Origin of the sequence: Streptomyces sp. NBC_00289 (assembly GCF_041435115.1) — a bacterium.
Lineage (GTDB): Bacteria > Actinomycetota > Actinomycetes > Streptomycetales > Streptomycetaceae > Streptomyces.
This window is the reverse complement of the sequence record NZ_CP108046.1, coordinates 921,282-1,034,290: the sequence shown is the minus strand read 5'-3', so window position 1 is coordinate 1,034,290 and position 113,009 is coordinate 921,282. Positions and strand designations below refer to the sequence as shown.

Genomic DNA, 113,009 nt, shown 5'->3' with positions numbered 1-113,009 from the left:
CGCGGCGACGGTGTCGGTGAAGACGCCGTTCTCGCGGATCGAGTCGGCCTCCTCCAGCAGGTTCTCGAAGAAGGACGGGTTGGCCAGGGCGCGGTAGGCGACGCCGGAGTCGGCGATCAGGTCGTCCATGGCCAGACAGGCGGTGACCAGTCCGGCCCGGGCGGCCTGCGGGGTGCCGCGGCCGAGCGCCGAGACGCCGACGACATGGCCGACGCCGTGGTCGGCGAACGCCCGCGCGGCCGGGCGGGTGAAGCCGCTGTACGCCTCGTCGGGCGTGGCCGACGCGTCCGGCGGCACCAGCCAGAAAACGGCGTCGGCCCCGGTGAAGGCGCGCTCGACGGTCGCGGCGTCGCCGTGAGAGCCGGTGACCACCTCGACCCGTCCGCGCACGGCCTCGGGGAGCCGGGCAGGGTCGCGGACCACGACGCGCAACTCGTCTCCGCGTGCGGGCGCGGCCTCGACCAGCAGTGATAGGAGCCGCCGGCCGATGTTCCCGGTGGGGGCGGTAATGACGATCATGAAAACCTCGCGGTGTTTGTCGGATCGATACGGCCCCTCCATCGTGAAGACGCCAACCGCGTTGCCACAATGGGAACTTCAGCATCCAATCATTGCCCGGAACGGAATAATGCCGGTGAGCAGCCCAGCCCCGAACCTCGACGCCAACCTCGCCGTCGCCCTCGACGCCCTGCTGAGCGAGCAGAGCGTCACCCGTGCCGCCGCGCGGCTGCACACGTCCCCCGCGGCGATGAGCCGCACCCTGTCCCGACTGCGCCGGGTGCTCCAGGATCCGCTGCTGGTGCGGGCAGGACAGGCGATGGTGCCCACGCCCCGCGCCGAGGCGCTACGGGAGGAGGCCGCCTCGGTGGTGCGCCGGCTGGAGGCGTTGCTCACCCCGAGCGGAGGGATCGACCCCGCCGCACTGCGGCGCACCTTCGCCGTCCAGGCCTCGGACCTGGTCGGCGCGGCACTGGCGCCGGGACTGCTCGGGCTGGCCCGGCGTCGGGCGCCGGGCGTCTCACTGCGGGTGCTGGCCGAGGAGTGGGAGGCGGGCCCCGCACTGCGCGAAGGCCGGATCGATCTGGAGATCGGGGCGATCGACCACGTCGACCCGGAGACCCGGGTCGAAGAGCTGGTCACGCTGCGGATGGCGGCCGGCGTCAGGGCCGGGCACCCGCTCGCCGAAGGCACCCTGACGCCCGCCAGGCTGGCCGCGGCCGAGCACGTGGCGGTCAGCCGCCGGGGACGCTTCACCGGCCCGCTGGACGCGGCCTTGGCCGAGCAAGGGCTCAGCCGGCAGGTCAGCGCCGTCCTGCCGGGACATCTGGCAGCGATGGCGCTGGCTGCAGTCGGCGACGTGGTGTGCCTGGTGCCGACCGCGCTGCCGGGCGAGCCCCCTTCACCACTCAGCGACGCGGCGCACACGCTGGGACTGCGCCTGCTGGACATCCCGCTGCCGCTCCCACCACTGACGATCGGCATGGCCTGGCACCCGCGCCACACCGCCGACGGGGCCCACCAATGGCTGCGTGACGCGGTACACCGGGTACTCCGCCCGGCCCGTGTCGGCGTACTCTCGCTTCGGGCCGGGCCGGTACGTTTGAACGTCCCCAGGTGTTAGGCCACTTCGTTCTCCCGCTCGATGGCCTGGAGGCGGTTCTTGAGCCGGTAGCTCGGGCCGTTGATCGCGATCACTTCGCAGTGGTGGAGGAGCCGGTCGAGGATCGCGGTGGCGAGGACCTCGTCGCCGAACACCTGTCCCCATTCGCTGAAGGTCTTGTTGGAGGTCAGGATGATGGAGCCCTTCTCGTAACGCTTGGAGATGACCTGAAAGACCAGGTTCGCCTCGGCCCGTTCGAGGGGCTGGTAGCCCACCTCATCGATCACAAGGACGCTCGGCCGCAGGTAGGTGCCGAGTTTGTTGACCAGCCGTCCGGCCGACTCGGCAGCCTTCAGATTGCGGACCATGTCGTCGAGACTGGTGAAGTAGATCGAGTAGCCGGCCCGGCAGGCCGCGACAGCGAGAGCGACAGCGATATGCGTCTTGCCCACTCCCGGTGGCCCCAGCAGCGCGGCGTTCGCCTTGCCGTCGACGAAGGAGAGGCTGGCGAGGTCTTTGACCTTGCGCGGGTCGAGCTCGGGCTGGAACGAGAAGTCGTATTCGTCCAGCGTCTTGTGGTGTGGCAGCTTGGACAGTCGCAGGCCCTGGCGGAAGCGGCGGTCGTCGCGGACGGCGAGCTCTTCGGAAAGGACCAGGTCGAGGAAGTCGAGGTAGCCCATCTTCGCCTCGTCGGCTCGGCGGGTGTACTCGTTGATGGTCTCCGCCAGGTGGGGCAGGCCGAGCTTGCCGGCCGTGGTGCGGATGCGGTTGCCGGTCAGCTCGCTCAAGACGACTCCTTCGTCGGGGAGTTGGTGGTGAAGGGCCGGGTGCCGGTCAGTTCGTCATAGACCGACAGCGGCCGCCGCCCGACCTCGATCTGGGTTGCAGCGGCCCGGTTCAACAGGGCCTGCAAGGGCCCGATGCGACCCGCCGCGGGGAACTCGCTCTGCGGTGGTGGCGGCTCGTCGCCCGTCGTAGTGCGGCGGTTCTTGCCGGTTGGCAGGCCGTCCCAGTGCTCATCCTGCTTGACAACCACGCCGCGGCCGACCGCCCGCGGATGGCTGGACAGCAACGTCTCGCCGCTGGCATCGGGGACGGTCGTGTGCAGCATGACCTGGGATTTCGTCGCTCTGATCTCCACCAGCTGACGCGGGCGGACCTTGCGGGCGGGCACCGAGTAGAGGTTCCCGCCGAACGCGACCAGACAGTCCTTGCCCACCGGCCGCAGATGCCGCTCGGCCACCAGATAGGGCGAGGACGGCAACGGCTTCAGGGCGGCGTGATCCCGGGCGGCCCGGTGTCCGATGACCTCGTGGTGGGTGGCGTGGGTGCGGGCGCGTCGCTGCGGCACCCACGCCAAGAACGCGGCATCCAACTCCTCGAGCGAGGAGAACGCCCGCCCGGCCAGCACGTGATCACGCACGATCAACACCTGGCGTTCGACCCGACCCTTCCCGGTGGGCCGGTAGGCGGCCAGCACGTCGATGTCGAAGTCGTAGTGGCCGGCGAAGCCGACCGCTTCCGGATGCAGCGGAACCGCCTCACCGGGAGCGACGTGCCGGCGCACGACGGTCTTGGTCCGGTCGTAGACGATCGACATCGGCACCCCGCCGAAGTGCGCAAATGCCCGCCGGTGGCAGTCGAAGAAGGTCTGCAGGTCCTGGCTCGTGGTGAAGCAGCAGAACGGATCGCGCGAGTACGACAGCACCATATGGAACGAGTAGACCTTCGGGATTCCCAGGTGGGCGAGGATCTTGCCTTCATCGCCCCAGTCGACCTGAGCCTGGGCCCCGGGAACCACCTCGAAGCGGCGGTGCATACCCGCCAACTCCCGCGGCTCGATCCCCAGTTCACCCGCGATCCGCGGCCGGGCCTCCTGCAGATAGAGCTTGACCCGCTGGTAGTTGATCGTCGAGCCGTACTCCTTCACCAGGCGTTCGTGCACCACAGCACCCTTGATGAGGATCTCTGCCCGCAGCATCGCGTCGATCAACGGGGCGACCTCGTCGACCGCCTTCTTCCGGGGCCGGCCGTTCGACGTCCGCCTCGGCGGCACCGACGCCGCCGTGCTCGACAGATACTTGCGGACCGTCTTGCGGTCCAGCCCAGTCTCCTTGGCCACCTCGGTCAGACTGACCGCCCCTGACTCGACCAGAGCACGGAACCGCCGCAGTTCCAGCCAGCGCTGCGGGTCCAAAACCACCGCGTCACCACCCTCCGCCACCCTTCACCGGACGAGCAGAAGAGTGCCGGGCACCACGATTCACCGCACCATCAAGCGTCCCTTTTCACTCGTACGCGACCGGGGACGATCGTGTGTACGCCGACAGCCCGCCAGGAATAGCCCACGGTGCAGCTCCGCGCATACACGGGGGCCCGGACACAGGCGACTCCGTCCGTCCGTTTCACCGAGAGAGGGCGCAGGACACGTCCCCGCCAGACGAAGCGTGCGAAACGAACAGGTGCCCGTAGACCCCAGGCGGCTCTGATCCGGGAGCGTTCCAGAAACCCGCTGCGTTCCGCGGACATGATGGCGATCGCCAGCGCCGCCGGGCCGCACGCGGCGAACCGGCCACCGTCACGGTCGGGGATGTGACCAGGGTGGCGTGCGAGCCCTACGGGCACCTCTTCGTGGAGCGCGAAGAAACAGCTGCGGCCCTGCGCCAGCGCTATGAGGCCGCCGACTGCCGGGTGCGCCTCAAGCGGCGACGTGGTCGGTCAGCCAGCCGAGCAGTGGTCTGAGTTCCTCGTGCGTGGCCAGCACGCGGTCGACGACCTCCGGCGTCTGCAACCATTCGTCACAGCCGAGGTATCGCACGGCGAGCAGCGATCGGTGGCGCAAGAGCGCTGCTCGAGGATGGTCGGCGGGATACTCCCGGGGCGCGCGCTTCAGAAGGTCTCCGGTGATCTCGAACCCCTTGCCACGCAGTTCCGCCACCACATCGCCCAATACGCAACCACTTGTCTCGGCGGCGGCCGCCGCCCTGAACCTGCTGATCTGAGCGGAGTCGGCGTACCACCACGCACCCTGCACGTGCAGGCCGTCCAGATTGAAGCGCAGCCCGATCTCGACGTTCCGGGCGATGCGTGCCACGGCGGACTGGTTCTGCCACCACCACGGTGTCTTCCCGTACCGCCACACCGAATGGTCCTCGAACGCGGGATCCGCCCATGCCAAGTCATGGAGCAACGAGACCATCGGTTGCCGCACGAGGCGTTCGCGATCCTTGCGGATCTCGCGCATCACTTCTGGTGACGGCTCACCTTCCAGACGCAACAGCACGTCGAACGCCGACTCGTCCCAACCGGCGAACTGCCTGGGCATATCCGTCAACTCCAGCCCTCTGATCTTTCCATGCCGCCAAGGCTCCACAGGGCGGCCACCAGGACTCGCGGTGCACGCAGGACGCGATGCTACGCAACCGGAACGACATGCCTGGTTCGAGTCGACGCACGAAAGGCTCCTGTCGCCCCACAGCGGGGTCTTGGTCATCGCCTCCACGCCCGGTTGAGCGTTCAGTGGATGAGCGGCCGCAGGTGCCGCACCGATCGCTCCCCGTCAGCCGACGGGACCGGCCGCTGCGAGGTCGAACGCGCCTGCGTCAGGCAGCCCAGCGCACCGCCGCACGTCTCGTCTTCAAACTCCTCCTACCCGGCACCGACTGGGACGGGTTACTCACGTCCACCACGCCCCACCAGAAGCCGAGGGCGGGCGGAAGGCCGTCGCGACCGGCCGCGCCGGCCAACCACGGCCTCGGGCCGGATCGCGGCGAGGCAACAGCGATGGTGGCCGCCGACGGTCTTTTATGGCTACGATGTATCCGTAAGGTGGTCGTCGGCCCACTCCGCAGCCGATTACCGGTCTTCGGCGTCCGGATCACGAGCCGGAGCGATGCGAGACCGCGGTGTGTTTCCCCAGTCAAGGAGAGCAGTGATGAAGGCAGCAGTGGTGACGACGGCAGGCGCGGCCCCCGAGTACCTCGACTTTCCCGATCCCCAGGCCGACCAGGGCCTGCAGATCGTCGACCTGGTCGCCACCGCGATCCACCCCATCGTGCGCGCCAAGGCCTCCGGCGAGCACTACAGCAGCACCGGGCAGTACCCGCTCGTACCGGGCGTGGACGCGGTGGCCCGCACCGCCGACGGCACACTGGTGTACACGGGTGAGATCGAGGCGCCCTGGGGCACGTACGCCGAGCGGATGGCGGTCGCCATGACCCTCCCGCTTCCGGACGGCGCCGACCCCGTCGCCGTGGCGGCGGGCGTCAACCCGGGCATGTCGTCCTGGATGCCGCTGACCGCCCATGCGGACGAGCACGGCGCCCCGGACACCGTGATGATCCTCGGGGTGACCGGAGCGGCCGGCGGCCTCGCCGTCCAGAACGCCCGAGCACTCGGCGTGCGGCGCGTGATCGGCGTGGGCCGCGGCGTCGACGACCTCAAGCGCGTCGCCGGACTCGGTGCCGAGACCGTCGAGATCATCGGCGACAAGGGCGTGGACGCGGCAGCCATCGGTGCGGCCCTCGACGGCAAGGCGCCCGACCTTGTTCTGGACTTCCTGTGGGGCGGCGCGGCCGAGTCCGCGTTCAAGGCACTGGCGAACGTGCCCGGCACCGGCGCCACCAGTTACGTGGAGATCGGAGGTGCGGCCGGCGAACAGGCCGCCGTTCCCGCCTCGCTGCTGCGCAGCCGCCCCTTCCGCCTCAGCGGCAGCGGCATAGGCTCCTTCGACATGCGCCGATACTTCACCCAGGTCGCCGCCTACGTACAGCTCATCACCGACGGCAAGGTGGAGGTGAATGCCCAGGCCTACCCGCTCTCCCGGATCAGCGAGGCGTGGACGGCCCCAGCGGGACCCCGGCCGGTCCTGATCGCCGACTGACGCGGATCGACCACGGCATCCCGCGGGGTCCGCAAACCCGTCCCGTACCGTGGATCTCACCACCGCAGGGCGGCCGGCCACCCAAGCACGGCAAGGAGTTCCGATTCGCCAAGCCCGATGCCTGGGGAGAAACCGAACGCCGCGACGATGCAGGTCACAGAGCGGTACGGCACCGCCCACGCCATGGCCTGGGACCGCATCCACCCCGGCACGCCACGCGCTCGGTGTGGATCAGCCACGAGGGCGAACTTCCGATCCTCGAAGGCACGCTGATCCGCCTCCTGGTGGACCACCTGCCGAGAGCGTCACCGAACGTGATCAACTCACCGCTCGCAAACGGTAAGGATCAACCTCAGGGACGCAAACGCGAGAGTCCGTCCGCGCGGCGGTGGTCCTTGGGGCGACCGAGGGAGCGCCGCATGTGGATCAGGTCTTCCAAGGCGGTGGAGCAGCAGTCTCATTCACTCAGCTCATTCAACAGCAACCGCAGCAGCCTCACTCGCTACGTCCCTGGCCCTACCGCTGCATGACGGACCTTCACCGGTCGCCGACAGCCGGCAGCGGACGCCGGGCCACCTCGCGGGCCTCGTCCGACGGCACGCCCAGCATGCGCAGGGTCATCTCGGCCATGTTCGAAGCGGCCTCTTCGCCGTCGAGGTAGGGGTGGGCGAACCTCAGCTCCACCAGGGACATCAGAACTCCTCCCGTGGCGGACAGCGCGCTGAGGGGTTCGGCGTCGGCGAAGCGGCCGGTGGCCATGCCGTGTTCCAGATCGCGCAGGGCGCGCTGAGCGACGCCGAGCTCGGAGTGAATGTGGCGCAGGCCGCGGTGACGGAGGATCCGCATCAGCTCCGGGTGTGAGTCGGCCATGCGGGTCGTGAGGCGGAAACCTGCCGCGACGAGCTCCGCCGGGTCGTCGACAACCCCCTGTAGGCGCTCGTCGATGGCTTGGCCGAACTCGTCCAACGCGTCCGCCACCGCCGCGTCGAACAGCTCCGTCTTGGACTCGAAGTGGTTGTAGAAGGACCCGAAGCCGACGTCGGCCCGTTCGGCGATGGACTGGATGCTCGCGCTGGTGTCCCCGCTCTCGGCGAGGAGCTCTCGGGCTGCGCGGATCAGAGCCTTACGGGTCTCGGCCCGGCGTCGTTCGAAGCGGTTGAGGGGCGGCGCGGGTGTCGGCATGCCAGTCATTGTAGCGACGGTCCGATCACATCCACACATCTGATGAGTCCATCAGTTTTCTTGGCTGGAACTATTGACGACCTCTTCAGCAGAGTTGATGATTCCCTCATTGCAGCAGTGTTGCTTGGAGGACACCATGGCCGTAACCCGGGCCGACGAGGTCGACCGCGCGGACCTCACGACGCCCCATCAAGATCTCCACAGCGAGGAGGGCGCCCTGCGCGGCGAGCACCCCGGTCGCTCCCGGAACCCAGTGATCAAGGTGGCGGACCTGGCGTGGCTGGAGTTCGAGAAGTCGGACCTGGACCGGGCGGAGGTGTTCGCGCGGGACTTCGGCTTCGCGATCGCCGCCCGCACCGAAGGGGCGCTGTGGCTGCGAGGCACGTTCGCGGGATCGCCGTGCATGGTGATCCGCAAGGGGCGTACGTCCCGGTTCATCGGCCCGGCGTACAGGGCCGGTGAACGGGCCGACCTGGACCGGCTGGCCCGTGTCACCGGCAGCTCGGTGCGGGAAGCCGACGCCCCGGGCGGCGGCCAGGCGGTCGACCTGCTCGACCCGTCCGGTCTCCCGGTACGGGTCGTGCACTGCGGCGAGGAACTGCCCGCCCTGCCCGAACAGCAGCCGCAGCTCCTCAACTTCGGCACCGAACACCGCCGCGTCAACGAGACGCAGCGCCCGCCACGCGAACCGTCCCGCATCCAGCGGCTTGGACACCTGGTGCTGGAGACCCGCGTCTTCCGCAAAGCTCTGGACTGGTACCTGGACACACTCGGCATGATCGTCAGCGACTTCAATTTCCTGGACGGTCAGCGCGACCGGGGTCCGGCGATGGCGTTCATCCGCTGCGACCGGGGAAGCGAGCCGGCCGATCACCACACACTGGCCATACATCTCGGCCCGGCCAACGGCTACGTCCACTCCGCCTACCAGGTCACCGACCTGGACGCGATCGCCGCCGGCGGGGAGTACCTCGCCGAGCGCGGCTACCGGCGCAGCTGGGGGATCGGCCGGCACATCCTCGGCAGCCAGTTGTTCGACTACTGGCGTGACCCCGACCGCTTCATGCTGGAGCACTTCGCCGACGGCGACCTGTTCTCCTGCGACGTCGCACCCGGCTGGTCGCCCATGTCGGCCAGCGGTCTCGCCCAGTGGGGGCCGCCCGTCACCCGCGACTTCCTCGGTACGAATCCGTCCCCCGCCAAGCTCCGAGAGGTCATGCGGGCCCTGCGCGGCGACAACGAACTCGACCCGGCGCGGCTGCTGGGCCTGATGAAAGCGATCAACTCATGAGCACCAACGTCCTGCGCACTGCCGAAGGCTGGTGGGTGGTGAGCGCCGAACACGCCGTCCGCATCGACACCGGAGCGGCCACCACGGCCGAGCTGCTCATCGATCGCGATGCGGTCCGCGAGGCCGCCACTTCCGGGGAGACGGGCACGCCGGTCGCCGACCTGGCGGCGCTGGCCCCGGTCACCACCCCCTGCCGGGTGGTCGCCCAGATGGTCAACTACCGAAGCCACGCCCGCGATTCGGGCTTCACCGGCGAGATCCCGCCCACGTTCTTCCGTAAGGCGTCAACTTCGGTGGGCGGTCCGCAGGACACCGTCGTGCGGCCCTCACACGTGGAGTTCCTGGACTACGAGATCGAGCTCGGCCTGGTCATGGGCGCACCGCTGCCACTGGACACCGTCGTCACGGAGAACGACCTGCCCGAGTACGTCGCCGGGCTCGTCATCACCAACGACGTCAGCGCCCGCGACGTGCAGCTGACCAAGACGCAGTTCTACGAGAGCAAGTCGTACCGGACCTTCACCCCCACCGGGCCCTACCTCGCGTTGCTGGAGCCGGAGGACTTCACGCACCTTCTCAACCTGCGGCTGAAGCTGTCGGTCAACGGCGACCTGCGCCAGGACCGCACCCTCGCCGACATGATCGTCCGCCCCGCAGAGGCGCTGACCCTGCTGGCCCGGTTCCAGACCCTGGAACCGGGTGACCTGCTCCTGACCGGCACCCCGGGCGGTACGGCCCTGAAGGCCCCGCCCAAGCCGGTGGAGAAGATCGCCGCGCTGCTGCCGCCCGCCGTGAAGTGGAAGGTGTTCTTCAACGGCCAGCGCAAGAACCCGCGCTACCTCCACGAGGGCGACCTGATCACCGCCACCATCGCCACCCCGGACGGGCGGATCGATCTCGGGGAGCAGCGCACCCCGGTCAGCCACGCGCGATAGGGACCTGAGGTGAGCCGCACCATGAGACCCGACCAGGCCGCACCACCGGGCACCGCGCCCCGGCCGGCCCCCCACGTACCCGTCGTGATCATCGGAGCCGGGCCGGTGGGCGTGACTGCCGCCCTGCTGCTCGCCCGGCGCGGTGTGCGCAGCATCGTCCTTGAGCGCCACCAGGACGTCTACCCGCTGCCACGTGCCGTGGCCACCGACGACGAGGTGCGCAGGATCCTCCAAGCCGTAGGCATCGACGAGGAGTTCGACGCCATCGCCCGTCCGGCGAGAGGGCTTCGGCTGCTGGACGCCCGGCACCGGACGATCGCCGAGTTTCCGCGCTCCCCGCAGGGACACCACGGCTTCCCGCAGACGAGCATGTACGACCAGCCCGAGCTGGAGCGGTTGCTGCGCGGTGCCCTGGCCCGCCGGCCCGAATCCGAGCTTCGGGGCGGGCTGGAGGTCGTCGGTGTGACGCGGGAGGGTGACGGCCCCGTCCGGGTGACCTACCGCGGCGACCACGGTGAGGAAGAACTGTGGGCCGACGCCGTGCTCGGCTGTGACGGCGCCAACGGCATCACCCGCGACGCCATCGGCGCCGTATGGGAAGACCTGCACTTCGAAGAGCGCTGGACCGTCATCGACGTCCGCACCCGCGCCCGCGTGCGCTCCTGGGAGGGAGTCGACCAGGTCTGCGATCCCGCCCGGCCCGCGACGTTCATGCGTATCGGGGAGGACCGCTACCGTTGGGAGTTCCGACTGCCGGACGGGGAGGAACCGAACCCCGGACGGCTGCGCGAACTCATGGCCCCCTGGACCGATGCCGCGGACGGCGACTTCGAGGTCGTCCGGCAGGCTCAGTACACCTTCCGGGCCCGTATCGCCGACCGCTGGCGACAGGGCCGTGTGTTCCTGCTGGGAGACGCCGCCCACCTCACCCCGCCCTTCATCGGGCAGGGCCTGTGCACGGGAATGCGTGACGCCCGCAACCTCACCTGGAAACTCGCCCACGTCCTGCAACACGGCGCGGACGAGCGCTTGTTGGACACCTACGAGAGTGAACGCAAACCCCACGCCCGGCACGTCATCCGGCTCGCGGTGGCGATGGGCTGGGCCATGACCGGTGGGCAGGACGGCGCTGCCGCGATGCGCCGCGGCCTCGTGGCCGCGGCCTGCCGTATCCCCGGGCTGGTGTCGCTGGCCGGCCGTGACCTCAGTCCCGCCCTGATGCGAGGACCCCTGGTACGACGCCGAAAGCGCATGGGCGGCCGCGACCTGGCGGGCACGTTCTGCCCGCAGCCATGGGTGACCGTGGACGACCGGCGAGCCCGCTCGGACGACGTGCTCGGCGACTCCTTCGCCATCGTGACGGCCGTACCGCCCACGCCCTCGCTGCGCGCCGTCGCCGCGGGCATCGGCGCGCCGATCGTCGTCACCGACACCCTCGGTGACGACGGCACCCTCGCCGCCTGGCTGCGCGCCGGCCGGGCGGACGCCGTCCTGCTGCGCCCCGACCGGGTCGTCCTGGACGTCGTCCCCGCCGGGGCGGACGACTTCACCGACTCCGCCGCCTGGGCGCCCATGCTGTGCACCACCCGCCGCACCGACGGCATCGAACTGAACCAACCGCCCGGAACACACCCCCTTTTGAGGAGCCTCACGTCATGACCAGGCAGCGTCCGTTCTGGCTCCCCGACCCGGAGGCCACCACGACCAGCCGCATCGCGGAATTCGGGCGCTGGGTGGCTGACAACAAGGGCGTTGCGGTCGCCCACGACCACACCGACTACGGCGCCCTGCACCGCTGGTCCGTCACGGACCTCGAAGGGTTCTGGAGTGCGGTGTGGGAGTTCTTCGACATCGAGGCGGATGCCCCCTACGAACGGGTCCTGAGCGACGAGATCATGCCCGGCGCCCGCTGGTTCGAGGGCGCCACCCTCAACTACGCCCACCACGCCCTGCGCAACCTGCGTGAGGACGCGCCCGCGATCGTCGCACTGGACGAGACCGGCTCCGGCTACGAAGTGACGGGCGGCCGAATGCGCGCCCAGGTCGCCTCGGTCGCCGCCACCCTGCGCGACCTGGGCGTCGGCCGCGGGGACCGGGTCGTCGGCTATCTGCCCAACACCCCGCACGCGATCGTCGCCTTTCTCGCCGCGGCCAGCCTGGGGGCCGTCTGGTCGGTGTGCGGCCAGGACTACGCTCCGCAGGCCGCAGCCGACCGTTTCGGCCAGCTTGACCCGACCGTACTCATCACGACCGACGGCTACCTCTTCAACGGCACCACCCACGACCGCCGCGACGCCGTCCTCGAACTGGCCGGCGCCCTGCCCGGCCTGAAGGCGATGCTGCTGGTCGACCACGTGGGCCTGCCCTGGCCGTCCGGGAGTTACCCGGCGCTGACCGTCCCCTGGGAGGACGCAGCCACCCGCACCGAGGAACTCGCCTGTACGGCAGTGCCGTTCGACCACCCGCTGTGGGTCGTCTTCTCCTCCGGCACCACCGGCCTGCCCAAGGGCATCGTCCACGGCCACGGCGGCGTCCTCCTCGAACACCTCAAGACCCTCGCCCTGCATTCCGACCTCGGCCCCGGCGACCGGCTGCTGTGGTACACCACCACGCACTGGATGATGTGGAACCTGGTCGTCTCGGCGCTGCTGACCGGCGCCACGACGTGTACCTACGACGGCAGTCCGGCCCCCGTCGCGCGCCCGGACGTCCTGTGGGAGCTGACCGCGCGGCACCGGGTCACCATTTTCGGCACCAGTCCCCAATACCTGTTGGGTATGGCCAAGTTCGGCATCGAGCCGACCACGCACGACCTGTCGGCCATCCGCGCCATCGGCTGTACCGGTTCCACCCTCCCCGCCTCCGCCTACCCCTGGGTCCGCGATCACGTGGGCAGCGGCATCCAGCTGGCCTCCACCAGCGGCGGCACCGACGTCGTATCCGGTTTCGCCGGCAGTGCCCCCACCACGCCGGTCTGGGCAGGGGAGTTGTCGGCCCCGTACCTGGGCGTGGCGCTGGCCGCATACGACGGTGAGGGCCACCCGGTCGTCGACCAGGTCGGCGAACTGGTGATCACCCGCCCCATGCCGTCGATGCCCCTGTACTTCTGGAACGACCCCGACGGCAGCCGCTGTCGCGAGGCGTACTACTCCACCTACCCGGGTGTGTGGCGGCACGGTGACTGGATCACGCTCACGGGAGACGGCTCGGTGATCGTGCACGGACGGTCCGACTCCACCCTCAACCGCAACGGCGTACGGCTGGGCAGCGCCGACATCCACGATGTCGTCGAGCGTCTCCCGGAGATCACGGAGGCGCTCGTCATCGGGGCCGAGGAGCCGGACGGAGGCTACTGGATGCCGCTGTTCGTCGTCCTCGCCGACGGAGCCGAGCTCGACGACGCCCTCCATGACCGCATCCGGGACACCATCCGCACGGGCGTATCACCCCGCCACGTCCCGGACGAGATCCTCGTCGTGCCGGGCGTCCCGCACACCCGTACCGGCAAGAAGCTGGAAGTCCCGGTCAAGCGGCTCCTCCAGGGCGCCCCGGTCGAGCAGGTGGTCAACCCCGCCGCCGTCGACGCCCCCGAACTCATCGCCCACTTCGCGCGGCTGGGCGCCGAACGTCGGCAAGCGCGCAGGCGGGCGACCCACGCCGGATAACGCTGCCCAAGCGCATCGATCGGCCCGCCCGTCCGGCTGATCCGAGGCGGCCACCCATGGACTCCTCAGCGGCTGACCAAGGGTCGTCACCCGAACACCACCAGGAGTGCCTGGCCCGCTGCTGTTTCCGCCGGGCTGCGCCTCACCAGCAGCGCGGTCACACTGCGATCGGTCAGGTGCGCAGATCGAGCATGGCGGACATCGCGGCGACCACGGACGGGGCGACCCGGTAGTAGACCCAGGTCCCGCGCCGCTCCGAAGTGAGCAGTCCGGCCTCGCGCAACTTCTTCAGATGGTGGGAGACGGTTGGCTGGGACACGCCGACGTCGGAGATGTCGCAGACGCACGCCTCGCCACCCGCATACGAGGCGATCTTGGAGAACAGCCGCAGCCGCACAGGGTCGGACAGCGCCTTGAACATCGCGGCCATCTTCTCCGCGTCGGCCTGCGACAGTTCCGCGGCGGTGATCGGCGGGCAGCACGGCACCGCCGTCTCGGCGTCAAGGACGGGCAGCTCTGACTTCGACATACGTCTATGTTGACACTCGTCGATACAGGTGGCAAGGTCGAGACATCGACAGGTATCGAAACAAGGGGTCGTCGTGACCGCTCGGATTCGCACCGCATCCATCACAGCCCGGGCCCGCCGCACCGCTCGTCACCTGGCGGGCGTCAGGGTTTGCGACAGCTGCGCACAGGTCCGCGATGCCTCCTGCCGGGCCACGGCCCGCCGGCGGCGCGCCCAGTCCGCACTCTCTTTCGCCCGCTGATCCGTCCATATCCAGTCAGGGAGATCGACCACCATGAGCGAGCAGCAGCTCCCCGTCGTCGTCATCGGAGCCGGCCCCGCCGGCCTGGCCGCAGCCGCCCACCTTGCCGAGCGGGGCATCGAGCTCCTGGTCCTGGAAGCCGGACCGGCCACCGCGTCCGCGGTGCGCGAGTGGAGCCACGTCCGCCTGTTCTCCACCTGGGGCGAGCTCACCGACCCGGCCGCCGAAAAGCTGCTCGCCCCGACCGGCTGGACCAAGCCGGACGCCACCAGCTATCCCACGGGCGGCGACTGGGCCGAGCTCTACCTGCAGCCGCTGGCCGACGTCCTGGGCGACCGCGTCCGCTACGGCGCGCGCGTCACCGGCGTCTCCCGCGCCGGACGCGACCGCATCGTCGACGCCGACCGCGAAGCTCAGCCCTTCGTCCTGCACCTGGCCACCGCCGACGGCCACGAGGAGCGCCTCTTCGCCCGCACTGTCATCGACGCCTCAGGCACCTGGACCAGGCCCAGTCCAGCCGGAGCCAGCGGGCTGCCCGCCCTCGGAGAGAAGGCCGCCGCCGACCGCGTCGCCTACCGTGTTCCCGACCTGAAGAACCCCGCAGTGCGCGCCCGTTACGCCGGCAGGCACACCGCCGTCATCGGCTCCGGCGCCTCCGCCTTCACCGCGCTGGCCACCCTCGCCGACGTCGCCAAGGACGAGCCCGGTACACACGCCGTGTGGGTGCTGCGCCGCGGCATCAGCGGCTCCACGTTCGGCGGCGGAGAAGCCGACCAACTGCCCGCCCGCGGCGCCCTCGGCCTCGCCGCGAAGGCCGCGGTCGACAACGGCTACGCCGACGCCGTCACCGGCTTCCGCACCGAAGCGATCGAACGTGCCATCGACGGCCGACTGATCCTGGTCGGCGAGGACGGCCGACGCCTCGACCCCGTCGACGAAGTCATCGTGCTCACCGGCTTCCGACCCGACCTCTCCTTCCTCTCCGAGATCCGACTCGGCCTGGACGAACGCCTCCAGGCACCCACCGCGCTGGCCCCGCTGATCGACCCCAACCAGCATTCCTGCGGCACCGTCTACCCGCACGGCCACCGCGAGCTGTCCCACCCCGAACCCGGCGTGTACCTGGTCGGCATGAAGTCCTACGGCCGCGCCCCCACCTTCCTCGCCATGACCGGCTACGAGCAGGTCCGCTCCGTCACCGCAGCCATCGCCGGGGACCTCGAGTCCGCCGACCGCGTCGAACTCAGCCTCCCCGAAACCGGAGTGTGCGGCGGCGCCGGACTCTTCGACGACCCGGCAGCCGGGCAGGCCGACGGCGGCGGGTGCCGCGCTCCGGCGCCCGCACTCGTCCAACTCGGTGTCGGCGCGCCCGCCACCGTGGTCGCCGAGGACGCGTCAGCGGGTGGCTGCTGCGGCTCGTGACGGCCGGATGGGCAACCGCGAAGACGCTGAGCTGCATCGGGAGCAGGAACACCGCCCCTGACACTCCGGCCGGTGCGATCACGATGGCTGTCAGCATCCCGACCAGGAGGCCGGCGCCCTGCCAGTCCACCCGACGCCCCTCGCGTCGCCTGAGTCTGTCCTGCTCGACCTCCCGCCACAGAGTAGATCGCCCGTGTCCCGCTGCCTCGACACGCTCGTGCGCTGCTCATCTCCAGCGGGAGGTCGTCTCATGAGGGGAAAAACGTTGTTGGCAGGGCTGGATGGAATCCCACCGATCCCGGCATCACGCACTGGGAGGCCATTCCGGGGGCGAACAGTTTGAGACACCGTTCGAGGCCTGAAGCCACGAACAGCTCAGGGCGAACAGCACCCCTTCAGTCGATAACTGCGGTGGCTTCGATCTCGACCAGGATGTCGGGCTCGGCCAGGGCGGCGACGCCCACGCCTGTGAGCGGCGGGCCCGGGGTGATTCCCAGTTTCGCGGCCGCCCGAGCGAGCCCCTCCATGAACAGGGGCATCTTGTCGGGGGTCCAGTCGACGAGGTAGACGGTCAGTTTCGCCACGTCGTCGAAGGAAGCACCGGCCTCGGCCAGGGCCGTGCCGACGTTGAGGTAGCACTGCTCGACCTGAGCGGCGAGGTCACCTTTACCAACCGTGACCCCGTCGGCATCCCAGGCGACCTGCCCGGCGATGAAGACCAGCTTCGACCCGGTCGCGACCGACATCTGCCGGTAGAGATCGACCTGCACCAGTCCTTCGGGGTTTGCCAGGGTGATGGCCATACTGACTCCTTGCCATGAGAGCTCGTGGTCTCGCTTCCACCGAACCAGGGCACTCGTAGTCTCTTGTGGTTACTGAGGAACCGTAGGAGAGTTTCCCCGACCAGGGAAGAACGCACTTTTCAGTGACTGGGGAACCTAATGGTGACCAAGCAGCTCAACGACTCACCCGACGAGGCGGACCTGACGCGCGCGGACTCTCTGGCGCGGGAGATCTTCTCGGACGTCGCAAACAAGTGGGCGCTCCTGATCATCGAGTCACTCGGTGAGGGCACCATGCGCTTCAGTGAACTGCGGGACAAGGTCGAGGGCATCAGCCACAAGATGCTCACCCAGAACCTGCGCATGCTGGAGCGCAACGGCCTGGTGGATCGAAACGTGCACCCCACCGTGCCGCCGCGGGTCGAGTACACCCTCACCGAGCCGGGCCAGGCCCTCCGGGCAACCGTCGATGGAATGTGTGACTGGACCCACCGCTACTTCGGTCACATAGAGGCATCCCGCCACCGCTTCGACACCTGACGACCAAGCAGTCGCACGCGAAGCGTCATAGCGCACCGGCCGGCCATACCGGTCTGCCCAGTCGGGCGTCACGAGAGCGGCCAGCCACCCTTCGCCCTGCAGCGTGAGTTCCTCCAGGGGCCGCGACGGCTGCGGTCGATAAGGCCACGTGCGTCCGCTGCGGCGAGCGGGCGTACGGGGCGCTCGCCACCCGGCTGGGCCGACGCGGCGAACGCCCGTCCGGTCAGCCGATGATGCGGTGCGTGATCCAGAACGAGGTCAGGTCCGTGGTCGTGGCGGCCTGTGCCGCCGCCTTGAACTCGCCCGTGGTTGAGACGCCGTTCCAGTGCGAAGTGGCGTAGTCCTTGAGGAGTTTGGCCATCGTCGTGTCACCGAGGGCACGACGCAGATCGTGCAGGGCGCACTTGCCGTAGCCGTAGACGACGGTGGAGTAGCGGGAGGAGTGGGCGTCCCAGTAGGCCATCGAGTTGGTGATGTTCTCCGCCGACGAGGCCCAGGAAACGCTGTTCCAGCAGTTGGTGCCGGTCAGCCCCCGCGCGAGGTCGGTGGCGTAGTCGGTGAACGCCTCGTCCAGCCACGGGTTGTTGTACTCGTCGTCGCCGACGATCCCGTAGAACCACTGGTGCCCGATCTCGTGGGTGAGCGCCGTGGTGCTGACCAGGTCGAGGACGAATCCCGGGTACTCCATGCCGCCGAACCAGAAGTTGTTGTCGATCACGGCGTCCAACTCGCCGTATGGGTAGGCACCGAAGCGGCCCGCGTGGGTGTCCACGGCGGTCTTCGCGGTGGAGAGCATGGACTGGGCGCTGGAGGAGCTGATGCCGGAGACGGAGTAGATGTTGACCGCGGTGCCCGCCGCCGACGTACCGGAGATCTTGGTGAACGGGCCCGCCGCCCACGCGAAGTCACGGACCTTGGACGCCGTCGCCGTGGTCACCGTGCGCCCGCTGGTGCCGGGGGTGTCGACGGAGGTGCCGGTGGCCGGGACCGACAGGCTCGTCGGGTGGTCGAGGGTGACCTTGAAGTCGGCGGCCAGGGAGTAGAACGACTCGCCGTTGTTGGTGTACGGGTCGAGGTGCCAGCCCGAACCGTCCTTGACCGCGAGTACCGGCAGCGCGTTGCCGATCATGCTGAACGCGCCGTCGTAGCCGAATCGGTCGGCGCCGCTGGGGACGGTGATCCCGAGGTCGAAGCCGATGGTGGTCGACTGGCCCTGCGCCAGCGGGGTCGGCAGGGCGATCTGGAGGGCCGTGCAGCCCACCGAGAGGGCGCCCGCGGTGCCGCCGGTCATGTTGCTGACCGCGATCGGCATCGCCGAGCAGGTGCCGTGGTAGTTGTCCCACAGCCGCAGGTACACCTCGGTCAGTGGGGTGGCCGAGGCGTTGGTGAAGGTCGTGCTCTCGTGCCCGGTCCAGACGGTGCCACTGGTGTTGCTGCTCAGGCTGACGGTGTACGACGGCGCGGCCGGTGTACGGGTGGAGTCGGCCGGCGGGGTGGTGTCGCCCGAGGTGTCGAGGGCGATGTCGTCGAGGACGAAGCTCGTCTGGAGGCTGGAGTCCTCGGCAGCGCTGAAGGCGAGGCTCACGGTCTGGCCCGCGAAGGCGGACACGTCGAAGGACTTCTGGACATAGCCGGAGGCCTTGTTCAGGTTCGAGTACGTCGCCAGGGTCGTGCCGCCGATCTTCGCCGTGAGTTTGTCGTACGCGGTGGACGACGTCGTCTCGGCGGTGTCGATGTGCAGCCAGAACGTGAGGGTGGCGCGGGAGCATCCCGAGGGGATGGTGACGCTCTGGGAGAGCGTGTCGGTGTGCGTACTGCCGACGCCGTCGAGCCAGGCGAAGCTGGTGCCGCCGTGGGCGCTCTGCCCGGTGCGACTGGTGATCACACTGGTCGAGGACGGCGTCCAGGACGAAGTGCCGCTCTCGAAGCCGCCGTTGGCGACCACTTGGGCCGGGGTGCAGGCGGCGGCCACGGGCGCTGCGGCGGGCGTGGCGGCGGCCGGGGTGACGGGAAGCGAGACAGCGGCCAGTGCGGCGACGGCGAACACGCCGGCGGCGAAAGCCTTGTGGGGGGTCGATCTCACACGGAACTCCTTTGGCGGCGGCCGGGATCCCGGCCTGCTCGGTGGACGCCCGGCCGGCCTGGGTGTGCCGACGGGCGGCCGCGTGGGGTGCGCGCAGCGATTGCGTGATCGCGGGAGGAAGCGTCGTAGATTGTCCGGAGCATGCCACAAACGCAAGGGTGTGTACATCGCGGGAAGAACGGGTGTGCGCATCGGGGAGGAAGTGCCGCTCAGGTGCGAAGGCGGGGGCGCTCACGCGACCAGCGGGCGCGGGCCTGGTGGCGCCGGCCAGACCGAGCCAGGTGGAACTCGGCGTCCGGGGTCGGTGATATTCGCGGTGTGGTGGCCGTGGTCAGCAGGAAAGGCTCGTACTCTGCGATCATCGCCTGTGCCGTCGCAACGGCGGCGAGGACGCGGGTCATGCTTGGAGGTTGATGGGGGTCATGCGGGAGACCAATGAAAGATCAGCGGTGCCGGAAGTGGTGGAGGGTCCTGCCCTGTTGCCGCAGCCGAGCAGCAAGGTAGCCCGGTGGTTGCTGCGCCATCGCGTGCAGCCGGTCGGCCCGGCAGCCGGTGAGCAGCAGGGTGAGCAGCACGCTTGGTGGAAGGTGATGTGCCTGACCGGCGTCGACTACTTCTCCAGTCTGGCGTACGTGCCGGCGATCGCCGCGCTCGCGGCCGGGGCGGTCTCGCCTCTGGCGACGCTGTTGATCGTGGCGCTGACTTTGCTGGGGATGCTGCCGATGTACCGGAGGGTGGCCAAGGCGAGCCCGCACGGTGCCGGGTCGGTAGCGATGCTGGAGGACCTGCTGCCGTTTTGGTGGGGCAAGCTCCTGATCCTGATTCTGCTCGGCTTCGTGGCCACCTCGTGGCTCATCACGATCACCCTGTCGACCGCGGACGCCTCCGTGCACGTCATGGAGAATCCTTTCTTCCCCGCCGCGCTGCACGGTCACGAGGTGGCTCTCACGGTGGCGCTGCTGCTGATCCTGGGAGGTGTGTTCCTGCTCGGATTCAGCGAGGCGGTCAGCGTGGCCATCCCCCTGGTCGCGCTCTTCCTCATCCTCAACGCGGTGGTCATCGCGGTAGGCCTGGTGGAGGTGTTCACCACACCGGGGGCCTTTTCGGCGTGGACGCACGCCCTCGTGAAGGGCGGAGGCGGCTTCGGTGACCTGATCACTCCCGCGCTCCTGGCATTCCCGTTGCTGGTCCTGGGGCTGTCGGGCTTCGAGACCGGGGTGAGCATGATGCCTCTCATCTCCGCCGACGGCGCCGATGACGAGCAGCGGCTGCACGCGCGGATCCGCAACACCCGCAGGCTGCTGACGACGGCAGCGCTCGTCATGAGCGTCTACCTGCTGTCCTCGAGCTTCGTGACCACCGTGCTGATTCCCCATCACGAGTTCGAAGCCGGTGGCGGTGCCAACGGCCGCGCCCTGGCGTGGCTGGCCCACGAAGACGTCGGGGAGGCGTTCGGAACGTTCTACGACATCAGCACGATCCTGATCCTGTGGTTCGCCGGCGCGTCCGCCATGGCAGGGCTGATCAACATCGTGCCCCGATACCTGCCCGAGTACGGCATGGCACCCGAATGGGGACGGGCGGTACGGCCCGTCGTCCTCGTCTACACCGCCCTGTGCGTCCTGATCACCATCACCTTCGACGCCGACGTCGACGCCCAGGCCGGCGCCTACGCCACCGGAATCCTCGCCATGATGGTCTCCGGGGCCTTCGCCGTCACCATCGCCGCCGCCCGCCACGGCCGGCGGCCGGCCGCAGTCGGATTCGGCCTGCTGACCCTGATCCTTCTCTACGCCCTGGTGTACAACATCGTCGACAAGCCCGACGGCATCGCCATCTCCGGCCTCTTCATCGCCGGCATCCTCCTCGTGTCCCTGATCTCCCGGGTCGCGCGCACCACCGAACTGCGCGCGGACCGCATCGTCTTCGACAAGGCCGCCCGACAGTTCATCACCGACACCCTCGCCCATGACAACGCCATCAACATCATCGCCAACCGGCGCCAGGCCGGCGATGGCGCCGAGTACAGGGACAAGGAACTGGAACAGCGCGGCGCCAACCCTGTGCCCGGCCCGGCCGACATCCTGTTCCTGGAGATCGAAGTGGTCGACCCCTCCGACTTCAGCGAAACCCTTACCGTGCACGGTGTCGAGGTCGACAGCTACCGCGTCCTGCGCGCCCAGGCACCAGCTGCCCCGAACGCCATAGCCGCCATCCTGCTGGCCCTCCGCGATGCCACCGGAGTGCGACCGCACTGCTACTTCGCCTGGGCCGAAGGCAGCCCGCTGAAGCACATGTTCCGCTACTTCCTCCTCGGCCGCGGCGACACCGCACCCGTCACACGCGAAATCATCCGCAGCAACGAACCCGACCCCGCGATGCGTCCCGGCATCCACGTCGGAAGCTGACGACTCCTGTGAACCCGCACCGAAAATGGACGGTGCCGGGCTGACGGGGAGCGTGTCTGCGCGCGACAAAGACAGGGTGGTGGCGGGCGCCGGCTTCCCCCGGGCCCGCTTCCGGACCCCGCGTCGCGCAGCATGTCGGCAACCCTCGACGCGGCCTCCCACGGCAGCAGCGGCCGGCAAGTCAAGGTCCGTATTTTCCGGAGCGAGACAGCGTGACGGCGGTGGTGCCGGCCGGGCCGCCTCCAGTCGCGGTCACCTCATCACCCCACCGCTCGCTCCCGGGCTGTTGGATGCGGGACCGGCCTTCGGAGACGGGTCGTGGTCTCGGACATAGACGGTGACTCGCGCCCCGTTGACGTGGGTTGTTCCGTACTCGCGGAAGTGGCGCCGCAGGGTGCTTGTTTTCGCTTCCTCCTGCGGGTTGGTCGGCGAGTGCGCATCCGCCGGGGCGCGGACCGTGACGATCCGGTCGAATTCCAGCATGCGTGCCGCTATTTCCTGGGCGGGAAGCTCGACACCTGCAAGTGTGTTCGACGAGACGGGGTCCTGGGCCAGGGCGAGATCTGTCAGGAAACGGGTGTCCTCGGGGTTGGCCGCAGTCAAGATCCGGTGCCGGCCGGAGAGATAGAGCAGCCCGTCGCCGGGACGGCCTTCCCTGCGTACGGTGGCGCCGATGGCGGTGGCGTCATTGCTCCGGCTCTGGGGCGTCCTCAGCGAAAGGCTCGGCGGGACGAGCGCGGCCAGTACGGCAACCGCCGCGATCCACGCCTTGCGGGAAGACTGCTGCCGCCGCTGGAAGTGATCCATCCAGGCGCCCAGCAGCAAGGCGATCCCGATATTGCTGTAGAGCACATACCGGTCGACGAAAAGGGGTTTGACCAGTGAGGCGATCAGCAGCAGAAGGCCCGGAAGCACAAGAATCGGCACAGCCAGCACGGAAAGCCGCACGGGCCCCTTCACCCCCAGGGGCGCTCGGGCACACGCCACGCCCACGACCGCCACAACCAGGAGATAACGAAGCCGCACCGGTCCGCCGATCCAGGACACCTGTCCCGACTGCCCCGCACTGCGGATCGCCAGCGGCAACAGCCCGGCCACCACGCACGCGGCAGCCGCACTCCACGCCCTCAGCACCGGTCGTGGAGCACGGGAGACGACCAGTGTGACGCCGTGTGCAACCAGGGCGAGGACCGCGAACTCATGCAGCAGACAGGCCAGCAGCATGGTGGAGCCGTAGACCGCCCACCGCCACCGGGCGCGATGCGGGACGCTGACCACGAGCGCATAGGTGGCCCAGGTGACCAGGGCACAGACCATGGCATACGAGCGGCCTTCCTGCGCGTACTTCTGTACCTGGGGAAGGAGCGGAAACACCAGCCCGGCCAGCAGCCCGGCACGGGGTCCCGCCAGGCGTAGCGCCAGAAGCCCGACTCCGCTCGCCGCCACGGACATGGCCAGCACAGACGGCAGCCGCAACGTCAGCAGCCCTTCACCGAAAAGACCGAAGATCTCATGCATCACGGCGTAGTAGAGGGCATGGACCAGATCAACATGCTGGGCGGTGAGCCATATCTGCGAAAGATCGCGGTGCGCGAGCTCATAGGTGACGGACTCGTCCCCCCACATGGTGTTCTTCCTGCGGATACCCCAGAGCCCCAGAGCGATGGTCAGTGACAAGGGCGCGATGACGACAACGGCTTTGGCCGGGCTCGGTGATTGTCGACGGGCGGGTACGGGAGGGGAAACCGTCGTGGCCACGGCGGGAGCACGTTCATCAACGGACATCGGTAGCAGGGCCTTTCAGCAGTGGCGAAGACACTGCGCCAGCGTGCCCGGACCTCGTTGACCGGATGCTGACCCAACCTGACCGGCCGATCAGGAAGGGGGGCCAACGCTGTGCGAGGCTGCACCACATGCGCATTCTGGTGGTCGAAGACGAGGTGGACCTTGCCCACACCCTGCACACCGGTCTGACCGCCGAGGGCTACAGCGTCGACCTCGCCCATGACGGCCGGCAGGGACTGTGGATGGCCCGGACCGGCGAATACGCCCTTGTCGTACTGGACTTGATGCTGCCCGGACTCAACGGCTACAAGGTCTGCGCCCAGTTGCGCCGGGAGGGCAACGCGACCCCCATCCTGGTACTCACCGCCAAGGACGGGGAGTGGGATCAGGCAGAGGCCCTGGACACGGGGGCCGACGACTACCTGGCCAAACCCTTCTCCTACGTGGTGCTCGTCGCACGGCTGCGAGCGCTGGTCAGACGGGCCGCCACGGTCGCCCCGCCCGTCCTTGCTGTGGGCGACCTCTCGTTGGATGTCGCCGGCCGGGTCTGCCGCCGGGCCGGGGCCCGGGTGGAACTCACGCCCAGGGAGTTCGCCGTGCTGGAGCTGCTGGCCCGCCGGGCGGGTCAGGCGGTCTCCAAATCGGATCTGCTCTATCACGCGTGGCCCGAGGAAGCCCTGGATCCCAACCTGGTGGAGGCACGCGTCAGCGCACTGCGCAAGAAGGTGGACTCCGCGTTCGGCCGACGGTCCCTGCAGACCGTACGGGGTACCGGTTACCGGCTGGTGGACGACCGTGAACGCGACTGAGCCGCGGCGCCGTTGGTGGCCGCGTTCGGTACGGGCCCGCGCGGCCCTGGCCGCTGCCTCGGCCGCCGCCGTCATCCTGGTCGGCATCGGCTGGTGGCTGCACCACGACGTCTACCGCCAGAGCACGCAGATCGCCGAAGACCAAGCCAAGGAACAACTCTGGTCTCTCTGCGACAAGTTGCAACAGGGTGTCATTCCTGACTCCATAAGCACTGTGCCGTACGAGGTCGTCGCGACCGGTCGGCGCACCGCTGTCGCCTACGGCGGAGGCATGGACGACTTCGCTCCCGGCACCCACCACGTGATGCCCGCCCCGCCGAAAGCCTTGAGGGCCGAGCTCATTACTACCGTTCGCCTGCCTGCGAACCCCGACTACGACCCCCATGACAAATCCTCTGTGGCCGGCGGGACCAATCAGGTCATCACGGCCAATATCCCGGCCGATGTTCTGGGCGATGACAAAGCCGCTGCTCTGGGCGTCACCGCCGACGCCAACCTGCGGGTATATGTGGTGGTGCTCCCGCACACAGCCGAGGCAATCACCGAGACCACCGACCTCCTGCTGCTGCGGGCCGGGCTCGTGAGCCTCGTACTGATCGCCGCCGCCGCCTACTTCGCCGTCCGAATCGCGCTGCGGCCGGTCGAAGCCATCCGCGTCCTCACCGCCTCGGTCACCGCGAGCGACCCCCGCGAACGCGTCACCGTCCCCGCCACGGGACACGAGATCACCGCCCTGGCCACCACCATCAACAGCACCCTGCAACGCCTGGACGACGCCGCCGCCCAGCAACGCCGCTTCGTCGCGGACGCCGCCCACGAACTACGCAGCCCCCTCACCACACTGCTGGCCAGCCTGGAAGTCGCGCTCGCCTACCCGGAACGCACCGACTGGCCCGCCGCGGCCACCACCGCCGCCCGACAGACCCGCCGCCTCCACGCCCTCGCCGAAGACCTGCTGCTCCTCGCCCGCCTCGACACCCGCACCCCCGTAGCCGGCCCCGACACCGTCGATCTGACAGCCCTCGCCTCCCGGCTGACCGAGCAATACCCCCTGCTCGAACGGCCGTTGACCCTCACCTGCGACAGCACCGCCCCCGCACACGCACACGGCAACCCAGACGAATACGAACGGCTGCTGCGCAACCTCATCGACAACGCCGCCCGCCACGCCGCACACCGCATCCAGATCACCATCCGAAACCAGGACGCCTGGGTCGTCCTCACGGTGCACGACGACGGACCGGGCGTGCCCACCGAGGACGCCGAGCGCATCTTCGAACGCTTCGTCCGGCTCGACGACGCCCGCTCCCGCGACCACGGCGGCACCGGCCTGGGCCTCGCCATCGCCCGCGACCTGGCCCACCGTCACCGAGGCACCCTCACCCTCACCCTCACCCCCCGGCCCCTCGGAGCATGCTTCCAGCTACGCCTTCCCCGAGCCCCCACTCCGGTCGAGGAATGACGCGCTTCACCGCGGCAGCCCTTCGGAACCGGAGGACCACCAGATGACCACGCCCACCGCCACTGCCGCAGAAACGATCATTCACTTCACCCGCCACCTGGCGAGGCCGGCTGCCGCGGACCTCCACCGCCCGACCCGCGCGCGGCTCGGAGCTCACCACCTGCCGCCACGACGACCTGGTCGGCCGACTCCGCGCGGCCGGCCTCGCCGCGATCGCCGGCCCCGGCTTCGTCGGCCTCGACGATGGTGGCGACGACACTCGATCCGTCCGGCCAGCGGTTTGCGCTGGTCGAGGACGGCGGTCAGCGAGGCGGCGAGGCTCGCGACGATCAGCGCGGCTGCTTCGGTCCCCGGAACGGTGACGGTCTACTCGTCCAAGCCATCGACGATGTCCTCGGCCAGTCGCTCGGTCATGCTCGGCGCCTTCGGCCGCAGCCGGGTGACCACCCGGCGCCTGCCTGCTGTGCGGGATCTCCAGGGCCTTGTCCGGCTGGTGGCGGCCGCAGGCGCGTGCGCCCGAGGTGAGAAGCCGGCGTGCTTCCTCGCGCGGGACGGGGCGTCGTCCCTGCCCGCCGCGTAGCAGCCGCGGACGTGGACTTCGACGGGCGGGCGTCCGGCGCCGATGCCGAGTTCCACGATCCAGTCCGGCTCCGCGGGCCGGTTGGTGCGACCGTGTTCCTGTTCGGCTTCCCGCTGCTGGATGGCGGCGATCTCGGTGTCGATGCGCTGCAGCCACAGGGTGTGCCACACCCGGAGGGTGAGCAGTCGCGCCATGCCAGGCGGCAGGTCGTCGAACACTTCCGATTCTGGATTCACGGCGGCTCTGCGCTCACGAACTCGCGTGTTCGAATATATGTTCGATAGCGTGGGGTGATGGAGGTGGGCGCAGTGAATACAGGAACTGAAGCACGGCAGGTGGCGAGCGTGATGCATGTGCGCTGCCCGGACCGCCTGCCGGAGGACGCCTACCGGCAGGTTCTGGAGCAGATGGCGGAGCTGGCAGCGGTCGTCCAGGCGCTGCCGCCGACAGCGGCCCTGGCGGAGCTCAAGGGTGCGCTGCGCTATCACGGCGTGGACGCGAGTCGGCTGGGGGAGGTGCTGCGGGTGCGAACGATCTCGAGGCTGGGCGTCGACGTGCGGGTCGGGGTCGGCCCGTCCATCACCGTCGCGGCCACCGCCTCCGCCCAGATCACCGGACCGGGCGGCGTCCTCGCGATCGCACCCGGGCAGGTCGCGGACTTCCTCGGGCCGCTTCCGGTGGAGGCCATGCACGGCATCGGGCCACGGCAGGCCCGCGCGCTGCACGACTACGGCGTGCACTGCATCGGCGTGCTCGCCTCAATCCCGGCCGTCACCGTCCAGCGCCTGCTGGGGGGCCGGGCCGGGCGGCGGGCAGCCGACCGGGCCCGCGGTATCGACCCGCGCCCCGTCGTCCCGTGCACCCTGCCCGCCACCGCGAGCGTCCACCGGAGTTTTTCCCGGCACACCCTGGACGGCGCCGCAGTGCGCGCGGCCCTCCTCGATGTGGTCGTCACCCTCGCTCTTCGGCTGCGCCGCCGGGATCAGGTGGCCCGCGGTCTGACCCTGACGCTGCGCTTCGCCGGCGGCACCACATGGGAGAAGACCCGGCGCCTTGCGGAAGCCTCCGCGCACGACGACGATCTACGGGCGATGGCGTACCGGCTGATCGACGCGGCGGGACTGCAGCGCGGCCGGATCACCCAGATCACCCTGAAAGGCGAAGACCTCGTGCCGGCCGGCCAGATCGCCGAACAGGTCAGCCTCGACCAGGCCCGCGAAACCCGCCTGGTCGCCGAAGAGGTCAGCGACCGCATCCGCGCCAAGTTCGGACCGGACGCGATCCGCCCCGCCACTACACTCCTGCGCGTCTCCTGATGGCACCCTCCGGCAGCGCGGCCCCTTACGGCCCGGATGATCCCGAGGGCTTGTCCGGAGCGATACGCGTGGTCGTGCATGCGCCGACACAGACGGGTGGCCGACGGGTGCGTGTGAACGGCGAGAGCCTCGGTCTGGCGTGCGGACTGCGCGATGTCGCGGAGTTCCTCCGCCGGGCCGGGCTGGAGATCGACCTGGCGGAGGTGGTGCAGGTGCCGTGGATCGACTGGCGCGGGGGAGGACCGGAGCACTGGGGGCCGCCGGGCGGACCGCCCACCCACGGCTAGGCAGCGACCGGCGGATCCTGTTCGCGGATCACCTTGATCGCCGGTCGCGGTCGCCTGCGCCAGCTCCCCGTCGGAGCAGGAAGGACGCGAGGCCGGGCACCAGGGAAGTCGTCCTGGAGCGGAGCGCGTTTCAGTCGTCGCCGGGAGCCGGCGTGTCCGCGCGCGTCACCCGCATGGACAGCCCGAGTGGCACATCGACGTGTACCGGCGCTTGCTGGTTTCAGCCGCCCGCCGGGCGTCCGCGCGAGGCTGCGGCGCCCCGTCCGACCCATGACGCAGCGGGCGGAACCCGCGCCCTCGGAGCTCGGCCACGCCACCGCCTCCGGACGGGGGAGAGAGTGTCACCTGACGGGGACACATCGGCTGGGAGAGGAAGCGAAAGCCGCCCATGGAAAGGAAGCTTCAGGCACTGCGCACTCCACGAGCCGCAGGACTGGTGGGGATCGTCTTCGCCCTCCTGCTCGCGGCGACCATCGTTCTGATCCGAGTGGCCGTACCGGACGAGCCCGGCAACGCGGGCAACAGCTGGGTCACCGATCCCTCGCGTCGGCGCACCGTGCAGACGGCGCTCAACCTCGTTCCCTTCGCGGGCATCTTCTTCCTGTGGTTCATGGGCGCAGTGCGCGCACGCATCGGAGAGGCCGAGGACCAGTTCTTCGCCATGGTCTTCCTGGGCAGCGGTCTGCTGTTCGTGGCGACTCTTTTCGGCGCCGCGGCTGCGGCCGGTGGCCTGCTTGTCACGGCCGAGGTGCCCGGGGCCGGCTCCAACCCGCAAGGGTTGTCGTTCGGCCGTCACGTCACCTACAGCCTCCTGACGACCTACGCGATGCGCATGGCCGCGGTGTTCGCCTTCTCGACCTCCACCATCGGGCATCGGCTCGGAGTCCTTCCGCGCTGGCTTGCCCTTCTCGGCTGTCTCGTCGCTCTGACGCTGCTTCTCCTGTCGGGCAGCGTCGACTGGTCCGAGTTGGTCTTCCCGCTGTGGGCTCTTGTCGTCAGCTTGCACATTCTCGTGGCCAGTTTTCGCGCAAGGCCGGGATCTGCCGACGCGTCCTGACCGGTGCTCAGAAGTCGAGGATCCTGCCCTTCCGGTCCTCGAAGTCGGTTTTGGTGCGGATCGCTTGGGCCTCGAGTTCCTGCTCGACCACGAAGGCGGCGACCTTTCCCTCCTCGCGATCGAGCTCCCGAGGGGACCTGGGAGGCGCTCCACCAGGTCGGCTTCCAGCGGCCGGCAACCGGGGGCTCACGGCATTCACCCATCGCTCCCTCATCATGGGCGCGACGACGCTGGACGACGCGCTCGACCGGCCCTCGGACTGAACGCGGGAATCCCCGGCCCCTGTGGCAACAACTCGGTGGTCACGAACGACACCACGACAGCCAGCACGATCACGGGCACCGTTTCCCCGTTGCCCACCATGAGGACGACCAGCACCACTGTACTGACGGGCAGCCGCAGCGCGGCGGCGCACGCGGCCGCCATACCCGCCGCCATGCCCGCTACGACGCCGAGTCCCGGCAGGGGTGACAGCAGGACCCCCACCGCCCCGCCCAGGAACAGAGAGGGAAAGGTCGGACCGCCGCGAAGGCTTCCCAGGCAGAGCGAGTACGCGACGCCCTTGAACGCGAGGACAGCCACCAGAGCGCCGACCGACCAGGCGTGGGGGTTTTCGGCGAGTTGCGTCAGGGCGGCCTGGCCGGACAGGGAGACCTCGGACGGCGAACGGCCGGTGATGACCGCGTAGAGAGCCGCGCAGCCCGCGGCGGCGAGTGCGCAGAGCACCGTGTTGCGAAACGGATGTGCGGACACGAACCGCGCCGCGATCCGTCCGCCCACCATGACCCAGTGGACTGCCGCCCCGATGGCGAGCGCCATCCGCGCCGACCACAGCACGTCCCCGACGTCGAGGGGCGGAGGCGTGGGCAGGCCGATGTTGAGGCTCCCGGTCTTCAACCCGGTCGAAGCCCGTGAACACGATGGCGCCGATTCCGCTGGACAGCAGGGCAGGCAGCATCACCGCGAACAGCTGCGGTCCGCCCACCCCGGCCACCTCCATGAGCAGCACGGCCGCCACCAATGGATTGCCGAAGATCGCGGAGATGGCCGCGGCGGCGCCGGCGGCACCGAGCAGCGCCGTGCTCGCCTCGGTCGCGGGAGCGCGTACGAGATCTCGAAACACCAGGGCCAGGCCACCGCCGAGGGCGATCAGCGGAGCCTCGGGTCCGAGCACGGCTCCCAGCGGCAGGCTGGCCACAGCGGCGAGGACCACACCGGGAACCGCTGCTTTCGACGCCCCTCCGGAGTGCAGACCCGCTGCCGGAATGTGTCCTCCCCGGCCGGGAAACCGCAGGACGACCAGGGCGACGACGACACCCGACACCAAAGCCAGGGGAAAGGGCCACCACCACGGCGGATCCGTCCACCCGAGATCGTGGGGCCAGTCCACCCAGATCAGGTTCTCCAGCGCCTGGAGCAGGACGAGAAACCAGAATGCGACCAACGACACCGGGATCCCGATCAGGCCGCAGAACACCAACGCCCGCCGGTACTCGGGCCGACGCAGCATGTTCCTCAACTGGTCGGCCTCTTGGGGCTGGTCTCCCGGAGTGGTCCCAGCCTTTCCGGGCTTCTGCTCGGCGATGGCTCTTCTCCTGATGGTGTTGAGTCTGCTGCGAGGCGACGCGGCAAGTGGCAGCGCGACATTACTCACCAGGTCAGGCGATATCGCCCCGAGCCCCGCTGCAACGTCCCAAAACCCCTCCGGATGGCCGCCCACCCAGGCACGCCGGTCGCCGGTGGCGCCTGGGGCGGCCGGGTGGCAGGCGAGGAGGTCGACTTCGCCGTCCAGGACGTAGAACACCTCCTCGGCCCGGCAGTGCAGGTGCGCTCGGACATCGCGGCAGACGAAGTACACCCCCTCTGCCAGACGCTGCCTGAAGGAATGCAGGCGTAAGGAGGCACGACGGGCACGGGACATCAACGTGCGGTGCGCCAACATCGTCTGATCGCGGGCTCCACAGCGATCACTCCATCCGGCTTTCCATCACCACTACACCCCTGGTGGTAGGCCTGCAACTGCCCTGGTTGCAGGGGCAGTTCATCTCCTGGTTGGACGAGCGGGAGCAGCTCTTCCAGCTAGCTTTCCATCTGTCACAACGACTGGATGCAAGATCTTTTCGCCTCAAAGGGGTTCTTCATGAGCATGTCCGTCAAGCGTATGTTCGTCGGTGCTGCGTCTCTGGCAGCAACTGTCGTTCTTGGAGTCGCCAGCTCCGCGAGCGCGACCACCATGGGCTTCTCGGCGACTTCTACCAGCGGCAAGTCCAAGATCGGCGGCACCTACGAGTACCACTCGGTGGGCACCGCAGACGGACGTACCCTCTACGACGGATCGTTCCAGAACGCATCGGCCCAGGACCAGCAGGCTGGTGACGGTGTCGAGGCAGTCCTGGCACTGTCGTACGACGAGTGGACGAACGGCGCCTGGCATCACGTGACCAACAAGGTCGCGGTGGTCAACGGCACCGACAGCTGGAGCTTCCACGACAAGGCGAACGTCAAGGCCTGGGCCTGCGACCGCAAGGTCGGCACAACTGCCTTGCTCAACATCAAAGCCGCCTGGTAGTAGCCGGCGAGCTCACCGGGGGTCTTCGGGCGCCCGCCGTTCCATGCTCGTTCACGGCAAGGCGGTCCAAGGTTATGGGGTCTGGCTTCGGCCGGGGCCCGAGCCTTCGGTCTCGTAGACCGGGCAAAAAGGCCGCTCCCGCCTACGGCGAGCAGTACAAGGCCGGCGACCCGTCGCGGATAGCGGACTGTCGTAGGGGGCGGCCATCTCCGCGGCGTCCCATGGGACCTGATTCGGAACACGTTTCCCGTAGACGGGTCTGACTCGCGACCGTGGGTGTCCATGCGATGTTCGCATCGGGCAGGGGGAGTGGGAGTCCGCGATCAGCCATGTCCTGCGCCACTTCGCATACGGAGCACCCAAAGCTCAAGTAGATCACCTCTGCGATGTACCGAGCCCAGTCTGATCGCTCGCAGGAGCGGGCCGGTCGCCCCGAGAAGATCGCGCAGACGGCCGCATAGTCCTTCCTTCCGGTACGAAGGCCCTCACCCAGCACCGCCGGGGTGGGGGCTTTCATCGCTCCGGAGGTTACGCAAGCGTCGGCTTCCAAGCCGGCGTGGGCATCTTCGCGGCAGCGGACACACGCCCCCGCATGAGCCGACACCGCCGAGTCACCTCGATGTGCCGGCCGGGCGGGGCTGTCCTTCCGTGCGCCGCCTGCCGGTGGATAGGTCCGGAAGTGACTGATCGCTAGACGACCGGTCTAATCGTGCGCTACGGTTGGCGGTATGCCAGCCACCGCACGCACCGCCGATACTCGTGGGGACATCCTTGACGCCGCCCAGCGGATCATGGCTCACAAGGGCTACTCCGCGGTCGGCATCAATGAGGTGCTCGCGGAGGTCGGCGTCCCGAAGGGCTCCTTCTACCACTACTTCGTCTCGAAGGACGCCTTCGGAGAGGCACTGCTGCGGCGCTACTTCGACGAGTACGTCGCCGACATGGATCGCGTCTTCGCGCGGTCCGGCCAGTCGGCCGCCGAGCGGCTCACGGCCTACTGGGGGCAGTGGCGGGAGACACAGAGCCTCGACGACTGCCAGGGCAAGTGCCTCGCCGTCAAGCTCGGCGCCGAGGTCTCCGACCTTTCCGAGCCGATGCGTCTGGCTCTCAAGGCGGGGACGGATGCGATCGTCGAACGCCTTGAGCGGACGATCGCCGACGGCCTCATAGACGGGTCGATCGCCATTGACAGTGATCCGCGCAGCACCGCGCAGGCCCTCTACGGCATGTGGCTCGGCGCCAGCGTCATGGCGAAGATCCAGCGCAGTCCCGCGCCGCTCGACACCACCACGGCGATGACCCGTCAAATCCTGCACCTGTAGTCACTGACCCGCATTTCTCGGAAGACCAGAACGCTGGGCTTCGTTCGCCCACCTGTAGACGACCGGTCTACTCAACCAGAAGAAGGCACACATGAAGGTTCTTGTCGTTCTCACCTCGCACGACGAACTCGGCACCACCGGCCTCAAGACCGGCTTCTGGCTGGAGGAACTGGCCGCGCCCTACTACCGCTTCAAGGAGGCCGGCTGGGAGATCGTGCTCGCCTCCCCCAAGGGCGGCCGCCCGCCGCTGGACCCGAAGAGCAACGAGCCCGACTTCCAGACCGACCTGACCCGCCGGTTCGAGTCCGACGCGGAGGCCACGGCGGCCCTGGCGGACACCGTGCGCCTGGACTCGGTCTCGGCCGAGGACTTCGACACGGTCTTCTACCCCGGCGGCCACGGCCCGCTGTGGGACCTGGCCGAGGACGCGCAGTCCGCGCGGCTGATCGAGGCGACCCTGCGCGCGGGCAAGCCGCTCGCGGTGGTCTGCCACGCCCCTGGCGTCCTGCGCCACACGGTCAACGAGGACGGTACGCCGCTGGTGCAGGGCAAGAAGGTCACCGGCTTCGCCAACTCCGAGGAAGAGGGGGTCGCGCTCACCGAGATCGTCCCCTTCCTCGTCGAGGACGAGCTGAAGCGCCTGGGCGGCATCTACTCCAAGGGCGACGACTGGGCGCCCTACGTCGTCCAGGACGGCCTGCTGATCACCGGACAGAACCCGGCCTCCTCGGGCCCGGCGGCCGACGCGCTCGTTGAACTTCTCGCCAAGAGCGCCGCGTAACTGCCCACGTTGTGATGCCTGCCCGGCAGTGAGCGTCCCGGGCCCGGGCCGACCCTCCACGTCGGCCCGGGCCGAGCTCGCGGCTGGGCAGAGCAGGCAGAAGACCAGTCGTGAGCTGCAGCGGCTCCAGGACTGGGTGAACTCCACATCCCCTCGGCCGATGGGGGCACCGCAATCCCCCCAGACCCCGTCAAGCACCTGCACGCGTCGCGCTTCCGCCGCACGCTCGCATACTTCATCGTGCGCCGCCCCCATCGTCTCGTCGCGGCCGCCCGACGTACGGCGAGGAGAAGAACTGCTCGACGGCGTCGAACTGGTGAAGGGCGACCTCGAGGATCCCGCCTCCCTGCGGAGCGCGGTCCACGGAGCCGATGCCATCGTCCTCACGCACGGATCCGGCAGCGACTCCCCCCGGATGCCCGTGCGCACGTCGACCACGGCGGCGTGCGAAACATCCCGCAAGCCCGCGACGGCGTCCGGCCGCGCATGGCGCTGATGACCTCCATTTACGCGACGCGCAGCGACATCCCCTGGCGCCACTCAGTGGAAGCGGCGCTTCGAGCGTCTGCCCGAGCGCGACCATCGGGGAAGGGCTCGCGGTGCACGGCGAGGGAGTCCAGAAAGCCGATGCCGAAGTCGAGTCGTGGCTGCGGCGCATCGGTGTTCTCCGGGACTGACCCCGTTGCAAGCCGCGCCTGTTCCTCGCGGTCGCGGACACCGTGAGGCTAGGGTCCTGGTCATGGCCATCACCGCTGTCGTCTTCGACTTCTTCGGGACCCTCACCCCCAGTACACCGACGAACGTGTGGGACGACCATGCCGCCCGAAGCGCGGCTCCCCTCGGCATACCGGCCCGTACGTGGCGCGCGGTCCTGGACGTCTCGTTCCCCGAGCGGGCGACCGGCAGCCTGGGCGATCTGGCTGCGACATTTCGCATCCTCGCCCACCGCGCCGGCGCTGATCCGAGCGAGGAGGCCCTCGTCTCCGCCTGCACCGCACGGATGGCAGCACAACGAGAACTGTTCGGACTGCGGGCCGACGCCGTCTCGACCCTGACGGAGCTGCGCGCCCGGGGACTGCGGCTGGGAGTGCTCAGCGACTGCACGGCGGAACTGGCTGAGACCTGGTCGCAGCTGTCGTTGGCCACGCTGGTCGACGCACGCGTGCTCTCCTGCGAAGAGGGTCGGCGCAAGCCCGATCCGGAGCTTTTCCGCCTGATCGCACGCCGCCTCGACGCCGACCCGCAAAACTGCCTCTACATCGGCGACGGCGGCGGAGACGAACTCACCGGGGCATCCAACTGCGGCATGCAGGCGTTCATGCTTCAGGCCGCTGACTGGGCCGACAACGACGCCCACGCACGTGAGGACAACTGGCCGGATCGTCCATACCCTCACTGGCCGACGTACTGTCCCTGCTCGAACCCTCTCCAGCAGTCGTCGATTGACCTGACAGTCAATCAGAGACGAAACCTGGGTGCCGTTGCGGAGGTTCGTCTGTTGCCGTGGCCAACAAGCCGCAGCAGACCGGTCGTCAGGGCTGGTCGTACCAGGCGAACGCTGCGATCCGCCAGCCCTCAGAGGTGCGGACGAACTGAATGGTCTTTGTCCCGCCCCCCTCGAACGGCTCACCGTTCAAGATCCCGGACTTGCGGTATTCGCCGAACCGTGACGCGATATCGCCCGCGATCTCCGTCCGCTCGGCGGTCTCCCACTCGGAGAACTCGACCAGTCGTCCGTCGGACAGCAGTCGCTGGCGGGGCTCGATGAACTCGTCCACGGTGTAGATCGTGAACGCCGGGCCGGCCTTGACGATGACGCCACCCGGAAGAACGAGTCGGCGGATCCGGGCCACGTCGGCGACCTTGCCGCCCCGGTTGTCGAAGGCGTCGAAGAAGTCGGCCGTCACCACATCTATCTCGGTCTTGGACATGGCGTGACAGTAACAGCGAAGGCGTGCCCGACACCGTCGGCCCCAGCACTGACTACAGCGGCAGCCCGGCGTGGTCGGAGAGGGCGAACGGTGAGGGACCTCAGGTGATCGCCGGTAGGCTGCGACGGTGCGTACGGTCGAGCTTTTGCTGGATGAGGCGGCGGATGTGGCCGTCCGGGAGGCATGGCGGCGGCTGGCGGATGCGGGGCTGCCCAGTCAGGCGCGCCACCGTTCACCGACCAACAGCCCGCACCTCACGTTGGCCGCCTGCGGGGAGTTGACCGCCCCGATTCGCTGGGAGCTCGCCGAGGTGGCCGCCGCTCTCCCGCTGCCGGTGCGGTTCACCGGCGTGGTCCGCTTCGAACGGCCCACCTCGGTGCTGGCCTGGGCGTTGGACTGCGACTCCGCACTGGCGGGCCTGCACCGCCGGGTGTGGGAGGCGATTGCCTCGGACAGCCCGCCCGCCACCCTCAACCCCTTCCACGAACCCGGACGCTGGAGCCCGCACGTCACCCTCGGCCGGACCAGGCGGGCCGGTGCCTTCGCCGGCCGGCGGGTCGCCGAGCTGCTGCCGGCGCCGCCGCTGTCGGTCCGGCTCACGACCTTGCGCAGCTACGACACCGAAACCGGCGCCCTGGAAGTGCTTGAGCCCCATTCCTGAGACGAACCGTCGGCCCCGACCGGTCAGCGCACCGTGAAGTGGCACCCGCGTTGTCGCGGCGGTGGGCGGCTGCATCGCAGCTCCTGTCACAGTGCCCGCAGCTGGAAGCGTCCAGGGCTTGCGGGGCCCAGGCCCGTGCCTGGGACTCGCACAGGGTCTCTGCTGCTGCACCGGTGGCCGGTGACAGCGGCACGGTCTCCGTTCGGAGTGTGGGTGGCTGCTACGTCTACAAGGCCAAGCGAGCCGGTGTGCCGCTCATCTACGTCGATCCCGCCTACACGTCGCAGATGTGCTGCGAATGCCGGCACATCGACAAGCGCAACCGTGTCGGCCAGGGACTTTTCATCTGCCGGGGGTGCGGGGTCGTTGCCCACGCCGACCGGAATGCTTCCCACAACATCGCCACCCGTGGCGAGAGCGTGTGGAATGCGGGGCGTGAGTCACGCGTCCCTGCCACCCCATAACGGGGTGTCTGGACGGAGGAGTCCACCCCAGCAGCCATCTGGGTTCTACCTCCAAGCCCAGCCCTTCAGGGCCGGGTCAAGTTGACGACAGACTGAAGGGAGCCGGCCGATGTCGACGAGGCGTTCGTGCTCGCCCCCGTCCCTGGACGTGGCGAGCGCCGTACCGCGGTTCGCCACGAGCGCCGGTGCGCGGTTTGAGACGAACCGCGGTTTGTGTCGAACTCGGGCCCGCCGTCCCGCCACCCGTGAGCCACCAGGAGGCACCGCCCATGACCATCCGCAGGATCGTCCCCGACATCCAGGTCGGCTCCGAGCAGGACATGTCGTCCAACCGTGACTTCTACGGCCTGCTCGGCTTCGAGGAGGTCATGAACCTGGGCTGGGTCATGACCCTCGCCTCCCCGGCCAACCCCACCGCCCAGATCAGCTTCCTCACGGAGGAACGCACGGCGCCCGTCGTCCCCGACCTGAGCGTGGAGGTCGAGGACGTCGAAACCGTGTACGCGCAGGTGCTCGCATCGGGCGCGGAGGTCCTGCGGGACCTGCGGGACGAGGAGTGGGGCGTACGACGGTTCTTCGTCCGCGATCCGAACGGGCGGGTGGTGAATGTGCTGGGCCACCGGGCCTGACCGCGCCGACGACTCACTGACTGTAGAAGTACCGCGTCCCCTTCTCGATGAAGTACGAGGCGTAGACGCGGCCGAGGGCCGGCTTGCCGCGGTACATCCCCACGTACTGACGTGAACTGTCGACCACGACGGGCCGCGTCATGCAGGCGAACTTGACCCGCTGCTGCGCCTCCGCCCACTGCACGGCCGCCGGGTCGACCCGGTCGCTGACCAGCAGCGGGAAGGCGCCGACGCCGTTTTGCAGGCCGACGGGCAGTCCGCCCTTGGTGTCCTTGGCGTATTTCATGACCTGGTCGGTGAAGGCGGAGACGACGGGCACGGTTATCTCCGGCACCGCCGCGGCCACGGTGAACAGGTGCAGTTTCGTCGCCATCCAGCGCATCCGGAACTCGGCCCGCCGCCCGACGAGCACGGGAACTCCGGCCCAGTCCTCCCACCGCGTGGCGCATCCGTCCTCGGCCAACCGGCCCTCCACGAAGGCCAGATAAGCGCCGGGCGCCGACTGCTGTTGCTGCTGTGCGTTCATGCGCGGATCTTAAGCACCCGGGCGGCGTACTGAGCCGTGGGGGTGAGGAGAGTCAGGCCTCCTCGAGCTCGCGTGTGCCCTGTTGGCGGTGTTGTTGTCTGTCGGACTGCTCAACCGTGCTGTGAATCGGCATCGCTTATGAGGTGCCACATTTCATAGTTCCCGCATTCTGCCGTGATCTCGGCCGTCGCCTGAGCCGCGGTGAAGAAGTCATCGACCACTGGCGAGGTGCGCGATGCCGCCACTGCGAGGCACACCTGGTCGGGCGCCAGGTCCGGGATGGGCACATAGACGACGTCTGGATGTGAGTAGAACACGGACGCCGAACGGGCCAGGAACGAGATGCCCCGGCCGGCCGCGACATGCTCGAGCGTCTCGTCCACCCCGCGCACCACATACCCGGCGTTGGGGTGCGGGCGCCTGGTGGGCTGCGTGCTCGGGTCGGCATGCCAGACCAGTGGTTCGCCGGCCAGGTCGGCCTCGGTGACCTCCTCCTTGCCGGCCAACCGGTGTCCGGCGGGCAGCACCGCCACCCGCGGCTCGGTGTACAGCGGGGTGACGCGCAGGCCGGCCTCGTCGATGGGCAGCCGCACATAGCCGACGTCGATGCGGCCGTCGAGCAGCATCGGGGCCTGGTCGTCCCCTTCGATCCGCTGCACGTCCACGACCACGTCCGGGTGTCGGGCCTCGAACGCCTGCGCCGCCGGGGTGACCGGGATGCCGGCCCGGAATCCGACCACCAGCCGCCGGCTGCCGTGGGCGGCCGCGGACACCCGGCGGCGGACCGCGTGCGCGGAGGCGAGCAGCGGACCGGCGTCGGCCATCAGTTGTCGGCCCGCGTCGGTCAGCGCCACGCCGTGGCGATCCCTGGTGAACAGCGGGGCGCCGAGATCCTGCTCGAGCGCGCGGATCTGCCGGCTGAGCACCGGCTGCGCGATATGCAGTTCATCGGCGGCGCGTCCGAAGTGCAACTGGTCGGCCACGGCGGCGAAGTAGCGGAGTTTGCGCAGGTCCATATCCATGGCGCTCCCCAGTCCTGTGATGCCTTCAGGGAGCCTTTTTCACTTGTACGGCCTGCGGGTGAGCGTCGGTGAAGTGTTGACGGTGGCGTGCCGAACGGGGCATCCCGTTGGTTTGGAGAGTCGCCAGGCATAACCTTCACCTGCGGAGATGCCCCGTGTTCTCCTATCCTGCCGGATGCGATGTCGATCCGGAGCTCCTGGAGCTGGTCACGATGGTGATCGCGTCCTGTGAAGCCGGCCGGCGCTGCAGACTGCGTCCGTACGACCGGGCCCGGTGCACCCTGGTCTACCTGCGCAAGCACGACACCCTCGAACAGATCGCCGCAGGCTTCGGCATCAGCACGGCCACCGCCTGGCGCTACGTGAACCACACGATCGGGCAACTTGCGGAGCACGCGCCGTCGTTGACCGAGGCGCTCACCAGTCATCACACGGACGGCTACGTGCTGCTGGATGGCACCGTCGCGGAGACCGACCGGGTCCAGGCGCCGGGGCACTTCTCCGGCAAGGTCCGCCGCGAGGGCGTGAATCTGCAGGTCATTGCGGCAGAAGAGGGCAAACTGCTGTGGATGTCACCCGCCCTTCCGGGCGGCACCCACGATGTGACGGCCGCCCGCGAGCACGCCATCGTCGACACCTGCGCGCGACTGGACCTCGAGATCCTCGCGGACAAAGGGTACGTCGGGGCCGGCGGCACTGTGATCACCCCGATCAAACGACGGCCCGGAACTGAACTGCCCGACAAGCACAAGACGTCGAACAAGGTCCACGCCGCACTGCGTGCTCCCGTCGAGCGAACCATCTCCCGGATCAAGCAGTGGCGGATCTTCCGGCATGCCCGCGTCAGTCCGAACAGACTCACGTCAGTAGCTGCCGCGATCCTCACCCTCATGATCTACACGTGAAAAAGGCTCAGGGTATCACCACGACTAAAAGAGGTCTTGGACACCCGCTCAGGCCAATGGCAACCTGAATAGGTAACTGATGGGGCACCGAAGCGAATTCGGGCCATGAATTCGACATCGGAGCTTGATATCAGGGGCCAGGCCCAGAATGAGCCCATCAGGAATTGAGCACCACCCATCGCGTCATTCGACGGCGTCGACGACACAACCGCTGACAACGACGGGGTGGTCATGGCGTCCTGTCCAGCTCCAGAAAGCAGGAACACCAATGAGCAGCATCAGCATTATCGGCCTGGGAAACATGGCCGGCGCCCTGGCCCAACGGGCGCTCGCCGGCGGCAACACCGTCGAGATCATCGGCCGTAACCCGGCCAAGGCCAAGGAACTGGCCGCCGCGCTCGGCGGCGCCACTGTCGGGACGGCCGGCGCCGCCCCGGCCGGGGACATCGTTGTCCTCGCCATGCCGTACGCCGGTGCGGCGGCGGTGGTGAGCGAGTACGGGGACGCACTACAGGGCAAGGTCATCATCGACGTCACCAACCCCGTCGCCCCCGATCTCCAGGGCTTTGTCACCCCCGACGGCAGTTCCGGCGCACAGGAGATCGCCAAGGCCGCCCCCGCCGGCGCGCATGTCGTCAAGGCGTTCAACACCGTGTTCTCCCATGTTCTGGCGGCCGGCCCAGCCGAGGGTCGCCCGTTGGACGTGTTCATCGCCGGCGACGACGCGCAGGCGAAGGCGCGCGTGTCGGCGTTCATCGAGAGCCTGGGGCTGCGCCCGATGGACACCGGGGATCTCCCGATGGCGCGGGCACTGGAGAACGTCGGCCTGCTCGAGCTGGGCCTCATGACCCATTCCGTCAAGCACGCCAACTTCTCCCTCGGCATCACCGTTCTCGGCTGAGCGCACCCGCCACCACCACTTCTCGCGCCACATCACGCCAGTCGATCCACGGCACGAGAAGAACAGCCCCTCCACCTACCTCACAAGGACAGTGAAATGCGCGTTTTCGTCGCTGGCGGGACCGGCCATTCCGGTTCGTACATCATCCCCGAGCTCATCGCCGCCGGGCACGAAGTCACCGGCCTGGCCCGGTCGGACACAGCCGCGGCGGCGGTGTCGGCGCTCGGCGCGAAGGCGCGTCGCGGCGACCTTCAGGATCTCGACGGGCTCAAGGAGGCGGCCGCGGACTCCGACGGCGTCATCCACCTTGCCCACAGGCAAGACCTGCTTCCCTCCGGCGGGCTCGACGCCGTGGCCGCCGCAGAGCTCCCGATCGTGCTCGCGTACGGCGAGGCACTCGCGGGAACTGGAAAGCCACTGGTCGCGGCGGGGAGCATAGGCTCGCCCGGGAACCTGGGCCGGCCGGCCACCGAGGAGGACCCGGCCCTTCCCGGCGGCGATGAGTACAAGGGCACCCTGCGGGTTCGCAACGTCGTGGAAACCGCCGTAATCGGCCTCGCCGAGCGGGGAGTGCGGTCTTCGGTCGTGCGATTTGCCAACATCGCGCACAGCACGACCGATCGTGCCGGCTTCCTCCCCACGCTGATCGCGCTCTCGCAGGAGAAGGGCTTCGTCGGCTATCCCGGCGACGGCGCGAACCTGTGGAACGCCGTGCACGTCCGCGATGTCGCCTCCTTGTTCCGCTTGGCGCTGGAGAAGGGGCCGGCCGGCAAGTACTGGCACGCGGTCGGGGACGGGGGCATCCCGTTTCGCGAGATCGCCGAGGCCATTGCCAGCCGTCTGGGCCTGCCCGCCGTGAGCATTCCCGCGGACGTACTGATGGTGCCGGGATACTTCGGTTTCCTCGCGAACATCGTCACGCAGAGCTACCCGGCATCCAACCTCATCACCCGCCGGACCCTTGGCTGGGAACCCGCTCAGCCCGGCCTGCTCGCCGATTTGGACAACGGCCGTTACTTCCCCGCCAGTTGACGGCAGGGACCCGAATCGCAACGAGTCCGGCACATGGCAAGGGTTCGGCTCTTCCGGAGGGACGCTGAGAATATGACGACTGTGGGATTCATCGGAAGCGGATACATCGGCAGTACCATCGCGCGGCTCGCCATCGGGGCTGGGCACCAGGTCGTGCTCAGCAACTCGCGCGGTCCCGAAACGCTCGCGGACACGGCCGCGGAACTGGGGCCGCGGGCGTCCGCGGCGACGAGCGGGGAGGCCGCGGCGGCCGGTGACATCGTCGTGGTCACGGTGCCGGTCAAGGCCTTCCCCCACTTGCCCGCCGCGCCACTGGCCGGGAAGACGGTCATCGACACATGCAACTACGGCCCCGAGCGAGACGGGCACATCCCCGAGTTCGACAGCAGGTCGCTCACCTCGAGCGAACTGCTGCTGCGGTACATCCCGGACGCCATGCTCGTGAAAGCGTTCAACAACATCTTCTTCAAGCACCTGTTGTCACTCGCCCGCCCAACGGGGGCGGCCGACCGCTCCTACCTGCCGATCGCCGGGGACTCCGCGCCGGCGAAGGCGGCGGTGACCGAATTCATCGAATCCATCGGGTACGGCGTGGTGGACGCGGGACCGCTGGCCGACAGCTGGCGGCAGGCGACGGACACGCCGGTGTGGGGGACACCGTACGGGCCGTACTCGAACGAGAAGGGCCGGCCGGTCGACGAGGACGCCATCCGCGCGGCACTGGCCGCCGCAACGCGGTAACGGCAAGTCGGCGCGGGCAGCGGTATAGACCGGCCGTGCTATGGCCCCGTCCGGTAGGCCTTGCGTTCTAGTGGTCGTCGCAACACCCCAGCTCAGGGGGCGCGATGGCCTTCAAGATGCGGGAGGACCGCGGGCAGGCGCCAGGCCGTGGAGCCCTGGTCCGTGAGCGGGAGGAATACTTCCGGCTCATGCACCAGGGCTTCAGCAGCATGGAGGCTTGCCGGATGGTCACGGGGGCCCGGCCGGCCCCGGCGCGCGGATCACGAGCGCCTTCGTCGACGCGGTCCGCATCGCGTTCGGTCAGGGTGGGCGCGAGGCCGGCCAGGAGTTCGACAGCCTCGGTGACATAAGCGCAGGGCAGAACTGGACACGTCGACACCCGGCGGGTAGACAAGCATGCGAAGCCACTGGTGGAGACGGTTCTCTTGGTCGAAAACCCATCTACCAGGGGCTTTACCGCATTTGTCAGCCCAACAACACTGTCCTTGAGGGAGGTTGGAGGGTGCTCACTGCTTCCCCGCCCTCTCGGTCAACATCCGTTCGCTCCCGGTAAAGGTCTACAGACCCGTGAATGCTTCAGACCCGCACGTCAACGCCTTCGCCGCGATCTTCGGCGATCCGCCGGCCGACTTCGCCGTACCTGTCGACTGGGCGGCAGTCGAGTCCTGGTTGGGGACGAGCCTTCCCGCCGACTACAAGGCCATCGCTGCCGCGTACGGCCCACTCGACATCGGCGCCCGGCTCTGGCTTCACGTCCCCTGCGTCAACCGTGGTTGGTTCGACTACGGAGCCTGGGTCCAGCAGACTCGGCGTAACGCCCCCGGCGTCCTTCCCTTCGGCGCCACTCGTACCGCCGACACCCTCTACTGGGACACCACGGCATCCGACGACCCCGACCAGTGGCCGGTCGTCATGCACTGTCAGGACGACGAGAACGCGGGCCGCGACCCCTGGCGGCGCTTCGCGACCCCGCTCGTGCCGACGCTGGCCCAGCTCGTGGCCGACGGCATGCACCCGGTGGCGGCCCGAAGTGGTATGCAATCCGACTTGGAGAACACCTCATGGACACCGCCGCCCCGGCGGCCGGAACCAACCGCTCACCAGCGGGCGGCGCTCACCACAGGCAGCGGGCTGGAGACTTTGATCAGGCTCGTCCCGCCGCCGGAGATACCCATGCTCGGTAAGCACAACTGGGACTGGCTGTATGAACAGCTGGGCACTCGTCTGCCCGGCGAGTACGTACGACTGATGGAGCGTTACGGGGCCGGCTCCTGGTGCGGCTGGCTGCGCTTCAACACCCCCTTCGGTGAGGATCGGTACGCGCTCGCACCGTGGGCCGAGTGGTACGCGGAGACCTACCAGGGGCAGCGAGCCGAGTTCCCTGAGTATCATCCGCTGGCCGTGTATCCCGAGCCCGGGGGATTCCTGCCCTTCGCCGACTCCATCGACGGCGACCAACTGTGCTGGCTGACCGAAGGTGCCACGCCGGACGACTGGCCATTGATCGTTCTACCGCGCCATGCCGATCAAGGTCCACCGCTCCACACCGACCTCACCACAACCCTGCTGGAGTGGCTGCGCGGTCGGTTCGCGACCGAGGGCCTACCCCCGCTCGGACGCCGCGACGAGGACCCCCTCGACTACATCGAATTCGAGCCCTACGACCCAGAACCGGCCGCTGGTGACCAGTAGTTCGCCGCCTCATCGGTCCAGTTCGAGGTAGGTAGCCGACTTCATGGGCCGGGCTGGTCCGTCGCAACGCAACCCGACATGGCGAAAGACCCCGTTCCCAGGCGGGCGAGGAGTCACCGGCACAACCCACCCTGTGGCTGCCGCTCCACGGCGGGCTTCCGTGATGCCGGCCTGGCGGCGACAAGGGGCTACGCGCAGTTGGCCGTGGTGGCCCGCTGATTCAAGCGCGTGCGCCGTGGGTGCTCGGGTCGCTGGGGGGGAGTGGTGGCGCGGCTACCGTGGGTGTACGGCGTAGGTCAGGTGCGTCACCCGCGGCGACGGCTCCGAACGGACCGGCTCCAGCGCGACCCTGGACGCGTCCACGCCGTCGAACAGGCGGGTGCCGGCGCCGAAAAGCACCGGTGACAGCGTGATCGAGAACTCGTCGACCAGGCCGGCGTTCAGGTGCTCCAGGATCGTCGCGCCGCCGCCGGCGATGCGGACGTCGCGGTCGCCGGCGGCGGCGCGGGCCTGGTCGAGGGCGTGCTCGATGCCGTCGTTGACGAAGTGGAACGTGGTGCCGCCGGGCCGCTCCCACGGGTCACGCTTGGTGTGCGTGACGACGAAGACCGGGGTGTGGAAGGGCGCCTCCTCCGGCCATGACTGCTCGCCGAGGTCGAACATGCGCTTGCCCATGACGCTCGCGCCGGTGCGTTCGAACGTCTCCCGAGCGACGTCGTTGTCGTGGCCCTCCTCGCCGCCCTCGCCCAGCTTCAGGTTCTCCCGGAGGAACCGCAGCGGGAACAGCCACTGCTGCAGCTCCGTCCACTGCGCCATCCAGCGCTGAACGTCCGGGTCGTCCTGCTTGTCGGGCGCGAGGAAGTCGTCAACGGGCGGCGGCTCGGGCGCGATGAAGCCGTCCAGCGACATCGTCACGCTGAAGAACACCTTCCCGGCCATCAGCCCTGCGCCCCCTTCCGCGCGAGGTCGGTGACGTAGGCAGCCAGGCTGCTCAGGGTCTGCCGGCCGCCCTCGATCGCGTGGTACTTGTCGACCGCCTCGTCGCGCAGTTCCTTGGTGGGGAACAGTGTGCGCATCTCGATCCGGGTCGCCGCGCCGTCGGGCGCGAACGTCAAGGCCGACTCGAAGGCGTTCGGGTCGCCGCGGGACTCGCCGTGCAGCAGTGCGATCCGCTCCGGCGGGGCGATCTCGGTCCAGGAGATCCACTCCTGGTAGTCCGTCCCGTCCGGTCCGTGCATCACGAAGTCCCACTCCCCGCCGACGCGGAACTCGAAGAACCGTGTGGTGGTGGTGAACCCCTCCGGGCCCCACCACTGCGACAGGTGCCGGATCTCGGTGAACGCCTCGAACACCAGCTCCCGTGGGGCATTGATGACCCGGGTGATCACGATTTCGCGGTCGGCCGTCGCTGACTGCGCCGGCGCGTCCCGTCCTGTCGCTGCCATCGGTCACTCCTCCTGCTGTGCCTGCCTGAGGTCCTGCACGTACGCGTCCAGCCGGTCGAAGCTCTGGTTCCAGAACCGCTCGAACCCGCCGGTCCACTCGTGGACCGGTCGCAGCCCGCGGGCGTCAAGGCCGTACAGGCGCTGCTTGCCTGCCTTGCGGTCCCGCACCAGCCCGACCTCCCGGAGCACCCGCAGGTGTTTGGACGCCCCCGGCTGGGTCATCCCCAGCTCCTGGGCCAACTCGGTGACCGGCCGCTCACCCGCCCGCAGCAGCAACAGGATCTCCCGACGCTGCGGCTCGGCGATCGCGTTGAAGACGTCCGACGTCGTCGCTGCTCGTGCCATGACCACCATCGTATGCCGATATCGGCATACGTCAAGCCGGAGGAATCACCTTCAGCCCTGATCCACCGATGAGGTCGGTGAGGTGAGCCTGGCGTACGGGCGAGTGGGTCTTCCCGGGAGCGCTGCCTGCCGTAGCGGGTGCAAGGCCTGCCCGGAGCTCTGTGAGGACAGCGTGCCGGAACAGCCCGTCACGTCAGGCTCGACGGGACGATCCCGTAGCGACGCATCTTGCGGTACATCGTGGCGCGGGAGATCCCGAGGTCCTGCGCGGTCCGCTGGACATTGGAGTCGCGGGCCATCAGCCCACGCAGAATGGCGTCGCGTTCCAATGCCTCGATGGTGGTGAGGACCTTGCTCGACGACACCCGGCTTTCCGGCGGCAGGTCCTCCACGTGGATCACCTGGCCCGAAGGCCGCCGCGCCAAGCCCCGTATCACCGACTCCAGCTGCCTGACGTTCTCCGGCCAGGGGCAGCGCTGCAGCATGGTCAGCGCATCCGGGGAGAACCTGCTCTCGCCGCTCGGCCGGTACTTGCGCAGGAAGAACCGTGCCAGGTGCTCGATGTCCCCATAGCGGTGACGCAGGGGAGGAACCTCGACCGAGGCACCACAGAGCTGGTCGAGCTGGTCGTCGGCGCTGACCATCGACGGCTGGCTGGTCATGACCAGTTGCCCGGTCGCGTTGCCGTCCAGCTGCACCAGCAGGCTCGTCAGCCGCTGCCGCAGCCGGTCGCCCAGCAGGTGGACGTCGCTGACGACGAGCACGGTGGACGGGATGACAAGCAGCTCTCCGACGTCGTGCAGCCAGCGCTCGGTGACGGCCGGTGAGCCGGACAGCGGCGCTTCCGTCATCTCCAGCCGACGTCCGGCGCCATGGGCCCGGTGCAGAGCCTTGGCCAGCGTCCTCTTGCCGACGCCGGCTTCGCCCAGGAGATGGAGCCATGTCCCGGTGACGAACGCGGTTTCGCTGTCGGCGACCGCGCGCAGCCAGTGTGGGGACGAGCCCACCAGTCTCAGGTCGGAGTGGGCCAGCGCGGCGGAAACCGCAGGGGTGGGCTGGGGCCGCCCGATCAGCCGGACCCGGAAGACGGCGCCTGCGTCGCTGCCCTCGCGCCGGCAGCGTCTGATCCGAAGTTCGGCGACCCGTCCGGAGGGCAGGGCGATGCTGCGGGTCCCCTCCACCCGGGAGTGGCCGGCGAGCTCACGGGCGTGGTCGAGCAACGCGTAGTTGTCCGGCCCGGTCACGGCGGCACTGAGCTGCTCGTTCATCATGACGACATCGCGGTTGAGGGCCAGCACGGGTCCCGGGCGCGTCGACGAGCACGCTTCCAAGTAGTCCTGGAACAGAGCCCGCTCGCGCCGGGAGGTGATCGCCGCGATTTCGGCCTCGATCTGGGCCGCGACCGAGCGGGCGAAGGCCATCAGCATGCCGTCGGAGCCTTCACGGATGGTGGTGAGGTTGAAGGCTCCCAGCAAGGTGCGCCGGGTGGGATGCAGGATCGGTACGGCCGCGCAGCGGAAGTCCCGCAGCGCCTCGACGTAGTGCTCCGTTCCGGCGATCATGACCGGGCGGCCGCTGGCCAGCGCGGTCCCTATGCCGTTGGTGCCCACGTAGCGCTCGGCGAACACGTGGCCCGGGGCCAGGTGCACGCGGTTGAGGTTCGTCGTCAATCCCTCGTGAGAGACCTTCCGGGAGAGGACCACGCCGTTGCGGTCTGTGATCATCGTGGAGACGGGGTCGTCGGCGAGCTGCTCTCGCAGCCGGTCCAGGATCGGCAGCGCCGCCCTCGCCAGGTGGCTGTCCAGATCGGGGTTGTCCTGGTACGGAGCGTCGAGGCTGCTCGGCTGCACCTCGTATTCCAGCGAGCGATGCCATGAAGCCACCACAAGCGGACGGGCGCTTGGATCCTTGGTGACTTCCAGGTAGAGCTCTCTGGCTGCTCTCAGTGAGCTTCCGGGTGGTTGGCGGGGCATTAACCCTCCCGTACTACGCACGTCACAATCCATCGGTTCGGTGATTGGACCACCTCGACGACGTGACGCCTAAGGCGTGTATCACATTGAGACATTCGAGGGCGGATTTTGAGACATCGGCCTGGGATCGGCGGCCTGTGTAATCGGCGCATCACCCGCCGACTCGCAGGGAGCCCTCATGAAAGCCGTGCAGGTCATCGAGTACGACGAGCCGCCCGTGCTCGTAGACGTGCCGGACCCGCAGATCACCGGACCGCTGGATGTGATCGTGAAGATCGGGGGTGCCGGAGTCTGCCGGACCGATCTTCACATCCTCGAAGGACAGTGGAAGGAGAAGAGCGGGGTCGCCCTTCCGTACACGATCGGTCACGAGAACGCCGGCTGGGTCGCGGAGGTCGGGCAGGCCGTCACCAACGTCAAGGTCGGTGACCCGGTCATCCTGCACCCGCTGCTGACGTGTGGTCTGTGCCGCGCCTGCCGGGACGGCGACGACGTGCACTGCATGAACTCAGCCTTCCCCGGCATCGACACCGACGGGGGCTACGCCGAGTACCTGAAGACCAGCGCCCGCTCGGTCGTGCCTCTCGCCCCGTCCCTGGAGCCGGCCTCGGTGGCGGCCCTGGCCGACGCCGGGCTCACGGCCTACCACGCCGTCGCCAAGGCTGCCCGTGTGCTGCGGCCCGGCGACAAGACGGTGGTCATCGGCGCCGGGGGACTCGGACACATCGGAATTCAGGTGCTGCGGGCCCTGTCGCCGGTCGAGATGATCGTCATCGACCGCAGCCAGGAGGCCCTGGCCCTGGCCAAGGAACTGGGCGCCGACCACACTCTCGTCGCGGATGGAAGCGAAGCCGAGCGCGTACAGGACCTGACCGGCGGTCACGGGGCGGAGGCCGTCCTGGACTTCGTCGGCGAGGGGGGCGCTGTCGAGACGGGCGTGGCCTGCCTGCGCCGCAACGGCAACTACTACGTCATCGGCTACGGCGGCCAACTCCACGTGCCGACGATCGACGTCATCTCCACGGAGATCAACTTCATCGGCAACCTCGTGGGGTCCTACAACGACCTCTCCGAGCTGATGGTCCTGGCAGCCCAGGACAAGGTCACCCTGCACACCCGGCGATACCCCCTCGCTTCCTTCCGGCAGGCCCTCGACGACCTGGACACCGGCGCCGTACGCGGCCGAGCGATCTTGATCCCCTGACACCGTAGGAGAAGCCCCATGCGCAGCAGACCGTACACAGCCCTGGTCGCCGTCGCCGTGGCCCTGACCGCCACCGCGTGCACCGCTCAGAACCAGGAACAGCAGAAGCCCAAGGCCAAGGCAGCCCTCTTCAAGTCCGGCTCGGAGATCAGCTACAAGAAGTACGGCAAGGACTACCCGGCGACCAAGGCCAAGGACGTCCCCGGCCCCTGCAGCTACGAGTCCATCAGCCGCAAGGACTACTCCGGACAGACGCTGAAGATCATCAGCCATGCCGTTCCCGTCATCGGCGAGCCGACCCAGCTGCACGCCAAGCAGTTCGAGGACATCACCGGCGGCAAGGTCGAAGTGGTCAACGTTCCCTTCGGCGAACTGCACCAGAAGATCCTCACGCCCCTCCAGGCGGGCCAGCCGGCGTACGACGTCATGTTCTATCCGTCCCTGTGGATCGGCGACATGGCCCCCTATCTGGCCCCGGTGCCGAAGACGTATCTGAACAGCCCCGGCATGAAGGACGTCACCAAGGCCTACATGGACGTGGCGACCTGGAACGGGAAGGTCGTGCAATACCCGATAGACGGTGACCGGCACTACCTCAAGGTCCGCACCGATGTGCTGATGGACCCCAAGCGGCAGGCGGAGTACAAGAAGGCCACGGGCAAGGAGCTTCGGGTCCCCAGGACGTGGGCCGAGTACCAGCAGACCGCCAAGTTCTTCAGCGGCAAGGACTTTGATGGCGACGGCAAGGCCAACTACGGCAGTGCCGAGGTGACCAAGCGCGACGACCTGACCTTCTCCGCGTTCATCAGCCGTGCGGCGCCGTACGTGAAGAACCCGGACGTCAAGGGCGGTGTCTTCTTCGACGTCAAGACCATGAAACCGCTGATCAACACACCGGGCTTCGTCCGCGCCCTGGACGACATGGTGAAGGCCAAGTCGACCTGGGCGCCCGGCGGCGCCAACTTCGGCCTGGGGGACGAGATCTTCTCCTTCGGTGGCGGCCAGACGCTGATGTCCTACTCCTGGGACGACGCCTTCATCCAGGCCCAGCAGCCGGACAGCAGGATCCGCAACAAGATCCAGGCGGCGCCGCTGCCCGGCTCCACCGAGGTCTACAACCGCACCACGAAGTCGTGGGACAGCAAGGCGAACCAGGCGCCCTACTTCACGTGGGGATGGACCTCAGCGGTGGCTAAGCCCTCGCCCCACCAGCAGATGGCCTTCGACTACCTCTGCTTCTTCGGCAACGAGGCCAACACCGCCCTCGACCTGACCATCGGCCGATTCGGTGTCAACCCCTACCGCAACGCCCACTTCGACCCGGCGTTCTGGGAGAAGCAGGGCTGGGACAAGGACGTCGCCGAGTCCTACGTGCACACGCTCTCCGGCATGGAGAAGAGCACCAACCGCGTCTTCGACCTGCGCGTTCCCGGTGTCAACCAGTACATGTCCGCGCTGGCCAACGGCGTCGCCGCGGCTCTGGCAGGACAGAGCTCCCCCCAGCAGGCACTGGACGACGTGGCCAAGGAATGGTCCAAGATCACCGACCAGATCGGCACGGACAAGGTCCAAAGCGCCTACCGCAACGTGGTCGAGCTTGAGGACAACTCCTGACCCGACCGCAGGACACACCCCGGGTGGCCGGACCGGACCGGCCGGCCGCCCAGGGACGTCCGCCCCCTTCCGCAAGGAGAACCATGGACGGCCTGCGCCGGCACAAGAGCATGTTCCTGTTGCCGGGACTGCTCACCCTCTTCCTGATCATCATTTTCCCGCTCCTGTTCACCATCCGCGTCAGCTTCTCCGGCTGGAACGTCAGCAACCCTGCGATGGACTTCATCGGAGGCGCCAACTACACGGCGATGCTGCATGACAGCCGCTTCTGGGCGTCCATCACCCGGCTGATCCTGCTGGCCGGCGGCACGGTCCTGATCCAGTACGTCGTCGGGTTCGGTATGGCCCTGCTGGTCTGGCGCGAGACACGCGGCCGCAGACTCTGGCGGGTGCTCTTCCTCATCCCCATGATGACCACACCCGTGGTGATGGCCGCCATCTGGCAGACGATCTTCCATGAATCCCTGGGCCCGGCGAACGACCTTCTGGACATGCTGGGCCTGACAGGAATCCCCTGGCTTACCGAGTCGGGCCCGGCGCTGGTCGCGCTGATGACCGTCGAGGTCTGGCAATGGACGCCGTTCATGTTCCTGTTGCTGCTGGCCGGCCTGCTCAGCCTTCCCAAGGAACCGTTCATGGCCGCCGCGATCGACGGCGCCGGCACCTGGCGCACCTTCTGGAAGGTGACCTTCCCGCTGATGGCACCCGTCTCGGTCGCGGCGGTCATCATCCGGCTTATCGAGGCGTCCAAACTCTCCGACAGCGTCTACGTACTGACGTCCGGCGGGCCGGGGTCCTCCACGGAGACCCCGGGCTACTACCTCTACATCCAAGGGCTCCGCGATCAACAGACCGGCTACGGCGGGGCGATGTCCCTGACCTACCTCGTCCTCATGATTGTCACACTCACGGTCGTTGCCGCCCTGCTCACCAGAGCCTTCAAGCTGAAGGGGGACTCATGAGGTCGCGCCTTTATCCCGTGTTCAAGTACACCGTGATCGCACTGTGGGCGTGCTTCGTCGCCGGACCGTTCTTCTGGGCGATGACGACCAGCTTCAAGAACGCCAATGCCGTCCAGGGCGGTCCCACCTACATACCCTGGGCGCAGTACAAGCCCACCCTCACCGGCTGGCGCAACATCTTCGGCGGAGCCGGCGGCATCGATGTGATCGATCCCTTCGTCAACAGCGCGATCATCACCGTCGCCGCATCCGCCATCAGCCTGGCCCTGGGATCCCTGGCCGCCTACGCGCTGTCCCGATACCGGTTCAAGCTGGGCTTCATCAAGAACAGCGACATCGTCTTCTTCTTCGTCTCCCAACGGATCATGCCGCCCGTCGTCCTGGTGATCCCCTTCTTCTATCTCCTGCAGTGGGGTGGCCTTCTGGACAGCATCCCGGGCCTCGTCATCGTGACGGTCGCGCTGCTGCTGCCCATCGCGGTCTGGGTGATGGTGGACTTCTTCAACGGCATCCCCCGGGAGATCGACGAGATGGCGATGCTGGACGGCTGCCCCCCGTTCCAGACCTTCGTACGGGCGATCCTGCCGAACTCCCTGCCCGGGCTGACCGTGGCGGCGATGTTCTGCGCCGTGTTCGGCTGGAACGACTTCTTCTTCGCCTTCCGGCTCACCTTCACCGAGGTCCAGACACTGCCCCAGGCAGTCGTCGCCCTCAACTCCTCCATTCCACCGTGGTGGACGCTGTCCGCCGCCGCGCTCTTCGGCGTTGCGCCGCTGATCCTGCTCGCCCTCTGGGTGGAGCGTCTACTGTCCAAGGGGAACCTGTCGGGAGCGGTCCGATGAACCTCAGTGCCAACGATCTATGCCTGACCGTCGACGGCGTCGACCACCTCAAGAACGTGACCGCCACCTTCCAGCCGGGACGGCTCCACACCGTCATCGGCCGGACGATGGCCGGGAAGACGACGCTGCTGCGGGCCCTGGCCGGCCTGCAGAAAGTGGACTCCGGCTCGCTGACCCGAGCGGGGTCGGACTTCCTGAAGACGCCGGTGTGGCGGCGCGACACCGCCATGGTCTACCAGCAGTTCATCAACTACCCGCATCTCAACGTGTTCGGCAACGTGGCCTTCCCGCTGAAACGGGCCGGGCTGCCACGGGACGACATCCAGCGACGGGTCAGGCAGAGCCTGGCGAGCGTGGGGCTTGCGGACTTCGAGAAGCGCAAGCCCTCCCAACTCTCCGGCGGCCAGCAGCAGCGCGTCGCGATGGCTCGCGCCCTGGCCCGGGGTACGGGCATCCTCCTGCTCGACGAGCCACTCGCCAACCTGGACTACAAGTTGCGCGAACAACTGCGCGACGAGTTCAAGGCCCTCTTCTCGGACCAGGGCGACACAATCGTCATCTACACGACCACCGAACCCGCCGAGGCGATGATGCTCGGGGACGTGGTCCTGGTCATGCACGAGGGGCGGATCCTCCAGACCGGCAGCCCGCAGGAGGTCTTCGAACGCCCGGCGACCACCACGGTGGCCTCCATCATCAACGACCCGCCCATGAACATCTTCGCGGGCCGGCTCGAAGGCGGCCAAGTCACGGTGGCCGGCTTCCAGGCCACGCACGTCTCCGCGCACCTGGCCGACCTGCCCGACGGCGCCTACCAGTTCGGCCTGCGCGCCACCGACGTCAGCCTGGCTTCCAGCGGCGTCGAGGGCCGCGTCACCTTTGTCGAGATCTCCGGCTCCGAGACCTTCGTCCATGTCGTCGTCGGCGAGGCCCCCTTCGTCGTACAGATCCAGGGCATCCACGATGTCGCCCTCGGCGACCTGGTCAGACTTCGGATCCGTCCCGACCGGCTGTTCGCCTTCGACGAGCAGGGGACGCTCGTGCGCACGCCTTCATACGATCTCGCTTCTGTGGAAGGGCGTTGACATGGCGCAGTTGGACATCATCGACGTCGGGCACGCGTACGCGCCGGGCGCCGAGCAGGAGCGGTGGGCTCTCAAGCCGCTGCGGCTGACCTTCGAGTCCGGCAAGACCTACGCGCTGGTCGGACCCTCGGGCTGCGGCAAGACGACGCTGCTGAACATCCTTTCCGGCCTGGTCAGACCATCCCGGGGACAGGTCCTGTTCGACGGCGTCGACGTCTCCGCCATGCCGACCAAGGCGCGCAACATTGCCCAGGTCTTCCAGTTCCCCGTCATCTACAAGTCGATGACGGTCTACGAGAACCTCGCCTTCCCGCTGCAGTGCCGGCGCTGGGACAAGGCGAGGATCGACGCCAAGGTGCAGCAGGTCGCCGAGGCCCTGGACCTGCACGACCGGCTTCAGCAGCCGGCGCGCGGGCTCACCGCCGACGACAAGCAGCTGATCTCACTCGGCCGCGGCCTGGTCCGTGATGACGTGGCGGCCGTCCTGATGGACGAGCCACTCACCGTGATCGACCCGCAGCTGAAGCACTCGCTGCGGCGCAAGATCCGTGAGATCACCGACCAGTTCCAGCCCACGGTGATCTACGTGACCCACGACCAGTACGAGGCGATGAGCTTCGCGCAGGAATTGCTTGTCATGAAGGATGGCCGGGCTGTGCAGCAGGGCACCCCAGAGCAGCTCTTCGAAGCGCCCTCCTCCACGTACGTCGGCTACTTCATCGGCTCACCGGCGATGAACTTTCTGACCGTGGACCGGAACGGCGGGCGCTTCGCGCTGTCCGGTCGGCCGCTGTCCGTCGCCTGGGACATCATTCCCCAGAGCACGACCGAGCTGCAGGTCGGCGTCCGCCCCGAATACGTCAAGGTCGTCACGGACCCCGGCCCCAACACCTTCCCCGGCCGGCTGCGGGGCGTCAGCGACCACGGCGCACAGCGCGTGCTCGAGGTCGAGGTCGCCGGGCAACTCGTCAGGGCCAAGACACCGCGGGAGGAGGGAGTCCCGGTCGGCGAGGAGGTCCTCGTGCACCTGCCGCGTGCCAAAGTCCTTCCGTACGCGGACGGTCAGTTGGTAGTGCGGTCGTAACGATCCGTCCGTATCCCCACCACGCCCACCCAGTCCCTCGCGGTGGGCCGCCCATCAGACGGCCCACCGCGACGCGCCCGGGCATAGGGTCCGCAAGCCGGCAAACAAGCCGCCAAGTTCTAATGGTGTGATCGGACGGCAATCAAGGCACCGCCTGCCCGTGGATCGCCTCGTCGTCCCTGCCCACGCCACCGCTTGTTCGATGCAGGACGCACAGACATCAGCGAAGGAATCCCATGATCTTCATTACCGCCAGGTTCCGAGTCCGTCCCGAGCACGCCGACCGCTGGCCGGAGATCACCGCCGACTTCACCCGGGCCACGCGCGCCGAGCCCGGCTGCCTGTGGTTCGACTGGTCGCGCAGCGTGGCGGACCCCACGGAGTACATCCTGGTCGAAGCCTTCCGCGACGACGAGGCCGGGGCCGCGCATGTGCAGTCCGCGCACTTCAAGGCCGCGCAGCAGACGCTGCCGCCTCACCTGGTCGAGACGCCTCGCATCGTCAACGCGACGGTTCAGCAGGACGACTGGTCGCTCCTTGGGGAGATGGCGGTCCCGGGACAGGAGTAGTCGCTGTCCAGACGCATCCTCCCGAACGGCTACGAGCAGTCCGCTCCCGGTCCGTCCGCTGCGGTCGCGCCGGTCCGTCCGCTGCGGTCGCGCCGGTCCGTCCGCTGCGGTCGCGCCGGTCCGTCCGCTGCGGTCGCGGGGGAACGGCACAGGCGGCGCGATCCGGTCCCACATCGCAGCATGATCACTAATGGGACAGATACATCCGATCAACCGACCGACCCGTCAAAGAGACACGCGCCAGTCCTGGCGACAGGACCGAAGACGCACGGCAGGCGGTGTGACTCGAACGTCTGCCGAAGCGGCACAACGGGGCTGCTGCACGGTGTGGTGACATCTGATCTGGCTTGCCCGTGGGGCGGCCCGGAAGGACGTTGTTGTGCCTGTCCCATATCCGTGGCGTCGTAGAAGCTGGTCTTGCCGTCGACGTCGGCGTACTTCTTCAGCAGCCTCAGTCGGAGCCGCGGCTGTCGACGAGGGGCATCCGGACGGGCACCCGCCGTGTCACTCGCTGCGCCAGGACTCCAGGCGCTGCGCGACAGTGCGCAGATCGGCTTCCTGTGCTCGGACGGCCTGGGCGAGTTCGTACAGGTCATCGTCCTTGGCCTGGAGGGGCTGGCCGGAGAGGTGCATGTACTGGCTGGCGCAGGCCCAGCCGATGACCAGGTTGTAGTCGGTGAACGGGCGCAGCAGTAGCGCGGTGTGCAGGAAGGTCGCGGCCCGCGAGGCGGCCTCCTCGTAGTACAGGACGCCGCGCTCCCGCTCGAAAGTGTGCCGGCCAGCCATGTACCCCAGGCTGCCCCAGTCAGAGATGGGCACGTTCAGCGGGGAGATCGCCGACTGGATCTGAAGGACCCAGCCGACGTCCACACGAATGATCGGGCTCATCGCTGTCCGACGGGGAAGCGGGCCTCGACGCCGGGCAGCACTCGGGCGGCTTCGGCGACCGCGCCCTCCACGAAGGCGAGCCGGTCGGCTTCCTGAACCGTCACGTCGTGCACGTGCTGCTTCAGGCTCCGGCCCGCCAGAGCCGCCCGCTCGCGCAGCCGCGCCATCTCGTCCTCGCTGAATTCCACATTGAGTGCAGGCATGGCCCCAAGGTACCCCACTGGGTACCGGCCACGGTACCTAGCTGCGCTGTCGAGGTGAGACGTGCCGTAGCCGGCCGCCTGAAGCACCGTGGCCGTGCGCGCGGCGCGGTCTCCGGCGGGCGCCGCCGCGGCGGAGAAGGCATCGAGCAGGGCGCTACCGCCGGCGTAAGCGGGCCAACAATTGAGACACCCAGGTCAGTGCCCGCTGGAACAGCGGGGACGGCACGCTGTGGCTGTTCGTCTTTATGCAAGCGGTCACCTTGGCCGTACCCCCCTCGCTGGCGGCGCCTGGCTCGCGGGTCTGCTGCAGCGGTGCTGAGGCGCGCTTAAGATTTTTCGGAGTTCGGCGGTCTGAGGATGTCGAGAACGTGCCACCGGCTCCGTCCCAGGGACATCAGCGGCCACCACCGGCCGCCACGAGCCAAGAAGGAGAAGCCAGCATGGCGATTCAGCGGATGGACAACGTCGGCATCGTCGTCGAGGACTTGGATGCCGCCGTCGCGTTCTTCCTGGAACTGGGGATGGAGCTGGAGGGCAGGGCGGAGGTCGAGGGCCTCGTCGCCGACCAGTGCACCGGACTCGACGGCGTCCGCTGTGAGATCGCGATGGTCCGGACCCCGGACGGACACAGCCGGCTCGAGCTCGCGAAGTACCGCAGCCCCGCAGTGATCAGCGCCGGGCCGCGCAACCGGCCGCACAACATTCTCGGCACGCACCGCGTCATGTTCGCCGTCGACGACATCGAGGACACCGTTGCCCGCCTGCGCCCTCTCGGCGGCGAACTCGTCGGCGAGATCGCCCGGTTCGAGGACAGCTATCTGCTCTGCTACCTCCGCGGCCCGGAGGGCATCATCGTCGGACTGGCCGAGCAACTGCGGTGAGATGGAGTAGCCGAACCCTGCGGCCGAACGGGGTCATCGAGGTTGTGAACCGCCCGGTCAGCCAGTAGCTGCTGGCCACTGACGTGACCCGCCTGGCCTGCGTCGCCAAGGACAAAACCCCGCGCAACGTACCGATCGCCTTCACCGGGAACGGGTGGCACATCGAGGTGAGACACATCTGAGTGTCTGGAACACCGTCCCATTTCGGCTCGCCTGCCCAGCCCGGCCTCAGTTCGGGCTCGGGTAGGTGAGTGGTGAGCATCGGACGCTCCGAGTCCAGCCGGTTTCCGTACGCCCCTGTCCCCGCGCCTGGGCGCACCACCAGCCGATCCCATCGTTCACCGACCCTCAAGATCTCCGGCTGTAGTACACGGGTCTCGAATCGCATCAGCGTGCTTATTTGGCCACCACAACCGTCGGCCGTGTGCTGATATAGGAACGAGTCGTCACCGTGCAACAACGGGGAGTCGTATGGGCGCTGTTGGACCTGCCGCATGTGCCGATGCAGTGATCGTCCTGCCCGGGATCATGGGTAGTGAGCTGGTGGATGCCACCTCGGGAAAGACCTTGTGGGGATTGGCGGATCCCGGGTGGTACCTGCGGGCCTGGACGTCTGGTTCCTCGCTCGACGCACTGCGGGTCACCGACGAGGAGAGAGCCGGCAGTGCGGGCCGTATCAAAGCGACAAGGCTTCTGCAATTCCCCGCGTTCGCGCCGGTGTTGCGAGGTTTCGAGCCGTACACCGCTTTGGTCCGCAGCATAAGGCGCGTGGTGCTGGATCCTGCCGCAGTCCTTTCGTTTGCCTATGACTGGCGACTGTCAACGGCCCACAACGCGCGCATCCTCGCCGACGCCGCTGAAAACCACCTGCGGATGTGGAGAGCGCACCCTCGAGGCAGCGCAGGCGCCAAGTTGGTCCTAGTCGCACACTCCATGGGCGGCCTGGTAGCGCGGTATTTCACCGGTGTACTTGGCGGTGACAGTGAGGTGCGCACCACTGTCACTCTCGGGACCCCGTTCCGCGGAGCGGTCAAAGCGGCTCTCATTCTCAGCTCAGGGCGGGGGAGCCCCGTACCCCTGCCCCGATCCCTTTTGCGCCGCCTCTGTGCGACGATGCCCGGACTCCATGATCTGCTGCCGTCCTACCGCTGTGTCCTCGATGGCACCCGTGTCCGCAGACTGATCCCGTCAGATGTGACCGCGTTGGGCGGTGACGAGGAGCTTGCCGAGGACGCGGCCCGTTTGCATGATCAGCTCACCGCAGTGAGCGTCGACAGGCTTCGTACCGTGGTGGGTGTAGGTCAACCCACGATGCAGAGTCTGACAGTTGAAGGAGGTGCGGTCACGCCACAACTCTGGGCCTACCAACCGGGTCTGGAACCAGGGCAAATGCGCTTCGCCGACCGGGGCGGCGACGAGACCGTCTACCGCGAATCTGCGGCCGGAGGCGTCGAGCCCCTCTACCTCGCACAATCTCATGGAGCCCTGGCATCCACCTCCGAGGCCGTGAGCCACGTCTGCGGAGTGCTCACCGAGGAGCCTCTGGGACCCTGGCTGGGAGCGCCCTCTTCACTGGGCTTACACGTGCCTGACATGGCTACGGTCGGTGAACCCATTGAAATCGTCGCATCGAGCGACGAGGACTTCGCGGCGGTGACGTGCAGGGTGACCGATGCACGCAGCGGCGCGCCGATCGCCTACCCGATGCTGACGTCCCGCGACGGCACCTTGAAGGTGCGGCTCACCGTCGATCAGCCCGGGGTGTACCGGGTGGCGCTCAAGGGTGAGGCGTTCTCCCCAGTGACTCAATTGGTCATGGTCACGCCCCGGGCACCGGAGGTCGGATGACAGCGGAGGGGGAACCCGCCGACAGACTGGACGTACTTCCGGTGGTGGTGAGTACCTATCTTCACCATGCGCCGCTTCCCGAGGCGGAGCATGAGGCGGAGGCGATCGTTACTCTTCTCGCCGAGCATCTCAATGGCGTGTTGGCCCCCTGGACGGAGAATGGCCACCGGACCGAGACCAGCATCAAACTCCAGCTCAACACATGGGCGGAGCGCGGCGACAGCAACTCCGTGCTGATATGGCTCGGTCACGGAACGTCCAACGGGTTTGACGCCTGGCTCGCGACGTACGAGACCCCGTCCTCCATCAGCTACAGCGGGGTGAATCCGCAGACCATTGCCGAGCAGATCAACAAGCAGTGGCAGCGTCGTCATGCGCACCAGAGCCTGTGGCTGCTCCTGGTTATCGAGGCATGCGGAGCGGCCACCTTCGTACGGAAACTGGCTGCCGCGCTTCTGCACATGGTCAATGCCCCGGAGCGGTTTGCCCTGATCGGGGTCGGGGGTGACGACAGCGCCACCCCTCTCGGCCAGTTCCGGCGCGCGTTGGCGTCCGCCCTGAACTCGTATACCGACAACGACGAGCAGATAGCCGTCGCCGAACTCGTGTCGAATCTGCGGAACCGTATCGCACCCAACGAGGTCATCGAGCGTGGCCTGCACGTGGTGGAACCGATCCGCCGACGGCGGTTGTTGCCGTCCGGGGTCACCGCTCCGCTGGACGTCTACGCGGAGCTACGTGCCTTCCTCGGCGGGCTCTCGCACGACGAACGCGGGCACTTCCTCCCCAAGGCGCAAGGCGCTGAACACGGTGAGCTGGTCTGGTACTTCGTTGGTCGGCACACCGAGCGGGAACGCGTCGCCTCCTGGATACGAGACCACGACTGCGGAATGCTCATCGTGACCGGCCGAGCGGGAGCAGGCAAGTCCGCGCTTCTGGGCAATGTCCTGGTGCAGAGTAACGCCGCACTGTGCGATCTGCTCGCACGGGCCGGCTATCTGGAACCGACGCCCAGCCAGGCAGCGGTGAGGCCGTTTGACGCCGTCGTCCACCTCACCGGGATTACCACCGGCGACTTGGTACTGCGGCTGGCTGCCGCAGCAGGTCTGCCGCCGCCGAGACGTGCGGAGACGAGCGGCAGCGTCGACTGGCTCGTCTCCCGGCTACGGGACCGGGCAGTCTCCTTCCTCGTGCTCGCCGACGCCCTTGACGAAGCCCAGGAACCAGGGGTAATCGCAGGTTCGGTTCTACGGAGTATTGCCGCGCTGCCCCATGTCAAAGTAGTGGTTGGGACGCGTGCCTCCACCCTGGAGGGCCCGGACCAGCCGGACACCGCTGACGAGGACCTTCTCGACGCCCTGGGACGGGCCCCGACCACCCAGATCCTCACGGTCGACCGCGACCCTGCCGCCGTCGCCACCTATGCGCACCTCAGGCTCATGGCTGCTCGTGCCGCACAGCACTTGGACGCCACGGACAACACTGTTGCAAGTCTTTCCGCCCTCATCGGAGAGAAAGCCCGACAGTTTCTTTTCGCCCGACTCGTCGTGCACGAAATCGTTGCCCGCCCGGACCTGCTCCGGCCGGAGCGCCGAGGCGACTTGGTCGCACTGCTTGAAACCGATCATCAGACCCTCTTTTCCGTCGCCATCAACCGGCTCACGGAGACTCATCCCGCGTTCGCTCCTTTGCTCGAGGCGCTCGCAATGGCCCCCGGCCGGGGGATCCCGCGATCTGACCGGATCTGGGTCATCATGGCGAACGCGATCGCCGCCCCGGGCGTCCGCGTGACCGAAGCAGACATCGACGCCCTCTTGGTCGCCGCCGCCCCGTACATCATGCTTGACTCGGAGGACGGTCAGAGCGTCTATCGTCTGGCTCATCGCACATTTCAGGAAGCATTTCACACCCTTGGCCCTTTCTAGGCATCTTCGTCTGCATCCCAGGGGGGAACACGTTGTCCCTTTTTCAGCCCCTTTCGTTCCCGCGCGCCTATATAGCCTTTCAGCGTGCGGTGGGTGCCGACAGGCTGCGGTATTTATGCATGGATAGATTGGCGTTGAAGCCAGGGGATCGAGTCCTGGATATCGGTTGCGGCCCCGGCTACTATCTGGACCGCCTACCGGCCGGTGTTCGCTACGACGGCTATGACACGTCCGGGCGCTACATCGCATACGCTCGCCGTCGGCACTGGGGAAGCGGAATCGCTTTCCATCACCGCAGCTATCACGCCGACGCGAGCAGCGGCCGAGGGCAGTTCACGGCGGTCATACTGATGGGCATCCTCCACCACCTGCCCGATGAGGAGTGCCGCGAACTGCTGGGGCAGGTAAGCGAGGCCCTCACAGACGGCGGATGCGTAGTGAGCGTGGACACCTGCTTTTCACCCGGGCAGGGGATCGTTTCACGATGGATGTCCGAGAACGACAGGGGTTCCTTCGTTCGCACTTCTGAATCACTACTGTCCCTGGCGGGTGATGTCTTTTTGGACGTCTCAGGCGATGTCCTGGACGGTGTCACCCGGATACCGGGAAGTTACTTGACGATGTGCATGCGTCCGTGACCGGGCATACAGAAGGCCGCGTTATGGGGGAGCCAGGAGATGGATGACTCCGAGATCATGCAACTCGCAAAGCTCGAGGCCAGCCACTGGTGGTACGCGGAAAGGCGCGCGATGCTGGCTCGGGAATTACCGGGCCCAGGAGCGGCCAGGCTTGCCCTGGACATCGGTGCGGGTGTGGGTGGAAACACGGAAGTCCTGGTCCGTGAAGGGTGGCGTGCGGTAGGCGTGGAATATGCGGCCCTGGGCGCCGCCGCGATGTCTTCCCGGGGCCTGACCACAGTGCGAGCCGACGCTTGCTCGCTTCCGTTCCCGAGTCGCGCGGCCTCCTTGATCGTCGCGTATGACGTGCTTGAGCACATAACGGATGATCTACGCGTGGCGCGCGAGTTGTTCCGTGTCCTGCGACCCCATGGGCACGTACTGGTCTCGGTTCCCAGCGACATGCGGTTGTGGTCCCAGCACGATGTGGCGGTCGGCCACGTCCGGCGATACTCACAGGATCGACTTCTATGGGTCATGCGCCGGGCAGGCTTCAGCATTGATCACGTCCGGAACTGGAATGTCATGCTTCGCCCGGTGGTCTCGCTGCGGCGGAAGCGGTCCACCGGCAGCGACCTGAAGGAGATGTCGACGTTCGCCAACTCCGCGCTCAGAGCCGTTATCAGAGCCGAAAGGTATCTGCCGCTGGGGCGGCTTCCCGGTGTCTCGCTCATCCTCCGGGCTCACCATCCCGGCTGACGGACCCCCGTAACGCACCGACCGTCGTCCGGAGACAGAAAGTGCCGAGGTTGCTGCCGACGACTGCCCGCAAGCCCACGGACAGCAGGCAGTGGGGCTCCAGATCCAGTGGCAGCGCATGCAAGGGCTTCCCTGACCCAGGACACCAAAGCCGGAGGAAGCCGTCGTGTCCGACCGAGGCCAGCAACGGGCCCTGCTCAAGCTCGAGGAAGGCGAGTCCGCTCACGCCACCCTGGTGCGCCTTGAACGCCCCCTTCTTGGAGGGGCCCGAAGTCTGGAGGTCCCAGGTGTGCACCACACCGCCGCTGTCGCCGGTCACCAACAACCACGTCGACGGTCCGGTCGCCGCGATCTGCGCGGAGGTGACGGCATGCGCGTGCCCCGTCAGCACCGTTGCTTCGAGGCGGCCCGCTCTACATCGCCAGAGGCGAACCGTGTTGTCGCTCCCTCCGGTGACCAGCATGGAGTTTCCGTCGGGGCCGGCGCAGCTGATGACCGTCCGTACGCCTCGGGCGTGGGCCATCGTGACGACTTTTTCCTGCTCTCCGGTCTGGATGTTCCACAGCCGAATGCTCGCATCGTTGCTCCCGCTGGCGACAAGCGTGCGGCCCTCGAGGAGGACAGGGGCCACCGCGTTCACTCCGCCGGCATGCCCCGAGAGGACGGGTCCGATCTGACGGCCGGTGTTCACCTCCCACAGCCGGACGGTGGCGTCGTACCCTCCACTCGCCAGAAGCAGCGGCCCAGGGCCCGGCGTCACAAAGCAAACTCCGTTCACTGTGTCCGCATGGCCGACGAACGGCCGGCCGAGCGTCTCGCCCGTTGCGATGTCCCAGATTCGGATCGTCGTGTCGTTGCCTGCGCTTGCCACCAGGACGCCGCCGTCCCACGGAGCAGCGGCCAGCGAGTTGACGGTCCCGAAGTGACCGGAGACCGGTGAGCTGATCGCCGTACCGGACGGCAGATCCCAGAGCTGGATCGTGGTGTTGGCCGCACTTGTGGTGAGGAGCGTGCGTCCATCCGGCAGGGATACCGTGGCATCGGTGTCCTTCATGTCGCCGATGCGTCTGACCGTCGGTCGCTCCGCTGTGCGGAGGGCGGCATTGGCCCAGAGCCGGATGCTGCCGTCCCGGCTACCGGTGGCCAGCAGTGGGCTGCCGGTCGGCGTTGGCAGGCTTGCCGCCGCACCGACCCACCCGCTGTGGCCGGTCAGGATTCGGCTGCTGCGCCGTTCTTGCGCTGACAGATCCCACAGTCTTACGGTCCCGTCGTCACCGCCCGCCGCCAGCAGAGTTCGGCCCTCCAGGCGGAAGGTCGCGAGAGAGAGAATCCATCCCACGTGTCCCGTGAGCGGCGGGCCGACGGGCCGCATGCGGACGGGATCCCACAACCGTACGGTGGAGTCGTTGCCGGCGCTGGCGAGCAAGGTCTCACCGTTGGGCATCGTGACAGCGGTCAGAGCGTTTACGGCATCACAGTGCAGTGCGAACGGTTCACCGCATGGTTCGCCAGATTGCGCGTCCCAGAGCCTGACGGTGGCATCCCGTCCTGCGGTCGCCCACAGGGCTCGTCCCTCCGAGGAGGTCAGGCCCAGAACAGCGTTCACCCATCCTTCGTGGCCGCGAAGCGGTGGCGTGGCCGACTCGCCCGTCCTTGGGTCCCAGAGTGTGACCAGGGCGTCGTCTCCTGCCACGGCCAGGACCGTGCGGTCGTTCAAAGTATCCAGGGAGGACACGGAGTTGATGCCGGAACCGTGGCGTAGTACAGGCCAGCCAGTGGGCTGAAACGTGCGGCAGTTCCAGGACCGAATCGTGCCGTCTCTCGAACCGGTGATGAGTATGGGGTCGTGTTCGTAGAGCAACGCAGACAACGCGGTGACTCTGTCGGTGTGACCCGCAATGAGCGGCCCGACAGGTTGCCCGATGGTTGCGTCCCACAGCCTGACAGACGTGTCCGCAGCGCTCGCGAGCAACGCTCCTTTGCCGGGAAAGTTGACGGCGGTGAGTACGTCGACGGCTCTGTCATATCGGGCCAGAACCACGTGCAAAGGGTCGTGCCGCAGACTGGCCCAGCCCCAGTCCCACGTCCTGCCCTCCAAGATGCCGCCCCCCGGACAGGAGGCGCCGGCATAGCGGGCCATGGCCAGTCCGCGTACCACCTCCCGGTCGGGCAGAGGTGCGGTCGACAAGGCGTGTTTGGCGGCGGCGACTGCGGCAAGGGGAGCGGGCAGATCGGCCCGATGGAACATGCCGGACAGGATATGCGCTGCAACCGAGTTGGGATCCAGACGGTCGAGAACGTCCGGCCTTGAGGCCAGTTCCTGCCATAGGTTTCCCTTTGCCACATGTGCCGCCAGATACCGGATGACGTAGGGGTTCGCATAGGCCTCGTCGTCGAGCGACATGAGGGCGCGGCTCACTGCACGATGTTTTTCCGTATCCATCAGCTGTCCAGGAACGTAGTCATCGGCATCGCAGAAGATAGAAACCGGCGCGGTGTCCCGCTACGCTTGCGTGCCCCGCCACCGTGCCTTTTGGTCGGGTGAAAAGGTATCCGTGCAAGGAGACTTCCGGGGGATCCAGCGTGCCCTGACCGGATGTGATGAGATGGATTGCGTGTCCAACAGGACCGCTGGCCAGTTTGCAGGACAGTCGTCTGGGCGGAGCGCCTTCCCGAACGGATCGCCCGGCAAGCACTCCCGTCTTTCGGTCATAGGTGAACTCGACGTCGGACACATCGCCGTCGAGGTTGAGACGCCAGTCGCCTAAGAAGTCGGTGAAGTCCACGGGACCCGGTCGGAAATTTCCGGGGATCGGTGCCGGATGGCGAAAGGCGACGAATCCGTACCTCTCGCTCCGCCAATACGAGTATCCGGCAATCGTATTCTTGCCGACTGTGAAGAGGAATCCGAAGTAGTCCTGTCTGGGCAGCCAGTTGTAGTTGTGAAAGCTGAGTCTTATAGCGTGCGGAGCGTCCCTCGAAACGGTGGCTGTGACGCTGTACTCGACGCGGAACCGGTCGCTGTAGAAGGTTCCCGTCAGGCGGTCCTCCGCCTGAATCTCCAGGGAGAGTAGACCCGGCCATCCGTCGTCGTAGAATCGCCATCTACCGGCGAATGACAGGGTAGTTATCTCCGACAGCGCTGATTTCCGCATGCAACTCTCCGACGCCGGGGTCAAGTTGAGGCTATCATGGCGAAATGTGCAGCGCCATAATGGTGCAGAGCGGCGCTTGTGGCGGGATCTCGATCGGGCGGACTGTTTGGCTCCACCATGAGTGCGGCAGGCTTGGTGAGACCCATCCGCGGCAGTTTCTGTGATCGACGATGAGGAGGCTCATGCAACGCCTCGCCGGCAAGGTGGCGCTAGTGACCGGAGGCGCTCATGGCATTGGAGCCGCATGCTCGAAACGTTTGGCTGCGGAAGGTGCCGCAGTTGTGCTCTCGGATCTTGTCGATCCGTCAGAGGTCGTGCGTGACATCGCTGCCAACGGAGGCAGAGCCGTCGCAGTGATCGCAGATGTGGCGGACGAGCATGCCTGGCAGGATGCGGTCGCTCTCGCTCATAGGCGTTTCGGGGAAGTGGACATCCTGGTGAGCAATGCCTACGCGTCTGAGGTCCGTCCGGCACATGAGACGAGCCGTGCTTCGTGGGATCAGCAGCTCGCGGTCTGCCTGACAGGGACCTTTCTCGGCGTGCGCGCCTGCCTCCCCGATCTGAACCGAAAGCATGGGGCGGTGGTCATCATTTCTTCGGTGCATGCGCTGTTTGGGATTCCCGGCCACGCGGCGTATGCCGCCGCGAAGGGCGGCCTGGTCGCATTGGGGAGGCAGCTGGCCGTGGAGTACGGTCCAGGGGTGCGGATCAACTCGATCCTGCCCGGTCCCATCCTTACCGCGGCCTGGAGCGAAGTGTCCGAGGAGGACATGCGGCAGACAGGACAGGCGACGATCGCGGGACGACTCGGCAACCCCGACGAGGTAGCCGCGGCGGCGGCGTTCCTCGTCTCCGACGAGGCGTCCTTCATTACCGGGACCACCCTGGTGGTCGATGGAGGCTGGAGCGCATCCAAAGCCTCACGCTGAATGCGCTGACCCGGCAGGGCCACGGGCCGCGGCGGACACTGTGGCGGCGGCCGTGCTGCGCGACGAGGGCTTCGGTCTCCAAGTCAACGCCAAGGCTGTCGAAGGGCTCCAACGCCCGTACCGCGAACCGCAGTTCCGCTGTATCAACGACCAGGCCAAGAACTTCCAGCTTGCCGGACACCCGGTGATCAGCGTGGATACCCAGAAGAAGGAGTTGGTAGGCAACTGCAGGAACGCCGGCCACGAGTGGCGTCGCGAAGGTGATCCGGTCCGGGCCCACACTCGCGACTTCCCCGACGCCGATCTGGGCAAGGCGATCCCGTAGGGGATCTACGACCTGACTGCGGACGCGGGCTGAGGTGCACGTCGGCAGACGCCTTCGACACCCTGCTCGACATCAACGTCATGTGCGCTTGGTGAACAGGCCCAACGGGGCTTGTTCGGGGATGCCGGTCAGCCAGTCGCGGTGCAACAGCGGCAGGGTGTGCGCCACGTCCGGGATGCCAGTGGCCGGCAGGTACAGCTCGAAGCGGGTGCCGGGCTGTCCAGCAGGACGGTCCCACACTGTGATTCGCCCTCGGTGCAGGGCGACCTGCTGGGCGACCAGGGTCAGCCCGAGGCCGGAGCCGGGGCTGTCCGGGCCCCGGCGGAAGCGCTGGAAGATCTCCTCGCGGCGTTCCGGTGGGATGCCGGAGCCATGGTCGTCCATGGTGAGAAGCGCGGTCGGCTGTTGCGGGTCGCCCGTCAGGCGCAGGGTCACCTCGATGCGGGCGACGCCGTCGTCGGCGCGGCCGTGGGTGCAGGCGTTGGTCAGCAGGTTGTCCACCGCCGAGCGCAGCCCTTGTTCCCAGCCGTGGACACGCACGCCCGCGGTGGTGCGTACGGCCACTTCGGCGTCGGGGTGGGCGCGCCGCAGGTCGGAGACCGACGCGTCCACGAGTTCCGCGAGGTCCAGCGCTGTGAACGCGTCCGCCTCGATCAGATCGCCCTGCGCGAGCGCCTTGATCATCACCAGCAGCCCGAGCAGCCGGGCGTGTTCGCGCCCGAGGTCGTCGAGCACCTCCGCCCGGTCCTCGGGGTCGAGTGCGGGGTGGTCGGTGAGGATGTCGAGGTTGGTGCGCATGCTCATCAGCGGGGTACGCAGCTCGTGGGACGCGGTCGCGGCGAAGGCGCGGGCGGTGGCCAGCGCCTCCCCGGTGCGTGCGACCTGCTCGTCGTAGCGGGCGAGCACGGTCTGCACCGTGTACGCCAGGTCGTCCACCTCGGCGACCCGGGTCGGCCTGTGCTCCAGGCGCGCGGCGCTGGTCCTGGGGTCCAGGCCACTGGTACGCCGCTGCAGCCGCCGTAGCGGAAGAACCGCCCGGGCGGCGATGGCCCAGGCAGCTGCCCCGCCGAGTGCGGCGGCCAGCAGCGCGCCGGTCAGCACCCGGCGGCGCACCAGCGCCAGTTCGTCCTCGGCGGTGTCCGGCGACAGCAGCCACAGATTCGGGGTGGTGCCCTCCTTCGCGGCACCGACGCGCAACGACAGGACCTGCCAGTCCTTGCCACCGGACGTCACGGTGACGGGGTTCGGGGCGCTGCGGGGCAGTGTGGGGTACGGCTCGGGCTGCGGGCCTGCCGAGAGCGGGTCCGCCGGGCCGGTCAGCCGGACGCCCACGTCCCGCGCGGAGTTGATCAGCCGGCGTCGGCGGACCTGCTCCAGGAGCGGGTGGTCGGTCCCGGCGACGTCCAGATACGCCTTGGCGTTCTTGGCGACGACCGTTGCGCGGGCGCGTAATTGGGCGTCCTGGTGTGTGCGCAGGTCGCCGGCGACCAGGTGCAGCAGCAGCCAGCCGGAGGCAAGGACCAGCAGGGGCACGCTCGCGCCGACCGCGAGCGCGATACGGGTGGACAGTTTCACGGGGCGTCCCCGCCGTCTCGGTCCTGGCCGTTCGCGCGCAGGACGAAGCCGACCCCGCGGACGGTGTGCAGGATCCGGGGCCTGCCGCCCGCCTCCAGCTTGCGTCGCAGATAGCTGACGAAGGTGTCGACGGCATCGCTGCGGACCTGGAAGTCGTATCCCCAGACCCAGTCGAGCAGTTGCTCGCGGGTGAGCACGATGCCGGCGTTGCGGGCCAGGACCTCCAGCAGTGCGAACTCGCGCCGGGTCAGCACCAGGGGCTGACCGTCAACAGTGGCCTGATGGGCGGCCGGGTCGAGGAAGAGGCCGCCGGCACGCACGGGGGCGGTGGCGGGCGGGCGGCGACGCAGCAGGGCATGCAGCCGCAGGACCAACTCCTGGAGTGCGAACGGTTTGACGAGGTAGTCGTCCCCGCCCACCTGCAGACCTGCCACCCGGTCGGCCGTCTCGTCCAGGGCGGAGAGCATCAGCACGGGGACGTCGTCGCCGTCCTCGCGCAGGACACGGCACACGTCGATGCCGTTGAGGTCGGGCATGCAGACGTCCAGGACGACGATGTCGGGGCGGTCGCTGCGTGCCTCCGCCAGGCCGGCACGGCCGCCGTCCGCGAGTGCCACCGAGAAGCCGCTCAGCCGCAGCCCCCGCGCCAGTGACCGCCGTATCGCCGCGTCGTCGTCGACCACCAGCACCCGCCCGGCCTTGCCTTCCATGCACACCCCCGGTTTCGCCGCTTCGCGGCAACTTGTCCGGAGGAGGCCGGTCACGGCATCGGCACGGCCGCCGCCCCCGGACCGAACAGAACCCGACCGTAGTCCTCCGCGGCGGTGCTGGGGCTGAACTGCGGCCCGCACGTGATGATCGCCACGTTGAGCCGGATTCGCCGCAGCCGGGACGTTCGCAGCGAAGCCGCGCCGGCCCGCCTGCCTTCTCCTGCGGCTGCCGGCGCTCCGGCTCGGCTCCGGCCTGCCGAGTTCGGCGGTCGCCTGCACCTGGGTCCGCGGACCGTCCTGGGCCGTGTAGCGACCGCATACCTGGTCATGGGTGCGCCCTGTCACCTGCACGAACGCTTCGTGGAGCGGTCGGCTTACTGGCGGGCCATGTGCATGTGCATCTCGCTCTCCGCATCGACGATGAGGTCGCCGGACAGGTCGACGGTGACGCTGTGGAGGGTGCCAGTGAAGTGGAATGGCGCGTGGTAGTCGGGGGTGACGGCAGACCCGGGGTTGGCGCCGCAGGTCATGCCGCCCGGGTTGATGGCGATCGGGGTGGTGACCGGCATGTCGTTCTGTCCGACGAGGCGGTCGTCGATGTAGAGCTGGGCTCGGCCGGGTGCGCCCTTGCCGTGGGTGATGTCCGGGGCGCCGGTGGGCTCGAACTCGAAACGCAGCGCGTGCCGCCCCTCGGGCAGGGTCTCGCTGGAGACCACGTGGTGCAGGGCCCGCTGGACGAAGTTGTGGGCGTAGTGCAGGTGGTTGTCCTTGACGTAGAGGGACCAGCCGCCGGCGTTGGTGCCCTGGCAGAGCAGGACGCCTTGTGCGCCGCCGGGCGGGATCTCGACGTCGGCGGTGACGCTGTGCGGGCGGTTGAGGAGCCGGGGGGCGACGGCGGCGGGCACGGTCTGGGTGCCGGAACGGAAGGTGTAGCGGGTGCGGTTCTCGGTGATCTGCGGGCGCTCGGTCATGATGCGCTGCAGGACACTGCCGTCGATCGGCATGACGTTGTACTTGCCCGCCTCCACGTACCACAGCGTGATCATCTCGATGAGTTTGCTGCGGTGGTCCCGGGCGAGGTTCTTGGTCTCGGCGATGTCCTCGTCGACGTGGTAGAGCTCCCAGTGGTGAGCGTCGAGGTCGTCGAGGTCCGCCAATGTGATCGGAGTGCCGAAGGGCCGCCCGGCCTCCTGGAATGAGGGGCCGGGCCAGGGGCAGACCGCGCGCCACCCGTCGTGGTCGATCGCCCGGTGTCCGAGCATTTCGTAGTACTGGGTGCGGTGGCGGCTCGCTACGTCGGCGTCGTCGAAGGTGTGTGCGAAGCTGACGCCGTGCAGGGGCGACTGGGTGACGCCCCGAATGGTCGCGGGCGCCTCGATGCCGAGCACGTCCAGGACGGTGGGGACCATGTCGATGATGTGCGCGAACTGGTCGCGGATCTCACCACGGGCCCGGATGCCGTCGGGCCAGTGCACGAGGAACGGGTCGCTGACTCCGCCGCGGTAGGTCTCCCGCTTCCACCTCCGGAACGGCGTGTTGCCCGCCCACGTCCATCCCCACGGGTAATGGTTGAACGTGGCCGGGCCACCGAGCTCGTCGATCCGCGCCAGGCTCTCCTCCAGCGTCTCGGGCGCGTTGTTGAAGAACTGCATCTCGTTGGTGGTGCCGGTCACCCCGCCCTCGGCGCTCGCCCCGTTGTCGGACACCACCATGATCAGCGTGTTGTCGAACTCGCCGGTCTCCTTCAGGAAGGCCAGCAGCCGCCCGAGGTGGTGGTCGGCGTGGGAGAGGAATCCTGCGTAGACCTCCATCAACCGCGCCGCAAGTCGCTTCGCCTCAGCAGACAGCGACTCCCACGCGGGCACGTCCGGATCGCGCGGGGACAGCTGCGCGTCCGAGGGCACCACGCCGAGCTGCTTCTGCCGGGCGAAGGTCTGCTCGCGGTAGGCGTCCCAGCCGTCGTCGAACCGTCCCCGGTAGCGATTGGCCCACTCCTGCGGCACGTGGTGCGGGGCATGCGTCGCACCGAGGCACAGGTTCAGGAAGAACGGCTTGTCCGGGGCCACCTGCTTGGCGTCGGCGATGAACGACATCGACCGCTCCACCAGGTCCTCCGTCAGGTGGTAGCCCTCCTCCGGCGTGGCCGGCGGCTCGACCTGGTGGTTGTCGTACACCAGGTCCGGATACCACTGGCTCGTGTCGCCGCCCAGGAACCCGTAGAACCGCTCGAAGCCCCGCCCCAGCGGCCACCGGTCGTACGGGCCCGCAGCCGACTCCTGCTCCGAGGGCATCAGATGCCACTTGCCGACCATGTACGTGTTGTAGCCGTGCTGCAGCAGCATCTCCGACAGGAACCCGTTCTCGAACGGGATCTGCCCGTTGTAGCCCGGGTAGCCGGTGGCCAGCTCCGTGATCGCCGCCATGCCGTTGGCGTGGTGGTTGCGGCCCGTGACAATGCACGAGCGCGACGGCGAGCACAGCGCGGTGGTGTGCATATTGCTGTACAGCAGCCCGCCCGCGGCCAGAGCATCCAGGTTCGGCGTCTCGATCGGACTGCCGTAGCAGCCCAGCTGCCCGAACCCGGTGTCGTCGAACACGATGAACAGCACGTTCGGCGCACCCGCCGCCGCCCGCACCGGCTGCGGCCACGCCGGACCCGACTCATCAGTCGTCCGACCGATCACCCCCGGGAACCGCTGCCCCGGCCGGTACTCATTCCGCGACGGTTGCGCCATTCGAGTTCTCCATCCCACCGACCGGCCGGTGATTCTTGTGCGGCTGTTCCACGCTAGGCCGCCACCACCGCCCCCGCGATCGGAGTGCGCTGTCTGGTCCTTCTCTGTACGACTGAGAGCTTGGCGGCCGTCCGGCTTCACGCACGAGGTGGTGTTCCGGCGGTATCCCGACTGCCAGGAGCACAACATAGTGCGCGAGATCATTCATCGTTCGAGAGCCACTTTCGATACACGGCCCAGTATTCCGTGCTCGTGACAGATACTTTGCATTAATGAACACACATGCTTTCGTCGTCCGCTGCAAGTCCTGCGGGGCCTCAGGCGCGCATCGTCCGATACTGCGACGGGGTGCATCCCACGATTCGACGAAAGCTCCGCGAGAAGTGTCCCGAACCGGAGAATCCGCAGCACTGGCCGATGCGGGCGATCGTATCGTTGCTGTTCTCCAGATACTTGCGTGCCAGGTCGATGCGGAGTTCGGTGAGATAGCGGTAGGGCGTGGATCCGGTGGTGGCCTTGAAGCAGCGTACGAAGTGGAAACGGCTGAAGGAGACGAGGGACGCCAGGTCGTCGACTGAGATGGGCTGGCCGATATTCTCCCGCATATAGGTCAGAATCGTCTCCAGTTGTCGTGAGCCCAGCGCACCGGGCGTCTTCGCCGAGCCGGTGGTGTGCGGTGCGAGAACATGGGCGGCGATGAACTGGGCCGCCGACTGCGCGTACAGGTCGTCCGCACCGACCTCGCTCGCGACAGCGACCGCCTTCACCATCGCCGCGAGGACCGGGTCGAACCGCATCGCCGGATACCTGTCACGCAGTTGAGAGACGCGTGAGCGCAAGTCCTCCTCGCCGACGAACCGGTGCAGCGTCTCGAGTGGAACGGTGAGTGAGGCGATCGTCGCAGGCTCGTCCCCCTTGGGTGCGACGACCAGCGTCCGGCTCAGTCCCGGAGGGATGACGCACACGTCGTCGGGCAGCGGGAACGTCTCTTTGACGGCAAGAGCGTCGCGCTCCCCGCGAATTCCCAGAAGGCCGCTCACATGGGCGTTCAGCGTGATTCCTGGCGACGCCGGAAGATGAAGCGAGTGGAGGCCCTTCTGAAACGTCCTCTTCCGCACATGGAGGCAGCGCCACGTTCCACCGCCCACCCCGCTGGTTACCTCCAACGCCTGCTTCCCCTCTTCCGCTTGCTAACCGCTTTCGGCCCAGGTGCCGTATCAAGAGTGCATGCGCACCAAAGGTGCTCGCAAGGCGACCGGTGCCGGATTAATTCTCCTCGCGCCGGAATAATTCGTCCGGCGGCAATCAGATATTGACCGGCGCAGAACCATGCTGACACGCTTCTCGCATGATTCGCACTCGTCAATTGCTGACAGGAATAGTCGGCGTGGCGGCGCTGGTGTTCGCCGCCCAGAGCGGAGTGAGTGCGGCGACGAACGGCGCCGCCACCACGACCGACGCTGCCGCTACGACAAGCCCAGCCACCACGACCCCGGCACCGTCGGCCGCAGCCGCCGCCGGTCGACCGAACATTGTCTTCATGCTCACCGACGACATGTCCTCCAACCTCCTGCAGTACATGCCGGAGGTACGGAAGCTCCAGTCGCAGGGCACTTCGTTCAGCGACTACGTGGTGAGCAACTCGCTCTGCTGCCCGTCCCGTTCGTCGATCTACACCGGTCTGTACCCGCACAACACCGGCGTCCTGGGCAACGAAGGACCGAACGGCGGTTTCGACGCCTTCCACAACAACGGACTGGAGCGGGACACGTTCGCCACGGCCCTGAAGGCAAAGGGCTATCGCACCGCGATGATGGGCAAGTACCTCAACGGGTACGACCCCACGGACACCGTGGACGGGCAGCAGCCGTATGTGCCGCCGGGCTGGAGCCAGTGGGACGTCGTCGGCAACGGCTATAGGGAGTACAACTACAAGCTCGCCCACAACCACAGGATCGAACCGCACGGGAACCAGAACAAGGACTATCTGACCGACGTCCTCAGCAAGAAGGGCCAGTCGTTCATCGAGAAGTCCGCAGCGGCGAACAAGCCGTTCATGCTGGAGGTCGCGCTCTTCGCTCCGCACGGTCCGTCCAAGCCGGCACGCCGGGACAAGCACGATTTCCCCGGGCTGAGCGCGCCGCAGGGCCCCGCCTTCGACAAGCTGCCGACCAACGCGCCGCCGTGGCTGGCCAGGCAGGACAAGCTGACCGAGCACGAGAAGAACACGATCGACAAGAAGTTCCGCAAACGCGCACAGTCGCTCCAGGCGGTCGACAAGATGCTCGGCAAGCTGCGTCAGACCCTGGAACGGGCCCACGTCGCCGACGACACCTACGTTGTCTTCAGCTCCGACAACGGCTTCCACCTTGGCGAATACCGGCTCAAGGCCGGTAAGCAGACGGCCTTCGACACCGACGTCCGAGTACCGCTGGTGATCGCAGGCCCCCACGTCGCCGCCGCACAGACGAGCCATGCCCAGGTGTCGAACATCGACTTCGCCCCCACCTTCCAGAAGATCGGCGGCGCACCGGTGTCGTCCCGCGTGGACGGACACAGCATGCTCCAGCTGCTGGACGGCGGATCGGACGCGGGCTGGCGCACAGCCAACCTGATTGAGCACCAACACGCCAAGCAGTCGCCGGGCGACCCCGACAACCACGGCGGGGAGAGCATCAGCCCGCCCGACTACCACGCCATGCGCACCGACTCCCACACCTACCTCGAGTACGACAGCGGCGCGAAGGAGTACTACGACCTGCGCACCGACCCCGACCAACTGCACAACATCGCCGACCGGTTGAGCGGGGCCCGGCTGGCGAAGTTGCACGATGCGCTGATCCGGCTGGAGAACTGCCGCGGCGACGGCTGCTGGAGTGCGGGACACGCGTAGGCCCTTCTGCCCACGGCCGTCCGGCCAGGGCACCGATGTCAGTTCTCCCGTACGGGGTCTCGCACGGAGACCCCGTACGGACCCGTATGAGAAAGGACGCGGACATGCACAGTGGCAAGCTCTCGCGGCACGTCATCCCGGCGACGCCGGCGACCGCGGGCCTCACCGCGACCGTGGCGATGCGGCGACCGCACACACCGCGACGCGTCACCCCGTGGGTGCCATCGAGGACTGCTGCTGAAGCAGAGCGATGGCGCCGAGGGCGGTACCGGCATCACCGAGTCCGGCCGGAAGTACCCTCGGCCACCCGCACGAGCGGGGCGCCACGTTCGCATTGAGCTTGCGCTCGATCGGCTCCATCAGGGCCGGACCGGCCTCGACCAACTCGCCGCCCAGGACGATCACATCCGGCCCGAGGGCATGACACACATCTGCCAGCACCCGGCCGACGTACCCGCCGACCTGCGCCAGAACCGCATGCGCGCCCCTGTCACCCGACTCCAACGCGGCCACCAGCTCCGGCACATCCGCCACCGCACACCCCGCGGCGCGACAGGCGTCGAGTACGGCTTCGATTGACGCCACCGTCTCCAGGCACCCGGTCCCGCCGCACTCGCAGGCAGCGCCGTCCGGGTCCACGGTGATGTGGCCGAACCTCCCAGAATTGCCGTGAGCGCCGCGATGCAGTGCGCCGGCCACCACGAGACCGCCCCCGACACCGTGGGACAACCGCAGGTACAGCACGTTCTGCCAACCTGCTGCCGCGCCGCAGATCGTCTCGGCCAGTGCCGCCAGCCGGGTGTTGTTGTCGATGAGCACCTGTGACCCGAAGCGCTCGCGCACCAGCGCCGCCACGGTGTCGTGCGGGGGCGCCCACGGTGAGCGACGGTCCGGTGGGCCGACCGGTCCGACCGTCCCCACGCCGATGCCCTCCAGGGTGCCCGATCGCAGCGTCCCGTCCGTCAGCCCGTCCGCAAGCTGCCAGGCGAGGTCGATGCGGGTCTGCCACGGCGTGTCGGGGCCGTGCTGCTCACCCGCGGTGCCGGCGATCTCGTGCGCCGCGTCCATCGCCGCCACCCGCACCGCCCGACGCGCGAACTCGATGCCCAACAGCCGGCCGGCCCCAGGATTCAGGGCCAGCACCTCCGCCGGGCGACCTCGCTTGCGCCGGGCCGCCTCCGGAACCGACGCGACGACGGTGCCCTTGTCCATGAGGGCTCCGACGATGTCGTAGAGCGTGGTGCGGGACAGGCCGCACAGGGCCCCTAACTCACCCCGCGTCAAGGGGCCGTGCTCGCGCAGAAGACGCAGCACCAGGGCCTCGTGCATTGGACGAGGCCGGGACGGAGCGCCTCGCTGTCCTCGCCGTCCCGGCTGTCCTGGCATGGCGATCGAGCTGAAGGACCGTGTCGTCTCAGTCGGCATGGCGAAAGTGGCGTTCCCCTCTGTGATCACAGCTGTGACGTGCTGGGACGCAGGTGTGTCCGTCGTCCCGTGGCGCGAGGAAGCTAGACGGTGTCCTTGTGGGAATTCTGTGGGCTTCCGATGTGCGGCTCCGCCGGTCCGGTGTGGTGGACCCCCGGTGTGACACGCCCCTCACCGTTCTCGACATGTCATTTCTGTCATCACTTGGCGGAAAAATTCACCGTGCGTAACGTCCCTCTTTGCCGGAGGTGAACCGGTCGATGCCCGGAGGCAGTTACGGGCGTCGGCTGGTGCCGGCCACAGGCGGGACTGTTCCCGCCGGACCCCAAGAGGCGTCGTACGCGCGCCCGTCTCCCACCTGTTTTCTGTCCGTCTTCCGCCACTCACGGCGTAAGGAGAGGAACCTCGGTATGACCTCGCCCTACTCACACCTGTTCACCCGCCGCACACTGCTCACCTCGATGGCCGGTGCCGTCGCGGCCGGATCGACCCTCGTCTCCGCCGCCCCGCGTGCCGTGGCCGAGTCCGACGCTGGCCCGACCATGGACTCCACCGCAGACCTCGCCGCCGCGGCCGCTCAGGGGCTGCCGCTGACGATCGTCAACAACAGCGGCGAGTTCGCCAACCACTCGGTCCACCTGTATATCGTGGGCAGCAAGGGAGGCCGACAGGTGCGGGTCACCCGGCGCGGCACCCTGGCCCCCGTCAAGCTCTCCGACAACCACGCGGGCGGCTTCACCGACTACGCCATCCCGATGGCCGCCCGGGGAAAGACCACGCTGCGACTGCCGTCCATGTCCGGCCGCATCTACGTCGCACTGGGCCACAAGCTGAAGTTCAAGGCCGTCATGGGCGCCGACGGAAAGGTCGCCCTGCAGCACCCGGCGGGCTGGGTGGAGTCCGACCCCAACTATCCCGTGCTGCACGACTTCGTGGAGTTCACCCACAACGCGTCCGGCATGTACTGCAACACCACCATGGTGGACATGTTCAGCGTGCCGATGACGATCCGGCTGAACGGAGCGAAGGACCACAGCACCGGCCGGATGCGCGACGGTGGCCGCGCCCGGGTCTTCCACGCCCTGCGGAACCACCCTGACTTCTCGCGCCTCGTCGTGGGGGAGCGGCGCGTCATCGCCCCGAGCCACGGCCTCGACACCGGCCGGTTCCCCCAGCACTACTTCGACCACTACATCGACAGGGTCTGGCACACCTACCAGAACAAGAACCTCATCGTCAGGACGAACGCCGGCACCTTCACCGGCCGGGTCAGCGACCACCGCCTCACCTTCACCGGCCCGGCATCGGTGTCCTTCGCCAAGCCCTCCACCCGTGACGTCCTCTTCTGCGACGGGGCGCTCGCCGCCCCCAACGACGGGACCACCGGCCCCGTCGCGGCCGCCCTGGGCGCCGGCTTCAACCGCTCGACGCTGCTGAGCCACCGCAAGCAGCCCACCACCCACGCGGCCGCCTTCTACGACACGACCGTCACCAACCACTACGCCAAGGCCATCCACGCCGCGACCACCAACGGCAAGGCCTACGGCTTCGCCTTCGATGACGTCGCGGACTGGGCCTCCTACATCGAGGACGCCAGGCCCCGGCACATGCACCTGACGCTGACCCCGTTCTGATGCGCCCGTTCCTCCACGCAGCAAGCGACCACAGAGGGAGTACCAGGTGAAGAGATTCCGCGAGTTGCTTTTCGCGGCCGCGCTGTGCGTCATGCCGGTCCTCGCGGGCGCCGGAGCCGCGCACACCGCTGCGGCCGACGCATCGCGCACCGCGCCCAGCGCCACCGCGCTCACCGCCTCGGCAGCCACGCCCGCGGCCCGTGCGGCCGCCGGCGCGCACACGGTGACGTTCGTGAACCGGTCCGGGAAGAAGCTGTGGATCGGCAGCACCGTCAACAAAGGGGAGCCCGACGGCAATTCGAAGAACTTGAAGTCGCTCCCTGTGCTCAAGCCCGGGCAGTCGGCGACCGTGACGATCCCGGAGAACAAGGCGCCCCACCACTGGCGCGGCAAGTTCTTCGCCCGCCAGGGGTGTTCCGGCAAGTCGGGGAGTAGCTTCCACTGCGCCATCGGCGACTGCGGGAAATTCGCCAAGCGCTGCGTGACGGGTGAACAGCCGGTCAGTCTGGCCGAATTCAACTTCGACAAGAAGGACGCCGACGCACCCTGGTACGACGTCAGCTACGTCAACGCCGTCTCACTGCCGATCACGATCGCACCCAAGGGCGCCGAGGAAGTCACCCAGAACGGCCCGTGCTCCAAGCAGGGTTGCAGGAAGAACCTGCTCCGCTACTGCCCGAGGACCGATCGGGTGCACAACTCCGACGGAATGACGGTCCTGTGCGTGAACCCCAGCCGGGATGCCCCATCCGCCTACAGCGACGCCGTCAAGAGGCACTGCCCCAAGGCGTATGCCTGGTCCAAGCAGGACACGGAGACCGGCAACAGGACAATGCGGCAGTGCAGCAAGTGCAAGGGCTTCGTCGTGACCTTCTGGTAAGGGCTGTCCCGTAAATGATCTTTGAGTGGCTGGGGCAGGGTCGGGCGGGTGCGGTCCACTCGCCTATCCGGCGAGGGCGAGGTTGTGCATGCGGGCGATGCCGCGCATGGCGTGGTGGACTCCGTCGCCTTTGAGGCGGCAGTCGCGGAGGACCTTCCAGGTCTTCATCCGGGCGAAGACGTGCTCGACGCGGGCGCGGACCTGCTTGTGGGACTTGTTGTGCGCTTCCTTCCAGTCGGGCAGGTCTTCACCCATGCGTCGGCGATGGGGCATGACGAGTCCCGTGCCGGGATAGCCGCCGTCGGCGATCGTGAGTGTCCTGCCGACGGCGGCCTTGGCGCCTGATTCCTCCCACGCCTTGCAGTCGTTGCGGTTCCCGGGCAGCGGTCGCCCGACCATGACGACGAGCCGGGTGTCGGCGTCGATGACGACCTGGTGGTTGGTGGAGTACCGGTAGTTCTTCGACTGCGCAGCGATGGTGTGGTCGCGGGTGGGGACCAGGGTGCCGTCCACGATGAGCACGGTGTCCTTGGCGAACCGCTTGCGGGGCTGGAGCGCGAGCATCGGCCCGAGGTGGTCGATGATGCGGTCCGCTGCCGATTTGGACACCCCGAACAGCGGAGCGAGCTGGCGCATCGTCAAGTTCGTGCGCCAGTACGCCGCGACCAGCAGTGCCCGGTCCTCCAGCGGAAGGCTCCATGGCCGGCCCCTGCGGACCGCGTCTGCACCCCCGCGCCGCAGTACGTTCACCAGCTTGCCGAACAGGCGAGGGCTCAGACCGGTGAACGGGGCTATCCAGGACGGCTCCGACGCCGTGATCACACCAGCCACCGCAAGATCGTCTCATCTGCCGGTGGGGCAGTTGGCGAGCCAGTCTGCTTGTTCTGCACGATTGACGCCGGCATCGCCGTCCACCACGTAGGCCAGTGCCTCCGCGAAGGTCGACCCCAGGAGCCAGAGGGAGTTCGGCCCGACGGCGACGACGCGCCCGCTGGCCGCGATATACGACCTGAACTGGACCGACCACATGCCCAGAGGGCTGTAGTTCTCTGCGTATCGGTGCCTCAGCTTGGACGCTTCCGCGGTGGTGTCGACGCAAGCGTCAACGGGGTCTACGTGCAGTGACGAGGCAGGGACGCGAGCGGGGCAGCTCTTGATCGTCAGCTCGCCGAACTCGGCCCAGACCCCGACCGCCGTGTCATTGAGCTCGAACCCAGCGGCTGTCAGTTGCTGGGCCCAGTCCCCTGCGGCGATCTTGCGGCCTGCTGTCCACCCAGCAACGCCAAGCGCGTCCAACACCGACGGACCACAGCCCGTCAACGACTCACTGATGTGTTCTATGCGTCCCCCATCCCCTCGGCTGTGTCTGTTGCCCGAAGTCTGCCGCACATACGGACCAGCAGACAGGGCTACCGGTCGCGGAAGGTACGGAGATCGTTTACGGGACAAGCCTTAGTCGCTCCAGCCGGTAGATCGGTGCAGCCGAGGCCGCGCCGGTAAGCACACTCACGCCGTCCGCCGTCACCGTGACGCTCTTGCATGTGCCGGAGTCGCCGATGAGGCGGAGTGGTAGGCGTCGCCGGCCTGGGCGGCCGGGTCACCATCGCAGGACGGCCTCCGGGTCACGCGCCGCGGCGTATGCGTATTCCCAGAAATCCAAGTGTCCGATGGCCAGGTTGACATGCACCTCGTTGACCAGCGTGGCCAACAGGCGGAACGTGCAGCCGAGTTCCTCGTCGCCCTCGTCCAGTACCTCGGGCCTGGTCGAGATCGCGAGGAGGGTGTGGTCACCTCTCATGGTCGCGGCGTCGGCAATGAACACCACTTCGAGCGCCGGGTCGGCGGCGACGGTCGACAGGGCCACTTCATCGGGGCTTGCGCCGATGAAGGCGGGGTCGTCCACGAAGTGGGATCGGATCTCGAACTCGCCGTCGGGCTGATCGACCAGTTCCACGACTGCTCGCCACGCCTCGTCGTCCGAGTGGTCTGTGCGCACGACCAGGGCCTCGGTCTCGTAGTCATGACCTGCACGGTTGATGATGGGTCGCATCCCACTCCTCTCCTTCGCACCGATGAATCACTGGCTCCGTGGGCATGCGCGCCACATTGGCTGACGTTCCATCAGTCGCGTTGTGAATTGTTGCTGCGTCACCGGCAGTTGTTGCGCTGTGACATTCCGAGCAACAACTGCCGCTCTCCCAGCAATTTCTGAAACCTTTCTCGGGGCGTTGGCATGTAGCTTCATCACCGGATTACCGATGGGCAACCCGCCTTTACCTCAAGGAGTTTCCATAGTGCGAAAGCCAGGTGCCGTCCACGCCGTGCTCACCGCCGTACTGATAGCGATCTCCGCGATCAATCTGAGCGTCACCACGGCGTCCGCGGCAGAGCACAGGGGCGGATTCGTCGTCAGCAAGGCGCAGTACAACAAGATGTTCCCGCACCACAAGAAGCTCTACACGTACAAAGGCCTGGTCAAGGCGATGAAGGCGTTCCCTGCCTTCGCGCACACGGGCGACGCCAAGACCAGGAAGCGTGAGGCCGCCGCCTTCCTCGCGAACGTCAGCCACGAGACCAGCGGACTGATCTACATCAACGAGCAGAACAAGGCCGCCTGGCCGACCTACTGCGCAGACGAGCCATACGGCTGCCCGGCCGGCCAGTCCGCGTACCACGGCCGGGGCCCGCTCCAGATCAGCTGGAACTACAACTACAAGGCCGCGGGCGACGCGTTCCACGTCGATCTGCTGCACCACCCCGACCTCGCGGCGAAGAACTCCACCGTGACCTGGAAGCTCGCGCTCTGGTACTGGATGACCCAGTCCGGCCCCGGCACTATGACGCCGCATCACGCGATGGTCGAGAGCGGCGGCTTCGGCGAGACGATCCGCAGCATCAACGGCGGCATCGAGTGCAACGGCGGTAACCCGGCCGAGGTGCAGGACCGGATCGCCAAGTACAAGAAGTTCACCAGGAAGCTCCACGTCGGCACCGGCAAGCACCTCAGCTGCTGACGAGGGAGACGTCATGCGGAAGATTCATGCCCTCGCCCTGTCGTTCCTGCTGTCGGCCGCGCTCGTGGCCGGCGGCCAGGGTGATGCGTCCACGGCGGTCGCGGCGGAAAGCCATTCCGCCACCACAGCCGCAGCCACCGCCGCAGCGAAGAAGAAGGGCATCAGCGCCTGGAAGTTCCGCGGTGTCACCAAGTCGCTGGCCGACTCGAACGTCGGCTGGTTTTACACCTGGTCGTCGAGCAAGGGCGGCATCAAGCCGCCGCGCGGTGTCGAGTTCGTACCCATGATTCACGACGCGGGCTCGGTAACCGAGAAGGAGCTCGGCCGAGCCAAGAAGCAGGGCAAGACCCTGCTCGGCTTCAACGAGCCGGACAGGCCGGATCAGGCGCACATGACCGTGAACCAGGCACTCGACCTGTGGCCCCGGCTGCAGTCGACCGCTATGCGTCTGGGCGCTCCCGCCGTGGCTACCGGCGGAGATGTCACCGGCGGCTGGCTGGACCGATTCATGAAGGGGGCCGCGGCACGGCACTACCGGGTCGATTTCATCCCCCTGCACTGGTACGGCGCGGACTTCGACGCCCACCGCGCGGCACGTCAGTTGCGCAGCTACATCGAGGCCGTGCACCAGCGCTACAAGAGGCCGGTCTGGCTCACGGAATACGCCTTGACCGACTTTTCGTCCAGCACCCCGCGCTATCCGAACAAAGCGCAGCAGGCGGCATTCGTGAAGAAGTCGACGGTCATGCTCCAGCACCTGCCCTACGTCCACCGATACGCGTGGTTCACCCTCTCCACAAACCGCGGCGACGGCACCGGCCTTTACCACAATGCGCGGGCCAACCGCGTGGGCGCCGCCTACCGCTCGGCAGGCTGAACAAAAGTGAGCCCCCGCCCCCTTCCGTTCAACGGCAAGACAGATCAAGGGAAACGAGGCAAAGAACATGAGTAGGCGCATCCTGCAAGCCTCCGTCGCGGCCGGAGCAGCCGCGCTGACCGTAATGGTCGCCCTCGCTCCGGCGAGTTCGGCCGAGCCCCACTCCGCACAGGCACACAGAAGCACGTGCTGGGCAACGCACTACGGCCCGATACCCCCCGGCAGCACCACGGCCAACGGCGACATTTTCGACAACAGCAAGAACACCGCGGCGACTTCGCTGACGCGCAGGCACCAACTGCCGTTCGGCACCCGGGTGAAGGTCACCAACGTGGCGAACGGCAAGTCCCTGGTCGTGCGCATCAACGACCGCGGCACCTTCAGGCACACGAAGCAGGAACCCAAGTGTCTGGACCTGACCGACGGAGCCTTCCGCCGGCTCGGCGGCAGCCTCAATCCCGACGCCGGTCACATCGTCGTAAGGCAGAAGGTCCTGAGGTGACCGGGCAGGTGCGGCCGCCGTACGGCGGGGCGGGGGTGAGGTTGATCGTGCCGGTGACGATGCCCTCGAGCTTGGCCCCGCACAGATTCACCCAGGTCGCGACCCGGCTCTGCGGCTTCTCGTGCGGGCCGGCCGCGTAGTACAGATCGCGGGTAGCGTCGTGCGCGAGGGCGCTACTCATACTCCAGCAGGATCTCGCTGCCTGACGGCGGGTTTCGCTCGGCGGCTGGAATGTAGCTGGTCGCGGAGTGGTCGGGGCGGTCTCACGGAGGCCGCCCCCTCGAACGTGCGGCTACGCCGCCGCAGGTAATGGCAGTGGCGGGCGATTGCTCGGCGTCGCCGGCGCCAGTGTGACCAGCTCATCGCGTGGCGTCGGCCTCCGCGTCCGCGCCGCCTGTCGACCCAGTCTGGTCGCTGTTGCCGAGGAACTGGGCTACCTCGGCAACCGTCCTTCCGGACGCGACGAGATCGAGAACCCTGCGGGTCGTCGGGTGCGACGGGTCAGCAAGTCGCCAGGGCGTCAGATCACCGGTCGATGGTGGCCATGTTCGCCTCGTCGTGCCGCTCGCCCGCGGCCGGCGTCAGGCTGTTCAGGCGGTCGAGCTGGGCAGCGCTGAGTTCGATGCCGTCAGCGGCGGTGTTCTCTTCGACGCGCGTAACCCGCCGGGTGCCGGGGATGGGGGCGATGTCGTTGCCGCGGGTCAGCAGCCACGCCAGCGCGGTCTGGGCCGGGGTGGCTCCGATCTCGGCGCCGATGGCCTGTACTTCGTCGACGATGCGCAGGTTGCGCTGGAAGTTCTCGCCGGTGAAGCGCGGGTTGGTCTTGCGCCAGTCGTCGTCGGCGAAGTCGTCGACGGTGCGGATCCGCCCGGTCAGCATGCCGTGCCCGAGCGGGGAGTAGGGCACGAATCCGATGCCCAACTCGCGCAGCAGCGGGAGGATCTCGGCTTCGACGTCGCGGGTCCACAGGGAGTATTCGGTCTGCAGCGCGGCCACCGGGTGCACGGCGTGTGCCCGGCGGATCGTCTCCGGGCCGGCCTCCGAGAGTCCGATGTGGCGCACTTTGCCCTCGGCGACCAGTTCGGCCAGCGCGCCGACGGTCTCTTCGATGGGCGTGTTCGGGTCGACGCGGTGCTGGTAGCAGAGGTCGATGTGGTCGGTGCCGAGCCGCAGGAGCGAGCCTTCGACCGCGGTCTTCACGTTTCCGGCGCTGCTGTCGATGACGCCGGGGCCGTCGCCGGCGTGGGAGACGAGGCCGAACTTCGTCGCCACGACGACGTCGTCACGCCGGCCCTTGATGGCCTTGCAGACGACTTTCTCGCTGTGGAAGGGGCCGTAGATCTCGGCGGTGTCGATGTGGGTGACTCCGAGGTCCACCGCCCGGTGGATGGTGCGGATCGACTCGGCGTCATCGAGCCCCCCGCCCGTGGTGTAGGTGCCGGCCATGGTCATGGCTCCCAGGCCGATGCGGGAGACATCGAGCCCGCCCAGTGATACGTGCTTCATCGGGTACTCCTTCTCGTGACGGCCGTCGGGCCGGTCGGTGGTCGTGATCAGTGGGGTGTGCCACCAGCTGGTGGGCCGTGCTTCGGTGCTCCACGCGCCGCTGGCGCGGGCGCCGTTGCCCGGGTAGCGGAGCAGCGCCGTAGGTGCACCCGACGGCTGCCGACCTCGGCCGGGGCATGGTGCTCAGGCGTGGGCGTCGTCGTAGGCCAGGCTGTCGCCCAGTTCTCGGGATGCCTCGGCCTGGGCGAGGAGTTCCTTCGCCTTGGCCTCGGCAGCTTCGATGGCGTCGGCACCGGCGACGAATCGCAGCAGCGGCTTCTCCTGCTGGGCGATGGTCAGCAGGGCGCGGGCGAGCTTGGCGGGGTCGCCGGGCTGCCGGCCGTTCATGCTCTTCATGCCCTCGATCCTCGGGACGGTGCGCGGGGCGTAGTCGTCGATGGACAACTCGGGCCAGGTGGTGGAGCCGTCCACGAGGAGTTCGGTGCGGAAGTAGCCGGGCTCCACGATCGTGGTGTGGATGTTGTACGGCTCGACGTCGTAGCGCAGGGACTCCATCCAGCCCTCTTCCGCGAACTTGGAGGCGGCGTAGGCCGAGGTGAATTCCATGCCGACCAGGCCGGCGGTCGAGGTGATGGTGATGACGTGGCCGTCGCGCTGCCTGCGCATGATCGGCAGGACGGCGCGGGTGACGTTCATCGGGCCGAAGAGGTTGGTGTCGAACTGCTGGCGCATCTGCGCGGGCGAGATCTCCTCGAAGTAGCCGGTGAAGAGGTTCCCGGCGTTGTTGATCAGGACGTCGATCCGGCCGAAACGGTCGACGGCTGCCTGCGCGGCGGCCTCGGCATCCTCCAGGGTGGTCACGTCCAGCCTGGTGACCAGCAGGTTGTCCTGCGGCCCACCGAGGGTCTTCTCGACCTCTTCGGGGCGGCGGCCGGTGGCGACGACCTGGTGGCCTGCGGCGAGGGCTTCGCGGGCGATGTCCGTGCCCAGACCGCGTCCGGCACCGGTGACGAGAATGACCTTGCTCATGGGGTTTCCTTTCAGGCGCCGTGATCCGGCACCCGCGGTGTGCGGGGTGATGCGTGCAGCGCAAAGTGCGCCGCGGAGGGGGCTGGGTCGGCGGCACGAGCGCCGTCTGTCTGGACGGTTCACACCGCCGTGGGCGGTGCACCACCAACAAAACCGGCTGTCACGCGAGGGTGGGAGTCCCTGATGAGGGGGTCACTGACAGGGACCCCCAACCCGGCGGACGCGCTCGTAGAGTGAAGCGCATGGCAGGCAGAAACGACCCACATGGCGGCAACCGCGATATCCGTGATGATTTCCGTGCGGAGATCCGGGAATTCCTGGTCACGCGACGGGCCAGGGTCACCCCCGAGCAGGCCGGACTGCCCCTGTACGGCGGAGAGCGCCGACGGGTCACCGGGCTGCGCCGCGAGGAGGTCGCCCTCCTCGCGGGCATCTCCAGCGAGTACTACACCCGGCTGGAGCGCGGCAACGCCACCGGAGTCTCCGAGAGCGTCATCGAAGGCATCGCTCAAGCACTTCAGCTCGACGAGGCCGAACGCATCCACCTGCTCGACCTCCTGCGCGGCGCCGGCACGACCCGTCCGCCACGCCGCCGCCCGGCCCAGCAGCGGGTCCGGCCCGCGGTGCAGCGCGTGCTCGACTCGATGGCCGGCACACCCGCGTTCATCCTCAGCGGACGCGGGGACATCCTGGCCGCCAACCACCTCGGGCGCGCCCTGTTCTCACCGGTCTACGCCAATCCGGTACGGCCGCCGAACAACGCCCGGTTCGTCTTTCTCAGCCCGCACGCGACCGAGTTCTTCCGCCACTGGGACGAAGTCGCCAACGACACGGTCGCCATGCTGCGCGCCGAGGCCGGCCGCGATCTCTACGATCGACGGCTGACGGACCTGATCGGGGAGCTGTCGACCCGCAGCGAGGAATTTCGTCGCCGCTGGGCGGCCCACAACGTCCGGATGCACACCACGGGCGTGAAGCTCCTCCACCACCCGGTGGTCGGCGACCTCGACCTGCCCTTCGAAACCTTCCCGCTCCCCGACGGCCCCAGCCAGTTCCTCCTCACCTACACCGCCGAGCCCCACTCACCCTCGCAGGACGCCCTGAATCTGCTGGCCAGTTGGGCCGCGACCAACGACGACATCGAGCGGTCCGCGTCGACCGCCGACCCCCAGCCCGCCGACTCGGGCGAGACCCCCGACTGACCGACGCGGCAAACCATCCCCCACATTCACGACGGGGGACGAAGTCAATGTGTCCACGCAAGGGCAGGCCATGGTTCCTTCCGGTGGAGGACCAGGTGCTGGGTGGTGATCCGCCCCTGCCGGCTGCCGAAGTCCCCGCCCTTGACCTGCACCCGAAGTCCCGGCCCTTGACCTGCGTTTCCGGACACCGGGCGCCGGCCGCGGCAGGGGAGCAGGTGCTGCCGCGTCGGCGCGTGGCCGTTTTCCGCGGTGCCGGTGTCCCCTTGTTCGCAAACTGTGATGATCGGCGTTTCCGGCTTTCTCACCTGCACTGTCGTACGCCCTGCCACGATCTGGGCACACCGTGTATACACGCCGCGTATACACGGTGTGTAGAGTGTCGGTCATGTCCATCGGTCACACCCTTTTAGGGCTCCTGGAGTCCGGCCCGCGTCACGGTTACGACCTCAAGCGGGCCTTCGACGAGAAGTTCGGTCACGACCGGCCGCTGCACTACGGCCAGGTCTACTCGACAATGTCCCGGCTGCTGAAGAACGGTCTCGTCGAGGTCGACGGCATCGAGGCGGGCGGCGGCCCGGAGCGGAAGCGGTATGCGATCACCGACGCCGGGATCACCGACGTACAGCGGTGGCTGGCGACCCCGGAGAAGCCGGAGGAATACCTCCAGTCCACGCTCTACACCAAGGTCGTCCTCGCCCTGCTCACCCGGCGCGACGCCGCCGAGATCCTCGACATCCAGCGCTCCGAACATCTGCGCAGCATGCGGATCCTCACCGACCGCAAGCGCAGGGCGACCTGGCGGATCAGCTGATCTGCGACCACGCCCTGTTCCACCAGGAAGCCGACCTGCGCTGGCTGGAGCTGACCGCCGCCCGACTCGACACCCTCCGTGAGGCTGTGACCCGATGACGACTTCTCCCCCCGGCCCCCTGCTCACCGCGCACGGCCTGCGCAAGGCGTACGGACCGACCCGCGCGCTGGACGGCGCCGAGTTCTCCATACACCCCGGCGAGGTCGTCGCCCTCATGGGCCCCTCCGGGTCCGGCAAGTCCACGCTGCTGCACTGCCTCGCGGGGATCGTGCCGCCCGACTCCGGGTCGATCACCTACAACGGGCGCGAACTGACGAAGATGAGCGATGCCCAGCGCAGCGCGCTGCGCCGCTCCGAGTTCGGATTCGTGTTCCAGTTCGGTCAGCTGGTGCCCGAGCTGACCTGTGTGGAGAACGTCGCCCTGCCGCTGCGGCTGAACGGCTCCACGCGCAAGGACGCCGAGCGGACCGCGCTGGGCTGGATGGAGCGCCTGGAGGTCGAGGACCTCAAGGCCAAGCGTCCCGGCGAGGTCTCCGGCGGCCAGGGCCAGCGCGTCGCGGTGGCCCGCGCGCTGGTCACCGGACCGCGCCTGCTGTTCGCCGACGAACCCACCGGCGCGCTCGACTCGTTCAACGGAGAACGCGTGATGGAACTGCTGACCGAGGCGGCCCGCTCGACCGACGCCGCCGTCGTCCTGGTCACCCACGAGACACGTGTGGCCGCCTACTCCGACCGCGAGATCGTCGTCCGCGACGGCAAGTCCCGCGACATGGAGCGCGCCGTATGAGTCCTCGCCAGTGGGCCACGGACCTGGCCATGGGGGCCCGCTTCGCCGTCACCGGCGGTCGCGAGGGCTGGGTTCGGGTGACGCTCACCGCCGTCGGCGTCGGCCTCGGCGTGGCACTGCTCCTGCTGTGCACCGCCCTGCCCAACGTGTTCGCCGCCCGCAACAAGGTGGAGGACGCCCGCTTCGACTACAGGTACTCCGACAAGGCCCCGCCGAAGGCCGACAACACCTTCCTGATCGCCGTCACCGACACCGTCTGGCACGACGACGACGTCCGCGGCCGGCTCCTCGAGCCCGAGGGAAAGCGGGCGCCGCTGCCCCCGGGGGTCGACAGCTTCCCGGGCAAGGGCGAGATGGTGGTCTCCTCCGCGCTGGGGGACCTGCTCGCCTCGGACGGCGCCAAGCTGCTACGGGAGCGGCTGCCCTACAAGATCATCGGCACGATCGGCGAGAGCGGACTCATCGGCTCCCACGAACTGGCCTACTATGCGGGCGCCTCGGGGCTGAAACTCACCGACTTCTCCCCGGTGCACCGGCTGACCGAGTATGGCCGCCCGGACGCCACACCCGAGAAGACCGACCCGGTGCTGCTGCTCATGGTCCTGGTCGTGTTCGTGGTGCTGCTGACTCCGGTCGCGGTGTTCATCGCCGCCGCCGTCCGCTTCGGCGGCGAGCGCCGCGACCGCCGGCTGGCCGCGCTGCGCCTGGTCGGCTCGGACAGCCACATGACCCGGCGGATCGCGGCCGGCGAAGCACTCGCCGGAGCCCTGCTGGGTCTGGTGGTCGGCACCGGCTTCTTCCTCCTGGGCCGTCAGACGCTGGGCTCCGCCGAGGTGCTGGGCGTGAGCGTCTGGCCCAGCTACCTCGATCCCTCCCCGGCGCTCGCCGCGCTGGTCGCGGTGGCGATCCCGGTCGCCGCCGTGCTCGTCACGCTGCTCGCGTTGCGCGGCGTGGTGGTGGAACCGCTCGGCGTCGTGCGCGCGGCCAGGCAGCGCCGCCGCCGGCTGTGGTGGCGGCTGCTGCCGCCGCTGGCCGGCCTCGCGATGCTCTACCCGATGCTCGGCAAGGGCCGCAAGAACGGCGACTTCAACCAGTACCTCGTCATCGGCGGCGTGTTGCTGCTGCTGATCGGCATCACCGCGCTGCTCCCCTGGGTCGTGGAGGCGGTGGTCGTGCGCCTCGGCAAGGGCGCGCTGTCCTGGCAGCTGGCGGTACGGCGGCTGCAGCTGAGCAGCGGAACCGCGGCACGTATGGTCAACGGCATCGCCGTCGCCGTGGCCGGAGCCATCGCCCTGCAGATGCTGTTCACCGGAACACAGAGCCAGTACACCAAGGCCACCGGCCAGGACCCCGGCCGAGTCCAGATGCAGGTCGACTTCAGCGACCGCAAGCCGCTGTCCGGCATCGAGCGCGAATTCACCGGCACCAAGGGGGTACGGGCCGCAGTGGCCCTGGCCTCCTCGCAGTACGGGCAAGCGCGTCGCAACCCGGAGAACACCAACGGCCTCACCGTGGGCAACTGCACCGCCCTGCGTGAACTCGCCACGCTTCCCTCCTGCAAGGACGGCGACGTGTTCGTCACGCGAACGAGGAGCCACTACATCACCCCCAGCAACGCCGAAGAAATCGCCGTGGTGAAGCCCGGCCGACAGCTCTACATCGACCCGTCGTACGACGACGCCACGGAACGCGGCATCGAGGTGCCCTGGACCGTTCCGGCGAACGTGCGGGTGGTCAACGTGCGCAAGGACTCACTGCAGGACGCCAACGGTCTGCTGGTCACCCCCGCCGCCCTGCCCGCCAAGGCCGCGCCCGCGTTGTACTCGGACGGCGTCTACCTGCGTCTGGACCCGTCGGTGCCGGGCTCACGGGAGTACATACGCAACGTCGTCGCCCGAATCGACCCCCTGGCAGCCACCTACAGCTGGTCGGCGACCCAGGAGGACGCCAAGTACACCTCCATCCGCACCGGCCTGTTCGTCGGCTCCGCCTTCGTGCTGGCACTGATCGGCGCCAGTCTGCTGGTCTCCCAGCTGGAGCAGCTGCGCGAGCGCAGGAAGCTGCTTTCCGCGCTGGTCGCCTTCGGCACCCGGCGCCGCACGCTGAGCCTGTCGGTGCTGTGGCAGACGGCCCTCCCGGTCGGACTCGGCCTCGTACTGGCCACAACGGTGGGTATCACCCTCGGCTCGGTGCTGCTGAAGATGACCCGCACACCGGTCGCCATGGACTGGGCGAGCGTCCTGACCATGACCGGCGTGGGCGCGGCCGTGGTCGGCGTGGTCACGCTGCTCAGCCTGCCGCCGCTGCTGCGGATGATGCGCCCGGAAGGCCTGCGCACGGAATAAGTAGGACGGCTCCACTGATTGGACAGTCCCACACGCGGATCGCCGCGGCCTCCAGGGCGTCGAGGCGCCCAGGTGCAGCCGCTGCGGACGAGCCTCGCGTCCCCTTGACCACGGCCTCGGGGGAGGCAACGTCTGCAGCGGCTGCTACGCCCGCGCGAACACGCCCCGCGCCAAGTGCACCGAATGCGGCCGGCTGATGCAGCAGTCGTCATCACGAACTGGTACGGAGAACTGGTCGCCGGGCAGTAGCCGCCGAAACAGCGCTCCGATAGCGTACCGACCAGACGGTATCAATGGGGGTCCCTCACTCGCCGTTGTGTGCTCGATGAACAGCATCGTTCCATCCGCCGCAGGACGGAGAGCCGCTCATGACGCAGAACTTGGACCGCGACAGCCTGGCCCTCGTGCGCAAGACCTGGAGAACTCTCGAGCCCTACCATGGGGCTGTCTACTTCTCGCCCGAAGCCGCAGGGCTGTACGCCGAGTTGGGCGTGGACGCCAGGACGGGGTACTTCGCATCCCGCTCCGCCGCGCTCGGCGCCGCTCCGGCGGATCTGGTCGTCGCCACGTTCTACAACTTCAATCCCCAACTCGTGCGCCGAGCCATACCCGCGGCATGGGAAGCGGCCACGCCGCAGCGGTTCGCTGCCGCCCGGCTCACCGGGATCGATGCCACGCTCCGCCGCATCCTCGGCGCCGACGTCTCCTCACCAGCGCTGGCCCGCGCGGCGGAACTGGCTCGTACCGCGGCTGAGGTGACCGTGCACCATCCGCAAGGCCGCCCCCTGTTCGCCGCGCACGCAGCACTGCCGTGGCCGAGCGCACCCCACTTGGTGCTCTGGCACGCGCAGACTCTGCTGCGGGAGTTCCGTGGCGACGGGCATGTGGCGGCACTGCTGACTGCCGGACTGAGCGGGATCGAGGCTCTCGTCACGCACGCCGCCGGGGGCGACATCGACGCAGAGGTGCTGCGCGCATCGCGGGCATGGACGCCGGAGGAGTGGGGGCAGGCCGTGGAGGGTCTGCGTGAGCGTGGATGGCTCGACGACGTGTCCCACCTGGCTCTGACCGAGGAGGGTGCGCGGCGCAGGGCGGAGATCGAGGACACCACCGACAGGCTGGCCGCCCTGCCCTACATCACGCTCGGTCCGGCCGCCTGCGCCGAACTCAGCTCGCTGGTGCGGCCCTTCAGCCTGTCCGTGGCCAAGGAGCTTCTGCCGTGGGCAGTCGACCGCCTCAGCGAAGAAAGCACATGAGAGAAGAGGACGAGGTCGAGGAATCTCGACACGGGTCGTAGCGGTCGCCACAGGTGTGGCGGCCACTCGCTCCACCTTCCGGTCCCCGCCCCTGCCCGGAACGGCCTCGTGGCCACCGCCCTGCATTCCGACCGGTTCCTCGGCCTCGAGCAGGGCACCGGCGATCGCCCGGAGTCCAGCATGCCCGTCACGTACGACAGCACCCCGGACCTCGAGGTCGGTGCCCGGGTGTTCGCCGGTACCGAACGGGCCCGGCCGGCGCGCCTGGCCGACGGCGCACGCGTGGCCCCGCCGCGGGCACGCGACGGGGCCACGTGTGTGACCAAGGCCGGTCAGGGCTGTGCGGTGAGCGCGAAGCTCTGCGCCGCCGAGCCGTCACAGGCCCGCTGGGTGAGCTGCACACTGTTCGCGGCCGAACCCGCTGCGGTCAGACACTTGCCGCTGTGCCGTGCGGTGAAGTGATAGCGCCCGCCGCTCTCCTGCACCGGCTGCCACTGCTGGTTCAGGCCGCCCGACCAACTCCACAGCTGCAGAGTCGCGTTGTCAGCCGTGGACCGGTCGGTCACGTCGACGACCTGCTGCGGATTCGGACGGATCGTGATCCGCGTGTAGCCGCTGTCCGTCGAGCGGAACTGGAACTGCTGCGCCTGCGTCCCGTTGCAGGCGTACTGCTGGATCGCGGTCCCGTTGGCCGTGGCGGCCGCCCGGGCGTCCACGCAGGTGCCGTTGCCGGCGTTGGCCAGGGAGTACCAGGTGGTCTCGGAGATCGGACCGGTCGGCGGGACCGACCCGCCCGCTCCGCCGAGCCACTTCAGCCCGTCCAGCAGGAACCGGTTCTGGGTCGCGCTCGCGAAGGTCGACGACAGGGTGGTGTTCGTTGCGTAGTCCATCGCGTTGTGGCCGAAGTTGGCGTACAGCATCTTGTACTTCGTGTTGGTCCACAGGATCGGGTAGTAGCCGCTGTACCAGGTCTGGTTCGGGTCCGTGCCCAGCGGGAAGCTGCTGGGGTCGATCGAGGCGAGGATCCGGATGTCCGGGTTCTGCCGCAGGTCGTTGGACCAGCTGTACCACTCGCTGACCGACGAGGTGAACGTCGCCGGAAGGTTCACGGTGGAGGGATGGGTCCGGTCCTCCACCTTGAGGACGGCCGTGGTCGGCCCCCAGGTGTTGGACCGGAAGTTGCCGGTGCCGAGGAGCTGGTTGTGGTACCAGGGCCAGCTCTGCGCGTCGGTGGTGAAGGCGGAGACGTGGAAGCCCATCCAGGCGCCGCCGGCGCGCATGTACTGCTCGAAACCGGTGCGTTGGGCGGCGGTCTGCGGCAGGTCGTCGAGGAACAGCACGACCTGGTAGGCGTTCACGCCCCCGTTGCTGAGCAGGTCCCAGTTGTTGCTGGCCGTGTAGGTGAAGCCGTTGGCCGCGGCCTGCTTCGGGAACCAGTCGTTGGCCTCGTGGACGAAGCTGATGTGGGCCGCGTCCCAGGTGCCGTTGTAGAGGGCGAGCACCTTGAAGGGTGCCGCCGAGGTGTTCGCGTGCGCGGCCGGCGGTGAGGCCAGGCCGAGCAGGCTCGCCAGCAGGACGAGGAATCCGAGGATCCCGCGTGCCGGACCGGATCTGCTGATGTGCATCGGACGGTCCTTCCCGGACGGGTCAGGGGTAGCTGACGAGGTTGGCGACGTTGGTCGAGGAGTTGGACGGTCCGCCCCGGTCGTTGACCACGTGCCGGATGGTGCCGGTGCCGCCCAGCGAGACCGTCACCATGTCCTTGAAGCGCACGTTGGCGTTGTTCGGCGCCTCGATGGCGTGCTCGGCGGCGACGGACGAGTTGACGTTGAAGTAGCAGTAGCTGCCGAACCCGTACACCTGATGGCTCGTCACGGACGGCGCGACCTTGTAGGCGGCGTAGCCCTGCGTCGAACCGTTCATCCAGGCAGCCTGGTTGGGCGGGTCGTACGGCATCTCGTTCTGGTAGAAGTACGTACGCCCGCCGTTGCCGTTCCAGACGGTCTGGTACTTCTGGTAGTGCTCGACGAACAGGCCGTACATGGTCACGTCGTCGCCGTTCACGACGAGCCCGGTGTCCGCCGTGTTGCTGGTCCAGCCGACTCCGCTGCCGTGGTCCGCTCGCCACAGCCACAGGTGGTCGCCGATGACGTCGTCGCTGTTGATCGTCAGGCTGGTGGTGGCCTTCCCCACGCCCGCGCCGCCGATGCGGAAGAACACGTCGTGCAGCGAACTGGGGTCGGCGGCGTGGTCCGCGGAGGAACCGTTCGGCCCCATCTCCAGCAGTTGCGCGGAGTTGGTGGTGCCCGCGTCGATCAGCAGCCCGGCGAGCTGGACGCCGTCCACGTCGGCCACCGTCATGGCGGTGATGCCGTTGTCGGGGATGAGGGTGGCGAGTCCGAGACCCAGCACCACGGTGTCGGGCCGGGTGACCTTGAGCGTCTGGTCGAGGTGGTAGACGCCGGGCGTCACCAGCAGGTTCTTGCCCTGCGCCAACGCGTCGTTCAGCTGCGCGGCCGTCGCACCCGGCTTCACGACGAAGAAGTCCGAGAGGGGCAGCGACGTCCCGGCCGGCGTCCCCGAACCCCACGAGACCCCGGTGGAGTTGGTGCGGACGGCCGGTACGAACACCTTCCAGGCGCCCGCGGAGTCGACGTACAGGAACGGCTTCTCGCGGGAGACGGGGCTCTGGTTCACCGTGGTGTACGGCGGGCTGGGGAAGCTGTTCGCGGGAGCGTTCTTCGCGCCGACGAACACCATGTTCCAGTTCGAGCCGGTCCAGTTGGACCACTCGGTGTTCCGCGACAGCCACTGCTGCTGTGAACCGGAGTTGACCTGGCCGTCGATCCTGGTGTCGGCCATGTAGCCGCCGCTGGACCAGCCGCCGTCGTCGAGGGCGAGGTTGCCCCGCAGGTGCATCCGCCGGTACGGCGCCGCCTGCGACACCGCCCACCGGTCGGAACCCGAGGTCGGGGTCACCGACAGGTTCTCCGCCGAACGCCAGAAGTTCTGGGTCGCGTTGCCTTGGAACCAGTCGGCCTCGGTGTGCACCGCGCCCCGGATGGTGACGTCGTCGGGGGACAGCCCGAGGCCTGCCACCTGGGTGTAGAAGCCGACGTTGGCGTTGGCGTCGTAGCTGCCGGGCTTGAAGAGGAAGGCCTTGCGCGCGGTGCCGAACTGGTTGGTCTGCTGCTGCTGGAACGCCGCGTCGAGGCTGCTCTGGATGGTGGCCGCGGGCGTCGACGGGTCGAAGACGGTGACGTTCGGGCCGAGGTCCGGTGTGCCGGGCGGCTGTTGGACGTCGACGGGGTTGAGGGAGAAGGACTGCGCCGCCGAGCCGTTGCACGCGTACTGCTGGAGCTGCACGCTGTCGGCGGTCGACGCGCTCGGCACGTCGAGGCACTTGCCGCTGTTGCGGTTCACGAAGTGGTAGGTGCCGCCGGACTCCGCCACGGTCTGCCACTGCTGGTTGGCGCCGCCGCTGTACGTCCACAGCTGGACCGGGGCGGCGTCCGCGGCCGAGACGCCGGTGACGTCCCATGCCTTGGTCGCGTCGGCACGGTTGTCGACCCGGTAGTAGCCGCCCGAGGTGGCCGTGAGGCGCCACTGCTGTGCCTGGCTGCTGTTGCACGCGTACTGCTGGACGGCCGTTCCGTCGGCCGTACCGGCGGCGCGGGCGTCGACGTACTTGCCGCTGCCCGTGTTGACGACGGTGGCCCAGCCGGTCGGCAGGGCCGCGGCCTGGGCGGCCGCGCCGGTGGCTGCCACCGCGTCGCCCTGCGCCGCGACGGACAGGCCCGACAGGGTCGTCGCCACCAGGGCGGTCACCGTGAGCAGTCTCGGTATCCGGTGCCGGCCGGACGTTCTTCTGTTTCTGGACAGGGTGGAACGGGACATGGGAGCACTCCTGCGCTGGTGGGGGGTGTGACGAAGGTCAGCCGGTGTACTTCGCGAGGACGCGGGTGTAGTCCCAGTCCGACTGGCCCACGCCGGAGCAGCTGTCGGCGACCCCGCTCGTGCAGGGGCGGTCCCGGTTGACCGACCAGAAGGTCAGCCGTGCCAGATGGTGCTGCTGCGCGTAGCCGAGGATCGTCTGGAAGTCGGCGACGGTCACCGTCTCGTTCTGGTCGGTGATCCCGTTCATCGAGGAGATGCCCATGTCCCGGTACGCCTGGTCGTCGCTGTAGCCGTAGGCGTTCTTGAGCGCGGTCTTCAGGCCCTCGGCGGCCCGCGTGGTGAGCGTCCCCATGTTCTGGCCGGCGCCGCCGAAGTCGAACGGCATGATGGTCCAGCTGTCCACACTCAGGCCGGAGTTGGCGGCCCGGTTGATGAGGCTGGTGTCGGGGCCGCTCGTGCCGGTGCCGATGGTGACGTACACCTTCAGGCCGGGGTTGTTGGTCTTCACCGTCTTGAGGGCGTCGACCGTGCGCTGCTGGACGGTTCCGTTGCTGTAGGCGTCGGCCTCGATGTCGATGTCGATGGCCTTGAGCCCGTAGGCGTTGATGACCTTCTGGTAAGCGGCGGCGAGCTCGCCCGCGCTGGAGCAGGAGCTCTCCAGCTTGTTGCCGCTGTAGCCGCCGAACGACGGGATGACGTCACCGCCGTTCGCGCGGACGGTGTTGACGGTCTGCTGGTCGACACCGCCGGTCAGAGGACGGCTTCCGTCCCACTGCGGATTGCAGTAGCCGTTGCTGAGCACGAAGGCCAGGGTGAACCACTTCACGCCGGTCGCGTTCATCACCGTCGCCGGGTTCGGCGGGCTGCCCCAGCCGTTGTACAGGTAGGGGGCGACGGCCATCGGCGCGCTGGGAGCGGTGCCTCCGCTGCCGGGGGCGGTCCATTTCTGGTTGGCCGCGCCCGTGCAGTTCCATATCTGGACCGGGGTCGCGTTGGCCGAGGTGTTGCCGGTGACGTCTGCGCACTTGTTCGACTGAGGGTTGACGAGGTCGCGGGCGGCGGTGACCGTCCACTTCTGGTTCGCGCCGCCGCCGCAGTCCCACAGCTGGAGGCGTGCGCCGTTGGCGGTGGAGTTGCCGGTGATGTCGAGGCACTTGCCGAGCGCGCGGATCGTGCCGTCCGAGCCGACCGTCCACTGCTGGGCGGCGGTGCCGTTGCAGTCGTAGAGCTGGACGGCGGTGCCGTTCGCCGGGTTCGCCGCGGCGACGTCGAGACACTTGCCGCCGAGCCAGGTGATCGCGCCGGTGGCGGCCGCGGCCGGGGTGGCGCTCAGGGCGCCGACGGAGAGTGTGAGCGCTGCGGTGGAGAGGGTGAGTCGGAGCGCGGTGGAGCGTGCGAGGGATGAATGGATCATCTGGGGGGATCACAGCCCTTCACAGACGGCTGACGTGGGGGGTGTTCGCATCCATGAACGACAACTGCATTCATGGAGTCTTGGTGATCGGTGAACCTAAAGGTCTGTACCAGAAGCGTCAAGAGATGAAGCAAAGAACGGTCCGAAATGGAGCGAGGGCATGAGGAGTTGAACGTCTCCGATGGGTGGTGACAGACCTTCTCGACTCGATCGTTATGCATCCGTCCAGCGCGGTGGACCCACGTTCCGCGGTTCACTTCTTGAAGTGCGTTCACGCAGGCGCTCTGCTCGCAGGATCGACACGTCGACCACCTCGGGCGGCCGAGCGTGTGCCGCTCTCCGCAGACGGTGGCGCGCCGCGCCGCGCCGCGGTAGCAGGGACGCCGCCGTCCGTGCCGCGCCGATCCGCCTCAGGCGGTCGGCCGAAACAGGGCAGAGCTACGTTCCCATCAGCCCAGACCGTCAGCGTCCGGTCGGCCAGTGCCTGGTGGATACCGACTCGCTGCCTGCCCGCCACCAAGGTGATCTCGCCACTGGGAGGCACCCGCACCTCGAACTCGATCGCGGTGCCCTCCGGCGGCAGGACGGGCGGTTCGGCGACCCCGACAGACAACTCCGGCTCGGAGACCACCTGTTCAGGATGCTCGTCATCGCCGCCGACGGCGGTGTGGGGCCAGAACAGGCTGACGGGGTGGCCATGTTGAGCCACTGGTGCGGGCGCTGCTGGTTGTAGGCGTGCACCCAGCCGTCGATCGCTTCCTGGGCGGCGGCCAGCGACTCGAACGGCACCATGTGATCGAGGAATTCCTCGCGCAGGGTGCGGTGAAAGCGTTCGATCTTGCCCGTGGTGGTGGGCGAGCGCGGCTTGGTCAGCCGCTGGGTGATGCCGTTGTCCCCACGCCGACTCCAGCCCGCGGCCCGCGAGTTCGTGGACGATCCGGCGGGCACCCAGACGGGGATGCCGACCGGGGTCGGCCACTCGTCGGAGCGGCACCGGATGGTCGGGGTGCAGTTGTTGGCCGACCGCATCCGGGCCGAGTCCGTCTGGCCGGCGCAACGTCGTCAGGTCGGCGGGCGGGAGGTGCTGTCATGCGCGGGCGTGGGGTGCAAGCCGTGGGTTTCAGGGGAGCGGTGATTGTCTGGTGGTGTTTGGCCGGTCAGGTGCGGTCGTGGAGTGTGATCTGGTAGCCGTCGGGGTCCGCGAAGGTGAAGGTCCGGCCGAAGGGGCCGTCGATCGGTGCGGAGACGATGGTGTGAGCGTCGGCGGCGAGAGCGTCGTGGATGGCCTGAACGTCGGTGGCGTGGAGCCAGATCGCGGTACCGATGCCGGGCTGGGCGACGGATGCGAGATCGGTGCCGGGAATGACGTCGCGGAGTGCGAAGGCGATCGGCTTCGTCTCGAAGACGACGGCATGCGGGGGGCCGGTCTGCGAGCGGACGAGGCCGAGGTACTGCTCGTAGAACGCCTGTGACGCGTCGAGGTCGCGCGTTTGGAGGGAGATGAAGTCGGGGCCGGTGGCGGGCATGGTGATGCTCCTTCTTTTTCATGTCAGCTTTCTGACACAGGTCAATGTATGTCAGAATGCTGACATGAATCAAGACGGTGTCGACCTGCAGACGTCACTGGGCTACCTGTTGAAAGAGGCGTCGAGCGCCCTCCGTACAGCGATGGAGGAGGTGTTGCGGCCGCTCGGGATGAGCGTGACGCACTACTCCTGCCTCGAGCTGCTGGCGCAACGGCCGGGCTTGTCGAACTCCGAGCTCGCGCGAGGTGCGTTCGTGACGCGGCAGTCGATGAACGTGCTGCTCAAGACCCTGGAACGCGACGGCTACGTGAGCAGGCCTGCGCAGGCACCGGTGGGGAAGGTGCTTCCCACGCGGCTGACGCCGAGCGGCCGGCGGAGCCTTGCGAAGGCGACCGTGGCGGTCCGGTCCGTCGAAGTCAGAATGCTGGCCGGCATGACCGAGACCGAGCAGTCGGGCGCGTTCCGGATCCTGCAGAGCATGATCCATTCCCTGCGTGAGGGCGGCGACGGTGCGTAGCTCGTGTTTTGGCGCGCGTCTGGTCGCGCCCGGACAGGAGTGCGGCCGAGTGTGAACTTCCGTGTCGGCGGCCTCGGAAACCGTCAGGCCCGGACTGCACCCTCTGGTGCCGTTCGCCTTCCTGCTCGCAGTCATCGGTGTCTGGCGGCTGCGGCGGTGTACGGAGGCCCGCAGCCGCTTCGGCGAGAAGCTGACCGTCGTCATCGTTGTGGTGCTGGGTGTGCTGGGCCGGGGAATCCGGAAACGTCCTGGGGCAGTCGGCGAGCGGCGTCAGGCGGGCCGGTCGATGAGCCCTGACACCCGCAAGGGTCGGGCGAGGCGGTCAGGTGCCGGCCGGCGCGTCCGCGCACTCGCCGGACCGGCCGGCGGCAGCGCGCGGCCGATCGGCTGACCGGTCTCCTCGTGAGCGTGGTTCTGGCCGTCGCCCTGGTGGTGACGGTCGTCAACTGGCTGCTGTCCCACGGGTGGATCGTGGTCGTCATCGGTGTGCTCGCGGTGCTGGCCGGCGGCGGCTGGATGTACCGGAAGCAGGAGCAGGCGCGTTGGGAAGCGGTCCGCACGCAGGGCCTGCGCTACGGGCTGTGGCAGCTGGACGCCCTGCGAGCGGCGTCCAGGACCGAGAGAAGGTCGAGGTCACCAGGGATCTCAACGGGCGTCAGGCGGGGCAGGCGAGCGAGGCGAGGGCGGCGTCCAGGCGGGCGGCGGCTTCCTGGGCGACCGGCTGCAGGGCGGACAGGCCGGTGAGAGTGACCACGGTGTTGGGGTCCAGGGCCTGGACGAGCGTGTGGTCGCCCTCTCGGCGTACGACGACGTTGCAGGGCAGCAGCAGGCCGATGGTGCGGTCGGCTTCGAGGGCGCGGTGGGCCAGGGGCGGGTTGCAGGCGCCGAGGATCAGGTAGTCCTCCATGTCGTGGCCGAGCTTGGTCTTGAGGGTGGCCGTGACGTCGATTGCGGTGAGGATGCCGAAGCCCTGGGCGGCGAGGGCTTCGCGTACGGCGTCGACCGTGGTCGCGAAGTCGCTGGTCAGGCTGATGGTGCGGTCGTAGCTCACGGGTTCCTCCGCTGATGGCCAAGCATGCGAACGCAATCGATAATACCCCCAGGGGTATCGTGTACGCTCGTCGCAACATTACCCCCCGGGGTATCAGGGAGGATTCCATGACGAGCGTCGACCATGCCCCCAAGACCGGAGCCACACCGTCCCCGCCCACTCCACCCAGCCCTCTGGGGCGCCTTGGCGGCTGGACGGTGAGCCATTTCAAATCCGTGCTGGCGGGGTGGGTGATCGTGGTCGCCGTGCTCGGCGTCTTCGCGCCGCAGGTGACCACGGCACTGTCCGGTGCGGGCTGGCAGAGCAACGGATCGGAGTCCGTCGCGGTCCGTGAGCTGGCCCAGCAGCAATTCGGCGGCACCGGCTCCACCGCGATCCAGGTCGTCGTCCACGCCGACCGTCCGGTCACCGACCCCGCCGTGCAGAACGTGCTTGCCGAGGCGACCAGGCTGCTGACCGCTGACGACCGGATCTCCGAGGTCGTCCAGCCTCGGGCCGGGGCGACGATCAGTCGGGACGGCAGGACCGCCGTGCTGCTGGGCGGTGCCGAGGCCAAGCCGGACGACATGGTGCGAGCCTCCGACGACCTCAAGCATCCGCTGCGCGCGCTGTCCACCGACGGCATCGCCGTGCGGGCCACCGGTTCGTCCGTGCTGTGGAGCGACTTCAACACCGCCAACCTCGATGCGATGATCCACGCCGAGATCCTGTCCTGGCCGGTCATCCTGGTCGTCCTGGTGATTGCCTTCGGCTCGCTCGTCGCCGCCGGCCTGCCCCTGCTGCTCACCGTGGCTGGGCTGGCTGCCTCCGTGGGCTCGTTGGTCCTGATCAGCCATGTCACGCCGATCTCCATCTGGGCCATGGACTTCGCCCTGATGTTCGCCCTGGCGCTCGGTATCGACTACGCCCTCTTCCTCGTCATCCGATTCCGCGGCGCCCTCGCCCGTCACGGCGACCCGCGCCGCGCGGTGGAGGAGACCATGGACACCGCGGGCAAGGCCGTCCTGCTGTCCGGACTGACCGTGCTCGTCAGCCTGTCCGCCGTGATGCTTGTGCCCGCCCCGGCGGTCCGCACCATGGCCGTCGGCATCATGCTCTCCGTCGTCTTCGTGCTCGCGGCGACGCTGACGCTGCTGCCCGCCGCCCTCGGCAAGCTGGGCCCGCGCGTCAACAAGCTCGCCCTGCCGCGGACCCGCACCGACCAGGTCGTCTCCCCGCGCTTCGGCGCCTGGGGCGAGCGGCTGTGGCGTCACCCGCTGCGCTACGGGGTGCCCGCAGTGCTGGTCCTGACCGCGCTCGCCGTCCCCGCGTTCGGGCTGAAGACCGCGATGCCGTCCATCACCGTCGTCCCCGCCGCCGACAGCTCACGGCAGGGCTACGAGATGGTGCAGCAGGCCCTCGGCAAGGGCGCCCCCGGCATGCTCCAGATCGTCGCGCCCACCGCCCAGGCACAGGCCACGGCCCTCACCCTCGCCTCCGCCGACGGCATCGCGGCCGTCCTGCCCGCCCAGGCGGCCGCCGACGGCTCGCACTGGAGCCTGATCCAGGCCATGCCGTCGGTCGACCCCTCCGACCCGTCACTGAAGGACATCGTCAAGACCCTCCGGGCCGAACTCCCGAGCCAGGCGTCGGTCGGCGGCGCGGCCGTGGAGAACATCGACCTCAAACAGGCCCTGGACGACAAGGCCCCGCTGGTCATCGGCGTCATCCTGGCCCTCGGCTTCGTCCTGCTGCTCATCGCCCTCCAGGCCCCACTGATCGCGGCCCTCGGGGTGCTCACCAACCTCCTGGCCACCGCCGCCGCCTTCGGCGTCGCCCGGCTGATCTTCCAGGACGGACACGGCTCCGGGCTGCTCGGCTTGGACCCGCAGGGATTCCTGGACGGCTGGGGCCCGGTCTTCTTCTTCGCGATGATCTTCGCCATCGCCATGGACTACACCGTCTTTCTGCTGTCCTCCGCCAAGGAACACTTCGAGCACACGGGCGACCCCCGCAAGGCCATGACCGCCGCCCTCGCTCACTCCGGCCGCGTCATCTTCGCGGCAGCGGGCGTCATGGTCGCCGTCTTCTTCACCTTCGCCCTGGCCAAGCCGCTCCCGCCCAAGGAGATGGGCATCGTCCTCGGCACCGCCGTCCTCCTGGACGCCTTCCTGATCCGACTCGTGCTGCTCCCCGCCCTGCTCCGCGTCACCGGCCGCGCCGCGTGGTGGAGCCCGGCGTGGCTGCGCAGGGTCCTGCCCGACATCCGTTTCTCCCATGACTGACCACTTCGCGCCCCGGTGGCCCGGGTCCCGCCCGGGTCCACCGATACCCCAGGGGGTACGATCCACCGTAAGAAACCCACTCGGAGGAGCCGCCCGTGAAGGTCGACGAGGAAGCCAGCACCGCCGTTCTCAACCGCCTCCGTCGCGCCCAGGGGCAGCTCGCCGGTGTCATCGCCATGATCGAGGCCGGCCGCGACTGCAAGGACGTCGTCACTCAGCTCGCCGCGGTCTCCCGCGCCCTGGACCGCGCCGGCTTTAAAATCATCGCCAGTGGCATGCGCCAGTGCATGGCCGCCGCCGACGAGGACGCACCCCCGATGAGCGAAGCCGAACTCGAAAAGCTCTTCCTCGCCCTCGCCTGAGACACCTCGAGCGCGCACGACGGCCATGAGGGAAGATCGCGCCGGAAGGCGGACACGACCGGGAAAGTCACGGTGGCTGCCGCGACGCTGACCATCACTGTCAGTCCCGGGCGGAATTCAAGCAGTGCCGCCTTCCGTGTGTCGGCACGGCGCCGCCGTGACCGTCGGACTCGAAGGGCAGCCAGTACGCCCGCAGCAGGGCCGCACAGGGTTCCGCGTCGTCGTGGTCGGCATTCACGCGCTGCCTGACGAGCGATGACGCAGTCGTATCGCGTGTCAGTCGTGATCGGTGGACTGATGGATTCCAGCCCGTGGGTCCGCGTGGGACAGGTGGGTGTCGGGGCCAAGTCATTCGCACCAAGAGGCTGGCGTCGTCGTCGAGTTGGTTGTTGTGCTGCTTGAGCAGGCGCGGACGAGGCGGCGCAGGGTTTCGGGGACGGAGAGCCGGTCTGCGTGGTGGCGGACGAGGCTCGCCGGGTCGGGTGAGTTCGTATCGGGCGGGGCGGCCGACGCGAGTTGCCGGCCAATTGGCCGAGTACACCTGGCATCGACCAGTCGTCGCCGTCGGCGGGACCGCGGCGGTAGCCGAGGCTGGCGTCGGGGATGAAGGCATGCTGTTGCCGATGGGGTGACGGGCCTCGGGAATACAGTCCGGCGGCTGGTACGGCTCGCTGCGGCGTCGTGCGTCAGGCGGTCGGTTCTCACGCGATGAGCGCTCAGGCGATCGATCGATGTGGGGTGATGCGGTGGTGTGACGAAATGGGTTTGGGGGCATTCAGGTGGTTCGTTGCCGGTCCTGCAACCGTCCACCGGACAGGCCGCCTCCTCGGCACCAAAGGAGTACCGAACGCTGGAGGTTGTCATGCAGGAGTGGAAGTACTCACCAACAGCCGGGACGGCGCCTGTGCTGATCCTGGACCCCTACCGCTGCGGATTCGACGCGCATGCGACGTCGAGCGAGGCGGAGGCTGGGGAGCAGTGGGAAGACGAGGACTGGCGCGTGCCGCCCCAGGCGCGGGCTGCCGAGGAGCAGACGACGTGGCCTGCTCCCGACCGGGGCCGGCGGCTGCCCCTGACGATGGCTCCGGCCGACCGGCGCCGCCTGGAGTTGCACGCGGCACTCACCCGAGCGGGAATCGCGCCCGCGCCAGGAGACCTGCAAGCCGTGCAAGCGTTGAGCGCCCTCGACGACACCGTCAACGATGCCGTCAGGCGCTGGATCGCCGCCTATTGACCGTGGGGTGTCTTGCTGGGTGCAGGCGATGCTCACTCGCTGCCTGTTCCACCTCGCGTGGCCACCCACTCCTCCGACGGGGCCCTAGCGTTCGCCGCGCTGGAGGCATGGGTGCATCTGCTGGGCCCGGAGGGGGAACGCGAGGTTTCCTTCGCCGGCTTCCTGCTGCGGCCGGGCAGCACCCCGAATCGTGAACGCCCTTCGCGGACTTGGTGACTTGTCGTCTGATGCCGTGCGCACGCCGCTCGCGGGCATGACAGCGCTCGTCATGCGGGAACGGCAGCGGGCTTCCCGTTGGAGGTGGGGTGAGCCGTCGAACACAGTCAGGGGCGAGGGCCGGCCCGGCCGAGGGAGGGCGCGTCCGGCCCGCACACCTCACCGGCGACGGGAGCGGTGACCGTCGTCGAGCACTCCCGCCAGGTCGGAACGGGTTCGGTGCCCCGGACAGGTTCTCCAGGGCGCCGGGCCGCAGTGGCAGCTTCTTCACACAGCGGCTATGCCCTCCATGCCGGACTCGGCGAAGGGGGGCAGTCCGGTGGCTGTGGTGACCTTGGTGAGGGAGCCGTTCCTGCCGATGCGGAAGCCGTCGACGGTGCCGGAGGTCCCGTTCTGCACGTACAGGAACCTTTCGTCCTGCGTCACGGCCAGGTCGATGACCCCCTGGGACATCGCCGACGGCGGGGTGGCGATGCCGATCTCGTTGGTGAGCGCGAGCCTGCCGTGCCGGTCGCTGCGGTAGCCGGTGACGGTTGAGTTGCCGGTGTTGCCGCCGTAGAAGAAGTCGCCGGCGCGCTCCAGCCAGCACAGCGTGTTCTGGCCGTTGGCGAGGGGCTTCTGGACGACCTTGAGGCTGCCGTCGGCGAGCACCTTGTACGTACTGACCGTCGATTTCTCGGCTTCCGCCACCAACATCCGGCCCGCCTTGTCGAAGGTGATCGCGAACGGCACGCCGCCGGCCGAGTCGTTGACCTTCGCCCGGTGTGCGGGACGTCCGTCGGGCCGTATCGGGAACACCTCGATGGTGTTGGCCGACTTCGTGGTGACGACCAGCTCACGGCCGTCCGGCGTGAATGCGACCTGGCCGGGCGAGCTGCTGAACAACGGCACCTTGTCGTTCTTCAGCCCGAGGGAGCGATACGAACGGCTGAGCGGCTTGAGGCCGTTGGCGGTGATCTTGAAGCCCTGGACGCTGCCCGCGCCTCCCGCGTTCATGACGTAGGCGAGGTTGCCGGACACCGCGATGGATGAGGGGAAGTCCCCTGCCGAGCGCACCACCTGCCGGCCCGTCAGTTTCTGTCCCTCGACCCGGAACGAGGTCACGGTGCCGCTGCCGGCGTTGACTGCCAGCAGCAGATGTGAGCCGCGGTCGTAAACGAGTGAGCCCTGAGAGGCGAGGGAGTCGGTGGGCGCGTCGACCTGGTCCCCGCCCTTGCCGCCGGTCGCGTAGGTGCCCGAGGCGGTCAGCTTTCCGTCCTCGCCGCGCTTGAAGACGTGGATGGTGTTTCCGGCGAGTTCGTTGCCCTGTACGAAGACGGCGTGGTCGGCTCCTGCCTTGGCGCTCTTCGTCGTCGCGCCTTCGTGTGCGCGGGGGACCTCGCCCGCCGAAGCGATGGCCACCATGGTCGCGACTGCCGCCGACGCGAGGATGCCGGCCCCGGCAATGGTCATTCGGACCTGCGACTTCGACCTGCGCCTGATATGCCTGCTCACGTCTGACTCCTCGTGCCTCGTTGCCACCGCCGGTCGGTGACGTACAGAGCCAGAGTTGACTGTGGGGCAGGTGGGAGGCGGATGTTTCGGTCCCGTGTCAGCTTCTCGTAAGAACTTCCGCTCGTCCCGGAGAAGTTGGTGCCCGTTCGGCCTGCGGCTCACCTGCCACCCTTGCCGCTGGTGTCAGGGTATTCATCCCGATTTTCAAGCGATGGGCGGTTGAGCAGATCTAGGGCTGGCTCACGGTCCACCGTCGTGGCTGCGGGCAGCGGACCGCGCTGCAAAGTGGCAGGTCGGAGCGTATTCTGGAACCAGACCGCGCTTGCGGAAGTGCGGCATTCCTTCACCTTCCGCATCACCCACCTAGTTCCTGCGTCAACTTCTTGGCGCGGTCGACCGTGTGCCTCGGGTCGGAGACACGGGGAAAGAAGCGCTGACGCTCTCAGAAAGCGGGCATCACATGGTTTCGTACGCTTCCCCAGAACAGGTCGAGATCGACGTCCGGGATGAACTCCTGGAACCCGGGAACGAAGCCGGCGGAGAGCAGCGGATCGTCGATTACACGACGTTCTTCTTCCCCGCGCACGGCGTCTTCGCGAGGCGGCTCATCTGCGGCCCCACTCTCAAGTCGTACAGCCGGGCGTTTGTGTCGCTCTGCGAAGTCGACGGGAACAATGTCCCGTTCCGAGGGCTGGCAACGATGAGCGTCGCCAACGTCGTTCCGCACGACGACGGCATCCTGGAAATAGTGGGCTCCATCCAGTGGAACTCCGACATCAAGGTGCGGGCCAGCGTGCTCTGGCAGTGACCGAGCCTTCAGCACCAAACCTTCCGGAGCGAACGGTGCCCGACGAGAACGGCGCAAGTGAACAGCGGACACAGGAAAGCCGCCTGCTGGACCGGTTTCCCGGGCTGCGTGAGTCCGTTGCGTCGCTGCCGGAGTTCATCGCCTGGAACAACAGCTTCCCTCTCATCGATGTGGACGCCGAGTCGCTCCGGGTCGCCCGGGGCGACCAGCTCATGGATCGCGACCAGATGATGGTCGAGTGGATCAGGTTGTTCCGGCCGCAACTGCTCGAAAGAGGAACGGAAAATGACAGATAGCTCCGACGTGCGGCGCCCCGAGATCGTCATCGACGGCCAGGTGTTCTATCGGGCGGAGGGTGATCTGCTGCTCGACGCCGACGAACTCGACGTCTACATCCAGGCGCAGAGGGCACTGCGGGCACAGCGCGAGGCGGCCCGGCTGCTGGCACAGACAGGGGTCGGCGCCATAGGCAGCGGCATCAGCCCGCTCGGGCAGCCGAGCAGCGGCCTGCTCGGCATCCTGCAGGACGGCAAGTTCCTGCGCTGGGAGCCGGGTACGGTCCTGAAGTACTGCGTCCTGCGCAAGACCTTCCCAGAGCGGGAGTGGTACGAGTCGGTCGTCGAGAACATGCGACGCGCCACCGACGACTGGTCGGCGACCTGCGGCGTGCAGTTCGCGCACGTGGAGGCCGCCGACGAAAGCGATTCGTTGCGGCCGCCCGAAGTCGTCTTCCCGGTACGGCACCTCGACTCCGGGGGCCAGTTCATCGCCGCGGCGTTCTTCCCGAACGACCCGGAGAACCGCAGGCGCGTCTTCATCGACCCGTCGTACCAGACCACCAGTTTCGACCGGGTGGGGGTACTGCGGCATGAGTTGGGCCATGCCATCGGCTTCCGGCACGAACACATCCGCTCGGGCGCGCCCGCCGTGTGCCCCGACGAATCCACCGAGGGAACGGTGGACCTCACGCAGTACGACCCGCAATCGGTCATGCACTACTTCTGTGGTGGTGTGGGATCACGGGAGCTCGCAATCTCCGAACTCGACCGCGTGGGTGCCCAGAAGGTTTACGGGCCTCCGCTGTCCAGTTTCAACCTCCTCGCCGCCTGACGGAGTGGACGCAGCGCCGCTCGGCCCGCGAGAACCGGCTCGATCAGCCCCTGGACCTGGCCCGTGCGGCGCGCACCGCCCGCCGACCGGTGGGCGATGCTGCCGAGGAGTGAGGATGCCTGCGAGGCTGCGCTCCTTTGCGACCATGAGTCGGGCTCCGCCGGCGTATGGAGTCGACGGTCTTGCTGAAGAGGCCAGGCGGCCGGATGTCGTATGGACACGCCAATGCTCGGACGGAGGCGCGCGGGTCATGTTTCCTGGGCGGCCGACGCGGGTTGCTCGCCTGAACCTCGGAGGATCAGGCGTGTCGGAACGGTGATGGTGCGGGCGCGAGAGCGGTCGCCGTCGAGTCGGGACAGGGCGGTGGCCGCGGCGGCTCTGCCAAGTTCTTCCGGGTCCTGGGCGACGACAGTCAGGGCCGGTTCGAGTGCCTCGGCGAGCGCGACGTCGTCGAAGGCGACGACGGCCACGTGCTTGCGCTTGCTGCGGGCCAGTTCGGCGACGATGCCCAGCGCCATGATGTTGTTTCCGGCGAACAGGGCGGTGGGGGGATCGGCCAGGTCGAGGAGTTGGGCGGTCGCGGTCTCGGCGCCCTGCTGGTCGTGGGCGTTGGCGACGAGGGAGCGGTCGAGGGGGATGTCGGCTTCCTCCAGCGCCGATCGGTAACCGGCCAGACGTTCGCGCCGGGTGTAGAGCTTCAGGGGAAGGTCGCCGACGAAGCCGATGCGGCGGTGCCCCTGGGCGACGAGGTGGGCGATGCCGGCATGGGCTCCGGCACGGTTGGTGCTGACGATGCTGTCCGTCGACAGGCCGACTCCGGGGCGGTCCAGGAAGATCACGGGCAGTCCCGCCATCCGGTGGGGCTTGAGGTGGGAGTGGTCGGCGCCGACGGACGGGACGACGATCAGGATGCTGACGCGGCGGGCGAGGAACTTGTCCGTCAGGGCGCGTTCGCGGTCGGGGTCGTCGGCGGAGGAGCCCATGAGGAGGGTCAGTCCGCGTTCACGGACGGTGTCCTCGATGGCGCGGGCCACCGCTCCGAAGAAGGGGTTGGCGAGGTCGGGGATGACCAGGCCGATGGTGGTGTCGGGTCCGCCGACGCGGATGTTGCGGGCCATGAGGTTCGGCTGGAAGCCGAGCTTGGCCACTGCGGTCAGTACCAGTTCCCTGGTCTGCGCGGAAGCGGGTCCGTCCTCGTTGAGGACTCGAGAGACCGTCTTGGCGCTGACGCCCACTTCTCGCGCGACGTCGGCCAGGGTGGGGCGGCGGTTCGCTGCCATGGAGGAAACCGTCTCCTGAGGGCTCTCGGTTCCGGCCGCGGCCTCGGCCGGAAACTGCGAGAGCGGGGTTGTGCTGTCAGGTGGCCTGGACTCCGGCGGCCTTCGCGGCCTCCGAGTCCGCTACGACAGTATCTCCGGCCGCATCAACGGTGAGAGCGCCGGTCATAATGGCGACGACCTCGGCCATGGAGTAGTCGGAGGGCTTGATCACGGCGGCGCGCCGGCCAAGGCGGTGCACGTGGATCCGGTCGGCGATCTCGAAAACATGGGGCATGTTGTGGCTGATCAGGACCACCGGCATGCCTTTGTCGCGGACACGGCGGATGAGATCCAGGACCTGGCCGGACTCCTTGACGCCGAGGGCGGCGGTGGGTTCGTCCATGACGACGACGGAACGGGCCCAGGCGACGGAGCGGGCGACCGCGACGGCCTGGCGCTGTCCGCCGGAGAGGGTCTCGACCGACTGGGTCAGAGAGCGCAGGCCGATCTTCAGGTCGGCCATGTGCTCGGCGGCCTCTTGGCGCATGCGCTTCTTGTCGAGCATCCGGAAGGCGCTGCCGAGGATGCCGGCGCGGCGGAGCTCCCGCCCCAGGAACATGTTCGAGGCGATGTCCATCGAGGCGGCCACGGCGAGGTCCTGGTACACCGTCTCGATGCCGTGGGCGCGGGCGCTTTGGGGACCGGAGAAGGTGATGGGTTCGCCGTTGAGCCGTATCTCACCGGCATCGGGAACCACTGCGCCGGTGAGGGCCTTGATGAGACTGGTCTTGCCGGCGCCGTTGTCGCCGATGACGGCGAGGACCTCCCCGGGGAGCAGGTCGAAGTCGGCGCCGTCGATGGCGGTGACCTGGCCGTACCGCTTGACCAGGCCGCGGGCCTGGAGAACGGGCGTGGGGGCGGTGGTGGCGGTCATCGTGCCTTCCTCCGGGAGATCTGGTCGACGGTCACCGCGAGGATCACCAGGACGCCGGTGATCAGGGTCTGGTAGATGGAGGCGACGCCCATCAACTGGAGGCCGTTGCGGAACACACCGACGATGAGGACACCGATGAAGGTGCCCAGGACCGAACCGCGGCCGCCGAAGAGGCTGGTGCCGCCGAGCACCACGGCGGTGATGCTGTCCAGGTTGTCGGTCTGCCCGGCCTGGGGATCGCCGACCCCGGTACGGGAGATGAGCAGCAGGGCGGCGATGCCGTACAGCAGGCCGGCCACGGTGTAAATGCCTATGGTCAGGCGGGAGGTGCGGATGCCGTTCAGCCGGGCAGCCTCGGCGCTGTTGCCCAGGGCATAGACGTGGCGGCCCCAGCCGGTGCTGCTCAGCGCGTAGGCGAGGAGGAGGAACAGGGCGATGGTGACCAGGGAGCCGTAGGTGATGTCCGTGTGGCCCAGCGGGAAGGTTTCACCGAGGGCCGTCAGCGGGCCGGGCAGGCTGGTGACCGTCTGCTCCTCGGAGTAGATGTGGGTCAGTGCGAACGCCACGTTGAGCATGCCGAGGGTCACGATGAACGGCGGTAGCGGGATCTTCTGCACCAACAGTCCGTTGAGCAGCCCGAAGCCGCCGCAGACGGCCAATCCCAGAGCGATCGCGACGAATGGTGGGACGGAGCCCTCGGCCGCCATCTTGGCGATCACGATGCTGCCGAAGGCCATCACCGCCCCGCAGGACAGGTCGATGCCCGCGGTGAGGATGATCAGGGTTTGTCCGATGGCGAGGGTGCCGACGACCATGACCTGCTGCACGATCAGCGAGAAGTTCCCGCCGGTGAGGAACTGGTCGGTCGAGAAGGAGAAGAAGGCGCAGGCCAGGAGGAGGGCGGCCAGGGGCCCGGTGGTCGGCGCCGTGAGCAGTCGGCGGGCCGTGGTCGGCGCTTTGAGCTCCGAGTACGGCGTTGTCGTGGCTGTCATGCGAAGTCCTTGTCGGAAGACAGATGTCCTTGTCGGAGGACGAGGGCTGAAGCCCCGCCGCCAGGACAAGGGGGCGGCCGTCCCTGACCGGGAGGTGGGTCGACCGCCCCGCTGAGAGAAGTGGCGGTGTCGTACGCTAGATGGGGTCGATTAGCCCCAGCAGTTCTCCAGGCCATAGCCGGTGTCCTTCGACGTGACCCCGTCCTGGGCCTTGTCGGTGATCAGTGTGACGCCGGTGTCGGTGTAACCCGAGGCCTTCTTGCCGTCCTTGGCGTACGTCACGACGGCCTTGACGCCCTCGGCGGCCATCTTCAGCGGATACTGCTGCGAAGTCGCGGCGATCTTGCCGTCCTTGACCGCCTGGGTGCCGGTGCAGCCGCCGTCGACGGATACGATCAGGACGTCCTTCTCGCGGCCCTTGGCCTTCAGCGCGGTGTACGCGCCCAGGGCCGCAGGTTCGTTGATGGTGTAGACGACGTTGATGTCGGGCGACTTCTGCAGGCAGTTCTCCATCGCGGTCTGGCCCTTGGCCTGGTCGCCGCCGGTGTCCTGGGCGCACACGACGTCCTTGTCGGTGGCGCCGAAGCCCTTCAGGAAACCGTCGTGGCGCTGCACGCCGACGGAGACGCCCGGCGCCAGGTCGAGGGCGGCTATCTTCGCCGTCTTGCCCTTCATGGCCGCCTTGGCGTACTCGCCGATCAACTGGCCGGCCTTGAGGTTGTCGGTGGCGAAGAGGGCGTCGACCGCGCTCTCCGGCTCGGTCGGCGTGTCCAGAGCGATGACCAGGACACCCTTGGCACGGGCTTTCTGAATCGCGGGCACGATCGCCTTGGAGTCGCTCGGGGTGATCAGGATGCCCTTCACTCCGGCAGCGACCATGTTCTCGATGGCTGTGACCTGCCCGGCATTGTCCCCGTCGAACTTGCCCGCAGCGGTGGACAGTTTGGCACCGTTTTCCTTGGCGGCCTTCTCCGCGCCCTCCTTCATCTTCACGAAGAACGGGTTGGTGTCGGTCTTGGTGATCAGACCGACCTTGACCTCTCCCGAGCCGGAACTCGATGAGCCCGAACCGGAGCCGGACCCGCAGGCCGTCAGGGTGAGGGCCGCGACGCCCGTGACCGCGGCGGCTCTGAGGAGGGTGGAGGACAGGCGAGTGGTGCGAGACATGATCGACTCCTGTGGGATAGCGGGCGGCACGGGGTGTGGGATCAGAGCGTGCCGCTCGGGGTGTCATCGTTGACTTATGTCATCGTTGACACTGCCTGGCCAGGATGATGGACTCCGGATCCCGGCAACGTCAATGCCTTCCACTCGTCACAAATCGGCAACGCTCGTGCTCGTCGTCCGCCCGAAGCCGTTCCGCGACCGCCCGTTACGTGCCCGATTCCGCCCGTTGTTCCAAGAGATGAGCAGCCCATGAGCCCGCGCCAGATCACCGTCCTGGGGGAGTGCGTCGCGGACGCCTTCACCGAACCGGCACACGCCTCGAACGAACTCGCTCTTCGGGTGCTGCCCGGCGGCGGACCTGCCAATACGGCGGTGGCCCTGGCCCGGCTCGGTACGCCGGCCCGCTTCCTCGCCCGCCTGTCCGGCGACGTGTTCGGCCGCCTGTTCCGGTCCCGTCTGGAAGCGTCCGGCGTCGACCTGTCGTACGCCGTCGCCGCCGCCGAGCCCAGCACGCTGGCCGTGGCGGAGCTGGACGCCGCCGGGCAGGCCGCGTTCTCGTTCCACGCGCAGAACACGGCCGACTGGCAGTGGACTTCCGGGGAACTGGCAGGGGTGGATCTGTCCGAGACGGCCTGTGTGCACACCGGGTCGCTGGCGCTGGTCCGAGAGCCCGGCGGAGCGGTGGTGGAGGAGTTCCTGTCGGCAGCGGCTCCGCGGGCCACCATCAGCATCGATCCCAACGTCAGGCCGCTGCTGGTGCACCCCGAGGCCTACCGCGCCCGGCTGGCGCACTGGTGCGCTCTCGCCGACATCCTGCGGCTGAGCGAGGACGACCTCGAACTCCTCCTGCCCGGCACCCCGCCCGAGCAGGCGTGCGACACCTGGCACGCCGCGGGGG

Annotated in this window: 105 protein-coding genes and 6 pseudogenes (2 of these 111 cut by a window edge); 65 read left to right on the top strand and 46 right to left on the bottom strand. The window is 68.2% G+C overall.

Annotation, left to right across the window (positions count from 1 at the left end; genetic code table 11):
• On the bottom strand, positions 1 to 519 hold the 5' portion of the coding sequence (locus OG985_RS05385; protein WP_371667056.1) for an NAD(P)H-binding protein. The gene continues 399 nt to the left of window position 1, outside the view; only the first 519 of its 918 coding nucleotides appear in the window; its start codon is at positions 517 to 519; the stop codon falls past the left edge of the window.
• A gap of 109 nt (positions 520 to 628) precedes the next feature.
• Between OG985_RS05385 and OG985_RS05380 the strand changes: the two genes are divergently transcribed.
• Positions 629 to 1,621: a LysR family transcriptional regulator gene (locus tag OG985_RS05380; protein WP_371667055.1), complete on the top strand. Its 993-nt coding sequence runs from the start codon at positions 629 to 631 to the stop codon at positions 1,619 to 1,621.
• On the opposite strand, the gene istB is transcribed toward OG985_RS05380, so the two are convergent.
• The 3 genes from istB to OG985_RS05365 form a co-directional block, all read right to left on the bottom strand.
• Positions 1,618 to 2,388: an IS21-like element helper ATPase IstB gene (gene istB / locus OG985_RS05375; RefSeq protein WP_189845846.1), complete on the bottom strand. Its 771-nt coding sequence runs from the start codon at positions 2,386 to 2,388 to the stop codon at positions 1,618 to 1,620. The two genes, OG985_RS05380 and istB, sit on opposite strands and share 4 nt — an antisense overlap.
• Complete coding sequence (gene istA / locus OG985_RS05370) at positions 2,385 to 3,803, bottom strand: IS21 family transposase (RefSeq protein ID WP_331719138.1); 1,419 nt, start codon at positions 3,801 to 3,803, stop codon at positions 2,385 to 2,387. The genes istB and istA overlap by 4 nt, the downstream gene beginning before the upstream one ends.
• A 495-nt stretch (positions 3,804 to 4,298) precedes the next feature.
• Positions 4,299 to 4,925: a DUF2461 family protein gene (locus tag OG985_RS05365; RefSeq protein WP_371667054.1), complete on the bottom strand. Its 627-nt coding sequence runs from the start codon at positions 4,923 to 4,925 to the stop codon at positions 4,299 to 4,301.
• A 609-nt stretch (positions 4,926 to 5,534) separates the two neighbouring features.
• On the opposite strand from OG985_RS05365, the gene OG985_RS05360 reads away from it, so the two are divergent.
• The gene (locus OG985_RS05360) at positions 5,535 to 6,482 is read left to right on the top strand and encodes a zinc-binding dehydrogenase (protein ID WP_371667053.1); all 948 of its coding nucleotides are present in this window, start codon (positions 5,535 to 5,537) and stop codon (positions 6,480 to 6,482) included.
• A 53-nt stretch (positions 6,483 to 6,535) separates the two neighbouring features.
• Positions 6,536 to 6,781, top strand: a pseudogene (locus OG985_RS05355) (transposase); the annotation flags it as partial.
• 238 nt (positions 6,782 to 7,019) lie between these two features.
• Here the strand turns inward: OG985_RS05355 and OG985_RS05350 are convergent.
• Positions 7,020 to 7,664, bottom strand: a complete 645-nt coding sequence (locus tag OG985_RS05350) for a TetR/AcrR family transcriptional regulator (protein WP_371667052.1) — start codon at positions 7,662 to 7,664, stop codon at positions 7,020 to 7,022.
• Positions 7,665 to 7,800: 136 nt separating this feature from the next.
• Here OG985_RS05350 and OG985_RS05345 point away from each other — a divergent pair, with 136 nt between their 5' ends.
• Genes OG985_RS05345 through OG985_RS05330 form a run of 4 tightly spaced genes read left to right on the top strand, consistent with a single transcriptional unit; the run spans position 7,801 to position 13,555 of the window.
• On the top strand, positions 7,801 to 8,955 hold the full coding sequence (locus OG985_RS05345) for a VOC family protein (protein WP_371667051.1): 1,155 nt from the start codon (positions 7,801 to 7,803) through the stop codon (positions 8,953 to 8,955).
• The gene (locus OG985_RS05340) at positions 8,952 to 9,890 is read left to right on the top strand and encodes a fumarylacetoacetate hydrolase family protein (RefSeq protein WP_371667050.1); all 939 of its coding nucleotides are present in this window, start codon (positions 8,952 to 8,954) and stop codon (positions 9,888 to 9,890) included. Before OG985_RS05345 ends, OG985_RS05340 begins: the two co-directional genes overlap by 4 nt.
• Before the next feature lie 21 nt (positions 9,891 to 9,911).
• The gene (locus OG985_RS05335; protein WP_371667049.1) at positions 9,912 to 11,549 is read left to right on the top strand and encodes a bifunctional 3-(3-hydroxy-phenyl)propionate/3-hydroxycinnamic acid hydroxylase; all 1,638 of its coding nucleotides are present in this window, start codon (positions 9,912 to 9,914) and stop codon (positions 11,547 to 11,549) included.
• Entirely contained in the window at positions 11,546 to 13,555 is a 2,010-nt protein-coding gene (locus OG985_RS05330; protein WP_371667048.1) for an acetoacetate--CoA ligase, read from the top strand. The genes OG985_RS05335 and OG985_RS05330 overlap by 4 nt, the downstream gene beginning before the upstream one ends.
• Before the next feature lie 172 nt (positions 13,556 to 13,727).
• Here the strand turns inward: OG985_RS05330 and OG985_RS05325 are convergent, their stop codons facing one another.
• Positions 13,728 to 14,084, bottom strand: coding sequence for an ArsR/SmtB family transcription factor (locus tag OG985_RS05325; protein WP_371667047.1), 357 nt, complete (start codon positions 14,082 to 14,084; stop codon positions 13,728 to 13,730).
• A 274-nt stretch (positions 14,085 to 14,358) separates the two neighbouring features.
• On the opposite strand from OG985_RS05325, the gene OG985_RS05320 reads away from it, so the two are divergent.
• Positions 14,359 to 15,747, top strand: a complete 1,389-nt coding sequence (locus OG985_RS05320) for an NAD(P)-binding domain-containing protein (RefSeq protein ID WP_371667046.1) — start codon at positions 14,359 to 14,361, stop codon at positions 15,745 to 15,747.
• Between the two features lie 395 nt (positions 15,748 to 16,142).
• Here the strand turns inward: OG985_RS05320 and OG985_RS05315 are convergent, their stop codons facing one another.
• A complete protein-coding gene (locus OG985_RS05315) occupies positions 16,143 to 16,550 on the bottom strand; it encodes a RidA family protein (RefSeq protein WP_371667044.1) in 408 nt (135 codons plus the stop codon).
• Positions 16,551 to 16,688: 138 nt separating this feature from the next.
• On the opposite strand from OG985_RS05315, the gene OG985_RS05310 reads away from it, so the two are divergent.
• Positions 16,689 to 17,069, top strand: a complete 381-nt coding sequence (locus OG985_RS05310) for a winged helix-turn-helix transcriptional regulator (RefSeq protein WP_371667043.1) — start codon at positions 16,689 to 16,691, stop codon at positions 17,067 to 17,069.
• A gap of 223 nt (positions 17,070 to 17,292) precedes the next feature.
• On the opposite strand, the gene OG985_RS05305 is transcribed toward OG985_RS05310, so the two are convergent.
• Complete coding sequence (locus tag OG985_RS05305) at positions 17,293 to 19,152, bottom strand: M1 family aminopeptidase (protein ID WP_371667042.1); 1,860 nt, start codon at positions 19,150 to 19,152, stop codon at positions 17,293 to 17,295.
• A gap of 443 nt (positions 19,153 to 19,595) precedes the next feature.
• Positions 19,596 to 19,727 carry a hypothetical protein gene (locus OG985_RS05300; RefSeq protein WP_371667041.1) on the bottom strand — a complete coding sequence of 44 codons (132 nt, stop codon included), beginning with the start codon at positions 19,725 to 19,727 and terminating at the stop codon, positions 19,596 to 19,598.
• Between the two features lie 15 nt (positions 19,728 to 19,742).
• Between OG985_RS05300 and OG985_RS05295 the strand changes: the two genes are divergently transcribed.
• On the top strand, positions 19,743 to 21,560 hold the full coding sequence (locus OG985_RS05295) for an amino acid transporter (RefSeq protein ID WP_371667040.1): 1,818 nt from the start codon (positions 19,743 to 19,745) through the stop codon (positions 21,558 to 21,560).
• A 252-nt stretch (positions 21,561 to 21,812) separates the two neighbouring features.
• Here the strand turns inward: OG985_RS05295 and OG985_RS05290 are convergent, their stop codons facing one another.
• A complete protein-coding gene (locus tag OG985_RS05290; RefSeq protein WP_371667039.1) occupies positions 21,813 to 23,345 on the bottom strand; it encodes a hypothetical protein in 1,533 nt (510 codons plus the stop codon).
• Between the two features lie 128 nt (positions 23,346 to 23,473).
• Between OG985_RS05290 and OG985_RS05285 the strand changes: the two genes are divergently transcribed.
• Together OG985_RS05285 and OG985_RS05280 are read left to right on the top strand one after the other, a co-directional pair.
• Positions 23,474 to 24,154 carry a response regulator transcription factor gene (locus OG985_RS05285; RefSeq protein WP_327187359.1) on the top strand — a complete coding sequence of 227 codons (681 nt, stop codon included), beginning with the start codon at positions 23,474 to 23,476 and terminating at the stop codon, positions 24,152 to 24,154.
• Complete coding sequence (locus OG985_RS05280; protein ID WP_371667038.1) at positions 24,141 to 25,616, top strand: sensor histidine kinase; 1,476 nt, start codon at positions 24,141 to 24,143, stop codon at positions 25,614 to 25,616. Before OG985_RS05285 ends, OG985_RS05280 begins: the two co-directional genes overlap by 14 nt.
• Positions 25,617 to 25,982: 366 nt before the next feature.
• On the opposite strand, the gene OG985_RS05275 is transcribed toward OG985_RS05280, so the two are convergent.
• A complete protein-coding gene (locus tag OG985_RS05275; RefSeq protein ID WP_371667037.1) occupies positions 25,983 to 26,414 on the bottom strand; it encodes a hypothetical protein in 432 nt (143 codons plus the stop codon).
• 75 nt (positions 26,415 to 26,489) lie between these two features.
• Between OG985_RS05275 and OG985_RS05270 the strand changes: the two genes are divergently transcribed.
• The 3 genes from OG985_RS05270 (at position 26,490) to OG985_RS05260 (ending at position 28,856) form a co-directional block, all read left to right on the top strand.
• The gene (locus OG985_RS05270) at positions 26,490 to 27,512 is read left to right on the top strand and encodes a hypothetical protein (protein ID WP_371667036.1); all 1,023 of its coding nucleotides are present in this window, start codon (positions 26,490 to 26,492) and stop codon (positions 27,510 to 27,512) included.
• 68 nt (positions 27,513 to 27,580) lie between these two features.
• On the top strand, positions 27,581 to 27,799 hold the full coding sequence (locus tag OG985_RS05265; RefSeq protein WP_371667035.1) for a hypothetical protein: 219 nt from the start codon (positions 27,581 to 27,583) through the stop codon (positions 27,797 to 27,799).
• A gap of 388 nt (positions 27,800 to 28,187) precedes the next feature.
• Positions 28,188 to 28,856: a hypothetical protein gene (locus OG985_RS05260; RefSeq protein WP_371667034.1), complete on the top strand. Its 669-nt coding sequence runs from the start codon at positions 28,188 to 28,190 to the stop codon at positions 28,854 to 28,856.
• Between the two features lie 7 nt (positions 28,857 to 28,863).
• Here the strand turns inward: OG985_RS05260 and OG985_RS05255 are convergent, their stop codons facing one another.
• The 3 genes and pseudogenes from OG985_RS05255 to OG985_RS05245 form a co-directional block, all read right to left on the bottom strand.
• Entirely contained in the window at positions 28,864 to 29,055 is a 192-nt protein-coding gene (locus tag OG985_RS05255) for a hypothetical protein (RefSeq protein WP_371674720.1), read from the bottom strand.
• Positions 29,056 to 29,069: 14 nt separating this feature from the next.
• Positions 29,070 to 29,753 (bottom strand): chloride channel protein, encoded by a 684-nt coding sequence (locus OG985_RS05250; protein WP_371667032.1) that lies wholly within the window; start codon positions 29,751 to 29,753, stop codon positions 29,070 to 29,072.
• A 70-nt stretch (positions 29,754 to 29,823) separates the two neighbouring features.
• Positions 29,824 to 30,366 (bottom strand): annotated as a pseudogene (locus OG985_RS05245) (chloride channel protein); the annotation flags it as partial.
• Positions 30,367 to 30,564: 198 nt separating this feature from the next.
• Here OG985_RS05245 and OG985_RS05240 point away from each other — a divergent pair.
• From OG985_RS05240 to OG985_RS05225, 4 genes are all read left to right on the top strand, one after another.
• Positions 30,565 to 30,753 carry a hypothetical protein gene (locus tag OG985_RS05240; protein ID WP_371667031.1) on the top strand — a complete coding sequence of 63 codons (189 nt, stop codon included), beginning with the start codon at positions 30,565 to 30,567 and terminating at the stop codon, positions 30,751 to 30,753.
• 243 nt (positions 30,754 to 30,996) lie between these two features.
• Positions 30,997 to 31,425 carry a hypothetical protein gene (locus tag OG985_RS05235; RefSeq protein ID WP_371667030.1) on the top strand — a complete coding sequence of 143 codons (429 nt, stop codon included), beginning with the start codon at positions 30,997 to 30,999 and terminating at the stop codon, positions 31,423 to 31,425.
• A 728-nt stretch (positions 31,426 to 32,153) separates the two neighbouring features.
• Positions 32,154 to 32,747: a TetR/AcrR family transcriptional regulator gene (locus tag OG985_RS05230; protein ID WP_371667029.1), complete on the top strand. Its 594-nt coding sequence runs from the start codon at positions 32,154 to 32,156 to the stop codon at positions 32,745 to 32,747.
• Positions 32,748 to 32,838: 91 nt separating this feature from the next.
• Positions 32,839 to 33,528 (top strand): type 1 glutamine amidotransferase domain-containing protein, encoded by a 690-nt coding sequence (locus tag OG985_RS05225; RefSeq protein ID WP_371667028.1) that lies wholly within the window; start codon positions 32,839 to 32,841, stop codon positions 33,526 to 33,528.
• A gap of 235 nt (positions 33,529 to 33,763) precedes the next feature.
• Here the strand turns inward: OG985_RS05225 and OG985_RS05220 are convergent, their stop codons facing one another.
• On the bottom strand, positions 33,764 to 33,919 hold the full coding sequence (locus OG985_RS05220) for a hypothetical protein (protein WP_371674719.1): 156 nt from the start codon (positions 33,917 to 33,919) through the stop codon (positions 33,764 to 33,766).
• Here OG985_RS05220 and OG985_RS05215 point away from each other — a divergent pair.
• A complete protein-coding gene (locus tag OG985_RS05215) occupies positions 33,845 to 34,024 on the top strand; it encodes a hypothetical protein (RefSeq protein ID WP_371667027.1) in 180 nt (59 codons plus the stop codon). The two genes, OG985_RS05220 and OG985_RS05215, sit on opposite strands and share 75 nt — an antisense overlap.
• A gap of 243 nt (positions 34,025 to 34,267) precedes the next feature.
• A pseudogene (locus OG985_RS05210) lies at positions 34,268 to 34,789 on the top strand (HAD family hydrolase); the annotation flags it as partial.
• A 271-nt stretch (positions 34,790 to 35,060) separates the two neighbouring features.
• Here OG985_RS05210 and OG985_RS05205 read toward each other — a convergent pair.
• On the bottom strand, positions 35,061 to 35,459 hold the full coding sequence (locus OG985_RS05205; protein ID WP_371667026.1) for a DUF4440 domain-containing protein: 399 nt from the start codon (positions 35,457 to 35,459) through the stop codon (positions 35,061 to 35,063).
• A 127-nt stretch (positions 35,460 to 35,586) separates the two neighbouring features.
• On the opposite strand from OG985_RS05205, the gene OG985_RS05200 reads away from it, so the two are divergent.
• From OG985_RS05200 to OG985_RS05190, 3 genes are all read left to right on the top strand, one after another.
• Entirely contained in the window at positions 35,587 to 36,120 is a 534-nt protein-coding gene (locus OG985_RS05200) for a 2'-5' RNA ligase family protein (RefSeq protein ID WP_371667024.1), read from the top strand.
• 38 nt (positions 36,121 to 36,158) lie between these two features.
• Positions 36,159 to 36,584, top strand: coding sequence for a zinc ribbon domain-containing protein (locus tag OG985_RS05195; RefSeq protein ID WP_371667023.1), 426 nt, complete (start codon positions 36,159 to 36,161; stop codon positions 36,582 to 36,584).
• 269 nt (positions 36,585 to 36,853) lie between these two features.
• The gene (locus OG985_RS05190) at positions 36,854 to 37,213 is read left to right on the top strand and encodes a VOC family protein (protein ID WP_371667022.1); all 360 of its coding nucleotides are present in this window, start codon (positions 36,854 to 36,856) and stop codon (positions 37,211 to 37,213) included.
• Between the two features lie 13 nt (positions 37,214 to 37,226).
• Here OG985_RS05190 and OG985_RS05185 read toward each other — a convergent pair whose 3' ends face one another.
• Together OG985_RS05185 and OG985_RS05180 are read right to left on the bottom strand one after the other, a co-directional pair.
• The gene (locus OG985_RS05185) at positions 37,227 to 37,739 is read right to left on the bottom strand and encodes a levansucrase (protein ID WP_371667021.1); all 513 of its coding nucleotides are present in this window, start codon (positions 37,737 to 37,739) and stop codon (positions 37,227 to 37,229) included.
• Between the two features lie 110 nt (positions 37,740 to 37,849).
• The gene (locus OG985_RS05180) at positions 37,850 to 38,761 is read right to left on the bottom strand and encodes a LysR family transcriptional regulator (protein ID WP_371667020.1); all 912 of its coding nucleotides are present in this window, start codon (positions 38,759 to 38,761) and stop codon (positions 37,850 to 37,852) included.
• 155 nt (positions 38,762 to 38,916) lie between these two features.
• Between OG985_RS05180 and OG985_RS05175 the strand changes: the two genes are divergently transcribed.
• The 5 genes from OG985_RS05175 to OG985_RS05155 all read left to right on the top strand — a co-directional run bounded on the left by OG985_RS05175 (position 38,917) and on the right by OG985_RS05155 (position 44,032).
• Positions 38,917 to 39,666, top strand: a complete 750-nt coding sequence (locus OG985_RS05175; RefSeq protein ID WP_331718606.1) for a transposase family protein — start codon at positions 38,917 to 38,919, stop codon at positions 39,664 to 39,666.
• Between the two features lie 268 nt (positions 39,667 to 39,934).
• The gene (locus OG985_RS05170) at positions 39,935 to 40,567 is read left to right on the top strand and encodes an NADPH-dependent F420 reductase (protein ID WP_371667019.1); all 633 of its coding nucleotides are present in this window, start codon (positions 39,935 to 39,937) and stop codon (positions 40,565 to 40,567) included.
• Between the two features lie 96 nt (positions 40,568 to 40,663).
• Entirely contained in the window at positions 40,664 to 41,599 is a 936-nt protein-coding gene (locus OG985_RS05165) for an SDR family oxidoreductase (protein WP_371667018.1), read from the top strand.
• Between the two features lie 81 nt (positions 41,600 to 41,680).
• On the top strand, positions 41,681 to 42,340 hold the full coding sequence (locus OG985_RS05160; RefSeq protein WP_371674263.1) for an NADPH-dependent F420 reductase: 660 nt from the start codon (positions 41,681 to 41,683) through the stop codon (positions 42,338 to 42,340).
• A gap of 567 nt (positions 42,341 to 42,907) precedes the next feature.
• Positions 42,908 to 44,032, top strand: coding sequence for an SMI1/KNR4 family protein (locus tag OG985_RS05155; RefSeq protein ID WP_371667017.1), 1,125 nt, complete (start codon positions 42,908 to 42,910; stop codon positions 44,030 to 44,032).
• Between the two features lie 273 nt (positions 44,033 to 44,305).
• On the opposite strand, the gene OG985_RS05150 is transcribed toward OG985_RS05155, so the two are convergent.
• The 4 genes from OG985_RS05150 to OG985_RS05135 all read right to left on the bottom strand — a co-directional run bounded on the left by OG985_RS05150 (position 44,306) and on the right by OG985_RS05135 (position 47,672).
• Positions 44,306 to 44,971, bottom strand: coding sequence for a dihydrofolate reductase family protein (locus OG985_RS05150; protein ID WP_371667016.1), 666 nt, complete (start codon positions 44,969 to 44,971; stop codon positions 44,306 to 44,308).
• The gene (locus OG985_RS05145; protein WP_371667015.1) at positions 44,971 to 45,477 is read right to left on the bottom strand and encodes an SRPBCC family protein; all 507 of its coding nucleotides are present in this window, start codon (positions 45,475 to 45,477) and stop codon (positions 44,971 to 44,973) included. Before OG985_RS05145 ends, OG985_RS05150 begins: the two co-directional genes overlap by 1 nt.
• 3 nt (positions 45,478 to 45,480) lie before the next feature.
• The gene (locus tag OG985_RS05140; RefSeq protein WP_371667014.1) at positions 45,481 to 45,822 is read right to left on the bottom strand and encodes an ArsR/SmtB family transcription factor; all 342 of its coding nucleotides are present in this window, start codon (positions 45,820 to 45,822) and stop codon (positions 45,481 to 45,483) included.
• Between the two features lie 188 nt (positions 45,823 to 46,010).
• Positions 46,011 to 47,672: a sigma-54-dependent Fis family transcriptional regulator gene (locus tag OG985_RS05135; protein ID WP_371667013.1), complete on the bottom strand. Its 1,662-nt coding sequence runs from the start codon at positions 47,670 to 47,672 to the stop codon at positions 46,011 to 46,013.
• Positions 47,673 to 47,973: 301 nt separating this feature from the next.
• On the opposite strand from OG985_RS05135, the gene OG985_RS05130 reads away from it, so the two are divergent.
• The 7 genes from OG985_RS05130 (at position 47,974) to OG985_RS05100 (ending at position 55,155) form a co-directional block, all read left to right on the top strand.
• Positions 47,974 to 48,999 carry an NAD(P)-dependent alcohol dehydrogenase gene (locus OG985_RS05130; protein ID WP_371667012.1) on the top strand — a complete coding sequence of 342 codons (1,026 nt, stop codon included), beginning with the start codon at positions 47,974 to 47,976 and terminating at the stop codon, positions 48,997 to 48,999.
• Positions 49,000 to 49,017: 18 nt separating this feature from the next.
• Positions 49,018 to 50,613: an extracellular solute-binding protein gene (locus OG985_RS05125; RefSeq protein ID WP_371667011.1), complete on the top strand. Its 1,596-nt coding sequence runs from the start codon at positions 49,018 to 49,020 to the stop codon at positions 50,611 to 50,613.
• Positions 50,614 to 50,696: 83 nt separating this feature from the next.
• The gene (locus OG985_RS05120) at positions 50,697 to 51,575 is read left to right on the top strand and encodes a carbohydrate ABC transporter permease (RefSeq protein WP_371667010.1); all 879 of its coding nucleotides are present in this window, start codon (positions 50,697 to 50,699) and stop codon (positions 51,573 to 51,575) included.
• Positions 51,572 to 52,417: a carbohydrate ABC transporter permease gene (locus OG985_RS05115; RefSeq protein ID WP_371667009.1), complete on the top strand. Its 846-nt coding sequence runs from the start codon at positions 51,572 to 51,574 to the stop codon at positions 52,415 to 52,417. The genes OG985_RS05120 and OG985_RS05115 overlap by 4 nt, the downstream gene beginning before the upstream one ends.
• A complete protein-coding gene (locus tag OG985_RS05110) occupies positions 52,414 to 53,502 on the top strand; it encodes an ABC transporter ATP-binding protein (protein WP_371667008.1) in 1,089 nt (362 codons plus the stop codon). The genes OG985_RS05115 and OG985_RS05110 overlap by 4 nt, the downstream gene beginning before the upstream one ends.
• 1 nt (position 53,503) lies before the next feature.
• Positions 53,504 to 54,586 carry an ABC transporter ATP-binding protein gene (locus tag OG985_RS05105; RefSeq protein ID WP_371667007.1) on the top strand — a complete coding sequence of 361 codons (1,083 nt, stop codon included), beginning with the start codon at positions 53,504 to 53,506 and terminating at the stop codon, positions 54,584 to 54,586.
• Positions 54,587 to 54,822: 236 nt separating this feature from the next.
• On the top strand, positions 54,823 to 55,155 hold the full coding sequence (locus OG985_RS05100) for a putative quinol monooxygenase (protein WP_371667006.1): 333 nt from the start codon (positions 54,823 to 54,825) through the stop codon (positions 55,153 to 55,155).
• 504 nt (positions 55,156 to 55,659) lie between these two features.
• Here the strand turns inward: OG985_RS05100 and OG985_RS05095 are convergent.
• Both OG985_RS05095 and OG985_RS05090 read right to left on the bottom strand, forming a co-directional pair.
• Positions 55,660 to 56,043 (bottom strand): hypothetical protein, encoded by a 384-nt coding sequence (locus OG985_RS05095; RefSeq protein ID WP_371667005.1) that lies wholly within the window; start codon positions 56,041 to 56,043, stop codon positions 55,660 to 55,662.
• The gene (locus OG985_RS05090) at positions 56,040 to 56,246 is read right to left on the bottom strand and encodes a hypothetical protein (protein WP_371667004.1); all 207 of its coding nucleotides are present in this window, start codon (positions 56,244 to 56,246) and stop codon (positions 56,040 to 56,042) included. The genes OG985_RS05095 and OG985_RS05090 overlap by 4 nt, the downstream gene beginning before the upstream one ends.
• A 440-nt stretch (positions 56,247 to 56,686) precedes the next feature.
• Between OG985_RS05090 and OG985_RS05085 the strand changes: the two genes are divergently transcribed.
• From OG985_RS05085 to OG985_RS05065, 5 genes are all read left to right on the top strand, one after another.
• Positions 56,687 to 57,127, top strand: a complete 441-nt coding sequence (locus OG985_RS05085; protein ID WP_371667003.1) for a VOC family protein — start codon at positions 56,687 to 56,689, stop codon at positions 57,125 to 57,127.
• 507 nt (positions 57,128 to 57,634) lie between these two features.
• Entirely contained in the window at positions 57,635 to 58,975 is a 1,341-nt protein-coding gene (locus OG985_RS05080) for an esterase/lipase family protein (RefSeq protein ID WP_371667002.1), read from the top strand.
• A 47-nt stretch (positions 58,976 to 59,022) separates the two neighbouring features.
• Positions 59,023 to 60,900 (top strand): hypothetical protein, encoded by a 1,878-nt coding sequence (locus OG985_RS05075; RefSeq protein WP_371667001.1) that lies wholly within the window; start codon positions 59,023 to 59,025, stop codon positions 60,898 to 60,900.
• Between the two features lie 32 nt (positions 60,901 to 60,932).
• Positions 60,933 to 61,538 (top strand): methyltransferase domain-containing protein, encoded by a 606-nt coding sequence (locus OG985_RS05070; protein WP_371666999.1) that lies wholly within the window; start codon positions 60,933 to 60,935, stop codon positions 61,536 to 61,538.
• A 39-nt stretch (positions 61,539 to 61,577) separates the two neighbouring features.
• The gene (locus OG985_RS05065; protein WP_371666997.1) at positions 61,578 to 62,276 is read left to right on the top strand and encodes a class I SAM-dependent methyltransferase; all 699 of its coding nucleotides are present in this window, start codon (positions 61,578 to 61,580) and stop codon (positions 62,274 to 62,276) included.
• Here the strand turns inward: OG985_RS05065 and OG985_RS05060 are convergent.
• Complete coding sequence (locus OG985_RS05060; RefSeq protein ID WP_371666996.1) at positions 62,248 to 64,680, bottom strand: WD40 repeat domain-containing protein; 2,433 nt, start codon at positions 64,678 to 64,680, stop codon at positions 62,248 to 62,250. The two genes, OG985_RS05065 and OG985_RS05060, sit on opposite strands and share 29 nt — an antisense overlap.
• Before the next feature lie 933 nt (positions 64,681 to 65,613).
• Between OG985_RS05060 and OG985_RS05055 the strand changes: the two genes are divergently transcribed.
• A complete protein-coding gene (locus OG985_RS05055) occupies positions 65,614 to 66,360 on the top strand; it encodes an SDR family NAD(P)-dependent oxidoreductase (RefSeq protein ID WP_371666995.1) in 747 nt (248 codons plus the stop codon).
• 5 nt (positions 66,361 to 66,365) lie between these two features.
• Positions 66,366 to 66,682 (top strand): annotated as a pseudogene (locus OG985_RS05050) (ISAzo13 family transposase); the annotation flags it as partial.
• 81 nt (positions 66,683 to 66,763) lie between these two features.
• Here the strand turns inward: OG985_RS05050 and OG985_RS05045 are convergent.
• The 4 genes from OG985_RS05045 to OG985_RS05030 all read right to left on the bottom strand — a co-directional run bounded on the left by OG985_RS05045 (position 66,764) and on the right by OG985_RS05030 (position 72,871).
• Positions 66,764 to 68,260, bottom strand: a complete 1,497-nt coding sequence (locus OG985_RS05045) for a sensor histidine kinase (protein ID WP_371666993.1) — start codon at positions 68,258 to 68,260, stop codon at positions 66,764 to 66,766.
• A complete protein-coding gene (locus tag OG985_RS05040) occupies positions 68,257 to 68,970 on the bottom strand; it encodes a response regulator transcription factor (RefSeq protein WP_371666992.1) in 714 nt (237 codons plus the stop codon). The genes OG985_RS05045 and OG985_RS05040 overlap by 4 nt, the downstream gene beginning before the upstream one ends.
• A 374-nt stretch (positions 68,971 to 69,344) precedes the next feature.
• Entirely contained in the window at positions 69,345 to 71,579 is a 2,235-nt protein-coding gene (locus tag OG985_RS05035) for an arylsulfatase (RefSeq protein ID WP_371666991.1), read from the bottom strand.
• Positions 71,580 to 72,022: 443 nt separating this feature from the next.
• Positions 72,023 to 72,871 (bottom strand): AraC family transcriptional regulator, encoded by an 849-nt coding sequence (locus tag OG985_RS05030; RefSeq protein WP_371666990.1) that lies wholly within the window; start codon positions 72,869 to 72,871, stop codon positions 72,023 to 72,025.
• A 182-nt stretch (positions 72,872 to 73,053) separates the two neighbouring features.
• Here OG985_RS05030 and OG985_RS05025 point away from each other — a divergent pair, with 182 nt between their 5' ends.
• Complete coding sequence (locus OG985_RS05025; RefSeq protein ID WP_371666989.1) at positions 73,054 to 74,598, top strand: sulfatase; 1,545 nt, start codon at positions 73,054 to 73,056, stop codon at positions 74,596 to 74,598.
• 207 nt (positions 74,599 to 74,805) lie between these two features.
• Here OG985_RS05025 and OG985_RS05020 read toward each other — a convergent pair whose 3' ends face one another.
• Positions 74,806 to 75,927 (bottom strand): ROK family protein, encoded by a 1,122-nt coding sequence (locus OG985_RS05020; RefSeq protein ID WP_371666988.1) that lies wholly within the window; start codon positions 75,925 to 75,927, stop codon positions 74,806 to 74,808.
• 506 nt (positions 75,928 to 76,433) lie between these two features.
• Between OG985_RS05020 and OG985_RS05015 the strand changes: the two genes are divergently transcribed.
• Both OG985_RS05015 and OG985_RS05010 read left to right on the top strand, forming a co-directional pair.
• Positions 76,434 to 77,657, top strand: a complete 1,224-nt coding sequence (locus tag OG985_RS05015) for a beta-1,3-glucanase family protein (RefSeq protein ID WP_371666987.1) — start codon at positions 76,434 to 76,436, stop codon at positions 77,655 to 77,657.
• A 46-nt stretch (positions 77,658 to 77,703) separates the two neighbouring features.
• Positions 77,704 to 78,537 (top strand): thaumatin family protein, encoded by an 834-nt coding sequence (locus tag OG985_RS05010; RefSeq protein WP_371666986.1) that lies wholly within the window; start codon positions 77,704 to 77,706, stop codon positions 78,535 to 78,537.
• A gap of 63 nt (positions 78,538 to 78,600) precedes the next feature.
• Here the strand turns inward: OG985_RS05010 and OG985_RS05005 are convergent, their stop codons facing one another.
• From OG985_RS05005 to OG985_RS04995, 3 genes are all read right to left on the bottom strand, one after another.
• Positions 78,601 to 79,368 carry a transposase gene (locus OG985_RS05005; protein WP_371666985.1) on the bottom strand — a complete coding sequence of 256 codons (768 nt, stop codon included), beginning with the start codon at positions 79,366 to 79,368 and terminating at the stop codon, positions 78,601 to 78,603.
• A gap of 12 nt (positions 79,369 to 79,380) precedes the next feature.
• On the bottom strand, positions 79,381 to 79,836 hold the full coding sequence (locus OG985_RS05000; RefSeq protein ID WP_371666983.1) for an SUKH-3 domain-containing protein: 456 nt from the start codon (positions 79,834 to 79,836) through the stop codon (positions 79,381 to 79,383).
• Between the two features lie 298 nt (positions 79,837 to 80,134).
• Positions 80,135 to 80,587, bottom strand: coding sequence for a hypothetical protein (locus OG985_RS04995; RefSeq protein ID WP_371666982.1), 453 nt, complete (start codon positions 80,585 to 80,587; stop codon positions 80,135 to 80,137).
• Positions 80,588 to 80,828: 241 nt separating this feature from the next.
• On the opposite strand from OG985_RS04995, the gene OG985_RS04990 reads away from it, so the two are divergent.
• The 3 genes from OG985_RS04990 (at position 80,829) to OG985_RS04980 (ending at position 82,930) form a co-directional block, all read left to right on the top strand.
• Positions 80,829 to 81,551: a chitinase gene (locus tag OG985_RS04990; RefSeq protein WP_371674262.1), complete on the top strand. Its 723-nt coding sequence runs from the start codon at positions 80,829 to 80,831 to the stop codon at positions 81,549 to 81,551.
• Positions 81,552 to 81,564: 13 nt separating this feature from the next.
• Positions 81,565 to 82,428 carry a glycoside hydrolase family protein gene (locus OG985_RS04985; RefSeq protein ID WP_371666981.1) on the top strand — a complete coding sequence of 288 codons (864 nt, stop codon included), beginning with the start codon at positions 81,565 to 81,567 and terminating at the stop codon, positions 82,426 to 82,428.
• A gap of 67 nt (positions 82,429 to 82,495) precedes the next feature.
• A complete protein-coding gene (locus OG985_RS04980; protein WP_371666980.1) occupies positions 82,496 to 82,930 on the top strand; it encodes a septal ring lytic transglycosylase RlpA family protein in 435 nt (144 codons plus the stop codon).
• Positions 82,931 to 83,455: 525 nt separating this feature from the next.
• On the opposite strand, the gene OG985_RS04975 is transcribed toward OG985_RS04980, so the two are convergent.
• A complete protein-coding gene (locus tag OG985_RS04975) occupies positions 83,456 to 84,436 on the bottom strand; it encodes an aldo/keto reductase (protein WP_371666979.1) in 981 nt (326 codons plus the stop codon).
• A 183-nt stretch (positions 84,437 to 84,619) separates the two neighbouring features.
• Positions 84,620 to 85,465 carry an SDR family oxidoreductase gene (locus OG985_RS04970; RefSeq protein ID WP_371666978.1) on the bottom strand — a complete coding sequence of 282 codons (846 nt, stop codon included), beginning with the start codon at positions 85,463 to 85,465 and terminating at the stop codon, positions 84,620 to 84,622.
• Between the two features lie 242 nt (positions 85,466 to 85,707).
• Here OG985_RS04970 and OG985_RS04965 point away from each other — a divergent pair, with 242 nt between their 5' ends.
• From OG985_RS04965 to OG985_RS04945, 5 genes and pseudogenes are all read left to right on the top strand, one after another.
• A complete protein-coding gene (locus tag OG985_RS04965) occupies positions 85,708 to 86,667 on the top strand; it encodes a helix-turn-helix domain-containing protein (protein WP_371666977.1) in 960 nt (319 codons plus the stop codon).
• A 385-nt stretch (positions 86,668 to 87,052) separates the two neighbouring features.
• Positions 87,053 to 87,576, top strand: a pseudogene (locus OG985_RS04960) (PadR family transcriptional regulator).
• Positions 87,573 to 88,265 (top strand): ABC transporter ATP-binding protein, encoded by a 693-nt coding sequence (locus tag OG985_RS04955; protein ID WP_371666976.1) that lies wholly within the window; start codon positions 87,573 to 87,575, stop codon positions 88,263 to 88,265. Before OG985_RS04960 ends, OG985_RS04955 begins: the two are co-directional and overlap by 4 nt.
• Complete coding sequence (locus OG985_RS04950; protein ID WP_371666975.1) at positions 88,262 to 90,610, top strand: ABC transporter permease; 2,349 nt, start codon at positions 88,262 to 88,264, stop codon at positions 90,608 to 90,610. Before OG985_RS04955 ends, OG985_RS04950 begins: the two co-directional genes overlap by 4 nt.
• Positions 90,611 to 90,978: 368 nt before the next feature.
• Positions 90,979 to 91,866, top strand: a complete 888-nt coding sequence (locus OG985_RS04945; RefSeq protein WP_371666974.1) for a hypothetical protein — start codon at positions 90,979 to 90,981, stop codon at positions 91,864 to 91,866.
• 332 nt (positions 91,867 to 92,198) lie between these two features.
• Here the strand turns inward: OG985_RS04945 and OG985_RS04940 are convergent, their stop codons facing one another.
• From OG985_RS04940 to OG985_RS04925, 4 genes are all read right to left on the bottom strand, one after another.
• Positions 92,199 to 93,491, bottom strand: a complete 1,293-nt coding sequence (locus tag OG985_RS04940) for a ThuA domain-containing protein (protein WP_371666973.1) — start codon at positions 93,489 to 93,491, stop codon at positions 92,199 to 92,201.
• 22 nt (positions 93,492 to 93,513) lie between these two features.
• Entirely contained in the window at positions 93,514 to 95,763 is a 2,250-nt protein-coding gene (locus OG985_RS04935) for an RICIN domain-containing protein (protein WP_371666972.1), read from the bottom strand.
• Between the two features lie 37 nt (positions 95,764 to 95,800).
• Entirely contained in the window at positions 95,801 to 97,177 is a 1,377-nt protein-coding gene (locus tag OG985_RS04930; RefSeq protein ID WP_371666971.1) for a ricin-type beta-trefoil lectin domain protein, read from the bottom strand.
• 462 nt (positions 97,178 to 97,639) lie between these two features.
• A complete protein-coding gene (locus OG985_RS04925; protein ID WP_371674261.1) occupies positions 97,640 to 98,125 on the bottom strand; it encodes an integrase core domain-containing protein in 486 nt (161 codons plus the stop codon).
• On the opposite strand from OG985_RS04925, the gene OG985_RS04920 reads away from it, so the two are divergent.
• Positions 98,022 to 98,312 (top strand): hypothetical protein, encoded by a 291-nt coding sequence (locus tag OG985_RS04920; RefSeq protein WP_371674718.1) that lies wholly within the window; start codon positions 98,022 to 98,024, stop codon positions 98,310 to 98,312. The genes OG985_RS04925 and OG985_RS04920 overlap by 104 nt on opposite strands.
• A 22-nt stretch (positions 98,313 to 98,334) precedes the next feature.
• Here OG985_RS04920 and OG985_RS04915 read toward each other — a convergent pair whose 3' ends face one another.
• Positions 98,335 to 98,703 (bottom strand): VOC family protein, encoded by a 369-nt coding sequence (locus OG985_RS04915; RefSeq protein WP_371666970.1) that lies wholly within the window; start codon positions 98,701 to 98,703, stop codon positions 98,335 to 98,337.
• Between the two features lie 64 nt (positions 98,704 to 98,767).
• Here OG985_RS04915 and OG985_RS04910 point away from each other — a divergent pair, with 64 nt between their 5' ends.
• Together OG985_RS04910 and OG985_RS04905 are read left to right on the top strand one after the other, a co-directional pair.
• The gene (locus OG985_RS04910; RefSeq protein WP_371666968.1) at positions 98,768 to 99,220 is read left to right on the top strand and encodes a MarR family winged helix-turn-helix transcriptional regulator; all 453 of its coding nucleotides are present in this window, start codon (positions 98,768 to 98,770) and stop codon (positions 99,218 to 99,220) included.
• A gap of 61 nt (positions 99,221 to 99,281) precedes the next feature.
• The gene (locus tag OG985_RS04905; RefSeq protein ID WP_371666967.1) at positions 99,282 to 99,611 is read left to right on the top strand and encodes a hypothetical protein; all 330 of its coding nucleotides are present in this window, start codon (positions 99,282 to 99,284) and stop codon (positions 99,609 to 99,611) included.
• 264 nt (positions 99,612 to 99,875) lie between these two features.
• Here the strand turns inward: OG985_RS04905 and OG985_RS04900 are convergent, their stop codons facing one another.
• Positions 99,876 to 100,271, bottom strand: a complete 396-nt coding sequence (locus OG985_RS04900; RefSeq protein ID WP_371666966.1) for a DUF302 domain-containing protein — start codon at positions 100,269 to 100,271, stop codon at positions 99,876 to 99,878.
• 107 nt (positions 100,272 to 100,378) lie between these two features.
• On the opposite strand from OG985_RS04900, the gene OG985_RS04895 reads away from it, so the two are divergent.
• The 4 genes and pseudogenes from OG985_RS04895 to OG985_RS04880 all read left to right on the top strand — a co-directional run.
• Positions 100,379 to 102,535, top strand: a complete 2,157-nt coding sequence (locus tag OG985_RS04895) for an MMPL family transporter (protein WP_371666965.1) — start codon at positions 100,379 to 100,381, stop codon at positions 102,533 to 102,535.
• A 95-nt stretch (positions 102,536 to 102,630) separates the two neighbouring features.
• A complete protein-coding gene (locus tag OG985_RS04890) occupies positions 102,631 to 102,897 on the top strand; it encodes a metal-sensitive transcriptional regulator (RefSeq protein ID WP_371666964.1) in 267 nt (88 codons plus the stop codon).
• Positions 102,898 to 103,759: 862 nt separating this feature from the next.
• Positions 103,760 to 104,131 carry a hypothetical protein gene (locus OG985_RS04885; RefSeq protein WP_371666963.1) on the top strand — a complete coding sequence of 124 codons (372 nt, stop codon included), beginning with the start codon at positions 103,760 to 103,762 and terminating at the stop codon, positions 104,129 to 104,131.
• A gap of 57 nt (positions 104,132 to 104,188) precedes the next feature.
• Positions 104,189 to 104,329 (top strand): annotated as a pseudogene (locus OG985_RS04880) (xanthine dehydrogenase family protein subunit M); the annotation flags it as partial.
• Between the two features lie 285 nt (positions 104,330 to 104,614).
• Here the strand turns inward: OG985_RS04880 and OG985_RS04875 are convergent.
• The gene (locus OG985_RS04875) at positions 104,615 to 105,841 is read right to left on the bottom strand and encodes a lactonase family protein (protein ID WP_371666962.1); all 1,227 of its coding nucleotides are present in this window, start codon (positions 105,839 to 105,841) and stop codon (positions 104,615 to 104,617) included.
• A gap of 460 nt (positions 105,842 to 106,301) precedes the next feature.
• Here OG985_RS04875 and OG985_RS04870 point away from each other — a divergent pair, with 460 nt between their 5' ends.
• The 3 genes from OG985_RS04870 to OG985_RS04860 are packed head-to-tail and all read left to right on the top strand — an operon-like array spanning position 106,302 to position 107,759.
• Positions 106,302 to 106,649, top strand: a complete 348-nt coding sequence (locus OG985_RS04870) for a hypothetical protein (protein WP_371666961.1) — start codon at positions 106,302 to 106,304, stop codon at positions 106,647 to 106,649.
• Positions 106,650 to 106,684: 35 nt separating this feature from the next.
• Complete coding sequence (locus tag OG985_RS04865; protein WP_371666960.1) at positions 106,685 to 106,945, top strand: hypothetical protein; 261 nt, start codon at positions 106,685 to 106,687, stop codon at positions 106,943 to 106,945.
• Positions 106,935 to 107,759 carry a M57 family metalloprotease gene (locus OG985_RS04860; RefSeq protein WP_371666959.1) on the top strand — a complete coding sequence of 275 codons (825 nt, stop codon included), beginning with the start codon at positions 106,935 to 106,937 and terminating at the stop codon, positions 107,757 to 107,759. Before OG985_RS04865 ends, OG985_RS04860 begins: the two co-directional genes overlap by 11 nt.
• 248 nt (positions 107,760 to 108,007) lie before the next feature.
• Here the strand turns inward: OG985_RS04860 and OG985_RS04855 are convergent, their stop codons facing one another.
• The 4 genes from OG985_RS04855 to OG985_RS04840 all read right to left on the bottom strand — a co-directional run bounded on the left by OG985_RS04855 (position 108,008) and on the right by OG985_RS04840 (position 112,111).
• Positions 108,008 to 109,039, bottom strand: coding sequence for a LacI family DNA-binding transcriptional regulator (locus tag OG985_RS04855; RefSeq protein ID WP_371666958.1), 1,032 nt, complete (start codon positions 109,037 to 109,039; stop codon positions 108,008 to 108,010).
• A 76-nt stretch (positions 109,040 to 109,115) separates the two neighbouring features.
• Positions 109,116 to 109,952: an ATP-binding cassette domain-containing protein gene (locus OG985_RS04850; RefSeq protein ID WP_371666957.1), complete on the bottom strand. Its 837-nt coding sequence runs from the start codon at positions 109,950 to 109,952 to the stop codon at positions 109,116 to 109,118.
• Positions 109,949 to 110,944: an ABC transporter permease gene (locus OG985_RS04845; RefSeq protein WP_371666956.1), complete on the bottom strand. Its 996-nt coding sequence runs from the start codon at positions 110,942 to 110,944 to the stop codon at positions 109,949 to 109,951. Before OG985_RS04845 ends, OG985_RS04850 begins: the two co-directional genes overlap by 4 nt.
• A 150-nt stretch (positions 110,945 to 111,094) precedes the next feature.
• The gene (locus OG985_RS04840) at positions 111,095 to 112,111 is read right to left on the bottom strand and encodes a sugar ABC transporter substrate-binding protein (protein ID WP_371666955.1); all 1,017 of its coding nucleotides are present in this window, start codon (positions 112,109 to 112,111) and stop codon (positions 111,095 to 111,097) included.
• 249 nt (positions 112,112 to 112,360) lie between these two features.
• Here OG985_RS04840 and OG985_RS04835 point away from each other — a divergent pair, with 249 nt between their 5' ends.
• A protein-coding gene (locus OG985_RS04835) for a carbohydrate kinase (protein WP_371666954.1) crosses the window boundary here: on the top strand, positions 112,361 to 113,009 show its 5' portion. 314 nt of this gene lie beyond the right edge of the window; 649 of the gene's 963 nt are visible here — the first part of the coding sequence; it begins with the start codon at positions 112,361 to 112,363; its stop codon lies off the right edge, out of view.

What these genes read in the sequence shown, in the direction of transcription:
- OG985_RS04995 (WP_371666982.1), bottom strand. Translation starts at nt 80,587, where the DNA reads ATGCGACCCATCATCAACCGTGCAGGTCATGACTACGAGACCGAGGCC.
- OG985_RS05055 (WP_371666995.1), top strand. Translation starts at nt 65,614, where the DNA reads ATGCAACGCCTCGCCGGCAAGGTGGCGCTAGTGACCGGAGGCGCTCAT.
- OG985_RS05100 (WP_371667006.1), top strand. Translation starts at nt 54,823, where the DNA reads ATGATCTTCATTACCGCCAGGTTCCGAGTCCGTCCCGAGCACGCCGAC.
- OG985_RS05335 (WP_371667049.1), top strand. Translation starts at nt 9,912, where the DNA reads ATGAGACCCGACCAGGCCGCACCACCGGGCACCGCGCCCCGGCCGGCC.
- OG985_RS04910 (WP_371666968.1), top strand. Translation starts at nt 98,768, where the DNA reads ATGAATCAAGACGGTGTCGACCTGCAGACGTCACTGGGCTACCTGTTG.
- OG985_RS05230 (WP_371667029.1), top strand. Translation starts at nt 32,154, where the DNA reads ATGCCAGCCACCGCACGCACCGCCGATACTCGTGGGGACATCCTTGAC.
- OG985_RS05330 (WP_371667048.1), top strand. Translation starts at nt 11,546, where the DNA reads ATGACCAGGCAGCGTCCGTTCTGGCTCCCCGACCCGGAGGCCACCACG.
- OG985_RS05130 (WP_371667012.1), top strand. Translation starts at nt 47,974, where the DNA reads ATGAAAGCCGTGCAGGTCATCGAGTACGACGAGCCGCCCGTGCTCGTA.
- OG985_RS05325 (WP_371667047.1), bottom strand. Translation starts at nt 14,084, where the DNA reads ATGTCGAAGTCAGAGCTGCCCGTCCTTGACGCCGAGACGGCGGTGCCG.
- OG985_RS04870 (WP_371666961.1), top strand. Translation starts at nt 106,302, where the DNA reads ATGGTTTCGTACGCTTCCCCAGAACAGGTCGAGATCGACGTCCGGGAT.
- OG985_RS04930 (WP_371666971.1), bottom strand. Translation starts at nt 97,177, where the DNA reads ATGATCCATTCATCCCTCGCACGCTCCACCGCGCTCCGACTCACCCTC.
- OG985_RS05350 (WP_371667052.1), bottom strand. Translation starts at nt 7,664, where the DNA reads ATGCCGACACCCGCGCCGCCCCTCAACCGCTTCGAACGACGCCGGGCC.
- OG985_RS04940 (WP_371666973.1), bottom strand. Translation starts at nt 93,491, where the DNA reads ATGCACATCAGCAGATCCGGTCCGGCACGCGGGATCCTCGGATTCCTC.
- OG985_RS05290 (WP_371667039.1), bottom strand. Translation starts at nt 23,345, where the DNA reads ATGTCCGTTGATGAACGTGCTCCCGCCGTGGCCACGACGGTTTCCCCT.
- OG985_RS04970 (WP_371666978.1), bottom strand. Translation starts at nt 85,465, where the DNA reads ATGAGCAAGGTCATTCTCGTCACCGGTGCCGGACGCGGTCTGGGCACG.
- OG985_RS04965 (WP_371666977.1), top strand. Translation starts at nt 85,708, where the DNA reads ATGGCAGGCAGAAACGACCCACATGGCGGCAACCGCGATATCCGTGAT.
- OG985_RS05295 (WP_371667040.1), top strand. Translation starts at nt 19,743, where the DNA reads ATGTGCCTGACCGGCGTCGACTACTTCTCCAGTCTGGCGTACGTGCCG.
- OG985_RS05205 (WP_371667026.1), bottom strand. Translation starts at nt 35,459, where the DNA reads ATGTCCAAGACCGAGATAGATGTGGTGACGGCCGACTTCTTCGACGCC.
- OG985_RS05340 (WP_371667050.1), top strand. Translation starts at nt 8,952, where the DNA reads ATGAGCACCAACGTCCTGCGCACTGCCGAAGGCTGGTGGGTGGTGAGC.
- OG985_RS05240 (WP_371667031.1), top strand. Translation starts at nt 30,565, where the DNA reads ATGGCCGCCCACCCAGGCACGCCGGTCGCCGGTGGCGCCTGGGGCGGC.
- OG985_RS05150 (WP_371667016.1), bottom strand. Translation starts at nt 44,971, where the DNA reads ATGGCCGGGAAGGTGTTCTTCAGCGTGACGATGTCGCTGGACGGCTTC.
- OG985_RS05115 (WP_371667009.1), top strand. Translation starts at nt 51,572, where the DNA reads ATGAGGTCGCGCCTTTATCCCGTGTTCAAGTACACCGTGATCGCACTG.
- OG985_RS05170 (WP_371667019.1), top strand. Translation starts at nt 39,935, where the DNA reads ATGAGCAGCATCAGCATTATCGGCCTGGGAAACATGGCCGGCGCCCTG.
- OG985_RS05015 (WP_371666987.1), top strand. Translation starts at nt 76,434, where the DNA reads ATGACCTCGCCCTACTCACACCTGTTCACCCGCCGCACACTGCTCACC.
- OG985_RS05380 (WP_371667055.1), top strand. Translation starts at nt 629, where the DNA reads ATGCCGGTGAGCAGCCCAGCCCCGAACCTCGACGCCAACCTCGCCGTC.
- OG985_RS04860 (WP_371666959.1), top strand. Translation starts at nt 106,935, where the DNA reads ATGACAGATAGCTCCGACGTGCGGCGCCCCGAGATCGTCATCGACGGC.
- OG985_RS05105 (WP_371667007.1), top strand. Translation starts at nt 53,504, where the DNA reads ATGGCGCAGTTGGACATCATCGACGTCGGGCACGCGTACGCGCCGGGC.
- OG985_RS05310 (WP_371667043.1), top strand. Translation starts at nt 16,689, where the DNA reads ATGGTGACCAAGCAGCTCAACGACTCACCCGACGAGGCGGACCTGACG.
- OG985_RS04985 (WP_371666981.1), top strand. Translation starts at nt 81,565, where the DNA reads ATGCGGAAGATTCATGCCCTCGCCCTGTCGTTCCTGCTGTCGGCCGCG.
- OG985_RS04895 (WP_371666965.1), top strand. Translation starts at nt 100,379, where the DNA reads ATGACGAGCGTCGACCATGCCCCCAAGACCGGAGCCACACCGTCCCCG.
- OG985_RS04975 (WP_371666979.1), bottom strand. Translation starts at nt 84,436, where the DNA reads ATGAAGCACGTATCACTGGGCGGGCTCGATGTCTCCCGCATCGGCCTG.
- OG985_RS04850 (WP_371666957.1), bottom strand. Translation starts at nt 109,952, where the DNA reads ATGACCGCCACCACCGCCCCCACGCCCGTTCTCCAGGCCCGCGGCCTG.
- OG985_RS05145 (WP_371667015.1), bottom strand. Translation starts at nt 45,477, where the DNA reads ATGGCAGCGACAGGACGGGACGCGCCGGCGCAGTCAGCGACGGCCGAC.
- OG985_RS05020 (WP_371666988.1), bottom strand. Translation starts at nt 75,927, where the DNA reads ATGCACGAGGCCCTGGTGCTGCGTCTTCTGCGCGAGCACGGCCCCTTG.
- OG985_RS05235 (WP_371667030.1), top strand. Translation starts at nt 30,997, where the DNA reads ATGAGCATGTCCGTCAAGCGTATGTTCGTCGGTGCTGCGTCTCTGGCA.
- OG985_RS05040 (WP_371666992.1), bottom strand. Translation starts at nt 68,970, where the DNA reads ATGGAAGGCAAGGCCGGGCGGGTGCTGGTGGTCGACGACGACGCGGCG.
- OG985_RS04840 (WP_371666955.1), bottom strand. Translation starts at nt 112,111, where the DNA reads ATGTCTCGCACCACTCGCCTGTCCTCCACCCTCCTCAGAGCCGCCGCG.
- OG985_RS04885 (WP_371666963.1), top strand. Translation starts at nt 103,760, where the DNA reads ATGCAGGAGTGGAAGTACTCACCAACAGCCGGGACGGCGCCTGTGCTG.
- OG985_RS05095 (WP_371667005.1), bottom strand. Translation starts at nt 56,043, where the DNA reads ATGAGCCCGATCATTCGTGTGGACGTCGGCTGGGTCCTTCAGATCCAG.
- OG985_RS05190 (WP_371667022.1), top strand. Translation starts at nt 36,854, where the DNA reads ATGACCATCCGCAGGATCGTCCCCGACATCCAGGTCGGCTCCGAGCAG.
- OG985_RS05225 (WP_371667028.1), top strand. Translation starts at nt 32,839, where the DNA reads ATGAAGGTTCTTGTCGTTCTCACCTCGCACGACGAACTCGGCACCACC.
- OG985_RS05260 (WP_371667034.1), top strand. Translation starts at nt 28,188, where the DNA reads ATGGAAAGGAAGCTTCAGGCACTGCGCACTCCACGAGCCGCAGGACTG.
- OG985_RS05270 (WP_371667036.1), top strand. Translation starts at nt 26,490, where the DNA reads ATGGAGGTGGGCGCAGTGAATACAGGAACTGAAGCACGGCAGGTGGCG.
- OG985_RS04845 (WP_371666956.1), bottom strand. Translation starts at nt 110,944, where the DNA reads ATGACAGCCACGACAACGCCGTACTCGGAGCTCAAAGCGCCGACCACG.
- OG985_RS05125 (WP_371667011.1), top strand. Translation starts at nt 49,018, where the DNA reads ATGCGCAGCAGACCGTACACAGCCCTGGTCGCCGTCGCCGTGGCCCTG.
- OG985_RS05315 (WP_371667044.1), bottom strand. Translation starts at nt 16,550, where the DNA reads ATGGCCATCACCCTGGCAAACCCCGAAGGACTGGTGCAGGTCGATCTC.
- OG985_RS05320 (WP_371667046.1), top strand. Translation starts at nt 14,359, where the DNA reads ATGAGCGAGCAGCAGCTCCCCGTCGTCGTCATCGGAGCCGGCCCCGCC.
- OG985_RS05180 (WP_371667020.1), bottom strand. Translation starts at nt 38,761, where the DNA reads ATGGATATGGACCTGCGCAAACTCCGCTACTTCGCCGCCGTGGCCGAC.
- OG985_RS04915 (WP_371666970.1), bottom strand. Translation starts at nt 98,703, where the DNA reads ATGCCCGCCACCGGCCCCGACTTCATCTCCCTCCAAACGCGCGACCTC.
- OG985_RS05285 (WP_327187359.1), top strand. Translation starts at nt 23,474, where the DNA reads ATGCGCATTCTGGTGGTCGAAGACGAGGTGGACCTTGCCCACACCCTG.
- OG985_RS04950 (WP_371666975.1), top strand. Translation starts at nt 88,262, where the DNA reads ATGAGTCCTCGCCAGTGGGCCACGGACCTGGCCATGGGGGCCCGCTTC.
- OG985_RS05060 (WP_371666996.1), bottom strand. Translation starts at nt 64,680, where the DNA reads ATGTCGCTCGACGACGAGGCCTATGCGAACCCCTACGTCATCCGGTAT.
- OG985_RS05085 (WP_371667003.1), top strand. Translation starts at nt 56,687, where the DNA reads ATGGCGATTCAGCGGATGGACAACGTCGGCATCGTCGTCGAGGACTTG.
- OG985_RS05065 (WP_371666997.1), top strand. Translation starts at nt 61,578, where the DNA reads ATGGATGACTCCGAGATCATGCAACTCGCAAAGCTCGAGGCCAGCCAC.
- OG985_RS05090 (WP_371667004.1), bottom strand. Translation starts at nt 56,246, where the DNA reads ATGCCTGCACTCAATGTGGAATTCAGCGAGGACGAGATGGCGCGGCTG.
- OG985_RS05140 (WP_371667014.1), bottom strand. Translation starts at nt 45,822, where the DNA reads ATGGCACGAGCAGCGACGACGTCGGACGTCTTCAACGCGATCGCCGAG.
- OG985_RS05025 (WP_371666989.1), top strand. Translation starts at nt 73,054, where the DNA reads ATGATTCGCACTCGTCAATTGCTGACAGGAATAGTCGGCGTGGCGGCG.
- OG985_RS05360 (WP_371667053.1), top strand. Translation starts at nt 5,535, where the DNA reads ATGAAGGCAGCAGTGGTGACGACGGCAGGCGCGGCCCCCGAGTACCTC.
- OG985_RS05185 (WP_371667021.1), bottom strand. Translation starts at nt 37,739, where the DNA reads ATGAACGCACAGCAGCAACAGCAGTCGGCGCCCGGCGCTTATCTGGCC.
- OG985_RS05120 (WP_371667010.1), top strand. Translation starts at nt 50,697, where the DNA reads ATGGACGGCCTGCGCCGGCACAAGAGCATGTTCCTGTTGCCGGGACTG.
- OG985_RS05345 (WP_371667051.1), top strand. Translation starts at nt 7,801, where the DNA reads ATGGCCGTAACCCGGGCCGACGAGGTCGACCGCGCGGACCTCACGACG.
- OG985_RS04855 (WP_371666958.1), bottom strand. Translation starts at nt 109,039, where the DNA reads ATGGCAGCGAACCGCCGCCCCACCCTGGCCGACGTCGCGCGAGAAGTG.
- OG985_RS05165 (WP_371667018.1), top strand. Translation starts at nt 40,664, where the DNA reads ATGCGCGTTTTCGTCGCTGGCGGGACCGGCCATTCCGGTTCGTACATC.
- OG985_RS04935 (WP_371666972.1), bottom strand. Translation starts at nt 95,763, where the DNA reads ATGTCCCGTTCCACCCTGTCCAGAAACAGAAGAACGTCCGGCCGGCAC.
- OG985_RS05110 (WP_371667008.1), top strand. Translation starts at nt 52,414, where the DNA reads ATGAACCTCAGTGCCAACGATCTATGCCTGACCGTCGACGGCGTCGAC.
- OG985_RS04955 (WP_371666976.1), top strand. Translation starts at nt 87,573, where the DNA reads ATGACGACTTCTCCCCCCGGCCCCCTGCTCACCGCGCACGGCCTGCGC.
- OG985_RS04945 (WP_371666974.1), top strand. Translation starts at nt 90,979, where the DNA reads ATGACGCAGAACTTGGACCGCGACAGCCTGGCCCTCGTGCGCAAGACC.
- OG985_RS05365 (WP_371667054.1), bottom strand. Translation starts at nt 4,925, where the DNA reads ATGCCCAGGCAGTTCGCCGGTTGGGACGAGTCGGCGTTCGACGTGCTG.
- OG985_RS04980 (WP_371666980.1), top strand. Translation starts at nt 82,496, where the DNA reads ATGAGTAGGCGCATCCTGCAAGCCTCCGTCGCGGCCGGAGCAGCCGCG.